We start from the raw sequence: 115,343 nt of genomic DNA on the forward strand, positions 1-115,343 counted from the left end.
TAGAAGAGTACCATTACAACCAAGGAAGTAGGAATTACTAAAGGAAGTTGATGAGTGATGAAATATTCCACATTGGATTGTCCTATCAATTCGGCAGCCATAGCAGTATTTGCCGACCCCGGTCCCTGATCAAATAGAGTAGCAGCGGCAATGACTGACAATGCTGTAAGTTGGCTTACTCCCAAACTAATTAAAACAGGATAAACCGAAGCCACAAGCAACAATCCTAATCCGGCAGCTGAAGGAGTAGTAATAAAAAGTAATTGTCCAATAGGAATAACTATAGTAGCCGCCAAATAAGGATAACGTCGAAAAAGACCTAATGGCTTCATGGAAATATAGACCAATGCATTAGTAGCCTTTATGTTATTCATGAAAGCTACATAACCGCCAATTGTCATTATCATAAACCCTGCACGCGCCAAATTAGAAAGAAAAACTTCCTCTATCATCCTTACCAAATCAAACACCACCATTCCCGTAGCTTCACTAGGTACTACCGAATGCACTTGCATGAAAAAAGCAGCTGTAAGCATTAATAAACCGGAAAGCATCAAAAGACCTTGAGGATTGAGCTTACGATAAAGACCTACCGCTGTAATCCCTACCATAAGAAGACTAAAAATGAAAGCCAATTCGGACATGATGTATCAAGATATTAAGTTTTTGTTTTCTTTTGAATATATGAATCTAAATCAGATATAAACACCGATATATACAAAGCCGTTTTATATGCGGTATTTATATCTGACTATTATCTATCAATACCCCGGATTATTTTCCAAAGGATTACCAGTATTGGCATCAATGAATGATTGCGGCAGCGGGAAAAGGACAGGAGTTTCATATTCATCCATACCACGTCCTGCAATACCAGCTATCTCATTGAGTTCACGCATGCGACGTTTGAAATAGTTATTGGTATCACGTTCGTCACCACCATTTTCTTGGCAAACACGTACCAATGTATGACGACGTTCTTCCTCCGTAAGCAGTTCACGGCTGCGTTCATCAAGAATGAAATCCATACCACCGATTCTAAGATCATCTTCAGTAATACTTACAGCATTGGAACGATTACGTACTTTATTTATCCATTTAATGGCCTCACCTACTTGATTACTCTTGTAAAGAGCCTCTGCATAAAGTAAATATGTATCTGCCAAACGTAAATAAACAATGTCCGCATAGTGTCCATCATTAGCTGCATTAGCCAAAATAGGTGGAGTATAATCCCATTTACGAGTAGTAGGCCAATCATATTTTTTAATGGAAGTAGAAGTTAGCATGGCTGCATTAACCGTAGTATCAATAAGTGCAGTACCACCTAAATCAAATACCTTGGTTACATTGCCGGCAGCATCTACATCATTAATACTCCATACGATAGCATTGGCAGATACACGGTCATCTTGTTCTCCCATTCCTTTATAATTGTACAAACGAAGTGCTCCTCTGGAAGGAACTACACGTCCGGCTCCCTTACCACCATTAGCTTGCCAAAAGACTTGTGCAAATGAACCTTCACCACCGTTATTGATATAGTCCGGATTATGCTGGTTTGTCTTTTTACAATCGCCATCATTAGCATAATAGTTCTTATAAGTTGTAGTCATATAGACATTTGCAGTACCATAGGCACTATTCTCCTCTTCTGTGTTAATGAAAGCCAGTAGCACCTCCGTATTTCCATCAGCATACATAGGAGTATAAAATACGTCAATAAAAGGACATCCATCATTGGAAGCATTACTACCAAAGCGTTGATTTATAAGGGAATATTCTCCACTTTCCACTAATGGTTTCAGTACTGAAACTGCTTTTTCAGCATTACCTTCTGCCAAATAAAGTTCACCCAAATAGTGACGTGCTACAGCACCAGAGACTTTACTATTATTAGAAGTACGCAAAGGAAGGTTATCGACTGCAAACTGGAAATCTTCTGCCATCACTTCGCGAATACTACTCAAGGAAGCACGGTCCCAATCATCACGATAATTCAATCCTGTAATTTCTTGTGTTGAAAGGGGCACTGCACCAAATGAATAGGTAAGGTGACGGTAAGCCCAAGCACGGAAGAAGCGAGCTTCGGCCAACACCTCATTTTTACGATTTTCAGCATCAGCACCACTTCCCCAGTTAATGCCATCATTGTCAGCTCTTGAGATAACCATATTGGCAGTGTTGATGATACGATATCCCCACTGGAAAATATTATTCCAAATAGCAAGATCAGTGTAAGTTATCTCTTTGGGATTGTAGAGGAACTTCATTTCCGCATGACTATTATTGGCCCATGAATTATCTACCCCTCCACCCCAGGCAGAATGCAGACAGAGCGCAATACTTCCTCCCATTGCATCAGCACGGCGATACTCTGCACGCATAAGACCATAAAGAGGCGTTATCATCGATTTAAATCCATTGTAATCTACAAGTAAATTTTCAGGATAAAGTGCATCACGAGGATCTTCCTTAAGAAACTTATCCTCATTACAGCCGCCCATAGTGAGCAATAATACTGTAAACACTAAGACATTGAAATATGTTATTTTTTTCATATGTGCAATTTCATTTTAGCTTTTTATGATATATTACTCTCATCAAATATCTAACTTTAGTCCAAAAGTGAACGAACGTACTGGAGGAGCAGCCAATTGATCATTGAGAAATTCCGGATCCATACCTGTCCAGCCAGTTATTGTAGCCAAATTCTTAATGTTCATGTAAAGATTGAGCCGTTTGATGAAAGTACGACGCAACCATTGTTGTGGGAAATTATAACCCAATGTAACGTCGGAAATACGTAAGAAATCTGTCTTTTCATAGAAACTGGCTCCCTCTGGATTCACATCACTATTCAAACTATTTTTCGGATAGCTATTCGTAGGATTCTCTGGAGTCCAAAAATCCACCAAAAAACGGTTCTGGCGATATGAATTATGGCTTGTATCATACAAGGCATTCAGATGGGTTTGTCCTAACTGAGCCGTTAAGAACACACTCAGAGTGAAGTTTTTGTACTCAAAAGTGTTCATCAAACTCATATTTACTTTAGGAATAGCCGACCCTATAATAGTCTTATCAGCCGTTGTAATATCGTTACCATCTACATCAAGGTATTTCACATATCCAGGATACGAATTACGATAGTTAGGATCTTGCTGCCCTGTCGGGTTAGACGGATCAGCAATCTGCCATACACCGATAATTTTATAATCATAGTTCACATTGATAGGTTCACCAATAAACCACTTGGAAGCCACATCATCAACCGGCTTTCCATTAGCATCATACAAACCAACATCTACAATCTCCGAACGATAGTGTGAGAGGTTGAAAGAGGTGCTCCAGCGAAAACTCTTATGTGTAATGTTATTAGAAGTTATCTGGAATTCAAAACCACGATTACGGGTCTGTCCACGATTCTCAGTAATAGAGCCAGTACCATTAATGGTAGGAATAGAACGGGAAAGCAGCAAATCTTTGGTTTTAGACCAATAAATATCAAATGAACTCTGAATACGTCCATTCCAAAGTGCAATATCAAAGCCAGTATTAATAGATGTAGTAGTTTCCCAACCTAAACCGGGCGAAGCTAACTTCGACGGATAGAAACCAAACTGTGCAGTATGATCATCATTCAGATAATTGTAAGTTGAAAGATTAGGTAGTGTACTATAAGCACTGATAGCCTCATTGCCATTTTTACCCCATGACAAGCGATATTTCAGATTGCTAATGGTTTCACTTATAGGCTTGTCTTTAAAAAAAGATTCATTGGAAATATTCCATCCAATAGCGGCTGAAGGAAAAACGCCGAATTTAGAACTTTCACCAAAAGCGGAGTAACCATCACGACGAGCAGTAAGAGTTAACAAGTAACGATCATCATAAGTATAATTCAAACGCCCCATTTGTGAAATATGATTTTCTTTATAATAATTGGAATTACCAGACATTGTGGCAGCTTTAGAAATCTGGTAATAATACATCACATCATTGGGAAAATTCTTACCTTCCATTGTATTCTGTTCATATTCCTTGCTTTGAGCAGAATATAATCCTGTGAAAAATATACGATGTTTGCCAAATTCACGTTGATAAGAAATAATATTCTCCAAAATCCATTCTTCTGAATGCCAGTCATCAGTATTCAATACGCCATTAGCACTAGCTCCTTCGTAGGTATCCAAACCTTGATAATTCTTATAGGAGCTGTTTTGGTAAGTGAAGCCTGTATTCAATTTATAGCTCAGCCCTTTAATAAAGGGAAACTTTACCTCAAGCACATTATTAGTGATAACCTTTGCACGGATATCTTTTGTCTTATTATTAAGAGATCCCAACGGATTAATGCTGAAAGCTGAAGAGGAGTCCTCAGTAGCAGAAAGTGTAAGTGAACCATCCTCGTTATAAGCACGTCCCAACGGAACTTGTTTTATAGCCCGCCAAAAAGAAGCACTGCTACCACTACGATCGTAGCGACCTAACTGTGTAGTAGTAGAAAATTTCAACCAACTATTAAACTCCTGATCAAGATTGAAACGTATATTATAACGCTTGAACTCATTGCCTACCGCAGTTCCTTTCACATCCGTATAGTTCAATGAAATGAAATAGCTGGTTTTGTTAGCTCCACCACGGAAAGAAAGGTTATGCTGTTGTTTTATACCGGTCTGTGTTGCCAACTTCATCCAATTAGTACTCTGACCGGCAGCATACATAGCTAATTCAGTAGGAGTAAAGTTATCTAACCAAGGTTCAGGATTCTCTTCTGTAGGAGGAGTAGTATTGGTAGCCTTGAAAGCTTCAGATTTATACTTATAGAATTCTTTGCCATTCATCATACGAGGTAAATTGATAGGCTGGTCAATAGTAACATAAGTATCGTATGATACCGTCAATCTGTCTTTCTTACCGCGCTTAGAAGTAATAAGGATTACACCGTTAGAACCGCGAGCACCATAAATGGCTGCTGAAGAGGCATCCTTCAATACTTCTATACTCTCTACATCATTGGGATTGATTTCCGACCATGGACCATCAAAAGGTATTCCATCAAGAATAACAAGAGGTTTATTATCGGCCGTAATGGAGTTGTTACCACGAATACGTGTAGTAGTGGACGAACCTTCAGCATTACTACCCGTCACACTAATATTCAATCCTGGAACTGCTCCTTGCAAAGATTGAATCAAATTAGCTTGTGGGCGACTTTCAAGTACATCCGAGTTAACTGAAGCAACCGAACCTGTAAGATCACTTTTGCGCTGTACACCATAACCTACTACTACCACCTCATCCAGTGCCTGGTTATCTTCTTTCAGTACAATCTTTAACGATGATGCGTCTTTCACCTGCAATGTCTTGGATATATACCCAATGAAACTTATCTCCATTACCGCCCCCTTAGTCACTGAAGCGAGTTTAAAGTTTCCTTCTACATCGGTAATGGTGCCCGTACCCGTACCTTGTATCACTACATTGGCACCGATTATCGGTTCTCCTTGTTCATCTGTCACATTTCCGTTAATATTCCATGTCTGTGCATGAAGTGAGCTTGAAAGTGACAGCATCCACATAAGACAGACAAGCAAAATACCACTTGCGTCTCTCGATTTTTGTCTGGTTTTCATAAATTACATTTTTAAGTTAATAGGAACTTGTGTGTAAAAAATCTCGAGAGCAAAATTAGACAATGTAACAACCGATTATATTCACTGGTAGAGGATTTGGTAAATTCACAAAGTTATATATTGCTGATTATCTTTCAATTACAGACAGACTCAATAGATTTTCAGTAGTGATTTAAATTAAATCGGTAATCAAAAACATGTATATAGATAATTGCCATTCGATAGTATTAAGCTATTGAATGGCAATTATCTATATACATGTGGGTAAAAAATGAGAGAAACGCTCAGTCTTCAAATTACTTTTTACAAACCTCTTTCACAGCTCGAAGAAATTCCTCCTTACTGAGCGAAGATTTATTTAAAGTTATAGAACGATTATTATATACGGTTTGCAGTGAACAGTGCAAAAATTCTGCAATCTTCTCACTATCCGTTACCCCCATTCGTATCAAAGCATGAATACGAAGTTCTGTATTAAGCCGCCCAGACTTCACTTCAATATGTTCTTCGGGACGTAGCAAACTATTGAAGTGCTCTACAAAATCAGGGTATAAATGTAGAATAATGGAATCAAATTTCTCATAAAAATCCTTCATTTCATCGCTCATGGTAGAAGTAGAACTAATCATCTTCTTTAAATCTTCAAGTTGCCCAGCCTTTAATTTACGGTTTAACTTTTTACGATACTCCTCCATACGGCAAATATAGGATGAACAAAGTTTGAATACCTGACCAATATACTCCTCCTTAATATAATTTGTGTCACGTAGAACCAAATTGAGCTTTTGCAGTTCACTATTAAGACTCTTCAATCTACCATTGGCCACATGTAGCTCAACCAAAGCTTTCCTACGTCTTCTTGTTTGCCTTCTCAAAAAGAAAAGAGCTATCAGCAATACAATAGTGAGAAAACTAATAAATAAAAGGAATAGCTTTAGCTGCTTCTGTTGCATATGATCACGTTCAATGTAGCTTTGATGTATCCTTCTCTGCAACTTCTGCTGATGAAGCAGTCGTACACGGCTCTTAAAAGTTATACCGATATCAGAACAATAAGTACTATAACGATAGGCTCGGTCCAACTGACCTTGTTCATATAAATAGGAAGCCAATGCATATAACGAACCAATATCACGATTCACAGCATATACATCAGCAATACCTGAGAGAATCATATTTTCCAGCCACTTGGTATGGTTGTGCTCTTTTTCATAAAGTAGAGCCAAGTTATAAGCTAAAATAGAATAATTACGACTATTAGGTAGAAGACGTTGTTTTTCCTTTTCCAACTCATCCCTAATGGCAATACGTTGTGCACCGGGAACATCTTGATATTTCCACACACGGCTATAAAGGTAGCGTGGTTCGTCAGGAGTGGCCGTCTGCAATACTGAATCTGAATATAACGCATAAAGTTGACCATAATGCTCATGTAATGCATCATCACCTAATGAATAGAGTTGCAACCGCGAGCAGAGAGTACGCATCTGACCATAATAACGCGAACGTAAGTAGCGAGGCATACTGGAAGAACAGAGTGAATGCATTACTTCAGAGGCTTGACTAAGCAAGCCATTAGCCGTATAAACAAAACCAATACCTAATAAAGATTCAATCTCACGATTCTTATCATGATATTGTCGTGCTAAATCAAGGCTTTGTGTAGTATACTTCATAGCCGAATCTGCATCATACACACGATATTCTTGATAAATAGCCTGATTAAGTTCATACTGTTTCTCAAATGCCTTAGATTGTCTTAGTGAATGCTTCAACGCCTCTATTCGCTCCTCTTTCTGCAAAATAAGTTTATCAGAATTATCTATCAGACTATCTAATTGAGTAAACAATGCCTCATTTGCCTTAGCAGCACTATCTGAGATATGCTGCTTGCATCCAGCACAAAAAAACAAATATAGTAAGAAGAATAGGTTTAAACAAAAATGGTTTTTCATATTTCTATATTCGTTGGTAGAATTCATTTATTTAATAAATGAATTAAAAAAGTTACATACATCTTTGATTTTTAATATCAAAGTTCTAATTACAATCAATTCTACACACAACTTGTATGCAATATTCGCAAGAATTCTCGACATCTGCAAACAATTAACTAGTAATTTGGCTGCTTAACATAGAAATAACCAAATACGAAACACAAAAGCATCCACTCTTCTATTATACTTATATTGTTACTCTTAAATGCTTAACATTAATGATTATTAGGAGAATAAGAGCAATCGCTCTTAACACAATACCATTCTATTCCAAAACATTTGTAACATTTCTGTAACATGTATGACATTTCCCTGCAACACCAAACTCTTTCCTTTGCAGCCGGAAATAAAATACATGTCTATGGAAACAATTTATCTGGGTATCGTCATCTTTCTGTTCGTACTCGCGATTTTCGACCTCGTGGTAGGTGTCAGTAATGATGCGGTCAATTTTCTTCAGTCGGCTGTCGGAGCAAAGGCAGCATCTTTCAAAACCATACTGTTCATTGCAGGCATTGGCGTCTTCATCGGTGCGGCACTCAGCAATGGCATGATGGACATTGCACGACACGGCATCTATCAACCGGAGCACTTCTACTTTGCCGAAATCATGTGCATTCTGCTTGCCGTCATGTTGACGGACGTCGTGCTATTAGATGTCTTCAACACTATGGGAATGCCTACCTCCACCACTGTATCCATGGTGTTCGAGCTGCTGGGAGGTACGTTCGCACTGGCGCTCATCAAGGTCTATAACAGCGATACATTGGGACTGGGCGACCTCATCAATACAGACAAGGCGCTGTCTGTCATCATGGCCATTTTTGTATCCGTAGCCATTGCCTTCTTCTTCGGTATGCTGGTACAGTGGCTGGCACGTATCGTGTTCACCTTCAACTACAAGAAGAACATGAAATACAGCATCGCGCTGTTCGGTGGTATAGCTGCCACCAGCATCATCTACTTCATGCTGATAAAGGGGCTGAAAGACAGTTCATTCATGACTCCTGAAAATAAGCAATGGATACACGACAATACCGCATTGCTGATAACCGGTTTCTTTGTATTCTTCACCATACTGATGCAGATACTGCATTGGTGCAAGATAAACGTCTTCAAAGTAGTGGTTCTGATGGGTACTTTCGCCCTCGCCCTCGCCTTTGCCGGCAATGACTTGGTGAACTTTATCGGTGTTCCCCTCGCAGGATATTCCTCATTTATTGACTATACAGCCAATGGTACGGCCGCCGGCCCCGACGGATTCCTGATGTCCTCACTCCTCGGTGCAGCCAAAACCCCGTGGTATTTCCTTATCGGTGCAGGCGCTATCATGGTCTATGCACTCTGCACATCCAAGAAAGCCCACAACGTCATCAAAACTTCCGTGGACCTTGCCCGTCAGGATGACGGTGAAGAGAACTTCGGAAGTACCCCGATAGCCCGCACGCTGGTACGCTTCAGCATGACCCTGGCTAACGGAATATCCAAAACAATGCCCGAAAGCAGCAAGCGGTGGATGAATACACGCTTCCAGAAGGATGAAGCCATCATAGCCGACGGCGCCGCTTTTGACTTGGTTCGCGCTTCCGTCAATCTCGTATTGGCTGGTCTGCTCATCGCCTTGGGAACTTCCTTGAAACTCCCCCTTTCCACCACTTATGTCACCTTTATGGTAGCCATGGGTACATCGCTTGCCGACCGTGCCTGGGGACGTGATTCGGCGGTATTCCGCATTACGGGTGTGCTCAGCGTTATCGGCGGTTGGTTCATCACTGCCGGAGCAGCGTTCACCATCTGTTTTTTCGTGGCATTAATTATCCATTTCGGCGGTACGGTTGCCATCCTGGCACTGATTGGTCTGGCAGTCTTCATGCTGATTCGTAGCCAAGTGATGTACAAGAAGCGCAAAGAGAAAGAAAAAGGCAACGAGACCCTAAAACAGTTGATGAAGAGCACGGACAACAGCGAAGTCATCGAATTACTCCGCAAGCATACCCGTGAAGAACTGCTGAAGATTATGGAATTCACAGAAGAGAATTTTGAACGTACCGTCACTTCCTTCCTACACGAGAATCTACGCGGACTGCGTCGTGCCATGGGCTCAGTAAAATTCGAAAAACAACTCATCAAGCAGATGAAGCGTACCGGAACACTTGCCATGTGCCGCCTCGACAACAATACCGTACTGGAAAAAGGACTCTATTACTATCAAGGCAACGACTTTGCCAGCGAACTGGTGTACAGCGTAGGCCGTCTTTGCGAACCTTGCTTGGAGCACATAGACAATAACTTCAATCCGCTGGATGCCATTCAGAAAGGAGAATTTACAGACGTAGCCGAAGACATCTGCTATCTGTTGCAAGTATGCCGCCACAAGCTGGAAACGAACAATTATGATGAACTGGAAACAGAGATTCGCAAAGCCAACGACCTCAACGGCCAGTTGTCTCACCTGAAACGAGAAGAGCTGCAACGCATCCAAAGTCAGAGCGGCAGCATCAAAGTCAGCATGGTATACCTGACTATGATACAAGAAGCCCAAAACATAGTGACCTACACCATCAACCTGATGAAAGTAAGCCGCAAGTTCCAGGCAGAAAAAGAAGAGTTATGAGTTATAAGTTATAACTCCTTAAGCCCCATCTTCTCCGCCCGTTGCAACATAAATGCACGGGCGGCTTCGTATTCATTGGGAATGATGCCGTCCAAAATGGCATCCTTAATGGCACTCTTCAAGGCACCTACCTGCTGGCAAGGAGAAAGGCCGAAAGTCTTCATGATTTCTTCACCACTGACCGGAGGCTGGAAATTACGGATACGGTCGCGTTCCTCCAAATCCTTCAGCTTCTGGCGTACCAACTGAAAATTATTAAGGAAACGTTTCTTACGCTCCATATTCTTGGAAGTAATGTCGGCTTCGCACAGTGTCATCAGGTCGTCTATATCATCACCTGCCTCAAACAAGAGGCGACGCACTGCCGAGTCGGTCACTACATCATCCGCTATCACAATGGGACGCATGTGCAGGCTCACCATTTTCTGCACATATTTCATCTTCTCATTCATAGGGAGCTTCATCTTGCGGAAAATATCGGGTATCATCTTCTCGCCAATGAAATTATGGTTATGGAACGTCCAGCCCGCACGGGGTTCCCAACGCTTGGTGGCAGGCTTGGCTATATCATGCAGAAGAGCTGCCCAGCGTAGCCAAAGGTTGTCGGTCTTCTTGCTGATGTTGTCGAGTACTTCGAGCGTATGGTAGAAATTGTCCTTATGGGCGCGTCCATTACGCGTCTCCACGCCTTGCAGCCTGACAAGTTCCGGGAATATCAGTTCCAGCAGACCACAGCGGTCCAGCTCAATGAATCCCTTAGACGGAATAGGTGACAAGATGATTTTGTTCAGTTCGTCTGCAATGCGTTCTTTGGAGATGATGGAGATGCGTTCGCGATTACGCTCCAGAGAATCGAATGTCTCATCGTCAATATAGAATCCCAGCTGGGTGGCAAAACGGACACAGCGCATCATGCGCAAAGGGTCATCACTGAAAGTTATATCAGGGTCGAGGGGAGTCCGGATGGTCTTTTCCTTCAAGTCTCCAATACCGCCAAAGGGGTCGACCAACTCGCCATAACGCACCCGGTTCAGGCAAACAGCCAGTGCATTGATGGTAAAATCACGGCGGTTCTGGTCATCCTCCAATGTACCGTCCTCTACAATAGGCTTGCGGGAATCGTGTGTATACGATTCTTTTCTTGCACCCACAAACTCAACTTCCGTACCATAGTACTTCAATTGTGCCGTACCGAAATTCTTGAAGACGGAAACATGCGCCCCACGCCCCAGACGCTTACCCAGCGCCTCGGCCATGGCAATGCCACTGCCTACCACCACCACATCAATATCCTTGGAAGGACGTTGCAGGAAAATATCACGTACATATCCACCGACTACGTAACATTCCAATCCCAATTCATCAGCCGTTTCGGATATCCGCTTGAATATATCATCACTAAAATATTGCTTCAGTTCTTCTGCCGTCAAATCTATCATAAATAATGCGCTAATGTAATGAATACGCAAATGTGTTAATGGTCTATTAGCACATTTGCACATTAAAATGCTGCAAAGATAAAGATATTATTTCTATTTTTGTGGACTCTAACTCCAAGAACAACAAATATGAAAAAAGTAATACTCCTTGCATGCCTATGCTGTACACTCTTCTCTTGCGAAGATGTGGAGAAGAAAGCCGGTGAAAAACTACAAGCTGCCCGCGAAGCGTTTGAACTCGGCAACTACAATGAAGCGAAGATTCTAATTGACAGTATCAAAGTGCTCTATCCCAAAGCGTTTGAAACTCGCCGTGCAGGCATCGGCCTGATGCAGGAAGTGGAACTGAAAGAGCAGGAAAAGAGCCTGGTCTACTTGGACAGTATGCTTCAAGCCAAGCAAAAGGAATTCGACGCAATCAAAGGGAAATACACCTTTGAAAAAGATGCCGAATACCAGAATATTGGCAATTACCTGCATCCCTCCCAAGTGATAGAAAAAAATCTGCACCGTTCTTTCCTCCGCTTCCAAGTAGACGAAAACGGAGTCATGAGTATGACTTCCATTTATTGCGGAGCCCATAATATCCACCATGTGGCCGTCAAAGTCACTGCTCCCGACGGCAGTTTTGCCGAAACACCCGCCGCCAAAGACAGCTACGAAACCACTGACCTCGGTGAAAAGATTGAAAAGGCAGACTTCAAACTGGGAGAAGACGGAAACGTCATGGGGTTCCTTTATCTGAACAAGGACAAGAATATCAAAGTCAACTATCGAGGGGAACGTCCCTATTCCATCACCATGACTGCCGCCGACCGCCAGGCCCTTGTCAGCGTCTACGAGCTGGCACAACTGCTGTCATCCATGACGGAAATAAAGAAGAATATGGAGGAAGCCAATCTCAAAATCGAATTTGTAAAAAAGAAGATGGAAGAGAGAAAAGACAATGCACAAGAATAAAAAGAAGGAAACCGGATGATATATTCATTACTTAGTCATCCGGTTCCCTTTTTATTATCAGTAAAGCCTTACCAAACTAATTTAGGTAAATAACGGCTCAGACATGTACGCAAAGCAGACAGAGTGATGGGTTTTACCAGCACTTCTGAGGCTCCGCATTCCAAGGCTTTTTCACGGTCGGCAGTAAAGGCGTAAGCGGTCTGCATGATGATGGGAAGTTCCTTATCCTTCTTGCGAATAATCACCGTAGCATCCAGCCCGTTCATAATAGGCATTTTTATATCCATCAGAATAGCTTCCGCTTTGTCGCGATTCTCTTCGAACAAATTTACAATATCCTCACCATTCTTTGCCCATAGTATCTCGCATTTCTTGCCGATAATAGCCTTTATCAGTTTAAAGTTACTATCATCATCTTCCGCAACCAGAATAAGCGGACGGTAATCTCCTGACACTTTTTCTATTTCCATGACCTATGCGTTTTGTTTATATAGGGGCAAAGATATAAAAAATAATAGATTTGCACTATCTTTGCAACTCATTAAAAAAATATATAATGATTTCTATAGACGGACTGGCCGTAGAATTCGGCGGAACTACTTTATTCAGTGACATATCTTTCGTTATCAACGAAAAAGACCGTATCGCCCTGATGGGTAAAAATGGAGCGGGGAAAAGTACATTATTGAAAATCCTGGCAGGTGTAAGACAACCTACCCGTGGAAAAATCTCAGCCCCCAAAGACAGTGTCATAGCTTACCTTCCACAGCACCTTATGACGGAAGACGGACGTACCGTATTCCAGGAAGCGGCGCAAGCCTTTGCCCACCTGCATGAAATGGAAGCTGAAATAGAGCGCCTCAACAAGGAACTGGAAACGCGTACCGATTACGAAAGCGACAGCTACATGGAACTTATCGAGAATGTCTCCGCCTTAAGCGAAAAGTTCTATGCCATCGACTCCACCAATTACGAGGAGGATGTGGAAAAAGCACTGCTCGGACTGGGGTTTGTACGCGAAGACTTCAACCGCCAGACCAGTGACTTCAGCGGCGGATGGCGCATGCGCATCGAGCTTGCCAAGCTGTTGCTGCAAAAGCCTGACGTGCTGTTGCTAGACGAGCCTACCAACCATCTGGACATAGAATCCATACAATGGCTGGAAGATTTCCTTATCAGCAATGGAAAGGCTGTCATCGTCATCAGCCACGACCGTAAATTCGTAGACAACATCACCACCCGTACCATTGAAGTGACCATGGGACGGATATACGATTACAAAGTAAACTACTCCAAATACCTGGAACTCCGCAAGGAACGCCGCGAACAGCAACAGAAAGCCTACGACGACCAGCAGAAGTTCATTGCCGAAACCAAGGAATTCATCGAACGGTTCAAAGGCACCTACTCCAAAACCCTGCAAGTGCAAAGCCGCGTAAAAATGCTGGAGAAGCTGGAACTGCTGGAAGTGGATGAAGAAGACACTTCAGCGTTACGCCTCAAATTCCCTCCTTCTCCCCGCTCAGGCAATTATCCCGTCATCATGGAGGGAGTAGGGAAAAGTTACGGTGACCATGTGGTCTTCAAGAATGCCAACCTCACCATAGAACGGGGAGACAAGGTTGCTTTCGTTGGTAAGAACGGTGAAGGAAAGTCAACGTTAGTGAAGTGCATCATGAAGGAAATAGAACATGAAGGCACCCTCACGATAGGACACAACGTGCAGATTGGATATTTCGCACAAAACCAGGCCTCATTGTTGGATGAGAACCTGACCGTATTCCAGACCATCGACGATGTGGCAAAAGGGGAAATCCGCAACAAGATACGCGACCTGCTGGGTGCCTTCATGTTCGGTGGCCCCGAAGAGTCCATGAAGAAGGTCAAGGTGCTTTCCGGTGGAGAGCGCACACGCCTCGCCATGATAAAGCTTTTGCTCGAACCGGTGAATCTGCTGATACTGGACGAACCGACCAACCATCTGGACATGAAAACCAAAGATATCCTGAAGCAAGCGTTACTGGATTTTGACGGTACCCTTATCCTCGTCAGCCACGACCGTGACTTCCTGGACGGACTGGTAAGCAAGGTATATGAATTCGGCAACAAACAAGTGAAAGAGCACTTGAGCGGCATCTACGAATTCCTTGAAAAGAAGAAAATGGACTCCCTCCGCGAACTGGAACGATAAGCATCTGCTAAACCCGGCGTCCGAACAAATGGCCGATACATATTGTTTTCATTTTACTAAACACTTAACTAAGAGATATTAAAATGAAACAATATGATGCCATCATAATAGGATTCGGCAAGGGCGGCAAGTTATTGGCCGCCGAACTGGTCGAACGGAATTGGAAAGTAGCCATCGTGGAACGTTCCCCTCAGATGTACGGAGGAACATGTGTAAACGTAGGATGTATCCCTACCAAAACTCTGATTCACGAATCGGAATATGCGGAAAGGAGATACTATGACGATTATAAGAACCAGTCCAAACTGTATGCACTTGCCGTGGCGCGGAAAGACAAGCTTGTATCCTTCCTGCGTGAGAAAAATTATGAAAATGTAAAAAACAAGCCTAATATAACCCTCTATGACGGAACTGCTTCTTTCTTGTCCGAAAATACAATCCGTATAGTCTCCGGCAAGGACGAAACGATTCTTGAGGGAAAAGAGATATTCATCAACACCGGGTCCACCCCTATCCTGCCTGCCATCGACGGACTCAAGGAGAGCAAGTACGTATATACCAGTGAGACCTTGCTGCAATCGAACAAACTGCCCGCACACCTGCTCGTCATCGGCGGCGGTGCTGTCGGATTGGAGTTTGCCACTATGTATGCAGGCTTTGGAAGCCATGTCACACTGCTGGAAGCGGGAAACCGCTTTCTGCCTAAAGTGGACCGCGACATTGCCGCCTCCATGCTGGAAGCATTGAACCGAAAGCGTATCAATGTCCGGTTGAACGCCCGTGTCCAATCCGTGTACGACACAGCCGAAGGAATAACTCTGACCTATACGGACAGTGCAAACGGCACTCCCTACTACCTGAAAGGAGATGCCTTGCTGGTAGCCATCGGCCGCAAGCCTATGACTGCAGAGCTGAATCTGGAAAAAGCGGGTATACAAACAGACAAGCGGGGAGCCATCGTTGTCGACAACCAATTACGGACTACAGCCCCACACGTATGGGCCCTGGGGGACGTAAAAGGAGAGGAACAGTTCGACTACTTGTCCATCGATGATTTCCGTATCATCCGTAATCAACTCTTTGAAAACAAAAAAAGGAGTACAAAAGACCGGTATCCAATCCCCTTTGCCATTTTCACCGACCCACCGCTGGCACATATAGGACTGACGGAAGAGGAAGCGATGAAGAACGGTTATTCCATACATGTGGCACGTATCCCTGCTGCCATGATTCCACGTGCCTGTACGCTACACAGCATAGACGGTATGCTCAAAGCCATTGTAGACATCCATACCGGACGGATTCTGGGTTGTACCCTACTTTGTGCCGATGCACCGGAAGTAATCAATACCGTAGCATCAATCATGAAAACGGGACAGCGTTACCATTTCCTGCGGGACTTCATTTTCACCCACCCCAGCATGAATGAGGGATTGAATATGTTATTCAAACCTTTTTAGCATTTTCTATTTGGTAATTAAGTCCTTAACCTCTATCTTTGCATCCGTCCAAAGATAGAGGAATGAAAAAGAAACAGTACATAACCTATATTCTTTTTTTCATCAGCTTGATAATGCTGGTGATACCCGTCATTCCCCACCATCATCATGCCGACGGAATGATATGCATGAAGAATGATATCACCGCCGATTGCTGCGGACACCGTCATAGCCCGGGCAACGAGCACTGCTGTTGCGACACGGGATGCATGACAACCCACTTTGTACAACAGACGCCCAGCTCTTCCAATGATGTGTGTTCACATCCGGATGCCTTGTGGGCAGTTACCCTACTCATTGAACCTTTTTCCAAGTTACTCATCCTACCCGAGTTTGACATAAGCAGGCAGGAGTGTATCTATCTGGAATCTCTTCATAGCACATTTATCATATGTGCTACGGGACTTCGTGCCCCTCCGTCTCTTCTTGCTTAACTGTTACCGGAACATCACCGGGACAGATTTCTATCCGGCATAAGGAACAATGCAATTTGGTTGCACACCCTATGCCCTAACTTTGTATTCAAAATCAAAAAGTAAGAACAAATATCATCATGAAAAAAGTTATTTTCATGGGAGTCTTGGGATTATTCCTTTTAGGCTCCTGCAACAGCAAGTCCGGAGACAGCCACGAAGGACATAATCACGAAACAGAAGAGCACAATCATGACGGACATGACCACGAGGGACATGACCACGAACATGAGGGACACAACCATGAGCACGAAGAGCAGGAAAACCACGCCGGAGGAAGTGATGAAATCATCCTGCCACCGGCAAAGGCACAAGCTGCCGGCGTAGCGGTCAGCACTGTTGAACCGGGTAGTTTCCATCAAGTCATCAAGACCAGCGGCCAGGTGATGGCAGCCCAGGGAGACGAGAGCGTAGCCGTAGCTACAGTAGCAGGCGTGGTTTCCTTCAAGGGAAAAGTTATCGAAGGAATGAGTGTCAGCAAAGGTACTCCTTTGGTGGTATTGTCATCCAAAAACATGGCCGACGGAGACCCGGTGCAGAAAGCCCGGATAGCCTACGAAGTTTCCAAAAAGGAATATGAGCGTATGAAAGCACTCGTAGGCAACAAAATCGTATCTGAAAAGGAATTCGCGCAAGCCGAACAGATTTATGAAAATGCCCGTATCAGTTACGAGGCAGTCGCAAAGAACCATTCGGCAAGCGGCCAGGCGGTTGTTTCTCCCATCAGCGGTTATGTGAAGAATCTGTTGGTGAAAGAAGGGGACTACGTCAGTGTCGGCCAGCCGTTGGTAAGTGTCACCCAGAACCGCAAGCTTTTCCTGCGTGCGGACGTATCCGAAAAGTACTATCCTTACCTGAACAGCATCGGTTCCGCCAACTTCCGTACTCCTTATAATAATAAGGTATATACATTGAAAGAACTGGGCGGGCGCATGCTTTCTTATGGAAAGGCTTCGGGTGAAAACGGATATTATGTACCCGTAACTTTTGAATTCGACAATAAGGGAGACGTTATTCCCGGCTCGTTTGTAGAAGTATTCCTATTATCCTCACCAATGGAGAACGTGTTGTCCCTTCCTCACAGTGCGCTGACCGAGGAACAAGGTAGCTTCTTTGTCTACCTGCAACTGGATGAAGAGGGCTACAAAAAACAGCTTGTCACCCTGGGTGCCGACAATGGCGAAAGTGTACAAATCCTTTCCGGCATAAAAGCAGGCGATCGCGTCGTAACCCAAGGAGCCTATCAAGTGAAGCTGGCATCGGCAACGAATGCTATTCCGGCACATAGCCATGAACACTAATCTCATGTACAATTTGACAATTTACAAAGTACCATTTCGCTATGCTGTATAAGGGTTACGTGACGAATGGGGAGTGTAAAGTCAGATAAACAAGAAATATTAGATAAAACAGCAAGTGCGGCTGACATTGCGCAGCCCAATTGTACATTGTAAATAGTAAATAGAAAGATGTTAAACAAAATAATTGGTTTTTCTCTTCAGAACCGCATCTTGGTGCTGGTAGCATCGGTGCTGTTGCTAATTGGCGGTACTTATACCGCCATGCATACGGAAGTGGATGTGTTCCCTGACCTCAATGCGCCGACCGTGGTCATCATGACCGAAGCAAACGGTATGGCAGCAGAGGAAGTGGAACAGCTGGTCACTTTTCCCGTAGAAACGGCTGTAAACGGTGCAACGGGTGTGCGCCGTGTACGCTCTTCCTCAACGAACGGTTTTTCTGTAGTCTGGGTAGAATTCGACTGGGATACAGATATCTATCTTGCCCGGCAAATTGTCAGTGAGAAACTGGCAGTCGTCAGCGAATCCTTACCGGCCAACGTAGGCAAGCCGACACTGGGCCCACAATCGTCCATTTTGGGCGAGATGCTGATTGTAGGTCTGACAGCAGATTCGACCTCTATGCTGGATTTGCGTACCATTGCCGACTGGACCATACGTCCCCGCCTGCTCTCTACGGGCGGTGTGGCACAAGTTGCCGTACTGGGCGGCGACATCAAGGAATATCAAGTGCAGCTGGACCCGGAACGGATGCGCCATTACGGCGTGACATTGAGCGAAGTGATGAACATCACCCGCGAAATGAACCTGAATGCCAATGGTGGAGTGCTCTATGAATATGGCAATGAATATATCGTACGCGGCGTACTTTCTACCGACAAGGTAGACCAGATAGCCAAGGCCGTGGTGCGGAGCAACGGAGTCTCCGGCGCCCCTATCCTGCTGGAAGATATTGCCGACGTTCAAATCGGAGCCAAACTTCCTAAACTGGGTACCGCCTCGGAACGCGGTAAGCATGCCGTACTGCTGACAGTCACCAAGCAACCCGCCACAAGCACGCTGGAGCTTACAGACAAACTGGAAGCTTCCCTGCAAGACCTGCAGAAGAATCTACCGGCGGACGTAAAGGTTTCCACAGACATCTTCCGTCAAAGCCGTTTCATCGAAAGTTCCATCGGAAACGTTCAGAAGTCGTTGTTGGAGGGAGGTATTTTCGTTGTCATCGTGCTTTTCCTGTTCCTTGCCAACGTACGTACCACAGTCATCTCGCTGGTGACACTGCCGTTGTCACTGATTGCCTCCATCCTTGCCCTGCACTATATGGGCTTTACGATAAACACCATGAGTCTGGGAGGTATGGCTATCGCCATCGGTTCGCTGGTGGATGATGCCATCGTGGACGTGGAGAATGTCTACAAGCGTTTGCACGAAAACCGACTGAAACCTGCCGGCGAGCAACTTCCTATTCTGGAAGTGGTGTTCAATGCATCGAAAGAAGTGCGTATGCCTATCCTCAATTCAACGCTGATAATCATTGTCAGTTTCGTGCCTCTGTTCTTCCTTAGTGGTATGGAGGGTAGAATGTTGGTACCACTGGGCATTGCGTTTATCGTGGCATTGATCGCTTCTACCGTTGTGGCACTGACCGTAACGCCTGTACTTTGCTCCTATCTATTGGGAAAAGAGAAAATAAAGAAACAAAACAACGAAAACAGCGACTCTGCCGTAGCACGCAAGATGAAGCAATGGTATGGTTCTGCACTGACTTTCGTATTGGGGCATAAGAAAGGGGTACTGGGAAGTACTGTCGGACTATTTGTAGTGGCGCTCGGCTGTTTCTTCACCCTGGGCCGCTCGTTCCTGCCGCCTTTCAATGAAGGTTCGTTCACCATCAATATCTCCTCGCTTCCGGGCATCTCCCTGGAAGAAAGCGACAAGATGGGGCACCGTGCCGAGGAGCTGCTGCTCTCCATCCCCGAAATACAGACCGTGGCCCGTAAAACGGGACGTGCAGAACTGGACGAACACGCTCTGGGAGTAAACGTCTCTGAGATTGAGGCACCGTTTGAGTTGAAAGACCGCTCGCGCAGCGAGCTCGTAGCAGAAGTCCGCGAAAAACTGGGTACCATTGTAGGGGCAAACGTGGAAATAGGCCAGCCTATCAGCCACCGTATAGACGCCATGCTATCCGGTACAAAGGCGAACATCGCCATCAAACTGTTCGGCGACGATCTGAACCGCATGTTCACTCTGGGCAATGAAATCAAGAGTGCCATCCAGGGTATTCCCGGTATTGCTGACCTAAACGTGGAACAGCAGATTGAGCGTCCGCAACTTGTCATTTCGCCCAAACGGGAAATGCTTGCCAAATACGGCATTTCACTGCCCGAATTTTCGGAATTTGTCAATGTCTGTCTGGCCGGTGAAGCCGTTTCCCAAGTTTACGAAAAGGGAAAGAGCTTCGACCTAACCGTACGCGTGAAAGACGACCTGCGCGACAAAATGGAAAAAATACGCAACTTGATGATTGATACGGGCGACGGACAGAAAATTCCACTGAACTATGTAGCGGAAATCCGCTCGGCCATGGGTCCGAACACCATCAGCCGCGAGAATGTAAAGCGTAAAATCGTCATCTCCGCCAACGTGGCCGACCGCGACCTGCGAAGTGTAGTCAATGATATACAAGCCCAGATAGACGCACAAATCAAACTGCCGGAAGGATACCACATCGAATACGGCGGACAATTCGAAAGCGAGCAGGCAGCAAGCCGCACTCTGGCACTTACTTCGTTCATGTCCATCGTGGTGATATTCCTGCTCCTCTACCATGAATTCCGCAGTGTGAAGGAGAGCGCCATCATCCTTATCAATCTGCCGCTGGCATTGATAGGCGGTGTATTCGCCCTGCTCATCACAACGGGAGAAGTGAGTATCCCCGCCATCATCGGTTTCATCTCACTGTTCGGTATCGCCACCCGAAACGGAATGCTGCTCATCAGCCATTACAACCACTTGCAGCAGGAAGAAGGCTATGGCGTCTACGACAGCGTTATCCGCGGTTCGCTCGACCGTCTGAATCCAATCCTGATGACCGCCCTATCCAGTGCACTGGCACTTATCCCGCTGGCTCTCAGTGGCGACCTGCCGGGCAACGAGATACAAAGCCCGATGGCAAAGGTTATCTTGGGCGGCCTTTTAACATCCACGTTCCTGAACGGTTTCATCATTCCGATTGTTTATCTGATGATGCACCGTAACCAACAACCTAAAACGTCAGACAATGAATAAAAGATTTTTCATATTCAGCGCCGCCATCCTCGCTTTTGCGGGGATGAGCGCACAAACGTCCGGCATTGATGCCGTGCTCCAGCAGATAGAGGCCAACAACAAGGAGTTGCAAGCTAACTCCCACCTCATTTCCTCACAAAAACTGGAGAACAAGACAAACAACAACCTCCCCGACCCTACACTGTCATACGCCCACCTTTGGGACTCCAAGAACAGTGACGAAACAGTCGGCGAAATGGTCATCTCACAAAGCTTCGACTTCCCCACGCTTTACGCCACCCGAGGGAAGATGAACCGACTCAAGACAAATGCACTGGATGCACAAGCCACCGCCTTCCGCCAGCAGATATTGCTGCAAGCGAAGGAAGTATGCCTGGACATCATCATGCTGCAACGCCAGCAAGCCCTGCTCGACGAACGGTTAAAGAATGCGGAGGAGCTGTCGGCCATGTACACCCGACGTTTGGAAACGGGAGATGCCAATGCACTGGAAACCAACAAGATTAATCTGGAGTTGCTGAATGTACGCACGGAAGCCCGCATGAACCAGACGGCACTTAACAACAAACTGAAAGAGCTGCTTGTCCTCAACGGAAACCAGCCGCTCACACCGGGACGTCCCATGCCCGGTACCACACCCGACGCCCAAACACTCGGATTGACAGAGTACCCGGCAGTGCCGTTGCCGGCCGACTTCCGCTCGCTAGCCGACGAACTGCTGGCTTCAGACCCCACCCTGCAATCCTTGCAGGGTGAAAGTTCTGCCGCCCGGAAACAGATTTCGGCAAGCAAGCAAGGCTGGCTACCCAAACTGGAACTGGGTTACCGTAGAAATACCGAATCGGGGCATCCGCTGAACGGCGTAGTAGTAGGCTTCTCTTTCCCGCTTTTCGAAAACCGCAATAAGGTCAAGATAGCCAAGACACAAGCGCTCAACATAGACTATCAAAAGGAGAACGCCGCACTGCAAGCCAGCTCTGCCTTGTGGCAACTCTATGAAGAGGCCAAGAACCTGCACGCTTCCATGGAGGAATACGAGCGCACCTTCCATCAACAGCAAGACCTTTCTTTACTGAAACAAGCACTTATGGGAGGACAAATCAGTATGATTGAATACTTCGTTGAAATATCGGTTGTCTATCAAAGCAAGACAAACCTTCTGCAACTGGAAAACCAGTATCAGAAGGCAATGGCACAGATATACAAGAGCCGGTTATAAATAGAAAGAGCTGTCTGCGGTTGGCAGACAGCTCTTTCTATTTCAATATATTGTAGTTATAGTTTTGTGACTTTACCCATAAACAGAATAACCCCCGTACTCTTCTCCTTTATCAGGAAGATGAAAGGACGGTCCACATAGAACGGAATTACCGTACTTGGTCCGGGAACGGCCAGGTCCATTCCTCCGACAGTTACAGCCGCAGCTTCCGTCCCCTCTTCATTCACATTCACATAAGTGAACTGTTGCAGCAAACTGATAAACAAATCCTCATCCGCCATTCCGGAAAAATCGGCCAATGGAGTAAAAGCCTCCTGCATTCCCATTGCCATCATATCGTCAATGAGTTCTTTATCATATTCCATTTCAAACCGGGGTAACTTAAGGTTCAAGGCAGAGCTTGATAAACTACTGTTCCATTCCCCCCAACGCTCGTCATTCAGCTTCGGCAGGCACTCATCCAACGATTTTCCCTCTGCCGGCAAGAACACCACCATACTGAAAGCCTCATTGCCGTAAGGCAACTCTGCCATTGAGAAATACTCATTCTCGGCATAGTTGAATCTCTCGTCACGAAGATTCATCATGTGTACAGTCGATTTGCTTCCGTCAGCATTCGTAAAAGCCTCTTCTGCCGTATCCGATTTTTTGAATTGATTCTTCCAAATCCCCTTGAAATAAAGCGCATTCAACAGATAAAGACGCGCCGTCTCCGGAATCTCATTCAAGACTTTGGGGATGCAATTATTCGTTTTCCCGGCACACCAGCCGTTTATAATGTCCGGAGCCTTGGGAGAGGCAAAATCCAGCTCCTGCACTTGCGCGTCATACATCTTTTTGTTTACGCTTACAAAGTCGTCATGAACACCGAACCCTTTCTTTATCCAGATGGAATTGGCAATTCCCAACTGTGTGGTATTGTCCAAATCGAGCAACGCCTCCACCAGCTTCTTATTATAGTTGTTCATTTCTTCCAACGAATAGCCCGAAAAGCCCAGGACATCTGTCATCTCAGATAGTGTGTTTCCCAACGCTCCATTGGCAATCATAGACAGACAGAGCGAAGCGCTCAAAGGAGAGATGAACAGATTGGGCTTTTCCACCTCAGTTTTACAAACCTGATTAAAGAAACGGAAAGCGAAATCCGTTCCTAAATCCGTCATCTCCTGCTCGGCACGGGTCAAGGCAATGTCTTTGCGGGGCTTGGGTTGTGGTGAAGAGTTGTCGTCACTCTGGCAGGCTGCAAGGATACAAAGTAGGCTTAAGGCAGTAATCGTTTTTTTAAGCATAAGCAAATAGTATTAGTTTTAAAACAGTTATCTATATATAGAAAATGCTTGAACAAACAAAATACTGCATTGAAGAAACAATAAAAAATAGTACATTCCTACTCTATTATTATACTGCAAAATATATACAGCAGCTTTGCAGTAACGTGATTGATTTCACCCGGTTATTGTTGCCAATTCCAGCACCCCTTCCGGCAAATATCCGCTGCGTATGCGCCATTCCTGGGGATAAAGATTATTGGCACGGTTACCTATATTCTTGACAAATCCTAGAGGTATCTGTTTGTAGGTGAGCAAGACAATGCCGCGCGGAGCAGTCTCCGAAAGGACAACAGCCTCCTTGCGCAGATAACTGATGGCCTGCTCGCGGCCTATCTCTTCATGGGCAAAGGCATCCGGATTCAGTGCTATACTCATGGCGAGCCCATGAGCAGGCATCCAGTCTTTTCCTTTCAACTCGGCAACATCTACCCCAGCCTGCACGATACGGAGTGACGAACGCAAAGCCGACAGTTCGGAGAGATACGCTTTAGGGAAAGCGCTGACGTTGTTGCCATTGACGATAAATTCGTAATTATCCGGAACCGCAAACCACTCATGCAGTGCCGAAAGCTGTTCTTTGGAAACACCCGGAGTTTTCGCTCCTTTTCCTTGGGGTTTTCTTCCTTTTTCCCGGGATTTCACCTGCCCGGCCCAGGTATTCCCATCGCTCACGCCCGGTTTGCGGAGAACTGCCAAAAAGAATCCTTCCCCCTTCGTCCGATGGGGCAGGAAACGATAGACGGGAAAGTCCTCTCCCGACAATAGATTACCCGTAATATTCCAGTCAGTAGAAATTTCCAATGGCAATACCTCCGCCCCGAATTCATCCCGTATCCAACGGATGTTCTCTTCGTTTTCTTTTGTATTATAGGTACAAGTACTGTAGATGAGAATGCCTCCGGGCTTCAAGCAAGGCCAGATATCCGTAACGATGCGACGCTGGCGCTGCCAGCAGATTTCCACATTCTCTCCACTCCACTCACTTACCGCAACGGGGTCTTTACGGAACATCCCCTCGCCAGAGCAGGGGACATCCGTCAATATGACGTCGAAGAAGTCCGTCAAGGAAGAAAAATCCGCCGGATCATTATTAGTGACCACCACACCGGAATGCCCCCACTTCGTAAGATTCTCCGCCAATACCTGCGAGCGGTTGCGGATTACCTCATTGGCCACCAGCAAACTGCCTGCGGACAACAGGCTACGGGCATGCGTGGATTTCCCGCCGGGAGCCGCACAGAGGTCAAGCATCACCACCGGTCCTTCGCCCACATACCGCCTCAAAGCCTGCTCCACAAACATGGACGAGGCTTCTTGCACATAATAGCAACCTGCATGAAACAGTGGATCGAAAGTGAATGTCAGCCGCTTGTCCAGATAGTATCCGACAGCAGACCAAGGGACATGCCTAAAAGAGGAACGAAAAAGACTGAATGAAGATGCTGACAATTTATCTTCATTCAGTCGGATACTGACCGGCTGCTCCCCTTCCAGGGCGGCAGCCAGCTTTTCATATTCTTCCACACCCAAGAGGGCGCGTGTATAATTGGTGAAAGATGAGGGTAGCTTCATGCTTTGAACTGTTTTATGGCAGCAAAGATAGTGCAAAATACGTTTCACCAATCTACGGGGCTAAACAAAAAGCACGGTTCAATACTCTTTTTAAAAACTGAGTTTCACCCCTGCAAAATAGGAACGCGGTGCACCCGGTCCGTAGATATAACCGGAATCGCGGCTCGCTCCTTTATCAAAATCTTTCTGATAAGAATTGAATATATTCTGTACACCGGCATTGAGCTGCAAACAGAACCCTTGAAAATCAAAGTCGTAAGCTATCTTTGTTCCAAGTTCAAAGAAGTCCGGACTCTTTACCAATACATCCGCCTCACCGTTCACCTCCGAAAGCAAATGGGGAACGTACATCCGCCCGGTATAATTGCCGTTCAAAGCTATTGAGAAGGCTTTAACCGGCATATAGGTAGCTGTAAAGTAGCCGTAGACGTCGGGAGTACGCACTATCTTGTCACTGTAACGTTCTTTCTCCGACAAGTGCTCCTCATCCGCACTCCATTCTTCGGGAGAGTCATAGATACTTCGTTGAAGTGTCAACCCTGCCTGCAACTGAACCTTATCCTTATAGGCAACCTTTCCTTCCAATGTGCCGCCATACACTTTAGCTCCCGAACCATTGATGCGGGTCTGTATCAGATAAGCACTACCGTCCGGGTCTTTCACCGGAGGCGTCAGGACAAACGGGTCGGAAAGTTTCGTGTAGAAGCCTTCCACCAATAGGTTTGCCTGGAAATCTCCGAAGTAATGATACCAGTCTACCGAAGCATTGAAGCTGCGCGAACGCTCTTCCTTCAATCCTTTGGCGCGGACAATGGAAACCAACTCTCCACCCACATTACTGATATGCAGATCTTCATCAAACGCTTGTGGAGCACGGAATCCCTCAGCATAACTGAAACGGATATTCACATCCTGAGTAGGATTATAACGGATATTGGCACGGGGACTGAAAACAGCCTTGTCCATGATGCTGTTTTTATCCACGCGCCCGCCAATCAGGAAACTCCACTGTTCGTTCTTCCACTCATTCTGGGCATAGGCGCTTGCTATATTCACCATTTGGTTCAACGGGGCGGGGGTATATTTCTCAATCAGTTGTTGCAAGCGGTCACCCGTTGCCGTAGGATCTTCGGCCAAAGCAGCATCACGATACTTCTGTACGTCCGTTGCCTTGTCATGCAGATTGTCGTGATTGAACTCAATGCCTCCGGTCAAATCGGCAGGCATAAACAGACACTTGTCAAAATGATAAATATACTGGGCACCCAGCACACCGGTAAAGTCCGTAGTCATTCCATAAGCGCTGTAATAACTATTGCGCACGATGTGCTGAGCCGAAGCATAGGTACTGAACGTATGTTTCTGGTTTTTGGAGAAAGCCGTGAACTTGAGCCCACCCGTGTTGATGGAATGTTTCAGCTGTTCCACCAGTCCGGGCGCCCCGGTACCGTTCAATCCGGCATCCTCGGCTATATGAGGGGGAAGGCTGAAGCCACTTCCACCACGGCGGAATTCCTCCATATGATGGTATTCAAGGCTCAGCTTGGAATAGGCACTTGTCCGGTAGTAAGCATTCAGACCGACAGTCTGGTTCTTCAGCTTCGGTAATTCGGAGAAACCGTCTCCATTGGAGTCCCATGCCGAACGATGCCTGCTTTGGCCATACACATAAGCCCCCATCTTACTGTCCGAAGAAACCAAGGAAAGATTCAGGGTCGTGTTGTTGTCGAACGAGCCGGAACCGTCGAAATTGGAAATGGTATGCGAGAAAGAACCGGAATTGCGAATCGGTTCCTTCGTAATGATATTCACCGTCCCGGCAATGGCCGAAGAACCGAACAAGGCTGAACCACCTCCACGCACCACTTCCACACGTTCTATCATGTTGGCGGGAATCTGTTCCAACCCATACACACCAGCTAGAGAGGAAAAGATGGGACGTGAGTCTATCAATATTTGGGTATATTTCCCATCCAGCCCGTTGATGCGCACTTGTGAATAACCGCAATTCTGGCAATCGGTCTCCACCCGCACACCTGGCTGAAAGGCCAGTCCTTGCGACAAAGTATGCGAATTTGTCTGCTCAAACAGTTTAGGAGTAACCACTTTGACCAAAGTGGGTGCCAAACGCCGGGCAGTCTCGTTGCGGTTGGCTGTAACTACCACCCCGTCCAGTGCCACCATGTCTTCTTCCAACTCAAAGTTCTCTTCCAAGGTCTTACCACGTTTCAGAACGACTTTGCGCTCCTGCGACTTATAACCTACGGCACTGACGGACAACGTGAACTCACCTTCAGGCAGATTCTTTAGGAAATAGTGACCGGTGGCATCGGTCATGGTCCCGATGGTGGTGCCTTTCAGCGAAACTGTCATATAAGGCAAATGTTCCCTTGTACTTTTTTCTATTACATGACCGACAATATTGGCATCGGTACTCTTCAAATCTTCGGCATAAACGGTTGATGAGAGTAACAGACATATTGCTCCCACCACAAAAAATATATATTTTTTCATGTACTTCTAAAATAATATGTTAATCAATGAGGTTGACGCAATCCCACAACGGAATTGCCTTAATCTATCGGATTTGAAAAAAAGAAGGGGGAGCACGCAGGCAAATACCTCCACGAAGCTTTACACACTTGATGCATTCCGTGGCAAGAATGCTCAGTACACACAACAAAACAAGGAAAACCGTCGCGGCAACCGGAAGCAACGGAAGGGAAGAGGAGACGAAAGAGGCAAGATAGAAAATGGTTTCCAACTGCACCTCTGTATGCTCATGCTGTCCCTTGAATGGATGGGAATGCACAATGATAACACCATTCACCACATGCGAGTGGGTAAACAGCGTAATTCCTCCCAGATAGGCAATGAACAGCAGAGGGAGGAAACACTTCATTATATTCCTCAACTTCATCAAGACTTCCCAATAAAAACAGATGCGCGAAGATAACAGTATTTACAATAAGAAACAACCCGGTTTGTATATTTACCTCTATTTACAGTCGCAAATACCTACTTCTTGTTATTCCTGGAAAAAGACAATAAGACATTTTCCGGAAAAATATCGTCTTATTTCCGGTTTTCTAAAAAAAATATCTTCTCTTTGCAACTTTATAAAGGTGACGATACGTCTAACCAACAAAGAAACAAATTAAAAAACCATAGATTATGAAACGTATCATTTTAGGATTAATACTCGCCATGATGTTCTGCACACTGGTGCAAGGCGCAAACAGAACCGTAACAGAGAACGACGGTCAGGGGAACAAGAAAAGAGTCATCGAATTGAGGGACACTGTCATCAATGGAGAAACCGTAACAGACACACTCAGCATCATGACTTATGAAAACGGTACCGGCAGTAGCGATGCTCCGGAAAAATGGAGAACCCACCACAACAGCAGTATGGACTGGAACGGGTTCGACCTCGGAAGCAAGACTTCGGAGACCGTGATTGCCGTAACAGCCATCGTCTTTGTATTCGGACTGCCGCTACTCATCATATTCGTAGTATTCTTCTTCCGCTATAAAAACCGGAAGGCCAAGTACCGCCTGGCAGAACAAGCCCTGGCCAGCGGACAGCAACTGCCTGAAAACTTCTTCAAAGAAGCCGCAGCAACAGACATCCGTAGCAAAGGCATCAACAACATATTCGTCGGCATCGGCCTGTTCATCTTCCTTTGGGCCATTACCGGAGAATTCAGTCTCGGATGTATCGGCTTACTCGTCATGTTCACCGGCTTCGGACAATTGGTGATTTTCTACAGCCAACAGAAGAAGAACGAAGAAAAATGAGTCAACTCAATGACATATCGTTAGTCGCACAGGTCGTGGTGTTTCAAAACACCAAGGCCTTCGACCGGTTGGTGAAGAAGTACCAGTCGTCCGTACGGCGGTTCTTCCTGCACCAGACCTGCGGCGACAGCGAGTTGAGTGACGACTTGGCACAAGATACGTTTATCAAAGCCTATACAAACATCGCTTCGTTCAAGAATCTATCCAATTTCTCGACCTGGCTCTACCGTATTGCCTATAATGTTTTTTATGACTATATTCGCAGCCGGAAGGAAACAGACGATTTGGATACGTACCAAGTGGATGCTCAATGCAGCACACTGCAGCAGGACGTGGGGCAGCACATAGACATTTACCGTGCCCTCGCCACACTGAAGGAAATGGAACGCACCTGCATCACGCTCTTCTACATGGAAGACCAAAGCATCGAAAAGATTGCAGGTATCACCGGATGTCCGGCGGGAACGGTAAAAAGCCACCTCTCGCGGGCGAAAGATAAAATGGCTTCCTACTTAAAACAAAATGGTTATGATGAAAAATAATGATAAACTCCTGACTTCATTCTTTGCCGAACACCGGCAGGAAATAGCCGATAACGGATTCAGCCGCCGCGTACTGCGACACTTGCCCGACCGTAGCCACCACTTGGCACAAATATGGGCAGCATTCTGCTTCACATTGTGCCTCGTACTATTCGTTGCCCTTGACGGAGTGCAGCTGATACTGGACACCTTGCGCGAGACCTTTGATACTGCCATCCGGAGCGGAGCGTCAGAGCTTGATCCCAAGTCGTTAATCATTGCCGGAGTAGTATTGCTCTATTTCGGTTACCGAAAGATTGTATCCATGGCATAAATACATATCCGTGCCCGGAGAAAGAGGACATGCACTACTCCAACAAAGTCTTGGCTCTTATCTTATCCAATAAGGTAAGGGCTAATTTTTTTTTTAAACGGACAGACATATATCAACAAGAAATTGTATCTTTGCCCACTCAGAAAACTAAATAAGAGGAGAAAGTTTTGAGAAAGATTCTATTCATCACATTATTCGTTTTTTCTATTGGGAATATCGAAGCGCAAACAACAAGCGATTCCATCGTCATGAATTACTTGAAGGAAATGGGCGCTCCCGTTACTTACAACAATGAAGTGAAATTACTGATGACCGGTCATGACAAGTTCGTCGACCTCTTCGAGAATATCCGCCATGCCCGGCATCATATCCATCTGGAATATTTCAATTTCCGCAACGACTCCATAGCCAATGCCTTGTTCAGCCTTCTGGCAGAGAAGGTCAAGGAAGGGGTTGAAGTCCGCGCCATGTTCGATGCCTTCGGTAACTGGTCCAACAACCAACCATTGAAGGAACACCATCTGAAATCCATCCATGCCCAAGGCATCGAAATCGTCAAGTTCGACCCTATCACTTTTCCCTGGGTAAACCACGCCATACACCGCGACCATCGGAAAATAGTAGTAATTGACGGAAAGATAGGTTATACCGGTGGCATGAACATCGCCGACTACTACATCAACGGATTGCCTAAAATCGGTAAATGGCACGATATGCACATACATCTTGAAGGAGATGCCGTGCGCTATCTGCAAGGCATCTTCCTGACCATGTGGAACCGAGAGACGGGACAACACGTTGGAGGTCCCGCCTATTTTCCGGACATTCCGCAACTGCCCGACAGTATTGCCGAAGAAATAGCCATCGTGGACCGCACGCCACGCGAAACACCACGCTCCATCAGCCATGCCTATGCAGCTTCCATACAAGCCGCACAGAAGAATATCCGAATCGTGAATCCCTATTTCGTTCCGACCAAATCAATCCGCAAGGCAATCAAGAACGCACTGAAAAAAGGTACTGAAGTGGAAATCATGATACCTGCCGTGTCAGACATAGCCTTTACACCGGATGCCTCATTCTATATAGCACATAAGCTGATGAAGAAAGGAGCCAAGATATACCTCTTCAACGGCGGCTTCCACCATTCCAAGATAATGATGGTAGACAGCACTTTTTGCACAGTAGGTACCGCCAATCTCAACAGCCGCAGCCTGCGCTACGACTACGAGACAAACGCTTTCATCTTCGACCCCAAGACCACCAATGAACTGAATGCCATGTTCGAACGAGACATGCAAAACAGTACGCTGCTCACTCCTGAAGTCTGGAAAAAGCGTTCCGGATGGAAGAAATTCGTAGGCTGGGTGGGAAACTTGATGACCCCTTTCCTCTAAGTTTTTAATTTTTAATTATTAATCTTTAATTAATTCCCCTACCTTTGCGTTCGGATAAAAACAGAGCATTACATCATGAAGCAATATTTAGACCTGCTGAACCGCGTACTGACCGAAGGCGTAGAGAAAAGCGACCGTACGGGTACCGGCACCATCAGCGTATTCGGCCACCAAATGCGTTTCAACATGGATGAAGGCTTCCCCTGCCTTACTACCAAGAAGCTGCATCTTAAATCAATCATATACGAACTGCTATGGTTCCTCCAGGGAGACACCAATGTGAAATATCTCCAGAACAACGGTGTACGTATCTGGAACGAATGGGCGAACGAAAACGGCGACCTAGGACATATCTACGGGTATCAATGGCGCTCCTGGCCGAACTATAAAGGCGGATCCATCGACCAGATCAGCGAAGCTGTAGAAACCATCAAGCACAATCCCGACTCACGCCGGATTATAGTCAGCGCATGGAATGTAGGCGATTTGGACAACATGAACCTCCCTCCCTGCCACGCTTTCTTCCAGTTCTATGTCGCCAACGGACGACTGAGTCTGCAACTGTACCAACGTAGTGCAGACATTTTTTTAGGAGTGCCTTTCAACATCGCTTCCTATGCCCTGCTCCTGCAGATGATGGCACAAGTCACCGGACTGAAAGCCGGGGATTTCATCCATACCTTAGGAGACGCCCATATCTATCTGAACCATTTGGAGCAGGTAAAGCTCCAACTATCTCGTGAACCGCGGGATTTGCCGCAGATGAGAATCAATCCTGATGTGAAAAGCATCTTCGACTTCAAGTTCGAGGATTTCGAGCTGATCAACTATAACCCGCATCCGCATATTGCAGGGAAAGTGTCAGTATAAATCCTATAATAAAAAGATAGAAAGAGAAAAGAATTTTACACACATATGATTAGTATTATCGCCGCAGTAGATAGAAAGAGAGGTATCGGTTATCAGAACCGATTGCTATTTTGGCTTCCCAATGATTTAAAGCGTTTCAAAGCCCTCACCACGGGAAATACCATTATCATGGGCCGAAAGACCTTTGAATCTCTCCCCAAAGGCGCGCTTCCCAACCGCCGCAACGTTGTTCTGTCCACTCAAAAAGATTTGCTCTATCCCGGTGCAGAAGTTTTTCCCTCATTGGAAGAAGCACTGAACAGTTGCCAGCCCGACGAACACGTCTACATCATCGGCGGTGCAAGTGTTTATCGCCAGGCACTCCCCTTTGCGGATGCCCTCTGCCTGACCGAAGTGGATGCAGAAGCCACTCAGGTGGACGCCTACTTTCCCGAAGTCTCTCCGACTGTATGGCAAGAAAAAAGCAGGGAGTCTCATCCCGCAGATGAGAAGCATCCCTGCCCTTATGCATTTGTCGATTATATCCGCCGGCAGAATTAATCTTCCTCTTCTTCTACCGTTATAGGCATCTGCCGCTTGATGGCTTCGTGGAAAGAAATCAAGGTTTCCGTACGTGCCAGTCCCAGCGGCTGCAACTTATCATGTATGATGCTCAGCAAATGATGGTTGTTGCGGGCATAAAGCTTTATGAACATATCATACTTGCCCGTTGTAAAATGGCATTCCACAATCTCGGGAATAGCTTCCAATGCTCTCGTTACAGCATCGAAGGAAGCGGGATCCTTTAGGTAGATACCGATATAGGCGCATGTTTCATATCCTATCTTCTCAGGATCAATCACATATTCAGAACCTTTCAATATACCTAAGTTTGTCAGCTTTTGAATGCGCTGATGAATGGCTGCTCCCGATACATTACAAGCTCTAGCCACTTCAAGGAAAGGAATGCGTGCATTATCGGCTATAAGTTTTAAAATCTGTTCGTCTAAAGTATCCAACTGATGATGTCCCATTTCAAATTCTAATGATTAATAAATTACTATATCTCCCGCATATCTATACGGCAACATGCAAAGTTAGCTATTTTTTCGCCAATAAAAATACGGTTTATAACTTTTCTTACAAAAAAAAGAATAATACCGCATATCCGGCATTTCAAAGCGTATACGCAAATTCCATCTCGCACGACTGGAAAATTGCAGATGAGCTTTAAAGATATTATCTTTGTCGTAGCAATAATAATGAACCGTTATGAAAAAGTATTCCTTATTCCTATTATGCCTGATGGCAGCAATATCCTTGCATGCCCAAAGCTTTGCCGATTATTTTGCCGATAAGACCCTGCGTATCGACTATATCTTTACCGGAAATGCAGCCAAACAAGAGATATGCCTGGACGGACTGTCTTGTCTCCCCTCTTGGGCAGGAAGGAAGCATCACTTGTCTGAACTGCCCCTGCAAGGAAACGGACAAATCATTATGCGAGATGCAGCCAATGGTAGCGTAATCTACAAAACATCCTTTTCTTCGCTCTTCCAGGAGTGGCTGGAAACAGATGAAGCCAAAGCAGTAACCAAAGGATTCGAAAACACCTTCCTCCTTCCCTATCCCCTGCGTCCTGCAGAAATAGAAATAACACTCCTTGACCCGCGTAGAAATGTACGGGCAAGCATGAAACATACGGTCAGTCCCGACGATATCCTAATACAGCAGAAAGGTACTGCCCACATCACACCACATAAATATCTGCTGCAAAGCGGCAATACAGACAAATGCATCGACGTAGCCATCCTTGCAGAAGGATATACTCCCGAAGAGATGCCGGTATTCTACAAAGATGCAGCCATTGCCTGCGAAAGTCTGTTTGCCCACGAACCCTTCCGGTCCATGAAAAAGTACTTCAACATTGTAGCAGTGGCCAGCCCCTCCGAAGACAGCGGAGTAAGTGTACCACGCCTCGGAGAATGGAAACGGACAGCATTCAGTTCTCATTTCAGCACATTCTATTCAGACCGGTATCTGACAACCTCCCGTGTCAAATCCATACACGATGCGCTGGCTGGAATACCGTATGAACACATCATCATCCTTGCCAATACGGAAGAATATGGCGGCGGTGGAATCTATAATTCCTATACCCTTACTACCGCCCACCATCCAATGTTCCGCCCCGTTGTGGTACATGAGTTCGGGCATAGCTTTGGCGGACTGGCCGATGAATATTTCTATGACAATGACGTGATGACAGATACCTATCCATTAGATGTGGAACCCTGGGAACAGAATATCAGCACGAGAATCAATTTCACCTCCAAGTGGGAAGACATGCTTGCACAAGGAACTCCCGTTCCTACTCCCTCTTCTGAAAGTGGAACATATCCCGTAGGTGTATATGAAGGAGCCGGCTATTCTGCCAAAGGCATCTACCGTCCGGCAGACAATTGCCGCATGCGTACCAATGAATATCCCACTTTCTGTCCTATCTGCCAACGAGCTATCCGCCGCATCATTGAATTTTATACAGAATAAGAACAAACTAAACTTAAAGAACTTATGATCAGACTTCAACGTATTACAACAGCTGACACAGACTTGTACAGCTATATGGAGAAATTAATGACTCAATCGTTCCCTTCAGAGGAGTACCGGGAACTGGAGGAATTGCGCAAGTATACAGATACCAAAACGCACTTCTATAACAATATCATCTTCCATAACAACACCCCGGTAGGCCTCATCACTTACTGGGATTTCGGACATTTCTACTATATAGAGCATTTTGCCATTGACCCCGCACAGCGTAACGGCGGGTATGGAAAGAGTGTACTGAACCATTTGTGCCAACTCTTAAAACATCCCATCGTCTTGGAAGTGGAAATACCCCAAGAAGAAATGGCTAAACGCCGCATTAACTTCTATCAACGGCAAGGATTCTCCTTATGGGAAAAGCCCTACCAACAACCACCCTACAAAGCAGGAGACAACTACCTACCTATGCTCATCATGGCCTATGGAGATATAGAATGTGGAAAGGATTTTGACTCTGTAAAGGAACACATCTACTGCGAAGTATATAATGTGAAATCTTAAAAATCCAATATACTTAAAACAATAAAGGTCGTTTCATTTGTTGAAACGACCTTTATTATATCTTAAATCAACTCTTACTGACGCGGTTGCGCAGAATAGTTAATCTTCAAAGCATAAGCTTGACGAAGAGCTTCCTTGATATCTGTTACGATACCCATTTTCGTATCTTGGTCAACTTTCAAAGACACTGTCATCTGTGGCTGATCTTCTTCTTTCATACTGGCACGTTCACCAATAATATAATCTTGAATTTCAGCAACTTCAGCATAACTGTCGTTCAACTGGATACGGCTCTCATTACCTAACTTCTTACGAAATTCGGCAGTAGGTTTTCCTACGTAGATAAACGTAACCAACGACTTCTTCTCCAGTTTCTCCAATTCCGTAGCTTGCGGAACCTTAAACTCAACCTTTAATGTTACCTCACGCATCGTTGTCACAATCATGAAAAAGAACAACAAGGTGAAGATAAGGTCAGGCAGAGAAGAAGTGTTCAACGCCGGCATCTCACGTTTACCAGTCTTATTAAATTTTCCCATTACTTCTTTTCTCCGTACTTTTTAGGTTCTGCCTCAGAAATTCTCTGAGGATAAATTTCACGAATTGCATCTTGCTGTTCTTGATCCAACTCAGCATAATTTTTCTGCCACTTCTCTTGAGCCAATTCATCACGCAACTCATTATAAGCTGCTACCAACTCATTCTGTACAGCCATATATGCCTTATAGGAAGAACCGCGGTCACAACGCAAAGAAACCACATGATTTTCCGTTACTTGAACCGTACCGAAGAAAGCAACATTCTTTGAAATCTTTTCCGGCTTCGTTTCATCATTGTACGGATTGGCAATGAATTCTTTTGTTTTCGCACGCAATTGGTCAACTGTAATATAATCATTCCCACACATTAACTGGTCCTGCATATTTAAGAAGACTTGCAGAACATTACGTTCTTTCTTCTTCTGGTCCTCAATCTTCTGGTCTTTTTCCGGTGGAGGCGGCAAACGTCTTGCCAAACCACGGTCAGTATCCATAGATGTCGTGATCAAGAAGAAAATCAGCAACAAGAATGCAATATCCGCTGTAGAACTTGAGTTAATATCAGGAACTTTTCTTTTTCCTTTTGCCATTGTAATTACTCTTTAGATTGATTTACCTCAATCGGTTATGATAATTTCTTCTTAATGCTACTAAAAATGATTGCCAAGATTGTACCAGCAAACAAGATATAGATAGAATAGAGGAACATATCAGTAAGCTTCAACCAGAAAGGAACATTTTCAGTTCCGCTATAACCCGGAATAACGAGTGGCTCTTCACTACCCATAGCCCAAGAAATAACAACAACTGCAACCAATATAACCAAACCGATCAAAGATTTCAACGCTGCTCCCGGATTATCTTTCAGTGCAGATCCAAATTGGAACACAACACCAACCACGGTAGCAATAATAGCTATAAAGAACAAGACATACATCAAATAAATCAATGCGTCTGTCTGAGCCGGTTGCCACATTTCTGCGTCAACACTCATCAATACTGCATCGCCCTGAGCATCTCCACCGAAGTAGAACAAGCCTAACACTACCAAGATGATAGCGAACATGACATACAGTACGTAGTATGATACTTTATATGATAACTTAGCCATCTTAATTATTTTTTGTATTTCAAGTCATATTTGATAACCATATCCAACAGTGAGATAGAAGAATCTTCCATTTCACTTGTCAAAGCTTCAATCTTAGACAAGATATAGTTGTAGAATACCTGCAGAATCAAAGCAACGATCAAACCGAAGATAGTAGTGATCAAGGCAACCTTCATACCACCTGCTACAACCGTCGGAGAGATATCACCTACCTGCTGAATCTTATCAAATGCCTGCACCATACCGATTACAGTACCCAAGAATCCCAAAGACGGAGCCATAGCGATGAACAGTGTAATCCAAGAGCAACCTTTTTCCAAGTAACCAGCTTGTACACCACCATAAGATACTACAGACTTTTCTACTACGTCAATACCTTGGTCAATTCTCATCAGACCTTGATAGTAGATAGAAGCAATAGGACCTCTTGTGTTACGTGCGATGTCTTTAGCAGCTTCAACGTCACCTTTTTCCAAAGCAGCTTCGATAGCAGACAAGAACTTCTTTGTATTGATTTCAGCCAAACTCAAATAAATGATACGTTCAATACAGAATGCAAGACCGATAACCAATGCGATAGCTACCAAACTCATGAAAGATGCAGTACCTTCAATGAACTTTGTTTTAATCTCTTTGTGGATACCACCTTCTGCAGCTTCCATAGCGGCAGGAGCAGCAGCGTCAGCAGCAGGTGCTACAGCTGCTTGTTCAGTTTGTTCAGCTGCAGGAGCATCTTGAGCCTGAGCAAGTTGAGTTGAGCCAAATGTTAAGACTCCCATCACAGCAACAATTGCAAATAACTTTTTCATTGTGTGTCTAATTTTTAAGATTAATTAATTAATTTATTTATTATAATTTGTTGTTTTATCTCCATTTTATCACATTGCGGAGAGACGGGGATTCGAACCCCGGATACCCTTTAGGGGTATACACGCTTTCCAGGCGTGCCTCTTCAACCACTCGAGCATCTCTCCAATAGACGCCTTTTCTGAAATCGGGTGCAAATTACAAAAAAAATGCGAACCACAAGCGTTTTCAGCTACAAATGTATTCTTTTTTTTGTTGTTCTGCCTCATTCTCCCCGTTTTATATTAAATAAAATCTCAAAATTAATAAACTTTAAAATCTTAAAGAGCTTATTTGAGCATTCCGAACACTTTTAAAGCGTTATCAGAAGTAACCTGAGCCACCTTTTCAGGAGAATTCCCATAGATTCCGGCCACCTTTACCAAAGTATCCTTAACATATGCGGTTTCGTTCCTCTTGCCTCGATTGGGAACCGGAGTCAGATAAGGGGAATCGGTTTCCAGCACGATACGTTCCAAAGGAATATTCTTCAAGACTTCGGGCAAAGTTGATTTCTTGAAAGTCACCACACCATTTATTCCTATCATAAAATCCGCAAATTCCATAATCCTGCAGGCCTCTTCCGAGGTCCCCGTAAAACTATGGAAAATTCCTTTCAAAGGAGTCTGCCGATAAAGTTTCAACACATTATATATATGGTCGAACGCTTCCCTACAATGCAGCACTACCGGCAAATCGTATTCCAAAGCCCACTCAATCTGCCTGCCCAACGCCCTTTGCTGTTCTCTGAGAAAAGTCCTATCCCAATACAAATCCATACCAATTTCACCAACTGCAACAAATTCGTTCGATGAGGCCAGCTCCCGGGCCACTATATCCAACTCCTTTTCATAATCCGCATCCACAGACGTGGGATGCAACCCAATCATTGGATAGCAATACCCCTTATATTCACGACACACCCGAAGCATAGGCTTTATGGTGGTACTATCGATATTGGGCATAAAAATATGCGTGACTCCTGCCTCACGGGCACGGGCCATCACTTGGGGCAAATCCCCTGCAAACTCTTCTAAAAAAAGATGGGAATGTGAATCAATCAATCTCATTCTTCAACTTACTCTTTGCGTTTTTCACCAGTACGATAATAATAGATTATTCCATAATCACGGCATAAATCCAACCGTTTCTCATTAGGAGTAACCTCCTCAAATTTTTTTTCCACCTGGTTCCATATATGCAGAATCAACTCATCCGCTTCTGCACGCATCGAAGCCAAGGTGTCCAAACTGCGGGCTGTTAAAAATTGAAGATTCTTTTGTTTCTCATAACTATCCATGAAAATATCATAATGCACCCTCACTTTTGCAATCGTAGGGTTATAAATGGGAATTCCTCCCTGAGATATACGCTTGTTTTCCCCATCCACGATTTTACGCCCCCACTCTGCCAAAGCAGGCTCTGTCGATAAATCAGGCACATTATTGTTGCTTGTGTCCAAACCGTAATATTCCTTATGAGCAATACGCACTTCAGAACGGATGACAGCTAAATTCAACACCTGGATAAAATGAGAAATATACAGACGGGCAGTCTTTACATTAGCCTGATGCTTACGTCCCGCCCGAGCCTGCCGCTCAAAACAGTCGGCATAATAAGCTTGCGCAGCTTCAAACTTTGTAAGAAAATTCCGCGCATCAGTCAATACCTTCAAAGATACGGCCAAATCATACACATTACATATATCACCCTTGACGACCACTGCTTTCAGCGCCCGTATTCTCGCTTGATCTGTATTAGGCAATCTTCTATAAGGCATTTCTCCCGGATTTAAGTTACACTTCCCGATGCATCAAGTTAGCCATCAAGCTCTTCAATTCTTCCTTCTTTTCATCCGCCACGTTCACCGCCAATAAACTTTCCATTGCGCGCTCACAATACTCTTCCATTTTTTTCTCACACAACTCCTTGACACCAATCTGGTTATACAGTTCCGTCACCGCAGCAACCTTCTCCTCCGGATTGAATGAAACAGCATCCACCCAAGCATTCAAATAAGTCAACTGGCCTTCATCCGCATGTTCAAAAGCCTTTATCAGCATGTAGGTCTTTTTATTGCACAGAATGTCACCTCCAATATTCTTTCCAAAGACGGCAGCATCGCCATAAACATCCAGGAAGTCATCTTTCAACTGAAAAGCGACACCCAAGTTCATGCCAAAATCATACAACAGCTCCGCATCTTCAGAAGAAGCCCCTCCCAAAAGAGCACCAATCTTCAGACTTGCAGCCAACAATACCGAAGTTTTCAGACGAATCATTTCCAGATACTCCTCTGCCTTCACATCTTTCCGATGTTCAAACTCCATATCCAGCTGTTGCCCTTCACAGATTTCAAGTGCGGTCAAGCTAAATATATCCATCACTTCTTTCAAATGTTCAACCGGGCATTGAGCCATAAACTGATAAGCCAATACAAGCATTGCATCCCCCGAAAGAATGGCAGCATTGTCATCCCAGACTTTATGTACTGTATCCTTGCCACGGCGACGGTCTGCACGGTCCATCAAGTCGTCGTGCAAAAGAGTATAATTATGATACACTTCAATACCCATTGCAGGATTAAAAATACGGGTAATATCCTCCTGATACAGATTGTAGGCCATCAACATCAATACCGGACGGATTCTTTTTCCACCCATGGACAGCACATAGGTAATGGGAGCATATAAACCTTGAGGAGTACGGGTAAACTGCAATTCTGCAATATGAGAATTTATTCTTTCTAAAAGCTCGGAAGCTGTAAACATGACATTTTCAGAATTTAGGAAATAGCGGATAATGAAAAGAGGCTGCATTCCGGCAGCCTCTCCCACTTATAGATATTTTATTACTGCAATCTAAACATTACAGGTACAGTATACTTAACGCGAACGGGTTTACCACGCTGCATACCAGGCTTCCACTTCGGCATACCCATAATCACGCGGACAGCTTCTTTGTCCAAATACGGATCAACACCTCTCAAAACTTTAGCATCTACAATACTACCATCCTTATTAACCACGAACTGTACAGTTACACGACCTTGAGTTCCGTTTTCCTGTGCAATAGTAGGATATTTGATGTTCTTGCTCAGATACTGCATCAGACCAGCCATACCACCATTCGGAAATTCAGGCATCTGTTCTACCACTTCGAAAATAGTCTGTTCTTCCGGTTCTTCTTCTTCCACTGCTACGGGAACATATTTAATTTCCACAGCCTGGTTCAATTCTTCAGAAGATACGATAGCAGTTTCTTCCACGTCAGCATCGTCCTCAACAATAGTCAAGGTTTCTGCAATTGCAGGAGCTTCGGGGGGCGGAGGAGTAACCTGCTCCGGTTGTTCCGTAATAGGAATAATTTCCTCTTCAAATACTAAGTCGGCAACAGCCTGGCTCGTATCAATCTTGATGTCACGCTTTGTCCACTCGAACGCAACAAACATGAAAGCGAGCACAATCACATAACCGACAAGCAGCCAAGTCGACTTCTTACTCTCCAAGTCTGCCTTAGGTGATTTCTTAATTTCCATAATTTATAATATAATTTTAGTGTTTCTCATTTGGGGCAAATATAGCACTTTTCCCAAGAATGTTCACGCACTGCTGTTTTTTTTTACACAATAGGCGCTCCATTTTCATTTTTTTAATCCTTCAAAAGCCTCCATGTGCTTTTGTGCCACAAATGTAACGAGATATTTTAAAAATACCGTATCTTTGGCAAGAATTTTAAATGAAATATTGAAATTTTCTGTTTTGCAGGTGTTATACCTATATAACTATAGTATAAAAGTCATGAGAAAGATAACAATAGCAATCGACGGCTTTTCCTCTTGCGGAAAAAGCACTATGGCCAAAGACCTCGCCCGCGAAATCGGCTACATATATATAGATAGCGGTGCCATGTATCGGGCAGTAACATTATATAGTATGGAGAATGGTATTTTCCAGGGTGACCGCATAGATACCGAAAAACTTAAAAGTCTAATAAAGGATATACATATTTTTTTCCGCCTGAACCCCGAAACCGGACGCCCGGACACCTACCTGAACGGAATAAATGTAGAAAACAAAATCCGTACCATGGAAGTGTCTTCACGTGTCAGTCCCATTGCAGCATTGGATTTCGTACGCGAAGCTATGGTGGCACAGCAACAAGAGATGGGCAAGGCCAAAGGCATCGTTATGGACGGGCGCGACATCGGCACTACCGTTTTCCCGGATGCCGAGCTGAAAATTTTTGTAACTGCCAGCCCCGAAATACGGGCACAACGCCGCTATGATGAACTGAAGGCCAAAGGGGAAGAAGCCAGCTTTGACGAAATTCTGGAAAATGTGAAACAACGGGACTATATTGACCAAAACCGGGAAGTAAGTCCGCTGCGCAAAGCTTCTGACGCTTTATTGTTGGACAACAGCCACCTGACCATTTCCCAACAAAAGGAATGGCTGGCCGAACAATTCGAACGGGTTATAAAGGAGAAGAACTGAACCGGATATGGCAAAAGTAGAAATAGACGAAGGCTCCGGCTTCTGTTTCGGAGTTGTCACCGCAATAAACAAGGCAGAAGAGGAACTGGCGAAAGGAGGAACCCTTTATTGTCTGGGAGATATCGTGCACAACAGCCGTGAAGTGGAACGCCTGAAAGCAATGGGACTGATTACCATCAACCATGAGGAATTCAACCACCTCCACAACGCCAAGGTGTTGCTTCGCGCTCATGGAGAACCCCCCGAAACTTATGACATTGCCCGCCGCAACAATATAGAAATCATTGACGCAACCTGCCCGGTCGTACTCCGCCTGCAAAAGAAGATAAAGCAAGAGTATGTCCAGGAAGACGGCCAAGACAAACAAATTGTCATCTATGGCAAAAATGGACACGCCGAAGTACTGGGACTGGTAGGTCAAACTACGGGAAAGGCCATCGTTATTGAAAAGCAGGAAGAGGCAAGGAAACTGGATTTCAGCAAAGACATCCGGCTCTATTCCCAGACCACAAAATCTCTGGACGGATTTCAAAACATTGTAAAATACATAGAGGGACACATCTCACCGGAAGTTACTTTTGAATCATACGACACTATCTGTCGACAAGTAGCAAACCGGATACCCAATATCCGAAAATTTGCCGCTTCCCATGATTTAATATTCTTTGTTAGCGGTAAAAAAAGTTCCAACGGCAAGATGCTGTTCAGTGAGTGTAAAAAAGTCAATGCCAATTCACATTTGATAGACAGTGCCGAAGAAATAGATAGTTCTCTGTTAGCCGGTGCCAATTCCATCGGTGTCTGCGGAGCCACTTCCACCCCTAAATGGCTGATGGAAGAAATTTCAGAAGCCATAAAGTCAAAACTTAAATAACAGTTTGTCATCCTTTTGGAACAGCAAATTAACGTAATTTATTAGTCACGGCCTCAGCTTTTTCCTTATCTTTGCGGCATGAAAAAATAGTCCAAATCTATTTTTCATCATGATTATTAATACTAAACAAAAAGATTGTTATGGGAACAGTTAAGTGCATTGGTATCTTGACATCAGGAGGTGATGCTCCGGGAATGAACGCAGCCATACGTGCCGTGACACGTTCGGCTATTTACAACGGACTTTCAGTTAAAGGTATATATAGAGGTTACAAAGGTCTGGTAACCGGCGAAATCAAAGAATTCAAAAGCCAAAATGTCAGCAACATCATCCAGCTGGGTGGTACAATCCTGAAGACAGCCCGCTGCAAAGAGTTCACGACTCCCGAGGGCCGCCAGATTGCTTACGACAACATGAAGAAAGAAGGCATTGACGCCTTAGTGATTATCGGAGGCGACGGTTCGCTGACCGGTGCTCGTATCTTTGCACAAGAGTTTGACGTGCCTTGTATCGGGCTGCCGGGAACTATCGACAATGACCTTTATGGAACAGATACCACTATCGGCTACGACACCGCGCTGAACACGATCCTGGATGCTGTGGACAAAATCCGTGATACAGCCACTTCCCATGAGCGCTTGTTTTTCGTAGAAGTCATGGGACGCGATGCCGGTTTCCTCGCTCTGAACGGCGCCATCGCCTCCGGAGCAGAAGCAGCCATTATCCCGGAATTCAGTACGGAAGTAGACCAACTGGAAGAATTCATCAAGAACGGTTTCCGGAAATCCAAGAACAGCAGTATCGTACTGGTAGCCGAGAGTGAACTGACCGGCGGTGCCATGCACTATGCAGAGCGTGTAAAGAACGAATACCCCCAATATGACGTACGCGTAACCATCCTCGGTCACTTGCAACGCGGTGGTAGTCCTACGGCACACGACCGTATCCTTGCCAGCCGTCTGGGCGCAGCCGCCATCGACGCCATCATGGAAGGACAGCGCAATGTCATGATAGGCATTGACCACGATGAAGTGGTATACGTTCCTTTCACGAAAGCCATCAAAAATGATAAACCCATCAAAAAAGACCTTGTAAATGTATTGAGAGAACTGTCGATCTGATGACAGACAGTTCAGATACCCCATAAACAGAGAAGGCGACATATGCGCCTTCTCTGTTTTTTACAACCATTTCTTCACTATATTTTCCGTCCTCTCCCACAGTTCTTCCATCTGTACATGCCGGGTATACTTCTCCGAAAGAGACTTGGGACGGCAACTGGCATTCAATGTACCCGTACGTTTACCGGCATCCTCATCCAGCAATAAGCCGACAGCCGTTGCAGCTCCCTTACGGGGAGTACGGATAAAAGGTCTGAAAAGCATATCTGTCAGCGGGTCGAACCACATATGCATGGTGATGATATTGGTAGACACAATCCCCGGGTCGGCCGCATTCACAACAATACCTTTGTGCTTGACGCGACTGGCCAAGTCGATGGTGAACAGAGTCAATGCCAGCTTCGTGTTGCTATATATAGGAATGCGCCAAAAGCCACCCTTCTTTCCCCGGAGGAAAAAATCCGGAAAGTCAAGATGACCGATGGCATACGTACAAGATACCATATTCACAATACGGCTCCCCTCTCCCATCAATGGCAGCAGCTTGCGGGTCAGCAGGTAAGGCCCTACATAATTGACACTCACCGTCCGTTCCAGTCCGTCTTCGGTAATGCGGCGTTCCGTTTCCATGGTTCCGGCATTGTTCATCAACAACGCCAACGGCTCTCCCCGCTTCAACAGATGCTCTGCAAATGCGGCCACTGAAGCCAGAGATGCCAAATCAATGGGAGCAGTCTCAATACGCGGATTACCGGTTTCACGCATCAGCAGTTGCCGCTTGGGTTCGGCAGCTTGGGGGTCACGGCATGCCATGATGACCTGATAGCCGGCAGTTGCCACTGCGCGGGTAATTTCCATGCCCATGCCACCGTCTGCCCCGGTTATAACAGCTAAATTCACTTTAATAATTAAAAATTGAAAATTAAAAACTAAAAATCAGCCTTTCGCTTCGATTTTCTCTATCTCCCTTTTCAGACAAGGTGGAAGCTCCTCCTTCAAATGCTGATGGCATGCCATCTCGATGGAATACATCCGGGCAATGCAATAATTACTATGCTGGCAGTTGCAACGTGCATTCTCTTCGGCACGCATGCGGTTGACGAACCCCGGCTCATTGAGCAGAGCACGTGCCATTTGCACAGCCTCGAAGCCGTCATCCAGCACCTCATCTATCTTGTCCCTGGAAACCAGGCCACCCACATAAACCAACGGTATCTTCAAGGCGGCACGGAATTTCAAGGCATCTTCCAGGAAATAGGCTTCCTTAAACGGTACGCTCGGTATCATCCATTTGCCTACCATGCGTACACCGTATTTCAACCACCAGCAGGTCATGTAATGCGTCATGCTGCGGATAGGCATTTCGCCCCGCATGACATACATCGGCGCCTTACTGACGAACCCACCGCTCAAGACCAGCGCATGTGCTCCCGACTGCTCCAGCCTCCGGGCCACCTGCATCGTCTCGTCCAGCTCCATCCCTCCACGGAAACCGTCGCGCATGTTCATCTTCACCAGCACAGCCATATCACTGCCGGCAGCCTTCATCACTTCTTCCATCACCATATCCATAAAACGCATACGGTTCTGCAACGAGCCTCCGAACTCGTCTTTCCGATGGTTGGTGGACGGGGACAAGAACTGGCTGATGAGATAGCCATGCCCTGCATGAATCTCTACAGAATCAAATCCGGCCTCCCGTGCCAGATTCACCGAACGTCCATAAGCGCGCGCCATCTCCGGCAGCTCATCGGCACGAAGTCCGCGCACAAAAGTAGGAGAATAAAGATTGAAACCGGAAGATGCACCGACAGGCATACAACCGCAAATACTCTTATGGGACATATTGCCACAGTGTCCCAACTGGATGCCTGCCGCAGCCCCCTCCGCATGTATGGCATCAGTCAGCCTACGGAGTCCGGGGATAATCTCAGGACGCATCCACAACTGGCGGTCAAAAGACAAGCCGCTCTGAGTAACTGCCGCATAAGCAACAGTAGTCATACCTATACCTCCCGCCGCTACCGACCGATGATAGTCGAGCAACATGTCCGACGGAGCGTTTCCGGGACACATGCTCTCGAAAGCAGCCGAACGGATGGTACGGTTACGCAAAGTCAACGGTCCGAAAGTGACGGGGGTGAATAACTTGGATTCCATCGTTATGAGTTATGAGTTATAAGTTATGAATTATTCATTTTCCATTTTCAACTCTCCATTTTCCATTAATAAAGAAATGGAATGATGCGTTTGCGCTTTCCTACCGCCTCATCACCAAACTCCTCCCGATAACGGCGGTGAATGGCATCGGCACGGGGAACAAGGTTGGCAAACGTCCACCAGACGAACACCCAGGCGGCGGGAGAAGCTGTGAGTATGGCAAACCCCGTCCATTCCACCAGTTCACCGAAGTAATTGGCAGAAGTGACGTATCGGTAAAGTCCTTTTCCGGGAAGATAATGCTTCGTATCACCCGGCCTGCGCAGATGACGTATCACATAGTCAGAATGCAAATTGACGAACATACCCGCAAAAAACAGAATGACTCCCAACAAGGCATGAGGTTTCAACAAATAGGCCCAGCCATCGGCATACAAGCCTTCGGGAGCGAAATAGAACAAACCGCCCGCCTGCATCATCCCGTTCAAAAGGTTGAAGACGATACCCATCGCCATAATAGCTACCGGCATCCGGCTTTTACCTTTCAGCAGGAACGGAAAAATAAAGGCCCGCTGAAGATAGTGCAACTGAAACAGCAGGAAGAAGAAATATACCGGCACGGCAAATCCCGCTCCACTCTTCCCCCACAACCCAAACATGACGATGAATACCGGCGCTTCCATAAGCACCCACGCCAATTTATTATTGATGGAGATTCCCCACGAGGCAGTACGGAACATGCCATAACCCGCTTTGACAAAATAGAGTGCAATAAAGACAACCAATGCCACAGCACTCATTACCCACAGAAATATCTGAAAAGTTTCCTGATTCATAGTTCTTTATTTATGCGAAGCAAAGATAAAGAAAACTCACAACAAACAAATCGTTTTCCCCGGATAATTGTTTTTTCATGCAAAAACCAGTGTTTTTTACTGAGAAGATTAAGCAGTAGAGATACGAAAATCTAATCGTTCCATCATGGAGTAAATTTCATTCCACCATGGAGAAAAAATCGTTCCACCATGGTGGAACGATTTTTCCCCCGTGATGGAACGATTTAAAAGATACAAGTCTAATACTTACCGTTTCTTAATGGGCACATAAGCCACCTCATCCAAAACATTCTTATAGGCAGGACGGATAATACGCTTACCTTCAAAGTTCAATTCTTCATTGCGATGTGCACACCAACCGACAATACGTGCCATGGCAAACAAAGGCGTGAAGATTTCCTGCGGCAGCCCAATCATCTCGTAGACAAAGCCCGAATAGAAATCCACATTGCTCGAAACCGTCTTTCCATTATTCTTCACACGGCCAAACACATCAATGGCGCGCTCCTCGAGCAGTTCAAGGAAAGCGAACTCACGTTCTTTCCCTTTTTCGCGGGCAAGGTCGCGGGCAAGCTCCTTCAGCAGAATGGCGCGCGGGTCGGAAATGGTATAGACGGCATGTCCGATACCATATATCAAACCGGTCTTGTTATAGACTTCCTTGTTGAGCATGCGGGTGAAGTAAGTATCAATCTCATCCACGTTCGTCCAGTCCTGAATGTTTTCCTGCAGATGGTGGAACATATCGGCAACCTGAATATTGGCACCTCCATGAAGCGGCCCTTTCAAGGAACCGATACCTGCCGCTATCGAAGAGTAAGTATCCGTCCCGGTAGAAGAAGTGACACGTACGGTAAAAGTGGAGTTGTTACCACCACCGTGCTCGGCCTGAAGAACCAACAGCAGGTCGAGTGTGCGGGCATCCAGCTCCGTGTAGTCCTTCTTCAGCATATAGAGGAAATTCTCGGCAATGGAAAGGTTTTCCTGCGGATGGCGGATATGCAATGAACGGCCATGGGTGGCATGGCGAAGCATGTTATAGGCATACGCAATGATGGTCGGGAATTTCGAAATAAGCTCAATGCTCTGCCGCATCAGATTATCGCGGGAAGTGTCATCTGCATCAGGGTCAAAACGATACATCTCGAGCACGCTGCGCGCCAGGATGTTCATAATGTTGTTTCCTTCAAGTTCAATGATATTCATCTTGGTCTTCTGTTCCAGCGGCATGTTGTCGTTGATGAGCTCACGGAAAGAAGAGAGTTCTTCCTTGTCGGGCAGGCGACCGGAAAGCAACAAGTAGGCAATTTCCTCAAAACCGAAACGCTTCTCTTTGATGATGGCGTGTGCCAAGTCATCCACATCATAACCGCGGTAGAACAATTTGCCGGGAATAGGCTTCAGCCCTCCACCGGGGATGCGTTCATAGCCGACCACATTGCCTATTTTGGTCAACCCCACCAAGACTCCCGTGCCGTCCTCATTACGCAAACCGCGCTTCACATCAAACTTCCTGAACAGTTCATTCTCAATCCGGGTAGCTTCCTTCAAATCTTCGGAAAGCTTGTAAATCAGATACTCCTTCTTCATAATCGTTTCGTTTTATTCGTTATTCCCATTTTCTATTCTCCTTACAATCTCCCGGGTGAAAGCCGAAGTGGACAGCGAGACGCCACCCGGCATAAAACGGGCCAAGTCGGCAGTAGCACGGGCTTCTGTGAAACTTTGCTCCAAGGCGTTCTCTATAAGAGAGGCTGCTTCCTTCCAACCCAGATATTCAAGCATCATCACAGCGGAAAGGATGATGGAACAGGGATTCACAATGTCTTTCCCGGCAATGTTCGGAGCCGTCCCGTGAGTAGCCTCAAAAATGGCATGCCCCGTTTTATAGTTGATATTCGCACCCGGTGCAATGCCGATGCCGCCTACCATGGCAGCCAGTTGGTCGGACACATAATCGCCGTTCAGATTCAACGTGGCAATCACGGAATATTCTTCAGGGATAAGCAACGTGTTCTGCAAGAATGCATCGGCAATGCAGTCCTTGATGACCAGACGCCCTTCTGCCAGCTCTTTACCAAACTCACGTTCTGCCAGTTCGTACCCCCACTTCTTGAAGCCGCCTTCCGTAAATTTCATGATGTTTCCTTTGTGTACCAACGTCACGGAAGGCAGATGATGCTCAAGGGCGTATTGGCAGGCGGCACGCACCAAGCGCTCTGTTCCTTCTCTTGAAACGGGCTTCACGCCAAACGAGGAGGTTTCGGGAAAACGGACTTTTGTCACCCCCATGTCATCATGGAGAAAACGATAGAACTTTTCAGCCTCCGGAGTTCCGGCTTCCCATTCGATGCCTGCATAAATATCCTCGGTATTCTCACGGAATACGTACATATCCACCTTCTGCGGCTCTTTGAGTGGAGAAACAATGCCCTTATACCAACGTACCGGACGTTGGCAGACATACAAATCGAGCGTCTGACGCAAGGCTACGTTCAAGGAACGGATACCTCCGCCGACGGGAGTTGTCAAAGGACCTTTGATGCCCACCTTATAGGTACGGAAGGCTTCCATGGTTTCGTCCGGCAACCAGGAACCGGTTTCGTGGAAGGCACGTTCTCCTGCCAGCACTTCTTTCCATTCAATGCCACGCCGGTCACCATAGGATTTCTTGACAGCGGCATTCACGACAGCCTGCATGGATGGGGTCACTTCTGCTCCCACCCCATCGCCGGTAATAAAAGGTACAGTAATTTTTTCCATATTCTATCTTGCATTAAGTGCAGAACCGGCCCGGAACCAGGCTATCTGCTGTTCGTTATACGTATGTTGTACTTCAAAACTTTCTTTACTCCCGTCCTCGTGATGAAGAACCACCTTCAACGTGCGTCCCGGAGCAAAATCTTTCAAACCCATGACAGAAATCAGGTCGCGTTCCCGAATCTTGTCATAATCGGCCTTATCCGTAAAGGTCAACGCCAACATGCCTTGTTTCTTTAAATTCGTCTCATGGATACGGGCAAAGCTTTTCGCCAAAATGACGCGTACATTCAGGAAACGTGGTTCCATGGCAGCATGCTCACGGCTGGAACCTTCACCATAATTCTCTTCGGCAACGACAATGGAAGGGATGCCTTCGGATTTATACAATTTCGCCGTGCCTGACACCGTTCCATAGGTATTGGTAGAGCGATTCCAGACACTATTCGTCTCTCCATTGAAAGCATTGACAGCTCCCATCAGCATATTATCCGAAATATTCTCCAGATGTCCCCGGAAACGGAGCCATGGCCCTGCCATGGAAATGTGGTCGGTGGTACATTTCCCCTGCACTTTAATCAATAAAGGCATATTCAGCAAATCCATGCTATCCCAGGCAGGGAAGGGAGTCAGCAGTTGCAAGCGCTGTGAATGAGGATTGACCGTAATTTCCGTCTGTCCTTTGCCTGGAGCAATGTATCCTTCCTTTCCTCCTATAAACCCGTGTGCCGGCAGTTCTTCACCGACCGGTTCGGACAGTTTCACAACCTCTCCTTTGGCATTGACCAGCGTATCCCTCAACGGGTCGAAACAAAGGTCACCGGCAATGGTCAGCGCCATCGTTATCTCCGGGGAAGCGACGTAAGCAAAAGTGTTGGGATTTCCATCGGCACGTTTGGCAAAATTACGGTTAAAAGAGGTGACGATGGAATTTTTGCGTTCGGGGTCATCAGTATCGCGCTTCCACTGGCCAATACAAGGTCCGCAGGCATTCGCCATTATCGTTGCGCCAATATCTTCGAAAGCGGCAATCATGCCGTCGCGTTCAGCAGTGGCACGTATCTGCTCCGAACCGGGGTTGACAATCAGCGGAGAAGCAACCTTCAAATTCTTTTCCTTTACCTGCCGGGCAAGGGAGGCTGCGCGGCTCAAATCCTGATAGGACGAATTGGTGCACGACCCTATCAGGCCGACTTCCATCCGGCGGGGATAGTTATTGGTTATCACTACCTCGGCAAATTTCGATATCGGTGTTGCTGCATCCGGCGTAAAGGGCCCGTTGATATACGGTTCCAATAGCGAGAGGTCTATTTCAATGATGCGGTCGTAATATTTTTCCGGATTTGCCAGCACTTCGTCGTCGGCGCGAAGGTCGGCAGCTACGGAAGCAGCCATTTTTGCCACTTCTTCACGTCCGGTAGCCTTCAAGTAGGTACCCATACGCTCATCGTAAGGGAAAAGGGAGGTAGTCGCCCCCACCTCTGCCCCCATATTGCAGATGGTAGCCTTTCCAGTGGCAGACAATGAAGCGGTTCCCGGTCCAAAATATTCAATGATGGCATTGGTTCCCCCTTTTACAGTAAGAATACCCGCCAACTTCAGAATAACATCTTTGGGAGCTACCCAGCCACTCAATTTACCCTTCAAGTGTACGCCTATCAGACGCGGCATTTTCAGTTCCCATTCCATGCCGGTCATCACATCCACCGCATCGGCACCACCCACACCAATGGCCACCATGCCCAAACCTCCGGCATTGGGCGTATGAGAGTCCGTGCCTACCATCATTCCACCCGGAAATGCGTAGTTCTCCAATACCACCTGGTGAATAATGCCTGCTCCCGGCTGCCAAAAACCTATGCCATAGCGGGAAGAAACATCACGGAGAAAATTATAGACCTCCTCGTTGGTCTTCGTAGCAGTCGCAACATCTTCTTTTGCACCTTTATATGCTTGAATCAAATGGTCACAATGCACAGTGGAAGGCACGGCAACCTGCTCACGGCCTGCATTCATAAATTGCAATAAGGCCATTTGAGCCGTTGCATCCTGCATGGCCACACGGTCGGGACGGAAATTCACATAGTCTTCTCCCCGTCTGTAGTTCTTCACTTTATCCCCATCATACAAATGAGCATACAAAATTTTCTCCGCTAAAGTCATCGGACGCCGCAGTACGTTCCGTACGCGTTCTATCTTCTCCGAATAAGCGGCATAAAACGTTTTGAGCATCGTTAAATCATATACCATAACCACTATTTTTTAGTTTTTCATTATTGTAAAGATTACAAATTAATATCATAAACAAATAAAAAGGCTGAATAGTTTAACAAAATAAAGCATTTTTTCCGTCGGAAGCGAAGAATGATTACCTTTGCAACCATGAAGGAACAAGATTCAAATAGTCCTATTATTCACCTCCAGCAGCAACAACTTTTGCTGCGCATGGAATACGAATACGAAAAAGAGGAATTCAAACGCCAAACCGAAAACATGGGAGTTGCCCGGAAAGTGAAACGGGGACTTTGCTGGTATCCTGCCACTCCGGGACGAAGTTACTATAATTCACTGAATCAATTAGTAATAGAAATTACACACACAGAAAATACCTATATAGAACATAATTTTGAGTTCGGCCGTCCCGTATGTTTTTTCCGCCAGTCTGCCGATGGGAAAATAACCTATATGAACTTCACCGCTACCGTAAGCTATGCCGACGAGACACGGATGGTAGCGATAATGCCCGGAGCCGGTGCCGTTATGGAAGTGCAGGAAACGGACAACCTCGGCGTGCAACTTTATTTCGACGAAACATCCTATCGGACCATGTTCGAAGCCTTGGAAGATACGTTACGCTCCAAAGGCAACCGCCTGGCCGAATTGCGGGACATATTGCTGGGAACCTCGAAAGCCGGTTTCCGAGAGCTCTACCCCGTACGGTTTCCCTGGCTGAACTCCACGCAGGAGACAGCTGTAAACAAAGTGCTGTGTGCCCGCGACGTGGCCATTGTACATGGTCCTCCGGGAACCGGAAAAACGACCACCTTAGTGGAAGCCATCTACGAAACCCTGCATCGGGAACCGCAGGTACTGGTATGTGCCCAAAGCAATACCGCCGTCGACTGGATTTCGGAAAAACTTGTGGACCGTGGCGTCAATGTCCTGCGTATCGGCAATCCGACCCGTGTCAACGACAAGATGCTTTCCTTTACCTACGAGCGTCGTTTCGAGAACCATCCACTTTATCCGGAACTGTGGAGCATCCGGAAAAATCTCCGTGAACTGGGCAGCCGTGCCCGCCGTGGCAGCTATGACGAACGCGAAGGAGTACGCAGCCGTATGAGCCGCCTGCGCGACCGCGCCACCGCATTGGAAATACAAATCAATTCAGAGCTTTTTGATGGGGCACATGTCATAGCCTCCACGCTGGTAAGCAGCAATCACCGGCTGCTGAACGGACGCCGTTTCGGCACCCTTTTCATTGATGAAGCAGCCCAGGCCTTAGAGGCTGCCTGCTGGATAGCCATCCGAAAGGCAGACCGCGTGGTGTTGGCGGGTGACCACTGCCAACTTCCGCCCACCATAAAATGCTACGAAGCCGCCCGTGGAGGTCTGGAACGAACATTGATGGAGAAAGTGGTGTCCAACAAACCTGCCGTTGTCTCTTTGCTGAAAGTGCAATACCGCATGCACGAGGAAATCATGAAATTTCCTTCCCAATGGTTTTATAATAGCGAGTTGGAAGCCGCTCCCGAAGTGCGTTACCGGGGCATCCTGGACTGGGATACCCCCATCCACTGGATTGACACCTCCGAAATGGATTTCAAAGAAGAATTTGTGGGAGAGACTTTCGGGCGCATTAATAAGGCGGAAGCGGACCTGCTCCTATCAGAACTGAAAATCTACATCAACCGTATCGGTGGCAACCGCATTCTGGAAGAAAAAATAGACATCGGCATCATCTCCCCTTACAAGGCACAAGTGCAATATCTCCGCAGCAAGATAAAGGCAGACGCTTCACTCAAGCCTTATCGCAGCTTGTTCACTGTAAATACGGTGGATGGCTTCCAAGGGCAAGAGCGCGATGTTATCTTCATTAGCCTTGTCCGTGCCAACGAAGAAGGACAGATAGGATTCCTGAATGATTTAAGGAGAATGAATGTAGCCATCACCCGGGCACGTATGAAGCTGGTAATATTGGGAGAGGCAGAGACGCTGAAACATCACGGTTTTTACCGGAAGCTATTGGAGTTTATTCAAAATATAGGGAATCAATAATAAAGAAATACCCCCTCCGGTAACACCGAAGAGGGTATTTCACCTATTTATATAAAGCTGATTAATTGTTTTCCGGACGAAGTTTACGAACTGTAACAGCTGTCTGCCACATTTCGCTTTCACGCAAGGCTTTCAATTCTGCATTCAGCTTCTCACGATAATCGGGTTTGGAGTTACTGTCGATAGAAATCTGGGCTTCGTTGCCCGACTTCACACTTGCATACAATTTCTGTACAACCGGCTTGATGGCATCATGGAACGGGGTCATCCAATCCAGCGCACCACGCTGTGCCGTAGTAGAACAGTTGGCATACATCCAGTCCATACCGTTCTTGGCAAACAATGGCATCAAAGATTGAGTCAACTCTTCCACTGTTTCATTGAATGCTTCAGAAGGAGTATGGCCGTTTTCGCGCAATACTTCATACTGAGCCAACAGCAATCCCTGGATAGCACCCATCAATGAACCGCGTTCACCGGTCAAGTCGGAAGTGGCTTCGCGGATGAAAGTTGTCTCGAACAAATATCCCGAACCGATGCCGATACCCAGTGCAATCGTCTTGTCAAAAGCTTTACCCGTAGCATCCTGATAGACGGCATATGATGAGTTCAAGCCACGACCCTCGAGGAACATGGTACGAAGTGAAGTACCGGAACCTTTGGGAGCAACCATAATAACATCAATATCTTTAGGAGGAACCACGCCGGTACGGTCGTTCCAGGTAATAGCAAAACCATGAGAGAAGTAAAGAGCCTTTCCGGGAGTCAAGTAAGGTTTGATAGTCGGCCATACAGACATTACAGCTGCGTCAGACAACAGACACATGACGATAGTACCTTTCTGACAAGCCTCTTCGATGCCGAACAAAGTCTCACCCGGTACCCATCCGTCAGCCACAGCCTTTTCGTATGTCTTGCCCGGACGTTGTCCTACAATCACATTGAAACCGTTATCACGCAAGTTGCAAGCCTGGCCCGGGCCTTGTACGCCATAACCGATTACTGCAATTGTTTCATCTTTCAAAATCTCACGTGCTTTTTCCAAAGGAAATTCTTCGCGGGTCATTACATTCTCAATAACACCACCAAAATTCAATTGTGCCATTTTTTGTTTTAATTTTTATTTGTGGCTACGCCAACGTTGATAAATTTATTTATTTCTCTGTAAATATCACTTTAGAGCGACAGACCACTTCGCTGCCATTCTTTTTCACCTCCACATCGTAAACGCCCTCACCGGCATCATCCATGAACAAAGTCAACTCATCCCCATAATAGCTTTCGGCTACATATGCCATTTCAAAACGACGGATGCGCTTCTCCTTATACATCTCTATCGGGAACAAATCAAGGATATGCTCGATGTAACGGATGCTGTTCACATGCCCGTTAATGTCAATATCACTGTATTTGGCTACCAAAGCAGCAACCGGTTCCTTTGAGGCCACCTTTATCCGCGAAGGTTTTTCTATCGGGCAAGGCTCATCGCAAACATAATCTACAATGCTGCCACTATGAAGAGCCAGCAAATCTGCCGGCTTACGGGTATTCATGCTAATCATCGCCCAAACGGAACGTGCATACCCAATCTTCTTGCCCTCCTTATCGATGATAGCGAAATTACGGTCTGTAAAAAGGCGATAGACATTCTCCACCCAAGTCTGAATGGAGAAATCTTCGTACTGATAAGGCATTTCATCCAGTTCGACAGCCAGACGGGACAATACCCAAGTATAATTGTCCTCGTTTAGAGTCGCGATGCCAAAACCGCGGTCGCTGGCATGGAAACCCGCACAATTCAACAAATGGTTGCCCAATACTCCCATTGTCAGCCGTCCGGTAAAGTCGACATGAAACGGTTCGGCAACAAACTTGTAGGTACCTATTTTATTGTTCTCGCTCATCATGATTCCTGGTGTTTACTTTGACGATATTTTGCTTCACGGTCCGCCAGATATTCATTGACACGCTCAAAGCAGCTGGTCGTAATGGCTACGCGACCCGAACGGACGAACTGAAGTACGCAATCCAACTGGCGCAACTCCTCATAAAGATTAGTTATTTCCTCACTCATGCCATTCTTCTCAACAATGGCAAATACAGCATTCACCTCCACAATACGGGCATTGTACTTACGGATTACTTTGGACACCTCCGGTTTTTCTTCCAGCGTAGGGGTCGTTATTTTATAAAGGGCAATCTCGTGCTGATAGATTTCATCATCCGTGAAATAATGGGCTTGCAGCACATCTATTTTCTTGGTAATCTGCTTGGTCACCTTTTCAATGGTATCCTTGTCCGTCCAAGCGGTAATGGTATATTTATGTACCCCCTTGATGGAGGAGGCCGATACATTCAAACTCTCGATGTTTATCTGCCGGCGGGTAAACACAGCCGTCACCTGATTCAGCAAACCGGCAAAGTTTTCCGAATGAACAATGATTGTATATAGTTTTTTATCCATAGATAGAGTAAATTCTTTAATTTCGCATGACTTCAGCATTCCAACAACATCTGATTGACCGCCCCCCCCGGAGGTGTCATCGGCATTACATTTCCTTCTTCCTCCACACAAGCTTCGAGCAGGAACGGTCCGTCAGTTACTATCATCTCTTCAATCGCTTTTGCCAACTCCTCACGGGTCATTACCCTGCGTGCAGGAATATCATATGCCGAAGCAATCTTCATATAATCCGGATTCATCATCGGAGTAAACGAATAGCGACGATTGAAGAACATCGCCTGCCATTGACGAACATTACCCAAGAAGTTATTGTTCAACAGAATCATCTTCACCGGAGCCTTTTGTTCCATGATGGTACCCAGCTCCTGCAGGTTCATCTGCAAGCCGCCGTCTCCCATGAATACGCATACCGTGCGGTCCGGACGTCCAAAAGTGGCACCGATAGCTGCCGGAAGGCCGAAGCCCATAGTACCCAGGCCACCGGAAGTAACAATGCTACGTTCCTTGCTGTATTTGAAATAACGGGCGGACATCATCTGATTCTGGCCGACATCAGTCACCAATATCGCCTCGTTATGGGTAGCCTCACTCACAGCACGCACCACCTCACCCATGCTTAGCGCTTTTCCTGCCGGATGTAATTCCGGACGGATTACCTTTTCCTCTTCCACTTCCTCGTATTGCCGGAAACTGTCAATCCATTCCTGATGGTTGGCGGGTTCCAGCAATTGGGTAACGGCAGCCAGTGTCTCTTTGCAATCTCCCAGGACAGCAACATCGGTCTTTACATTCTTATCTATTTCGGCAGGGTCAATATCAAAGTGGATAATCTTCGCCTGCTTGGCATATGTTTCCAATTTACCCGTCACACGGTCATCAAAGCGCATGCCTACGGCGATAAGGACATCACATTTATTGGTATTGATATTGGGCCCCAGGTTACCGTGCATACCAAGCATTCCTTTGTTCAACGGATGGTTCGTAGGTAATGCGGAAAGTCCCAATAAAGTGCATCCGGCAGGCATTCCGGCTTTCTCAATGAAAGCACGAAGCTCTTGCTGGGCTTCTCCCAGCTCCACGCCTTGTCCTACCAGCACCAAAGGCCGTTCCGCACCATTTATTAATTCAGCAGCCTTCCGTATGGCCTCCGGCTCCATTTCGGGAACGGGAAGATAGCTACGGACATAGTCCACCTTAGTAGGCGCATATTCTGTTTTCTCCACTTGGGCGTTTTTAGCAAAATCCAGCACGACCGGTCCCGGACGTCCGCTCTTTGCCACATAGAAAGCACGTGCCACTGCCCAGGCCACATCTTCTGCACGACGAATCTGGTAACTCCATTTCGTGATAGGCTGAGTAATGCCTACCAAGTCCACTTCCTGAAATGCATCCGTACCCAAGAAGTTCGTCCCTACCTGGCCGGCAATGACAACGATAGGCGTACTGTCAATCATGGCATCTGCAATGCCCGTGATAGTATTGGTAGCACCTGGTCCACTGGTAACCAGACAAACGCCAACCTCGCCCGACACACGTGCAAAGCCTTGCGCCGCATGGGTGGCTCCTTGTTCATGGCGAACCAGGATATGGTTCAATTCCTTCCGGTGGTCGTATAAGGCATCGAATACCGGCATGATGCTCCCTCCCGGATAACCGAAAATAGTCTTTACTCCCTGATGCTCCAGAGAGCGCATCAATGCTTCTGCGCCTGTTATTAGAGCCTCACCCCGACCCTCTCCTTGGGAGAGGGAGGAAAAGTTACTCTTTTTATTATTATCAGCCATACTTTATCTTTTTATTAAAAACTTCGGAAATTTGTATCATTCCCTCCTCCCCTCTCTTTCGGAGAGGGGTCGGGGGTGAGGCCTTTAATCAATCAACCTCACAGCCCCTTTGTCAGCGGAACTCACCATACTGGCATATGCTTTCAATGCTTTGGAGACTTCACGGTTGCGGGTTACCGGAGTCATAGGGCGTGCTGCAAGCTCTTCATCCGTCAACTTCACATTGATAGAACGGTTCGGTATATCAATTTCGATAATATCCCCATCCTTAATCTTACCGATATTACCACCGGCAGCCGCTTCGGGAGAAACATGTCCGATACTCAGTCCGGAAGTACCACCACTAAAACGCCCGTCAGTAATCAATGCACACTCCTTACCCAGATGGCGGGATTTGATATAAGAAGTAGGATAAAGCATCTCCTGCATACCCGGTCCACCTTTCGGTCCTTCGTGAGTAATGACGACGACGTCTCCACTGACTACCTTTCCACCCAAAATACCATCGCAAGCCGCATCTTGTGAGTCGAAAACTTTCGCCGGCCCCGTAAATTTCCAGATACTCTCGTCTACACCGGCAGTCTTAACAACGCAACCGTCCTGAGCTATATTTCCTTTCAAAACCGCCAGACCGCCATCCTTGCTGTATGCATGTTCCAAATCACGGATACAACCGGTCGCACGGTCCGTATCGAGTTCCTTATAAGACGCATTTTGTGAGCCGAGTACCAGATTGAACTTTCCGGCTGCCGCACTGGAGTATTTCTTGATTGCCTCTTTACATACATTAGGGCTGGTAATACTATACCGGTCGATTGCCTCTGCCAACGTCATTCCATCCACACGGCGGACATTCGTATCGACCAATCCGCCCTTGGCAAGCTCATCCATGATGGCAATGATGCCACCGGCACGGTTAACGTCTTGTACATGATACTTTTGGGTATTGGGAGCCACCTTGCATAAGCAGGGGGTCTTGCGGGAGAGCATGTCAATGTCGTCCATCTTAAAATCCGCTCCAGCTTCGTGAGCCACAGCCAACAAATGAAGTACCGTATTAGTGGAACCGCCCATCGCAATATCCAGCGTCATGGCATTCAAAAATGCCTCGCGGGTAGCAATACTGCGCGGGAGTACACTCTCATCCCCTTCTTCATAATATCTAAAGGCATTCTCTACAATCAACCTGGCTGCATCCTCAAATAGTTTCTTGCGATTTTCGTGAGTGGCTACAATCGTGCCGTTACCGGGCAGTGCCAATCCAATCGCTTCATTCAAGCAATTCATGGAATTAGCGGTAAACATGCCTGAGCAGCATCCGCAAGTGGGGCAGGCATGTTGCTCAATCTGTGCCACCTCTTTATCGCCCACACTTTCATCAGCAGATTTAATCATGGCATCAATCAAATCCAAATGCTGTCCGTTCCATTCCCCGGCTTCCATCGGACCGCCTGAAACAAACACAGTCGGTATATTCAGCCTCATAGCCGCCATCAGCATCCCCGGAGTAATCTTGTCACAGTTACTGATACAAACCATAGCATCTGCCTTATGGGCATTTACCATATACTCCACACTATCGGCAATGATATCCCTTGAAGGCAGGGAATAAAGCATTCCGTCGTGCCCCATAGCGATACCGTCGTCAATGGCAATCGTATTGAACTCCGCAGCAAAACATCCCCGCTTTTCAATCTCTTCCTTTACAAACTGGCCTATTTCGTGCAGGTGTACATGCCCGGGGACGAATTGTGTAAAGGAATTGACTATAGCTATAATGGGCTTACCCATCTGTTCTTTCTTCATACCATTCGCCGTCCACAATGCACGGGCTCCCGCCATGCGACGACCTTGTGTGCTGAACGAGCTGCGTAACTGATGCTTCATTTTCAAATCTCCTTTTAATGAAAAAGCCTCTCCCACTATAGTGAGAAAGGCTTAATAAATTATCTTCTAACATACGAATACATACATAACCTTTCTCACGCTCTTGATGCCACCACCACGACGCGAATAATATGCAGGACTGCCAGGTTAATAGATGTATGTAAATTCATAACTTAATTCTTCTTTTTTGTTTCAAATGTGCTGCAAAGGTAAGGGCTTTTTTATAATCTCCAAACAAATTGAATAAAAAAATAAGATAAATATGAATAATCGTAAGAAAATATCGTCCTAAAATCCTATTTTATCACTTAACAGTTCTAAATAGAACCATTCGGACAGCCAATGTAAATGTATTGCCAATCATTGAAACCATTTAATAATCTGAAAATTACCAAAGGCTCTCTACATCCCGAAACAAATAATTCGTATCTTTGTCTCTTCAAATACTCAAAAAAACAGTATTTACTAATTAAATAAAGATAGAAAATTAATGGAAACAGTAGAAAACAAGTACATCACCGTAGCATATAAGCTGTACTCAATCGAAAACGGAGAAAAAGATTTCGAAGAAGAAGCACCCGTAGAGCATCCTTTTCAGTTTATCTCAGGGCTGGGAATGACACTCGAACCCTTTGAAGCCCAGATAAAAGACTTGCAGATAGGCGATAAATTCGACTTTACCATTCCGGCATCAGAAGCTTATGGTGAATATGACGACGACCATGTTATTGACCTCCCCAAAGAAATCTTTATGATAGAAGGGAAATTCGACAGCGATCGTGTAGTAGAAGGTGCCGTTATCCCCTTGATGACTTCTGAAGGTCAACGCATCAACGGAAGTGTGGTAGAAGTGAAGGAAGATATCGTCGTAATGGATATGAACCATCCGCTCGCAGGTTGTGACTTGAACTTCACTGGAGAAGTAGTGGAAAGCCGCCTGGCTACAAACGAAGAACTTGCCGAAGTCGCCCGTATGATGGGTGGCGGTTGCGGCAGCTGCGGTTGTGGTGACTGTGGCGATGGATGCGGCGACCATGAATGTGGAGGCGGATGCTGCCACTAAAGAATTAAAAATTAAAGAATTAGAAATTAAGGAACCAAGCTACACTGTATTAAGCATGCCGCATGGTAATTCTTTAATTTTTAATTCTTTAATTTCTATATTATTTACTTGTCATTATTTCCAATACCAACTTATCCGTTTCATTCATTCCTTTGGAACCTATTTTTGTCAGATTGCGGATACTCTGATCCACATCCTCATCAATAATACCTTCTACGGAAGTTACACAACGGTTTTCCATGGCCATGATGGCTGAAAGCACTGCGGTTGAAACTCCGGTAGTTACTTTCAAGGCACAACTGGGTTTGGCACCATCACAAATCATTCCGGTAAGATTGGCAATCATGTTCTGCACAGCATATGCCACTTGTTCATAAGTTCCTCCCATTAGCCAGGTTATACCGCAACTGGAACCCGTGGCAGCAACCACACAACCGCATAAGGCGGATAACCGTCCCAAACTCTGCTTGATATAGATTACTGTCAAATGGCTCAACATCAAGGCACGTATCAATTCTTCTTCTGATTTCCCGTTTTCTTCGGCATAGACTAGTACGGGAAGGGTAGCGGATATCCCTTGATTACCACTGCCGGAATTACTCATCACTGGAATCATAGCTCCTGCCATACGGGCATCACATGCTCCCGAAGTGTAAGAAAGGATATGAGAGAAGACACTGTCGCCCATAATCCGGTGTTCGTAAGTGCCACGTAGGATTTTACCCAGACCATGACCGTATTCACCTTCGAAGGAACGTTCAGCGGCAGTCTTGTTCAGTCGTGCCGTATCAAGAATAAAACGGATGTCGTCTAATGGGGTTGTCATGGCGAAGTCATACACTTTGCGTAAAGTCAAGTCCAATACATCCTCCTCCTCTTCGAAGCAAGAAGCGGTTTGTTTGTCCAGCAGGATGTCCCCGTTGTGCGTTATATAAGTAAAGCAAGTATGTCCACCAGCAATAATGGCGGTTGCCTTGTCCGTATCGGCTTCACAGCAGACTTCTATATAAAGTTTCTCTTCTATATCGTCTTTTAAGGATATATGGATACGCTTTTCTTCTATGAAACGCTTTCCTGCCTCCACTGCATCAGGGGTACTGTCTTTCAAAACCTCCAATTGATATGCCGACTTGCCTATTAAAGCGCCAAGTGCCACAGCAATCGGTAATCCAATCATCCCCGTACCAGGAATACCCACTCCCATTGCATTCTTCAGAATATTGGCACTCAGCAATACGGTTATCTTTTCGGGACGCTTATTCAACACTTCCACAGCCTTTGCTACACACAATGCTACAGCTATAGGTTCTGTACAACCAATGGCAGGGACGACCTCGTTCTTGACAAGGGTAATGATTTGCAGTCTTTCCGTTTCAGTCATATTTATTCAAATTTGATGCAGGCAAAGATAATGTATTTTATTCTATAATAAAACGAACAAAAAAATAAAAAAGAGGATTCCAAGCACAGAACCCTCTTTATAGATAAAGAAAAATCTTTTCTTATTTTTTATAAGAATTGTCACCAAGACTTATACCTAAATTGAATCTGGTAGTAACATTCCAAATTCCTTCTATTTCAGTCATTGAGTTCAAGGCTGTCAGCATCTGGATCATATTCCACAAAGGTATACTCTGTCCCCAGAATTCAATGTTCGTGTTCTTTAACAACATATCTACATCAGGTAACATCGGATAGAGAGCAGGCATAAAAATATCAAATAAATCCTTATCCAGATAGATAGAGAGATCATTTACCGTTCTTACGAGCTCTTCCTCGTTCTTTATCTCCAATTGGGTAGTTCTATAGTTCAAGGGGAAACCATCGATTACATAGCCAATCAGTTTTTCAATATCACTATCGGAAATTTTAGAAATATCTAACTTTTTCAGCATATTATCATCTTCAAGTCCAGCCAACAACTGACCCAACAAATTCTTGATGTCAGCTCCACTCATGCTCTTCACCATTTCTATAATCTGCAAAATAGCTTCCGGAGTCACTTGAGAATCCTCAGCATCTTTCAATGCTTCGGTTACAATGGCAGGAATATTCAGCACAACATAGATATGCTCACCCTTCACATACCAATAAGCCAGATTTGCAGGAGAAGATTTCCAAACAATGCCGTCCGTTGAAGGGAGCTGTCCCATACCGGCCATAATCATCTGATCCATAGTAATGTTTATTTCTTCTGCATAGCTGGCTACAATAGAACCGTCAGCTTTGAACTCCACATCTTTCAAAAGCTGTATCATAGCCGCAGATAGGACATTTGTCCCTACTGTCGAGATATTATCCGCTGCAATCCCTGCATTACCACCTTCTCCATAAGGCGATACCCAAGTCAATCTTCCCGGAGCATAAATATTGGTTCTATCTTTAGAATCAGCATAATAAACAGCATCACACAACTGATATTTCTTCACGATATCTCCTACAAACTCCGTAGAAACCGTAACTGCAGCTTTCCCTTCTAATGTGATAGTACCCGAAACTTTCACATTCGTAGAGCTAAGCAGCACCCAAGCCGCCTTAGTAGCAGGCGTTACACTTTTCTCGCCTTGAAACTTAAAAGTACCGTCTGTCTGTTCAACAACAGTCACATTAATTTCTATTTCATCTGCACCTCTAACCACTTTATTCAACGTCAAAATACCATTCTGCGCATCGGTCATCGCTAATTTCATACTAGCATCAGAACTTGTTGGAATATTAGTTTCCAGTTCCAGATTTTCAGCTGTAATAATCTGATTAGGCACTTTCTTCCAATTTTCATCGTCATCATCACTACAAGCCGTGAATAAACTCATTGAACAGATCAATGCAAATAAATAAAATAAATTCTTTTTCATACTTTTTTGAGTACTTGTTTAGTTAATAAAAAGCTTCCCAAGGGAGCTATTAATTTCCCATTTTAAATTAAAGGTGCAAAGTAACACTTTTTAAGGTTACAGTACAAGGTCTTTTCTAAAAAATAGATGTTCCTTTTTTCATCATTACGAGTGAAATTCCGATGTATATTTCATAAAGAGTAAGCCATTTTTATAAAGAACAAACCATTAGCCAAACTCTGGTAAAGGCAGGCAACTTTATACGGAAAGGATTTTTTATCTTATTTCCTTAAACGTTTTATGAAAAAAGTTGTTATCTTTATAAAGTCAAAAGCATTTCCTATAAAGCGTATTGGCACATTAACCTCATATATAAACCTTTAAAGCATTTGATATGTTCAACTCATTTGGAAATATTCTCCGTCTTACCAGTTTTGGGGAATCACACGGTAAGGGTGTGGGAGGAGTGATAGACGGATTCCCTGCAGGAATAGCCATTGATATGGATTTCGTCCAGGCAGAGCTCGACCGACGCCGCCCCGGACAGTCACGTATCACTACTGCTCGGAAAGAGGGTGACAAAGTGGAGTTCCTCTCCGGCATCTTCGAAGGAAAATCCACAGGCTGCCCCATAGGATTCATTGTATGGAACCAAAACCAGCATTCTGACGATTACAATAATCTGAAAGAAGTCTACCGCCCGTCACATGCCGACTATACTTATAAGGTAAAATACGGCATCCGAGACCATCGCGGAGGCGGACGTTCATCGGCCCGTGAAACAATCTCGCGTGTAGTGGCGGGCGCCTTGGCCAAATTGGCACTAAAGCAGTTGGGTATACACATCACGGCATACACTTCACAAGTAGGCTCTATCCGCCTTGAAGAGAACTATACCGCATACGACCTCGACCTGATAGAGACCAATCCGGTCCGCTGCCCCGACCCGGCGAAGGCGAAAGAAATGGAAGAACTCATCTTCAAGATAAAGGGAGAAGGAGATACTATCGGAGGAGTGGTGACCTGTGTCATCAAAGGATGCCCCATCGGACTGGGACAACCCGTATTCGGCAAGCTCCATGCGGCACTCGGAGCAGCCATGCTCAGCATCAATGCAGCAAAAGCATTCGAGTATGGAGACGGTTTCAAAGGATTAAAGCAAAAAGGCTCAGAGCAGAATGACGTGTTCTACAACAACAACGGACGTATCGAGACCCGCACCAATCATTCGGGCGGTATACAAGGTGGAATCAGCAACGGACAAGACATCTATTTCCGTGTAGCCTTCAAACCCGTGGCAACCGTACTGATGGAGCAACACACCGTGAACATTGACGGTGTAGACACCACCCTGAAAGCCCGCGGACGCCATGATCCGTGCGTATTGCCACGCGCAGTACCCATCGTGGAAGCAATGACAGCAATGACATTGCTGGATTATTACCTGATTGACAGAACAACTCAGCTATAATATTCACCTATGGAAATAAAGAAATATATTACAGAGAACGAGTCTAAAATGCTGGAAGACTTGTTCAGCCTCATCCGTATTCCAAGCATCAGTGCCAAACCCGAGTATCACGACGATATGCTTGCCTGCGCCAAACGCTGGGCACAACTGTTGCTCGAAGCCGGAGCAGACGAAGCTCTGGTAATGCCTTCAAAAGGAAATCCAATTGTTTTTGGACAGAAAATCGTAGACCCGGACGCCAAGACCGTATTGGTATATGCCCACTACGACGTGATGCCGGCCGAGCCTCTCGAACTTTGGAAAAGCGACCCCTTTGAGCCTGAAATACGCGACGGACATATCTGGGCACGTGGTGCTGATGATGACAAAGGGCAGTCTTTCATACAAGTGAAAGCATTTGAATACCTCGTCAGAAACGGACTGCTGCAAACCAACGTGAAATTCATCTTCGAAGGAGAAGAAGAAATCGGCTCGCCCAGTCTGGAAAGCTTCTGCCAAGAGCACAAAGAACTGCTAAAAGCAGATGTCATACTGGTTTCGGACACCAGCATGCTTGGCGCCGACCTGCCTTCACTGACCACTGGATTGCGCGGACTTGCCTATTGGGAAATAGAAGTGACCGGCCCTAATCGCGACCTGCACAGCGGACACTTCGGCGGTGCCGTCGCCAATCCCATCAACGTGCTTTGCCAGATTATCGGCAAAGTAACGGATGCGGAGGGACGTATCACCGTACCGAGTTTCTATGACGATGTGGAAGAAGTTCCCCAAGCTGAGCGCGACATGATAGCCCGCATTCCTTTCGACGAAGAGAAATACAAAAAGGCTATCAATGTAAAAGCGCTTTTCGGAGAGAAAGGTTACAGTACGCTGGAACGTAACAGTTGCCGTCCATCTTTCGACGTATGCGGCATCTGGGGCGGATATACGGGTGAAGGGTCCAAGACCGTGCTCCCATCCAAGGCATACGCCAAGGTATCCTGCCGGTTAGTTCCCCACCAGGACCACCATAAAATATCCAAACTGTTTGCTGACTATATCTTAGACATAGCACCGGATTCGGTGCAGGTAAAAGTCACTCCGATGCACGGCGGACAAGGATATGTATGCCCCATCAGCCTGCCCGCCTATCAAGCCGCCGAAAAAGGTTTTGAAAAAGCATTCGGAAAGAAACCGCTGGCAGTGCGTCGAGGTGGAAGTATCCCCATCATTTCCACCTTCGAGCAAGTGCTGGGTATCAAAACCGTATTGATGGGCTTCGGGCTCGAATCCAACGCCATCCACTCACCTAATGAGAATATACCATTGGACATCTTCCGTAAAGGAATAGAAGCCGTTGTCGAATTCTACCTCAATTATAAATAAAACAAGAAAATCAGGATGAAAGACTTCCAAATTCAAGCCATCGGCCTGATGTCCGGCACCTCTCTTGACGGACTGGACGTATGTTGTTGCACTTTCCGACGACAAGCTGGAAAATGGTCTTTCCACATAGACTGTGCGAAAGGCTATAGCTACCCCGACGCCATGAAGCAGATATTGGGTACCGGTGCACAGACAATGAGTGCTTTGGAGTTCATCACTTTCCACAGCTCCTATGGAAAGTTTCTCGGTGAACGTGTCAACGAGTTCATGCAAGAATTTGGAGTCCACCCCGATATTATCGCCTCCCACGGGCATACTATCTTCCATGAGCCTCAAAAGAGAATCATGTACCAAATAGGTGATGGAGCCGCCATTGCCGCTGAAACCCATATACCTACCGTTTCGGATTTCCGGCGGCTGGACATCATGCTAGGTGGGCAGGGCGCTCCACTCGTACCTATTGGCGACCGGTTGCTTTTTGCTGACTACGACTTCTGTTTGAATATCGGCGGCTTCTCCAACATCTCATTCGAGCAGGACGGGCGGCGCATCGCTTTTGACATCAGTCCGGTGAATTACGTCATCAACCATTACTGCCGTCAAATAGGATTGGAATTTGACCGTGACGGCGAGATAGCACGGCAAGGCAACATTTGCCAAGAACTGCTGGACGAACTGAACGGAATGGATTTCTACCATCAGTCCGGACCGAAATCATTGGGACGGGAGTGGGTGGAAACGCTGGTATATCCCATGCTCGAGCGTTATGGCTTGAGTATGGAGAATATGCTACGTACCTTTTACGAGCATGCCGCCTGGCAAATATCACGCATCATCACCGCCCACCCCTTGCCCGATGGCAATGGAAAGCTACTGATTACCGGTGGAGGTGCATTCAACAAGTTCCTCATAGAACGTATCGACGCCTTGTGTCCGTGTGAAATCGTGATTCCCAGCCGGCAAATCATAGAGTACAAGGAAGCCCTAATCTTTGCTTTCTTGGGTGCCCTCTATATGGCGGACACACCCGGATGCCTCGCCTCGGTGACGGGAGCCACGGCAGATAATATCGGAGGGATGCTGTTTAAAATATAGTCAATTCTACCATTATGGAAAAATCAAAAGACACCTGGACCGTCTTATCCAGCGAATACCTTCATCGGGCCCCGTGGCTCACTGTGCGTAAGGACCATGTAGTGCTACCCAACGGCAACCACATCCCCTCCTATTATATATTGGAATATCCCAACTGGGTGAATACCATTGCCATCACCCGTGATGGACAATTTGTCTTTATCCGCCAATACCGGCATGGCATACAAGAAACGTCCTATGAGCTCTGTGCAGGGGTATGCGAAGAAGAGGACGGCTCTCCGATGGTTTCCGCACAACGGGAACTTTTGGAAGAAACCGGCTATGGAAACGGAGTATGGAAAGAGTTCATGCAAATCTCTCCCAATCCAAGTACCCACACCAACATTACCTACTGTTTCCTGGCTACGGACGTGGAGAAAATCTCCGAGCAACAGTTGGAAGATACAGAAAACCTGACCGTACACCTGCTTTCCTTGCAAGAGGTCAAGGAATTGCTGCAGCAAGGAAGCATCCGCCAGGCGCTGATGGCTGCTCCCCTCTGGAAATACATGGCGGAGAGAATTATTTAATGTGATTACCCTTATTCAAACGGCTTGCGGAATGTGCATCCGGATTTCCATTCAGAACAACCGTAAGCTGTTTTCCCCTTGATAACGGTACCTTTTCCGCAAAGCGGACAAGACTGACCGACGAAATCGTCAGCTTGTACGGGAACCTCCACACTTGAAGCTGCCACAGCGCCCAAAGCCTGTTCCGTCTTTTTACCTGCGGCGGCAGACTTTCTCGGTGCTCTTTTCTTCGGCTCCTTTTTCGGCTTATCGGCAGCCTCTGTCTTGGCAGAAGCCTTACTGCCCTTTTCGGGAGCAGACGCTTGGATGGTGATGTGGCGGTTGCTGTTATCAGAAAGTACACTCATCACGATTTCCGATACCATCTGCTTCAATTCTTCCAAGAATTGTCCGGCATTATATGTCCGCCTTTCTATCTCACGTAGTTTTTTCTCCCAAATACCGGTCAATTCCGCCGACTTCAACAGCTCCTCATGAATAATCTGTATCAGCTCCACACCGGTAGGAGTGGCTATCAGATTCTTCTTTTCCTTGCGGATATAATTCCGCTTGAACAGCGTCTCGATGATGGCTGCACGGGTAGACGGACGACCGATGCCGTTTTCCTTCAGCGCATCACGCAGTTCGTCGTTATCCACCAGCTTGCCCGCCGTTTCCATAGCACGCAGCAGGGTGGCTTCCGTATAAGGCCGGGGCGGTTGCGTCCACTTCTCGTATAAATCGGGGACGTGTGGCCCGCTTTCTCCTTTCACAAAAGCCGGAAGCACATTCTCCTCTTCTCCCTTCTCCTCTTTCTCCTCCTGCGATTGTACCGAGGGGGTGCCGAAGATAACACGCCAACCCGGTTCCAGAATCTGCTTGCCGGTGGCCTTGAACTCTATGCTCTCTACCTCGCCCAATACGGTGGTAGTGGCAAACTTACAATCAGGATAGAATACAGCAATGAAACGGCGTGCTATCAAATCGAATACGCGACGTTCCATATCCGTCAGATTCTGCGGATGCTGGCCGGTAGGAATAATGGCATGGTGGTCTGTTACCTTCGAGTTATCGAAAACCTTTTTGGATTTCAACAATGCAGTTCCTGTCAAAGGGGCTGTAAATGTCTCGTAATCACGCAGACCTTTCAAGATGCCGGGGCATTTGGGATAGATGTCATCACTCAAATAGGTAGTGTCTACACGTGGATAGGTAGCCACTTTCTTCTCATACAAAGACTGGATAATTTTCAGTGTCTCATCAGCGGAATAGGCAAACTTCTTGTTGCATTCCACTTGCAAAGAAGTCAAGTCAAACAAGCGAAGTGGCGCCTCCCTCCCCTCTTTCTTAGTGACATCCGTCACAGTAAAAGGAAAATTCTTAATCTGATCCAATAGAGCAAGCCCACGTTCGCGGTCGGTAATGGGGTCGATACCTCGATTCTCTTCTTCTTTTTTAGGTTTCTTCCCAGCAGCTATGGCCTCTTTCTGCTTCCCGGCTTCCAGTATCAGTTCCTCCTCACTTTTCCGGAGGATGGCGGAAAAAGTGGTATCACGATAGACGGTCTTCAGCTCCCAGTATTGCTTGGGAACAAAATTCTGTATTTCCAACTGACGGTTTACAATCAACGCCAGTGTCGGCGTCTGCACACGGCCGATAGAAAGTACCTGCCGGTTCTGCCCATACTTCATGGTGTAGAGGCGGGTGGCATTCATCCCGAGCAGCCAGTCGCCAATGGCACGCGACAAGCCTGCTTCGTACAAAGGCTGGAAATCCGACGCATCACGCAGCTTGGCAAACCCCTCACGAATAGCTTCCTCTGTCAATGAAGATATCCAAAGACGTTTCACCGGACAACGTGCCCCGGCCTTCTGCATCACCCAACGCTGTATCAATTCTCCCTCCTGCCCGGCATCACCGCAGTTTATAATCATATCGGCATGTTGCATGAGGTTCTCTATCGTATGGAACTGGCGCTCGTATGTGGGATTACTAATCAGCTTAATGCCGAAACGGGGAGGTATCATGGGCAGGCTTCCCAAGCTCCATGACTTCCAATTAGGAGTATATTCATGCGGCTCTTTCAGCGTACAAAGATGACCGAATGTCCAGGTCACCTGGTATCCATTTCCTTCGATGTATCCGTCTTTCTTTTCTCTCGCTCCCAATACATCGGCTATGTCACGCGCCACAGAGGGCTTTTCGGCAATACAAACTATCATTCGCTATTTTATTTAGTGGGACAAAGGTAATAAAAAGGGGGCAAGAACGAAACGATAAGCAAGGAACGATAACATAGACCTGGTAATTTTTTCTCCCCCAAAGCTGACATATGAACATAAAAAAAGGAGTACCGCCGTACTCCAACCTTTGTTAACCTTAAATCTAATACTATGAAAAACACATTGCAAAGATACGTACTTCTGATAAATCTGCAAATTATCCAACTAAAAAAGTATGTTCTATAACACAGATTAAGAAAAAAGGACGGATATGCAAACGCACACCGTCCTTTTTTAACATTTAACGTGTCGGATTATTCTTCATCCAACAAGATTTCCAATATCTGGCAAGCAGCCTTGGCAACCGGAGTACCGGGGCCGAAGATGGCAGCTACGCCTGCCTTGTAAAGGAAGTCATAGTCTTGTGCGGGGATTACACCACCGGCAATCACTACGATGTCCTCACGTCCCAACTTCTTGAGTTCTTCGATAATCTGCGGAACCAATGTCTTGTGTCCGGCAGCCAATGAAGAAACCCCCACTACATGAACGTCGTTCTCAACTGCTTCGCGGGCAGCCTCGGCCGGTGTTTGGAACAAGGGTCCCATGTCCACATCGAAGCCACAGTCGGCATATCCGGTTGCAACAACTTTGGCACCGCGGTCGTGACCGTCCTGCCCCATCTTTGCTACCATGATACGAGGCTGACGTCCCTCTTTCTTCGCAAACTTCTCAGCTAATTCACAAGCACGGTGGAAGTCGCTGTCATTCTTACTTTCTGATGAATACACGCCTGATATAGTTCTAATTACTGCTTTATAACGTCCTACAATCTTTTCGCAAGCATAAGAGATTTCCCCCAAAGTGGCACGGACACGGGCTGCCTCGACTGCCAGTTCCAGCAAGTTGCCCTTACCTGTCTTCACACATTCAGTAATAGCCTCCAAAGCCTTGTCCACTTCTGCCTGGTTACGTCCTTCCTTCAGACGCTTCAAGTTTTCAATCTGTTCCTGACGGACAGCCGTATTGTCGATTTCAAGAATATCAATCGGAGCTTCTTTCTCCAGACGATACTTGTTCACGCCGACAATGGTCTGTGAACCGCTATCAATACGGGCTTGTGTACGTGCAGCAGCCTCTTCGATACGCATCTTGGGAATACCGGTTTCGATGGCTTTTGCCATACCGCCCAGCTTCTCTACTTCCTGAATCAATTCCCAAGCCTTGTGAGCCAACTCATTGGTCAAACTTTCCACATAATAAGAGCCACCCCATGGGTCTACATTCTTGCAAATGTAAGTTTCTTCCTGAATATAAATCTGCGTATTACGTGCAATACGTGCAGAGAAATCCGTCGGCAAGGCAATAGCCTCGTCAAGAGCATTGGTATGCAGTGACTGAGTATGTCCCAATGCAGCAGCCATCGCCTCAATACAAGTACGGCCCACATTGTTGAACGGGTCTTGCTCTGTCAGCGACCAGCCGGAAGTCTGAGAGTGCGTACGCAAAGCCAGCGACTTCGGATTCTTCGGGTTGAACTGCTTCACAATCTTTGCCCACAACATACGTGCGGCACGCATTTTGGCAATTTCCATAAAGTGGTTCGTTCCGATGGCCCAGAAGAAAGAGAGACGCGGTGCGAAAGCATCGATGTCAATACCCGCAGCCGTTCCGGCACGCAGATATTCCAAACCGTCTGCCAGGGTGTAAGCCAACTCGATGTCTGCCGTAGCACCCGCTTCCTGCATGTGGTAGCCGGAGATGGAGATAGAGTTAAACTTAGGCATCTTTTGGGAAGTATATTCAAAGATGTCGGAGATAATCTTCATAGAGAATGCAGGCGGATAAATATAGGTATTACGCACCATGAATTCCTTCAAGATATCATTTTGGATAGTACCAGCCATTTCTTCTAACTTGGCACCCTGCTCCAGACCTGCGTTGATGTAGAATGCCATAACAGGAAGTACGGCACCGTTCATGGTCATGGAGACGGACATCTTGTTCAAAGGAATTCCATCGAACAGCACCTTCATATTCTCCAAGGAACAGATAGACACACCTGCCTTACCTACGTCACCCACTACACGTTCGTGGTCGGGGTCGTAGCCACGGTGAGTGGCCAAGTCGAAAGCTACGGACAGACCTTTCTGTCCGGAAGCCAAATTACGACGGTAAAAGGCATTTGACTCTTCCGCTGTAGAAAAACCTGCATACTGACGGATAGTCCAGGGACGCAATGTATACATTACAGAGTACGGACCACGCAAATAAGGAGGAAGTCCGGCAGCATAACCCAAATGTTCCATTCCCTCAAGGTCTTCTTTTGTATAAACAGGCTTCACCTCAATGTGTTCCGGCGTTTTCCAATCAGCATGGATGCCGTTAGCCTTTTGCCACTCAGCACCATTGACGGGTTGAAAAGCGGCATATATATCTAAGTTTTTAAAATCTTTTCTCATCTTACTTCAAAAGTTTAGCGTTGTATTCCTTTAATGTTTCCAGCACGTTGACACGGACATGGATAAAGTTCTCGATACCGGCAGCCTTCAAGTCGTCCATGCAAGCAGGAGCACCGGCTACGATAAACATGGCACGGCCATTCAGAGCCTTGAAGGCGGGAACAGCATATTCTGCATATTCATCATCACTTGAACACAATACCACGATGTCGGCCTTGGCAGCCATTGCAGCTTCTATACCTTCTTCTACGGTGGAGAAACCGAGGTTGTCTACAACTTCATATCCGGCACAAGCCAAGAAATTGCAAGAGTACTGTGCACGTGCTTGGCGCATGGCCAAATTACCGATAGTCAGCATAAACGCTTTCGGACGTTTGCCGGAAGCCTCTGTTTCGAGACGCAACGCTTCAAATTCACTGGCAGCACGGTCAAAGTTCAGTGTCGGAACATCTTTCTCGCACGTATGTCCGCCGCCGCAACAGCAAGTAGCCTCAACCGGTTTCTTATCCCCGGCCTTTTCATTGAAGTTGGGGAACTGGTTGGTGCCCAGCAACACTTCCTTACGCTTGGCGACTGCAGCATGACGTGCCTTGTTGCTCTCGTTTACGGCAGCCTGCACTTTTCCGGCTTTCACGGAAGCATAGAAACCACCGTCTTCTTCTACAGCGAGGAAGAGGTCCCAAGCCTGCTTGGCAATAGAGACGGTCAAGTTCTCGATATAGTAAGAACCTGCAGCCGGGTCTATAACCTTATCGAAGTGCGATTCTTCTTTCAACAGCAATTGTTGGTTACGCGCCATACGCTCAGAGAATTCGTTAGGAGCATCATAAGTCTTGTCGAACGGAGTAACCGTCATTGAGTCAACACCGGCAAGGGCGGCACTCATCGCCTCAGTCTGCGTACGCAACAAGTTTACGTGTGCATCAAACAAAGTCAGGTTGAATGAAGAAGTTTCCGCATGAATCTTCATCTTGGCTGCACAGCGACACTCGTTATCCTTACCCTTGTTTTCGCAGTCGCGCAGACACTCAGGACTGTAAGAAGCCACAATATTAGCCCACAGCATACGTGCAGCGCGGAATTTGGCTATTTCAAGGAAGTAGTTGGAACTGATACCGAAATTAAACTTAATCTTCTTGGCTACCATTGCAGCCGGCAGACCGGCATCAACCAACTGATTCATATATTCATTACCCCAAGCCAAAGCGTAACCCAACTCCTGGAAAATATAAGAACCTGCATTGTTTAATGTCAACGCATTCACATTCAACACACGGTATTTCGGAAGGGAAGCGGTAGCCTCGAGCAGTGCCTTGGCTGTTGCCACCATATCACCTTTTTCTTTACCTTTGGCCAGCATCTTGTTGAAGTAGTCATAGTTGATGGAACCCTGCAACTTCGTCAAATCATAATCCTTTTTCTGGAAATAAGCGACAAGAAGTTCCGCAAGTTCCACCACATGCCCTTGGCAGGTAGAGAAATTCAACTCAACACATTCTGCGCAGATATCTTTCAACAAAGTTTCAATATACTCTGCGTTCAATTCCTTGGCCTTTACATGGAAAGAGAGTGAATCTACACCTTTATTCAAGATATCCAACGCCTTGGCATTGGCCTCTTTGGGGCATTCCACTTTGATTTCCTGACGCACAAGCCATTCATTGTTATCTTTCTTGGTACCTCTGAGATAAGGGAACTCGCCGGGAAGAGCATCTGTCGTCTTCAAACCTTCCAGGTCCTCCATACGGTAGAAAGGTTTCACTTTAAATCCTTCGTTTGTCTTCCAAACGAGTTTCTTCTCGAAATCCGCCCCTTTCAGGTCTGCGGTAACTTTCTCCATCCACTGCTCAGTGGAAACGGGAGAGAAGTCGGAGAAGAGTTTTTCTTTACTGTCTGCCATAGTTTATTTAAAATTAAAATAGATGAATACTATTCATTTTTGTCATCAAGAGACTTGCAAATATAAGGAAATACTTAGAACAAAATCTTTTTTTAGAGAAAATTGCACTTACAGATGACTCCGCATCCATACGGATTCAGCGTATTCACCGGAAACACACCCTATTTTTGCAAAGTTGATATAGCAAAAAGTACCACAAAGCTTTTGTCACCTCCTTTTTATTAAGTAATTTTGCGCGAAATTTTAAAAAACGACATATTAAAAGGTACTATGAATTGGTTAGAAAGCTTGTTATGGGACCCTTCATCTGTCGCTCACATCGTTTGTTTGTATGCATTCGTAATATCTGTGGGCGTATTGCTGGGTAAGATTAAGATTTTCGGGGTATCGTTGGGGGTTACATTCGTCCTCTTTGCGGGTATCCTGATGGGGCATTTTGGCTTCACGGGCGAAACACACATTTTGCATTTCATCCGCGAATTCGGTTTGATTTTATTTGTATTCTGTATCGGTCTGCAAGTCGGGCCTTCCTTCTTCTCTTCCTTTAAGAAAGGGGGGATGCGGCTGAACATGCTTGCTGTCGGTATCGTGTTGCTGAATATCGCAGTAGCATTGAGCATCTACTTCATTGACGGAGGGATAGACTTGCCAATGATAGTAGGTATTCTCTATGGTGCCGTAACCAATACTCCGGGTCTGGGTGCCGCACAAGAAGCCCTGAACCAAATAAACTATACGGGAGACCCCATCGCATTGGGATATGCCTGTGCCTATCCGCTTGGTGTGGTAGGTATCATAGGTTCCATCATAGCCATCCGTTATATCTGCCGGGTGAACCTCAAGAAAGAGGAACAGGAACTCAATACGCAGGAAGCAGATGTAAAGCATCAGCCGCACATGCTTCACCTCGAAGTACGCAACGAATCAATTTCCGGAAAGACCCTGCTCCAGATAAAGGATTTCCTGGGACGTCCGTTTGTCTGTTCACGCATACGCCATGAGGGGCACGTCAGTATCCCCAACCATGAAACGGTATTCCACGTAGGAGACCAGCTCTTCATCGTATGCTCCGAAGAAGATGCCGAAGCGGTAGCTGCCTTTATCGGAAAAGAAATACATGTAGACTGGGAAAAGCAGGACACCCCAATGGTTTCCCGTCGTATCCTCGTCACTAAGTCCGAAATCAACGGTAAGAAGCTGGGAAGCCTCCACTTCCGCAGTATGTACGGTGTAAATGTAACCCGTATCAACCGCTCAGGTATGGACTTGTTTGCTGATCCCAATCTGGTACTTCAAGTAGGTGACCGCGTAATGGTGGTTGGCCAGCAAGATGCCGTAGAGCGTGTAGCCGGTGTATTGGGCAACCAGTTGAAACGTTTGGACACTCCGAATATCGTTACTATTTTCGTGGGAATCTTCCTAGGAATCCTGCTGGGAAGCCTCCCCATCGCATTCCCGGGTATGCCGACACCGGTTAAGTTAGGTCTTGCAGGTGGTCCGCTGGTAGTGGCAATCCTTATCGGACGTTTTGGTCACAAAATGCATCTTGTGACGTACACCACCATGAGCGCTAACTTGATGTTGCGTGAAATCGGTATTGTACTCTTCCTTGCCAGTGTAGGTATAGAAGCCGGTGAGCATTTTGTACAAACAGTAGTAGAAGGCAGCGGATTACTGTATGTAGGCTATGGATTCCTGATAACCGTCATCCCTTTGTTGATAATCGGCATGATAGCCCGTTTCTATTGCAAAGTGAACTACTTCACCCTGATGGGTTTAATAGCAGGTAGCAACACAGACCCTCCTGCATTGGCATACGCCAATCAGACATCAGGCAATGATGCTCCGGCAGTAGGTTACTCCACGGTATATCCATTGACAATGTTCCTGCGAATTCTGGCGGGACAGATGATACTGCTGACAATGATGTAGGAGGAATTAAGGAATTAAAATTAAAGGCTGCGCAATGTTGGTTTAACCCAACTACGCAGCCTTTAATTTTAATTCCTTAAAGTCTTAGCTTCTTCTTGACGAACTCTTCTATAAAGTCCACCGTAGCCTCAATACCTAATACGGAAGAATCGATACACAAGTGGTATGTTTCGGCAGCTCCCCATTTTTTGTAGCTGTAGTAGTTATAGTATTCGGCACGCTTCTTGTCCGCTTTGTTCATCATCTCCTCCGCTTCACGCTCAGAAATGGAATACATTCGGCAAATACGCTTGATGCGCTCCTCATTGGAGCAGGAAATGAAGACATTGGCACAGCGTGGATGTTCTCGCAGAATGTAATCGGCACAACGCCCCACAAACAAGCAGGACTTCTCCTCCGCCAATCTGCGTATCACGTCACTCTGCACTTTGAACAGAGCATCATTACTCAGGCAATTCGTGGCCGGGATAGCCCCGTCACTGACAAAAGGGAAACGCATGCCGAAGAGCCCTCCAATAATACCTTGTGAAGCTTTCTCATCAGCTTTCTCAAAGAACTCACAACACAGTCCACTCTCTTCAGAAGCCAACCTAATCAGTTCCTTATCATAAAAGTCAATACCCAGACGGGCAGCCAGTTTCTCGCCTATCTCCCGTCCGCCACTGCCCAGTTGACGGCCTATATTGATTATAAAATTATTGCCCATACGCTTATTCATCTATTGGTTTGCAGATAGCAAATATAAATATTCTTACGGAATATCTGCAGAAAGTAGGAAGAAAAATTCAGAGCCTCTCCCCCGACCTATCCCTACAAGGGAGAGGTTCTGAATTTGCGGAATTGACAAACCAACATCACCAATGCTATCAAACTTGCAAGCAAATCGGATACCGGCATGCTGTACCACACTCCTGCCACTCCGAAGAACTGCGGCAGGATAAGCAGGCAAGGAAGCAGAATCAGCATCTGTCGGGTAAGGGAAAGGAATATCGCTTTGCCTGCCATGCCTATGCTCTGGAAAAAGTTGGAAGTCACCATCTGGAAACCGATAATCGGGAAGAACATTACCGTAATGCGCAGTCCCGTAACCGAAAGCTCTGCCAGTTCCGCATCCGATGTAAAGATGCCCACTACCAGGTCCGGCACCAGCATACCGACCAGAAAGCCGAAAGTGGTCACTGCCGTGGCATAGATTATCGTCAGTTTCAGCACCTTGTTCACCCGTCCGTACAGCTTCGCCCCGAAGTTATATCCGGCAATAGGCTGCATACCCTGATTCAGCCCCATCACAATCATCACTACAATGAAAACCAGACGATTCACGATACCGAAAGCCCCGATAGCCAAGTCGCCGCCATACTTCTTCAACCCCTGATTGATAATGATAACGATGAAGCAGGCTGCCAGATTCATCAGGAAAGGAGACATGCCGATGGCGAGCGAATCGAATACAATCTTACGTTTCAGACGGAATATCCCCCGGTGGAAATGCAACAGCTCATCCTTATTGCTGAAAAGCTTGAACTGCCACGTCAAAGAGATGATTTGCGCCACAATGGTAGCGACGGCAGCACCACGTATGCCCCAGCCAAAACCATAGATAAACACCGGGTCGAGTATGGTATTGATAACCACCGTGGCTATAGTGGCGTACATCGCCTTCTGTGGATGCCCTGAAGAGCGCAGCACTGCATTCAGCCCCAGATAGAGGTGCGTAACGGCATTTCCCAAAAGGATAATCTGCATATAATCCCTCGCGTAGCCCACCGTCTGGTCACTGCCTCCGAAGAAATAGAGAATCGGGTCGAGAAAGAGCATGACAATGATGGTAAAGGCAATTCCCAGTACCATGTTCAGCACAAAAACATTGCCCAGCACACACTGTGCCGTGTCATAATCCTTCTGCCCCAGCTTGACGGAAATCAGTGTAGAAGCCCCCACTCCTACCAACGAACCGAACGCCGCAGCCAGATTCATCAACGGGAAAGTCAACGCCAATCCCGAAATAGCCATCGTCCCAACGCCGTGACCGATGAAGATACTGTCTACCATATTATATAAAGAGGATGCCGTCATTGCGATGATTGCCGGAACGGCATATTGCATCAAGAGTTTACCTATACTTTCCGTTCCCAACGCCGTGGGAGTCTTTTGTCCTGCCATATTATATACCTATTTCTTTTTAGCGGGTGCAAAGGTACTCTTTTTTTAAAACAGAACAGCAGAAAAAACACCTTAAACCTGCACACTATGCGGATGATTTATGCTATCTTTGCGATTCAATGATAAATCATAAGATATGATTACCATAATCATACCGTATGATTGATATAATCATACCGTATGATTGGCACATTCATACCGTATGAACCATGCCTGACCTACCGGTTGAGCCGAACACATAATAACAACAAGCCCCCATGGCATTCTATAAGAAAGTAAAACAGAAAGGCGACGACAAATGGCACCCAAGAGCCGTCACCAAAGGACATCCCTATACAACGGATGAAATAGCCCGATTATTGTCGGAAATGTCTACGGTAACCCCGGGAGATACCTATGCAGTATTAATGAACCTTGGTGAAGTGCTGGGCAAGCTGATGAGTTCGGGACACTCCGTAAAGCTCAAGGGCATCGGGACGTTCTACTACACCTGCCGTTCGGAAGGCACCGGGGTAGACACCCCAGAAGAAGTGAGTCCGGCGCAAATCACTGCGGTGCAGATACGCTTCATCCCCGAATACTACCGCGGGCAATGCGGACAAGTGACGGAACGCACCCTCCTCTCCCCGCACATCGAATGGGTGGATGCCGAAGGAGAGGGTTAATGTCACCCCCGTTCCCTATATTTCAAGGAAAAAGGTTCTCTATCTGAAAAATGTTTCGTACTTTTGTACCCAAATTGAGTGAAATATAGCGAAATGAACGTATTAGAACTAAGTGAACAAGAAATCATTCGTCGCAACAGCATGAATGAACTTCGCGCGATGGGCATCGAGCCTTATCCCGCAGCAGAGTATGTAACAAATGCTTTCTCTACCGATATTAAAGCTGAATTCAACGACGATGCAGAGCCTCGCCAAGTGTCCGTTGCCGGACGTATCATGAGCCGCCGTATCATGGGTAAAGCATCTTTCATCGAATTGCAGGACTCCAAAGGACGCATCCAGGTATATATCACCCGCGATGACATCTGCCCGGACGAGGACAAGGAGATGTACAACACCGTGTTCAAACGTTTGCTCGATTTAGGCGACTTCATCGGCATCGAAGGATTCGTATTCCGTACTCAGATGGGCGAAATCAGCATCCATGCCAAGAAGCTGACCGTACTTGCAAAGAGCATCAAGCCCCTGCCTATCGTGAAATATAAGGACGGCGTGGCTTACGACTCTTTCGAAGACCCCGAACTCCGCTACCGCCAGCGTTATGTAGACCTTATCGTGAACGACGGCGTGAAAGAAAAATTCCTGAAGCGCGCCACCGTCATCAAGACCATGCGTGCCGTGCTGGATGAAGCCGGCTACACGGAAGTGGAGACGCCGATTCTTCAATCCATCCCCGGTGGAGCAAGCGCCCGTCCGTTCATCACCCACCATAACTCTCTGGATATGGACCTCTACCTGCGTATCGCCACCGAGCTTTACTTGAAGCGACTGATTGTGGGCGGATTTGAAGGTGTATATGAAATAGGCAAGAACTTCCGTAACGAGGGTATGGACAAGAACCATAACCCGGAATTCACTTGTATGGAGCTGTACGTGCAGTACAAGGACTACAACTGGATGATGAGCTTTACGGAGAAATTGCTGGAACGCATCTGTATCGCCGTAAATGGCTGCACAGAAACCGAAATAGACGGCAAGACCATCAGTTTCAAAGCTCCCTACCGCCGTCTGCCCATCCTGGAAGCCATCAAGGAAAAGACCGGATACGACCTCGAAGGCAAGAGCGAGGACGAAATCCGCCAGGTGTGCAAGGAACTGAATATGGAGATTGACGACACCATGGGCAAGGGTAAGCTGATTGATGAAATCTTCGGAGAATTCTGCGAAGGAACTTTCATACAGCCCACTTTCATCACCGACTATCCCGTAGAGATGAGCCCGCTGACCAAGATGCACCGCAGCAAGCCGGGACTGACCGAACGCTTCGAACTGATGGTGAACGGCAAGGAACTTGCCAACGCTTACAGCGAGCTGAACGACCCGATAGACCAGGAAGAACGCTTCAAAGACCAGCTTCGCTTGAGCGAAAAGGGAGACGACGAAGCGATGTTCATCGACCAGGACTTCCTGAAAGCATTGCAATATGGTATGCCTCCCACATCGGGCATCGGTATTGGTATCGATCGTCTGACAATGTTGATGACGGGCGAATCCTTCATCCAGGAAGTGCTTTTCTTCCCGCAGATGCGTCCGGAAAAGGTTGTCCCCAAAGATGCTCCTGCACGATACACGGAACTGGGCATCCCCGAAGATTGGGTGGCTGTAATCCAGAAGGCCGGCTACAACCTGGTGAGTGACATGAAAGATGTGAATCCGCAAAAACTCCACATGGACATTTGCGGTATCAACAAGAAATATAAATTGGAACTGGCAAACCCGACCGTAAACGAAGTTGCTGACTGGGTCGGAAGAATTAAGAATTAAAAATTAAAGAATTAAATAGGCAAAATTAAAGATAGGAGGAAGGTGAAGGCGCGCTCCTTCACCCCCTTTTAATTTTTAGTTTTTAATTATTAATTTCGATATGAAACTACCCGGTAAGATAGCCATCATGGGCGGAGGAAGTTGGGCAACTGCCATTGCCAAAATGGTACTGGCCCAAGCGGAGTCGATAAACTGGTATATGCGGCGAGACGACCGTATTGCCGACTTCAAACGGCTTGGCCATAACCCTGCCTACCTGACGGGCGTCAAGTTTGATACCAAGCGTATCAACTTCAACTCCAACATCAATGATGTCGTGAAAGAATCTGATACGCTCATCTTCGTTACACCTTCCCCTTATCTGAAGGTTCACTTGAAGAAACTGAAGACTAAGATTAAGGATAAATTCATCATAACTGCCATCAAAGGTATTGTACCCGATGACAACTTGATTGTCTCGGAATATTTCACTAAGGAATATGGCGTCCCGGCTGAGAATATTGCTGTATTGGCAGGTCCCTGCCATGCGGAAGAAGTGGCTCTGGAACGCCTTTCTTACTTGACCATTGCTTGTCCCGACACCGACAAGGCTTGCACCATTGCCCGCAAACTGGCCAGTTCATTCATCAAGACCTCTGTCAGTAATGACGTTGCCGGCATTGAATACAGTTCGGTGCTGAAAAATGTATATGCCATTGCAGCCGGTATTTGCAGCGGTCTGAAATATGGCGACAACTTTCAGGCTGTGCTTATGTCCAATGCCATACAGGAAATGAACAGATTCCTGCAAACGGTACATCCACTGAACAGAAACGTAAATGATTCCGTTTATTTAGGTGACCTGCTGGTGACGGGATATTCCAATTTCAGCCGTAACCGCACATTCGGCACGATGATTGGCAAGGGATACTCCGTGAAAAGCGCGCAGATTGAGATGGAAATGATTGCTGAAGGATATTACGGTACAAAATGTATCAAGGAAATCAACAAGCATTATCATGTCAACATGCCTATTGTAGATGCAGTATACAACATTCTGTATGAGCGTATCTCGCCGACGATTGAAATCAAGCTGCTTACCGATTCATTCCGGTAAGCGCGAAAAAAGATAAAACGAAATACTGAATTTAAAACCTAGAATATTATGATTAGTTTGAACATTGAAAAGACTCTTGGATTCATCTCCAAAGAAAACGTTTTCGCCTATGAAGCCCAAGTAAAGGCTGCACAGGAAGCATTAGAGAATGGTACCGGTAAGGGCAACGACTTCTTAGGCTGGCTGCACCTCCCCTCTTCCATCACTAAAGAGCACCTGGCTGACCTAAAGGCTACCGCACAGACGTTGCGTGACAACTGCGAAGTAGTAGTAGTTGCCGGTATTGGCGGAAGTTATCTCGGTGCACGTGCGGTGATAGAGGCTTTGTCAAACAGCTTCACCTGGTTGCAAGACAAGAAAACGGCTCCGGTCATTCTGTATGCAGGACACAATATCGGTGAAGATTATCTATATGAGCTTACCGAATACTTGAAAGACAAGAAATTCGGTGTTATCAACATCTCCAAATCCGGTACTACTACTGAAACAGCCCTGGCGTTCCGTCTGCTGAAAAAGCAATGCGAAGACCAACGCGGCAAGGATATGGCAAAGAAGGTTATCGTTGCCATCACCGATGCCAAGAAAGGCGCTGCCCGCGTAACGGCCGACAAGGAAGGATACAAGTCCTTTATCATCCCCGATAACGTAGGCGGACGTTTCTCTGTATTGACTCCGGTAGGCTTGCTGCCCATCGCAATAGCAGGTTTCGACATTGAGAAACTGGTTGCAGGTGCAGTTGCCATGGAAAAGGCTTGTGGAAAAGATGTTCCGTTTGCAGAAAATCCCGCTGCCATCTATGCAGCTACACGTAACGAGCTCTACAAGAACGGCAAGAAGATTGAAATCCTCGTAAACTACAATCCCAAACTGCACTACGTAAGCGAATGGTGGAAACAGCTTTATGGTGAATCCGAAGGTAAGGAAAACAAGGGTATCTTCCCTGCTGCCGTAGATTTCTCCACCGACCTGCACTCCATGGGACAATGGATTCAGGAAGGCGAACGTACCATCTACGAAACTGTCATCTCCGTGGAAAAGACACAGCACTCCCTGCAGGTACCTTCGGACGAAGCGAATCTCGACGGACTGAACTTCCTGGCAGGCAAGCACGTGGACGAAGTGAACAAGATGGCCGAATTGGGAACACAGCTTGCCCACGTTGACGGCGGCGTACCCAACATGCGCATCGTTATCCCTGCACTGAATGAAGAAAGCATCGGAGGTCTGCTCTACTTCTTTGAAATAGCTTGCGGCATCAGCGGTTACATTCTGGGAGTCAATCCATTCAACCAACCGGGTGTGGAAGCATACAAGAAGAATATGTTTGCACTGCTGAACAAGCCGGGCTACGAAGAAGAGTCCAAAGCCATCCAGGCAAGACTTTGATAAATCAGGAATTGAGAGTTGAGAATTGAGAAATGACTGTGCAATAAGCGCAATGAAAAGCCGTTTCCCGATTTTCAACTCTCAATTTATTTACCCTGCATTTCTTAATTTTTAATCCTCAATCTACCAAGTGTTCGAAAACTCTATCGCCCGTTATCTGGAAAAGCACGGGCATTCCAACATCCAATTGAAAGCAGTTCTTTTTGACATGGACGGCGTACTGTTCAACTCCATGCCCTACCATGCCGATGCCTGGCATAAAGTAATGAAACGCCATGGCCTGCACTTGAGCCGTGAAGAGGCATACATGCACGAGGGACGTACCGGAGCCTCCACCATCAATATCGTTTATCAACGCCAGTATGGCAAGGATGCCACTCCCGAGATGATAGAAAGCATCTATGCAGAGAAAAGTGCCGAATTCAGTACCCACCCGGAACCGGAACGTATGCCGGGTGCTTGGGAAGTACTGCAAAAGGTAAAAGCGGCAGGACTTACTCCGGTACTTGTCACCGGTTCGGGCCAACACTCCCTGCTGAACCGCCTTGCCCATAACTTCCCCGGTATGTTTCAGCGCGACCACATGGTGACCGCCTTTGATGTGAAATACGGGAAGCCCCATCCTGAGCCTTATTTGATGGGACTGGAAAAAGCCGGAGTACAAGCCAATGAAGCTATAGTTGTAGAAAATGCACCTATCGGAGTACAAGCCGGAACAGCAGCAGGCATATTCACTGTAGCAGTCAATACAGGTCCACTGGACAAGCAGGTATTACTGGATGCCGGAGCTGATTTATTGTTTCCTTCCATGCAGGCGCTTTGTGACGACTGGGAAAGGTTGCAAACCGCATTAGATGCCAGTAATAGCCTTCGCCACAAAGATTGACGGCGACCCAAACAATAACAGTTGATTCGAGTTTATATAACAAAGTACTACTGCATACTTTATCGGTATACAGTAGTACTTTACTGATTTTTATAGTTTAATCAATATCTAACATTCTGCCGTATCGCTCTAAATGTCATTACTTGATGTACAGAAGGCATCTATTGTCTTTCTTCTTAAAGCGCTCCAATCTACCCATTTTCTCCTTCTCGGTTTCTTTAATAGGGAACGTTATTCTACAGGTATCTTTATCATAATCGTACAATTCTCTGGCAGGAACTACATAAACAGATTCCGGACCATCACCACACCATCCAAAGCCAAAAACATAAAACAAGTTTTTTACCGGACGGCTCAACAGATTAGAATTCATATACCTCTCGTACTTTTCAATGTCTCTTATATCGAGATAAAAACCTATCTTACTTCGCCATTTACATTCTACAGCTATAATATCTCCAACTTCATGAATGGTACTCGCTGTGGTAACACACTCCATCAACAAATCCGGAGATGATGAAGACAGAGGCCTATAACCCTCAATGTATTTATCACCTCTCCAATCTAAAAGCCGCCAAAATATTTTCTTATCACATAGATCCGAATAACCATCTTTACTAATATTGGAGTTCTTCACAACCCATTCCTCAAATCTATCTCCTAAATATTCACTTTTCTTCCTTTCTTTAAAATATTGAAAGGTATCCATAAACCGATATTGGAAAACACCTACAAAATCATCGATAAACTGATTTAATATTTTCATAGCCATAATAGTCTATTGTGTCTTTAAATAATATTCATTGCAAACAAAAATTCATAGGTGAAGAGCCACAACACCCATTTTCAAAATAGATTTTTTTTTTTTCATTTCCAAAAATAGAGTTTTTTTCCCAATTCTTTCCAGATTTCCTTCTCATCTTTGCAATACAAAAAACAAATAAAGTATTAATTATTAAAAAATAGAGAAGTATGAAAAAGTTAGTTATGATGTTGGTTTGTATGTTTGCAGTGCATACAATGGTAATGGCGGATAATGATAAGCCGATAGAGATGAGCCAGTTGCCCGCGAAGGCGCAGACATTTATCAAGACTTACTTTAAAGACCATAAGGTGGCAATGGCTAAATTAGAGTCGGGAATGTTTTATAAAAGCTATGATGTGGTGTTCACGAATGGGGAGAAGGTAGAATTTGATAAATCGGGAGAATGGAAGGAGGTACGATGCAGACAAAGTGAAGTTCCTGCACAGATTGTACCGGAAGCGATACGTAACTATGTAAAGACCAATTATCCGGATGCAAGAATTCTTCAGATTGAGTACGATGACAATGAGTATGAGATAAAGTTGTCTAATCGTTGGGAAATTACATTTGACTCTAAAATGAGGGTGATTGACATTGACGATTGATGACAAGAAAGATTTTTATAAAGTATCAAGAAGCTGAAAAGAGTTGCTTGGAGAGGGTTTCTCCAGACAACTCTTTTTTTTATGCACTTCCGTACGGTAGCAGGGCATATGGTGCTGCGCTCATTGTACAACAGTGGTTGTACTACTATTCCAATTGCCCGGAGTCAACGAAGCCCCGGCTGCACTTTTGCAGTTTTTTAATCAGTGTGTCCGGAGAAGGACACTCAACCTTCTCCGGAGCTGAAAATACTGATTTATAAGGAAACGGCGCTTCTCGGCGCTTTCTGCCGGAAGGCAACTCAGGCTATGACGCTTTCAGGATTTTGGCAGACCTCACCATGGTATAGGTAGTCCCCTTAGTACAATGGCCATATCATTCAGCTTACTGAAAAATAGAGTTTTTTTCAGAGAGGTTTGTTCGGCAGAGAAATTCCAACCGCAGAACGGAAGAACAACGTTTTCAGTCCGTCATAAAATCCTGGAAGAGCAACCGTTCCATGCGTCTCTTCCGGGAACTTTTTTAATACCACCCACAAATGCCGCTTCTCCATACGAGGAACTGCACTCCCTATAAAATCATCTGTCAGAGGAAAGTGGATCAGCTTCCTATCAGGACGCGGCTGAGTGGCAAACGCAACATACAGTTGCTTTCCTGAAAAGTCAACCTTATCTACCTGCCGTTCTACCTGTTTCTGAAAATATCCTTTATCCCACCATAAACTGGGGTCTATGGCGATGTATGTATCAAATGCACCGGGATAATTCAGCAAAACATGCAGCGTGAACAACCCGGCATAAGAATGTCCGGCCAACAAGTGTTGTCCATTCACCGGCAAGTCTTGTTCTACTGCGGGGCGTAGCTCCTCCGTCAGAAAACGGCAAAATTGTCCTGCCCCACCCCCTTCCGGTTTATCGCCCGGACGGACAGTTCCGTCACGCCGGGCAGCGGAACAGGTTGGCGTAAAGTCTCTGGTTCTGTCTGTATTCAGGACAGCCACAACGATACAGGGCGGTAAGGAAGAAACTTTGGAGGTGGAAAACAAGCGAGTAAAACCTACCACCGAATGAAAAAAAGAATCACCGTCCAGCAAATAAAGAACCGGATAACTTTCCTCTTTTTCACCCGGGCGGATTGCAGGTACATACACCCAATACTCCCTAACCTCATTCAAGACATGCGAAAACAAAGTGTGGCGAGTCCCGATAGAAATAGCTTCTTGCGCTCTCAGCGGAAAACCGAGCCAAGTGACAACTACCAATATGAACAGAATATGCAGGCTTCTCATTTCAATTCTTTTTTCAGTCTGCAAAGTTCGCAGAAAATAAGTTGACTACCTATCCCTATTTTTAGGTATTCTCACGGTTGAAAGCTTTCCGCAGAAATCAAAGGCTGATTAAGAAAGTTTGATGGGCAACTGAATTTCCGTCATCCATTCATCCACCGTTTCTTTGTTCCAAATGCCGTCAATATGGCAAAACCGGGGATGGTCAATAACCTCGTATCCATTTGCCTCGGCATACGCAAAAAGCTCGGCGAAAGTTTCGGGCATATGCTCATAAGCACCGTAATGGTTGACACAGAGCGCAACCGGTACTTCCGGAAGTTCCTTGAATTTAATCAGCTCCGAATCTTCCTTGCGTTCAGCCACCGCTTCAAAAAACTCGATATCAATATCAACCCCATATTCCTCATTATATTCCACCGTGAAACAATATTCCGGGGCAGGACATTCACAACCCAAACGGTACATTTCAGGCCCGATGATATTCGGACAAAGATTGAACAGCTCCTGATAAGAGTCTATTTTACGGCGATGGGTAGCAAAAATTCTTGAAGGAAGGGATTTCTTAAACACTTTTTCCATAACATTCTCTTGTTTATGGAGTAAATTTTCCAATTTGGCAAGTTCGGTCTGCCGCCATATCAAGTGTTCAATCTCGTTTTTGCAACGTTCTATTTTAACCTTCAACAATTCAGCATCCGGAAATTCCTTGCCATCGGCAAACAACTCGGATATCTCTTCGAGGCTGAACCCTAATTGCTTGAGGTAAACAATACGGCTCATACACCGGAGCTGGCTGATGTCGTAATAGCGATACCCCGTCCACTCATCCACTTCAACGGGTATCATCAATCCTATCTCTTCATAATGACGAAGCGTCTTAACGGTCACTTGGCAAAGTTTGGAAAACTCTCCGATTTTAAACTTCATTTTATTCTTCATAAACTCATGCGCATTTTGTTTATGATGCAAAGATAGGTCCTGCCCTTAGGTACGAGTCAAGAGATTGCTTCAAAAAAAACACATATTTCACTATTCGCAACGGCAATAGGTATTTGCACCGCACGTACAACGAGGCAACAGCTGCTCGCTCAGTTCATTACGGTAAAATTCATACAGCTGCCGGTACATGATTTCATAGAGTGCGACAACTTGTTGCTCCTGTTCACTTTCATTTTGAAAACGATTTTTAAAGGGATCTTCAAAATCAAAATGCGCCTGCTGCTTGGCATCCAGAGTGATAAATTTCAGTTCTTCTCCGGCTTCTTTACATAGAGTAATCACGTAGTCCCATGGCCGGTGCGTATAGGTCCCGACACCAGAGGGTTTCTTGCGAGATACGCTGAAACCATTCTGTTCCATCACATTGCACACAGCATCGGGAACGCAGTTCCCCTCCATAATTCCTGCCGTAGAGATGTTCATTCCCCTGCCAAATGCATGCAGGAGTTCCTGCGCGATACGGCTGCGGCACGTATCTTCATTACTTATTAACAGTATATCCATTATCCGTTACTTTTCCTGATTTAAATACTCGCCATCTCCTTCTTTCTTCATCTTCGCTTTACGCGCCAAGTCGAACAAGGCGGGGTTAATGTGGCAATATCCACCCGGATTTTTGTCCAGATAGTCTTGATGATAATCTTCGGCGGGATAGAAGTTCTTCAAAGGCTCTATCTCTACCACCAACGGACGGGAGTAGTTGGCAGCCAGCCGGTCAACAGTTTCACGAATAACGGGCAGGTCGGCGGTATCCGTATAATAGATACCCGTGCGATATTGTGTACCTCTATCACCTCCTTGCTTATTGAGGCTGGTAGGGTCAATCGTTTTGAAATAAAGGTCGATAAGGAAAGGCAAGTCCACCTTATCGGCGTCATACTGTACTTTTACGGTTTCGGCAAAGTCCGTGGTGCCGGTACATACCTGCTGATAGGTAGGATTGGCTATATTTCCATTGGCATATCCCACCTGGGTAGCCTCCACACCTTCTATTTGTTTCAGGAAATGTTCGGTACCCCAAAAACATCCTCCTGCCAGATAAATCTCTTTCATTGGTTTCATGTCTGTTCTCCTTTCTGACCGTCCTTCCGGCTTACCGGCATAGGACAGACCAATCATTAACATTGCAAAAATAAATATTATTTGTTTCATACCTCTGCCTCTATGGAAATTATAACAAGAAAGAGAACCGTATGGTTGACTTTTCTGGATGTATTGTATAAAAAAGGACTCCCTTTGCAAAGTATTCATGCAAAGGGAGTTCCTTTCTTTGTGACCCCGGTGCGATTCAAACGCACGACCTTCAGAACCGGAATCTGACGCTCTATTCACTAAGCTACGGAGCCAAATGTGGATGCAAAAGTATAAAAAAATTAGCAGATTCCTAACATTCAAACGCTTTTTATATCAAACCGAGGAATATTTTTATTATTACTTTGAGAAGACTAACCGCAATTATACAAACATTTTGCTATTTTTTTTCACAAAACAGAAGCAAGTATCAATATTATTCCTATCTTTGCCGAGCAATTTAATAGAAGCTATACTGAATAGATTTATGAGCTACCTGATAACACCTGAAGGTTACAAACCTTTATTGGACCTAAAACAGACTGAATTAGGGATTAAACAAATTAAAGAGTTTTTCCAATTAAACCTCTCTTCCGAACTGCGCCTGCGACGTGTGACAGCTCCACTGTTCGTATTGAAAGGAATGGGTATCAATGACGACCTCAATGGAGTGGAACGTGCCGTGACTTTCCCTATCAAAGATTTGGGTGACGCCAAAGCTGAAGTGGTACACTCCCTCGCCAAATGGAAACGCCTCACGCTTGCCGAATATCATATCGAACCAGGATATGGCATCTACACAGACATGAATGCCATCCGTGCCGATGAAGAGCTGGGTAATCTGCATTCCCTTTATGTAGACCAGTGGGACTGGGAACGCGTCATTACTGCCGAAGACCGCAATGTGGAATTCCTCAAGGAGATAGTAACCCGTATCTATGCAGCCATGGTGCGCACAGAATATATGGTATATGAGATGTATCCGCAAATCAAGCCTTGCCTGCCCCAGAAACTTCACTTTATTCATGCCGAAGAATTGCGCCAACTATATCCGGACTTGGAACCCAAATGCCGCGAACATGCCATTTGCAAGAAATACGGTGCGGTGTTCATCATCGGTATCGGATGCAAGCTGAGCGACGGAAAGAAACATGACGGACGTGCTCCGGACTATGATGACTATACCAGCAAAGGACTGAACGACCTCCCCGGACTGAACGGTGACCTCTTGCTATGGGACCACATCCTGCAACGCAGCATCGAACTTTCCTCCATGGGTATCCGTGTAGACAAGGAAGCCCTGCTTCACCAGCTCAAAGAGGAAGGCGAAGAGGAACGTCTGGAACTTTACTTCCACAAACGCTTGATGAATGATACACTGCCGCTTTCCATCGGCGGCGGTATAGGACAGTCCCGTCTCTGTATGTTCTATCTGCGCAAGGCGCATATCGGTGAGATACAAGCCAGTATCTGGCCAGAAGATATGCGCAAAGAGTGTAAGGAACACAATATACACCTGATTTGATATACGTTTATCCCGTCATATAATATAAAGTTCAACCCTCAAAAGGTTGGACTTTATTTTTTATTTTGTACTTTAGCATCCGAAACTACTAACAGATCCAATTATGAATGTTCAAATAGAAGAAAGCTGGAAAGCACATCTGCAACCTGAATTTGAGAAAGATTATTTCCGTACATTGACTGATTTTGTACGGGACGAATATGGGAAATATGCCATATATCCTCCGGGAAAGCTGATATTCAATGCATTCAACCTATGCCCTTTTGACAAAGTAAAAGTCGTGATAATCGGTCAAGACCCCTATCATGGTCCGGGACAAGCACACGGACTTTGCTTCTCCGTAAATGATGGTGTTCCCTTCCCTCCTTCCCTACTTAATATTTTCAAGGAAATAAAAAATGACATTGGCACTGATGCCCCCACTACCGGAAATCTGACACGCTGGGCAGAGCAAGGCATATTGCTGCTCAATGCTACCCTCACCGTACGTGCACACCAAGCCGGTTCTCACCAAAACCGCGGTTGGGAAACATTTACAGATGCGGCCATCCGCATTCTCGCCGAAGAAAAAGAGCATCTTGTATTTATTCTTTGGGGAGCCTATGCCCAACGCAAAGGGGCATTCATCGACCGTAACCGACATTTAGTACTTACCTCGGCACATCCATCTCCCCTATCCGCCTATAACGGCTTCTTCGGGAACAAGCATTTCAGCAAAACGAATGATTACCTGAGAGAGCACGGGGAAAAGGAAATCGTTTGGTAAACATCAATACCACTGAATATTACTCTGAGTCTGGCTTCTCTGTTCCCATTTCAAGTCCTGCAGGATACTTGCATTGGCACGAATGGTAAAGTTATAGTATTTCCATCGTCCGAAAGGTGATATGGCAGCCGTCATGCTGAAACAGTGTAGGTCACGTGTGATGTTAAAAGCGGTCTGCGTTATCTCCTTCGCATTGAAGTCATAACCGGAATTGAAGCTGACAGCCCATTTATTGGTAAGCTTGACGTTACCGTTTATATTAAGGGAATTCAGGCTGAATTTGTACGGATAGCGCATGTTCTTACGATTAATGGGCTTACTGGTGTCTTCCGTAATATTGAAACCGGTACTGAAGTTGATGGACCAAGGCATCTTGAATACCTGATAACCGTCAGCGTCGGCAGCAGCCTTTTCAGTCTTCTTCTTCGGAGTACCACCCTCGGTGGCTTCCCCCTCCATATCACCGTCTTCCTCCGTCGAAGCATTCTGATCCTGGTCCTGCTCCTCATCATCCTTCTGACCGGTGAAGAAGTTCCTTATCTTCTTCCACGAATCATTGTTCACAGTCCAACTGAAGGATGTACCATATCCAGACCAACGGCCAAAACGACCATAAGACCATTCTGTACGGTTACCGGGCACCACCCTTCCGTTCTCGTCAAACTCGTAGGCATAAGTGGCAAAGGTAGAGTTCATACTCAAAGTATAACTCTTACTCAACTTCAGACGAAGATTAAAGGTCAAGTCACTCCAAGGACGCACCTGGGCAGCTGTGTTGTAACTGATACCCATAGTCAAATCGTCAATCAGGCTCACCTTGCGGATAGAGTCATTCTTATCCTTGAACTTCATTTCAAGGTTGTTAGAGATATTGAAACTGATAAGTCCCTGCTTTCCCCCACTTGGCGGAGTGAATACCTGACCGGCATAATAAGAATACTGCACAGTATCACGGACACCATTCTGATCCTTTATATAAGAATCGTAATAGCCATAACGGGATGAAGTAAAATCGGGCGCAGCGCTGAAACTGATAGAGGGGGTGATGACATGACGGATCTGTATCTCCTTCTTCTTCATGAACAGCGGCTTGTACATGCCATAAAGTTTAGTGTTGATACCCAAACTGGCACTGTAGTCATACACACGGTGAAAACCGTAAGTCGTATCGTTTACCTCCTTGCCTTGCTCATCATCCCAGTCCTTCTTCACCTTGCGGGTGTACCAACGCTCTGTATAATTCACAGAAGGTGTAACATTGAAGTATTTGAATAAAGTAAACGTGGCACTTACAGGAATCTCATGCTGCATACCGTTCTCCCAATCGCGTATCAAGTTCTTTTTGAACAACAGATTGTCTTTCGTCTTGATGCTGTTCTTCAGACGACCGGTATAACGTACTGAAATCTTCTCATACCACCTTTCATCTCCAACAGCATGTTTACGTTTAAAAGGGAAAATAGTACTCAAGGAAATGGTCATGTCAGGCAAAGTCACAGCAATAGAAGAGTCTTTCATACTTTGTGCAATATTACTTGACATGGAAATATTCAAATGCTGATCAGGAAAGTTGCGCGAATAGCTGACACTGGAAGTCTTGGTATTCTGAGACATAGCCTGCGAATTGTACATATTGTCAATATTGGTACGCTCATAACTACTAGTAGCAAAGTTCACACTGGCAGAAAAAGTAGAATTAGGATTTGCTTTAGGATCCTGCCGATGAGACCACACCACTTTGAAGTCTTTGGCAACTGAGTAGTCGGGCAAGCCTTTGTCACCGGTCTTAGTCACCTGATAGCTCGCCTGAAGCAAACCGGAATATTTATAACGCTTCACATAGTTCGACTCCATATTAAGCGCCCAAGAGCCTTTCGTAAAGATATCCGCCCTCAGCTTCAAATCCATTTGATCACTGATGGCAAAATAGTATCCACCGTCAGTAAGACCAAAACCACGATTAGAGTCATCCATATAGGTAGGCATCAGAAAACCAGACTGGTAACTGCTTGAGAACGGAAAAAAGAAAAACGGAACGGCAAGAGGGAGCGGTACATCCTCTACAACCAGATAGGCAGGTCCCGTCACTACATTCTTTTTCGGACGCACTTTGGCATAGGTCATCTGCATATAAAAGTGAGGATGATCATGATGATCACAAGTCGTGTAACGCCCACTTTTCATATAAAGCTCATCATTATTTCCTTTTTTTGCATTGTTACCAGTCACATACCCTTCACCCTGCTGGCTAACAACATTACTGATAAGCCCTCTTTTACTCTTGAAGTTATAACGGATAGTGTCAGTTTCGTAAGAGGTGTCTCCATCTTTAAAAACCGGACGTCCTTTAGCTGTCCCTACAGAATCGACTACACCACGAGCAAAAACCGTGCTATTATCCATATCCATAGAAATAATCTCAGCTTCCAAATCAGCTCCTGGATAACTCACTTTCCCTTGACCGTAAAGATGAGCAAAACCACTCTGTGTAAACACAATGGAGTCATTGGCTTCATAAGCGACGGGAGCATCCAGCGCATCCTTCTTGGGAGGAGGGGGAGCTATCGTATCTTGTCGCAACGAGTCATTGGGCAATCCCGCCCCATGTTGTAAAGTGTCTCCCACCTGCAAGGTGTCGCCACGTTGCAATGAATCCGTCCGTTGGGTATCCGGAGGTACAACCTTCCCTCTACGATGCTGAGAAGCAGCTCCACCAGAGAGAAGAAGCAAGACGAATAGTAGTATGAATGATATGAATGTATTTGCTTTCAATGGCGTCATTAACTAATAGTTTACGCTTGGAGGGGCAAAAGTACATAATTTATACGGATAATCTCCCTTTTTAAAGAAATTTAGATTGCTACAAGAACTGTTCGCACCAATTATCAAAGCGCCGTACCCCTTCTTCACCATAACGTTCCAAACTTTTACGAGCTTTTTCTACACTTTTCTCCTTTTCCAAATGAGTTTTTGAATAAAACTTATCGGCAAAACAGATAACTTGTTCTTCCAAGCTGACCGGAACCATTTCACGATGAGGCACAGGCAAATCCTGCGCAATGATTTCCTTCAATGAAAGTCCGGCACCCGTATGGCGTTCACAAACCAAAGCATGGCGGGGATATCCTTCGCCACGCATCAAGTCGGCTCCCAAATAACCGTGACAGATATAAGGCTTGTCACCAAAACAATGGATACCTGCCGCATCTGTAAGAAAAATGCCTATATCGTGCAGCATGGCAGCCTCGTACAGAAAATCCTTATCCAATGAAAGTTCCGGATGGCGGTCGGCAATCCATAACGACTTGTCGGCTACGGAACGGCTGTGCGTCAACAGTATATGCCGCAACTCATTCTCTTCCGGATAATATTTGTTAATGATATCTATCGGATTCATTTTAAGTTATGAGTTATGAGTTATAAATTATGGGTTATGAATGTCAATCGCCCTAAATTTATACATGCAGATTTCATTACGCATATCACAACTGCGTCTGTCTGTACGGAATATCTTTTCCAGATGATACGTCTGTTCCAGCTCTCCCAACATATTCTCCTCCTCCTTTACGGGAACCAACAAATAGCCCTCCCCGCTGGACGGACGTTCCTTTTCAATGTGCCGCATGCGGTCTTTCAGATAGAAGTTAACACCATAGAAACTCATTTTCGAGTAAGAATAGACCACACCTTCCGGAACATACGTATTGACCCTTTCAGCCAGATGTTTATCTGATTTCACAGCCAGCACCGTGGGCTGATAAACCGAATCCAATGATACGAAAAGGCAGAGCATACATCCTGCTATGCCATATAATAATGACCGGCTATCCACACGCTTTATCACCATGCGTGATGTGCAGACAGCAGCTACTACGGGAAGCGCCACCAGGAGCCACTTGGGAACAGACAAAGCCACATCCTCCAACGCATGCATAAAGGCTACATTCTCAGCGGCATGACGTCCGCTTCCAAAAACGCTGTCGGGAACCAGGCCGAGACGAACTACGACAAAAACAAGCGTAAGCAACAAGCCCAAAGAAGCAAAGATGATTGCACAAATCCTGAAAACTCGTGCCCCCTTTTGTACCAAAGCCAACAGATACTCAGCTATCAGCACTGCCATAAACGGATAGATGGGAAGCAGATAAACACTCCGCTTACTCTTGGGGATGCAGTAAAAGACAAAGATTATCAGAATGACCAGCCACGTGAACAATTGTACCGGAGACTGGTTGCGGAAAGCAGTCCAGCCCTTCTTCAACCGCAACAGCAGGGTCTCCCCTTCCGGCAGACAACGCATATTTTTCCACTTCAAGCCAAACAAGGAAATTACCAGAACCAACGTCCAGGGGATCCACCCCCAAATCAAAGTCAGGAAATTATACCATATAGGATTTTCATGGGACTCGTAGGACATTTTGCCCATAAACCGCCCGGTATTCTCCTCCAGAACCAAATCGAGGAACGGTTGTCCACCTTGTCTGTAAGCTACGTATACCCAAGCTAAATAAGGAACAAAAGAAAGCAAGCCGATACCTGCCAACGAGAAAAACGCTTTCCAGAAAGAACGTCCGCGCAACAACTGATACACACCGATACATGCGCAAGGGAATATGGAGCCTACCGGCCCTTTAGTCAACGTGGCACATCCCATCAACAACACCGCAAGCCAGGGCACTCCGCGGCATCCCTTCTCATCCCAGCGGAACAGCAGACAAAGGGAAATAACGATAAAGGCAACCTGAACCATATCGACCCGACAAGCGACAGCTGCCCGATGCACCTCGAAAGAAGACAAAAGAAGAATAGAGGCCAGAAACGCCGTTTGAACGTTTTTACGTTTTGCCACAAAGGCAAAGAACATCAACTGCATGGCTAAAAAAGCCAATGCAGACGGGAAACGGGCGGAAAACTCCGTCACCTCTCCAAAAAGGGAAGAGACGGCGGCTATTGACCAGTAGAAGAAAGGGGGTTTATAAGCAATATCAGTACCATAGTTCACTGGAAGTATCCAGTTTCCACTTTCCAGCATAGAAAGGGCAACAATCGCCTCCCGCGGTTCCCCCTTGGAATAAAAAATTGTTTCTCCCAGAAAGGGAACAACCACAAGCACACTCAGCAGCGCAATAAACCAGAACGCCTTCTTTCTGTCCGACATACCTTATTTGTTTTTTTATGTTTTCTGGACGCAAAGATAGCGCAAACCGAAAGCAGATGCAAATTTATTTGCAATTTGCTGAGATGCAGCTTATTTTCGCAAAGCAAAATTACAAATAATTCTGAAACAATGCCTAACTTTGCCGCCCTAATGATAATGGCAACAGAGAGTAGATATTTAATGTTAAGATGAAGCGGCTGAAACAACTACCGGAATTTGTACGCTTCGTAATGGTGGGCATCTTTGCGACAGCTCTGCACTACGGATTGTATTTTGTATTACAACGGATTATCAATGTAAACATAGCCTATACACTGGGATATGCTCTCAGCTTCATCGCCAATTTCTATCTGACTGCTTACTTTACCTTCGGCCGAAAGCCCTCATGGAGAAAAGCCTTCGGATTTGGAGGGGCACACTTATGCAGCTATCTGCTACACATGGGGTTGCTGAACCTCTCTCTCTGGATGGGCATCCCCAAACCTCTGGCCCCCATTCCGGTTTTCGCCATCGCCATTCCGGTCAACTTCTTACTCGTACGTTTCGTTTTCAAAAGAAAAGAGTGATAATTTGTTTTTCTCCCGATTTCTTACGAATATTGCAAAAAGATTTGTTCTATGATGGAAAACTCTCCCATACTCGCCGTTGTCGTACCTTGCTACAAAGAAGAGGCAGTGCTGCATGAAACCCATAAACGATTGAGCCAATTATTCGACCGGCTGATACAAGCCCGACAAATTTCCCCGGAAAGCTATATATTATATGTAAACGACGGAAGCACCGACCAGACATGGGCTATCATCAAAGAACTGCACCAGCATACGGCCTATGCCTGCGGACTGAACCTGGCAGGAAACGTAGGACACCAGAATGCCCTGCTGGCAGGACTCAATGCAGTAAAAGACCGTTGCGAGATAGCCATCTCCATTGATGCAGACTTGCAAGATGACATCCAGGTGATTCCGGACATGATAAACAGCTATAAAGCGGGCAATGACATCGTTTATGGCGTACGTAAAGAACGGAAGACCGACACTTTCTTCAAACGTAACACCGCTTTAGTCTTTTATCGGCTGATGAAAGCAATGGGGGTAAAATCCGTCTACAACCATGCTGACTACCGCCTGATGAGCCAAAGAGCCGTACAGCACCTATGCCGTTTCCGGGAACGCAACCTTTTTCTTCGCGGATTGGTTCCTCTCATCGGCTACCGGACGGACTGCGTGTATTACAACCGTGAAAAACGCTTTGCCGGAGAATCAAAGTATCCTTTCCGGAAGATGCTCAACTTTGCCATTGACGGCATCACTTCTTTTTCCGTCAAACCGGTCCGTATGATTTTTTGGATAGGCTGCATCTTTATTCTTGTGGCACTATGTGTCACCGGATGGACACTTCACTCCTACACACAGCATAACACCGTTCCCGGATGGTCATCACTGATGATTTCCGTCTGGTTGGTAGGAGGCGTGATACTTGTGTCCTTGGGAATTGTGGGCGAATACATCGGCAAAATATACATTGAGGTGAAGGATCGACCGCGCTACAATGAAGAAGAGCTTCTGATGCCATCCGGCAAAACAGAATAAAAGAAGCCCATCATCATTCTACACAAAAGTTTAAAAAAGGAAAAACACTTATCACGCTATCACACTATAATAAAGGTATAGGGAACAGTATGTGTCTTTCTTGCCGACAAGTTGGCAAGATTTTGCCACCCTATTGGCAAGACTTTGCCACCGCGTTGGCAAAAGTTTGCCAAAAGCATGGCAATGGGTTGGCAAAATTACTCTCTAGCAGACAATGAGTTAACATAACCATCAAAATCGTATCGTCACATCAGTTTACATCAAAAAGACACCAAATCGCTTGCGAAAGCGACATAAATGCCGTATCTTAGTACACGTGCAAGCAAACCATTTTGCTTACACATGATAAAAATCTGCTTATGGGAACATTAGGCTGCATCAATGACATGCTACAAAGGGATAAAGAGAACCGTGCTCTTCGCAAGCTGAGCAGAGGACGGATGCGGGAACACTACAAATACCTTGTAGACAGAAAAGGTCCTGAGAGAGCCGATGTAACCATTGAGGAAATAGAAAAAATCCGAAGAAATACTACTGAAAAGGAATTGTCAGATAAAGAACATCTATTCAGGGCAAAGACGATTCTTGCAGCATGTGCTTTAGTCTTGCTTTTATTGGGAGTACTTTGTTATAAATTGTTCTTATAAGCAGGTCTGAAACCAATTGGCAAGAAATCTACCCGGTTAAACTCATCAGCCATTGGCTGGCGATTGAAAGCAGATTTCCATGCTTCATAAAAAATTCGCATGCTTTTTATATTCGAAGCAGAGAATCAACAACTTGATTTTCCTAAACCAATAAATTAGAAATGAAAAGATTATCTTTGCAAACACAATAAATACATTGAAAGACTTTCTGTTAGAACATGGAACATCTAAAAGCATACATTTTAGCACTTAAAAACATGAATACAGATTTTACAATTAGAATTGCCCAACGGTCTGATGCCCTTGAACTTATGAGTTTGTTTCAAGAGACAGTCCTCCATATAAACAAGCGTGACTATTCAGAAGCAGAAGCGGCAGATTGGGCATCGTGTGGAAACGACCTCTCCCGCATAAAAGACATGATTAAGACACATTATTTTATTGTGGCAACCAATCAACAGTCACAGATTGTCGGCTTTTCATCCATTACCCACCAAGGATATTTGCATTCTATGTTTGTTCATAAAGATTTTCAAGGTAAAGGCATTGCTACCATACTTCTAAATGAGATAGAACGGTATGCAACCACAAGAGGAATCATGCGAATTACATCAGAAGTAAGCCTGACAGCCCGTCCATTCTTTGAGAAAAGAGGCTATATAGTAGAAGTGGAACAGAAACGCAAAGCCAACCAACTTTATCTCACCAATTTTTGGATGGAGAAAAGGCTGGCTGAATGAAATCGTATAACGGACGTATTCCTGCTTGTGGTGTCTTTTGTGGTGGTTGTCCCATATACACAAGAGAAAAAAGTCCCTGCAAAGGAGCAGAACAGAATGGCTCTCGCTGTGAAAAATGTAAAACATTCCATTTATGTTGCTTGGAAAAAGGAATAACACATTGTTTCCAATGTTCTGATTTCCCATGTACTAAATTCAAAAGATTTACCAAACGTTGGCTAAAATACGGACAAAACTTCATTGAAAACCAAAAGCTTTTAAAAAACGTAGGTGAAGTTAAATTTTTAAAGTATTATAATGAGAGAGTCCACGACCAGCTTACCAACAATGACAGAAAATCAGGAATAAAACAATAATTTTGTACCTTTCGAAAAACATGTGTTGTAAATGACAGATTTTAATTCATACATGGGCAATATAGACACTGATTTTTTTAGGGAACTGTGTTTAAGAAACGGAGAACTACGGTATTATAAAAGAAATGAGTTTATCCTCCGAGAGGGAGAAGTCGGTTCTTTCTTCGGGTTTATTGTATCCGGTGTAATCAAATATACCTGCATCAACCAAACTGAAAACAAAACATATAATGTAGGTTTTTCTTTTGCCAATGAATTTATCTCTGATTATCCCAATTGTTTATATAACATAAAATCTGAATTGAATATACAAGCAATAACCCCATGTAGAATCTACATCTGTTCTTCCGAATTACTTCTACAAGAATTTGAAGAGAACAAAGAAAATCAACGAATAGCCCGCATTGCAGCCGAACAATTATTTTTTCAGTCGTATTCACGTTACTTGGATTTGTTCAGATTTACATCGGAAGAACGCTATCTCCAACTTCTTAAAAAATGTCCAGAAATCCTACAAATGGTACCCCTAAAAGAAATTGCGTCTTACTTGAAAATAACCCCTATTCACATGAGCCGCATCAGACACAAACAGAGTTTTGACAGCAAAGAATAAACATAGGTTTAGAAATTCAATCATTTAACAATATTCCAAGACAATATTGATTCTGTTAGAAAGTTCTCTTTTATCTTTGCCCTATCCTTTGGCTGATTCAGCGAAAGGCAAGAATGAAAGGAGTTAAAACATAGAGTCCTATATATGAGAACAAGAAAAGTATTTAGAATGCCACTTGATAAAATTCTTTGTTTATCAGCCAATGCAATATTAACCATTATTGCACTATGGAGTATTGCATCAGTCTTTTTCGAAAACGTCACAATTGATTCTATAATAGCCCGTTTCAGCGTGGCTTCTGCCTGCATGGCCAACCTATTTTCAAAACATCGTCTTATCCGGATAATATTCCTCATTATGGCATTTGTACTGATAATTGTTGCAACCACCCTCTATGTCCATAAAGCAAATAAGATGTAAAATACTCAGTAGTTATTCCGTCTCATTTTTCCTTTTCTTCCACAGCTGATAACTATTGATTATATTCTGCCACAGCACATACGATCCCGGACCGACGGAAGATAACGGATTAAGATAAGTATATGCCATCCAGATGGCAAGCACCGTATTCTTTTGCCCCAGCGCCTGCCCTCCGCTGATGCGTTCACCATAATGGCCGCCGATTCTCTTTCCTAAATAGAATTGTATACAGCAGGTTATCAGTCCCGCCAGGGCTATCAGCAGTTCAACAAATACCGGTGCATCACTATTGACCAATGAACGTACCGTCTGCCCTGAGACAATGGCAAGAGCTACCGCCCACAAATAGAAGGCTGCATCATGGAAACCCAACAGAAAATGATGCACCTTCGGCACAAACGCACGCAGAAACCATGCCAGCAAGAAAGGACAAAGCAGCAATGGAAAGACTTTACTCAGAATTTTCAGGAATGCAACAAAAAAAGTAATGTCAGCATGAGGCCCCACCAACGGGAAAACCAAAGGAACAGCCACAGCCGCCAGAAGATTGGACAACAACGTATAGGTCGTCAGGCTGGATGCGCTTCCACCCAGTTTACCGGTAATGACAGCCGCAGCGGTTGCAGTGGGACAAATGAGACAGACCATTGCACCTTCAAACACTTCCCGGTAGACCTCCTCCATAGGGCAACACACCAACAATACCGCAACAATCAAGCAAGAAACCGTCTGGAACAGCAGTAACCATCCATGCCACGATTTGGGTTTCAGTTCATGCACCTCCACCTTACAGAAAGTGAGCAGAAGTTGGGAAAAAATCAAAAGTGGAGTCAGGAAAGCCACTAACACATTCACATAAGGTTTGGCAGGCGCCACAAAAGGAATGTCTGCAAAAAAGAAATATCCCAAAGTACCGGCAAGCATTGCCAAAGGCAACGTCCAGTTCTTTATAAAACGAACCAGCATACTTGATTTGCTATTTTAATTATCTGCCGCAAAGTTACGCATATTATCAATACATTGAGCCACTAATTACTCAAACACAGACATTAATTACACTAAAAATGAGAAGAAGAACAATAAAACTGAACATAATCCATTAGTTTTCTATAAATTTCCACTACATTTGCCAAGCGAAAAGGAAGCATTGTCTTTGCTACAATTATATGAAACTATACAGACGATACATATTATATATAAGTATATGCTTAGGGCTGCTTATCTCCCCCTTTTGCAGTGGCAGCGCTGAAGCGAAAGACTTTGTTGTCGTTATAGACCCCGGACACGGTGGACACGACCCGGGTGCAGTGGGAAAAATTTCCAAAGAGAAGAATATCAACCTGAATGTAGCACTCAAACTTGGCAAACAAATCAAGAAGAACTGCCCTGATGTAAAAGTTATCTATACGCGGGACCGGGACATATTCATCCCCCTGGACCGGCGCGCTGAAATTGCCAATAACGCCAAAGCTGATTTGTTCATCTCCATACATACCAATGCCCTGGCCAAAAACCGGACGGCCAAAGGAGCCTCCACCTGGACACTGGGTCTGGCAAAATCGGATGCCAATCTGGAAGTAGCCAAGCGCGAAAATGCCGTTATCCTCTACGAAAGCGACTACAAGACGCGGTATGCCGGCTTCAATCCCAACTCGGCAGAGTCCTACATCATCTTCGAATTCATGCAAGACAAATACATGTCACAGAGTGTGCACCTCGCCTCCCTCGTACAAAAGCATTTCCGCCAAACCTGCAAACGTACAGATCGGGGCGTGCACCAGGCAGGTTTTCTGGTATTGAAGGCCAGTGCCATGCCAAGCATACTGGTGGAACTCGGATTCATCTCCACACCGGAAGAGGAACGGTACCTGAACACTGAAGCAGGAACCACCTCACTTGCCAACGGTATCTTCCGCGCTTTCCTCACCTATAAGCGCGAGCAGGAAATCCGGTTGAACGGAAGCAGCAATACCATTCTTCCGGAGGATGTACCCGAGCCCGTTCAAGAAGAAGGCAACGCAGCTACAGCGACACCGGAAAAGAAAAATGCACCTCAAGCGGAGAGTAACCAAGCTGCCCAACGCCCGCAAAGGTCAGAAAATGCAGCCGTTTCCCAAACAGAACAGAGCGGCATCGTGTTTAAGATACAGATACTCACTTCTTCACGTCCTCTGGCCAAGAATGACAAAAGACTGAAAGGACTGAAAGACGTGGATTATTATAAAGAAGGCGGAATCTACAAATATACGTACGGCGCATCACCCGATTACAACAAGGTGCTGCGCAGCAAACGTAGCATTACGGACAAATTCAAGGACGCATTCATCATTGCGTTCAAGAATGGAGAAAAGATAAACGTCAACACAGCCATCAGCGAATTTAAAAAGAACAGAAATAAATAACAAAAGATACATCATGAAGTATATTACAAAAGAAGTTAGAATAGGAATAGCAGGCATAGCTGCACTTTGCATATTGGTATACGGCATCAACTACCTGAAAGGGATAAATATGTTCAAGCCCTCCAGCTATTTCTACGTGAAATTCCAGAATGTCAATGGGCTGACAAAATCCAGCCCGGTCTTTGCCGACGGCTTCCGCGTGGGTATTGTCCGCGACTTGTACTACGACTATACCCAACCGGGCAAAGTCGTTGCCGAAATAGATGTTGACCCAGAGCTGCGCATTCCCAAAGGAAGTACGGCAGAACTGGCAGCCGAAATGCTTGGCGGCGTAAAGATGAACCTGCTGCTTGCCAATAACCCACGGGAGAAATACCAGATTGGAGACACAATCCCCGGCGTGCTGAACAACGGAATGATGGAAAAAGTTGCCACCATGATGCCGCAAGTAGAGAAGATGCTGCCCAAGCTGGATTCCATCCTCGCATCCTTAAATGTCATACTAGCCGACCCCGCCATCCCTGCAACCTTGCATAACGTACAAGATTTAACAGCAAGTATGGCCGTCACAAGCCGCCAGTTGCAAACTCTAATGAAGGATGATATTCCACAACTGACCGGCAAGCTCAATACCATTGGAGACAACTTTGCACTCATTTCCAACAACTTAAAGGAGATAGATTATGCTGCCGCCATGCAAAAGGTAGACGCAACTTTGAACAATGTAAAAATGATTACAGACAAATTGAACCAGAAAGACAATACCGTCGGACTTTTGCTAAACGACCCTTCTCTATATAATAATCTGAACGCCACCACTGCCAACGCAGCAAGTTTATTGGAAGACTTGAAATCGCATCCGAAACGATACGTCCATTTCTCCCTATTCGGCAAGAAAGATAAGTAAAAGATGGACGTTATATAGATTTTGTCTAAATAATAAGTCTATAAAGGAATTAAAAGGAAAGCCCTCATTTGCTCTATACAAGGAGCGAAAAAGGGCTTTTTCCTGCTCTGGGCACAGAAAGAAAACAAGAGACGCAAAGCTACATAAACCACTATATGACAAAGTATTAGATAAATGCAACACACCTTATATAAGGAGTATACTCATAGTAACCGATAAGTAGCTGAAAGTAAAGAGCTTATTACTTTCCCTAAAAACGCAAGAAAAAAAGGATTTGTTTTTCTCGAATAAGATTGCCAATTTTGCAATCGTAGAAGTTATGCTTAATTAATAAATGTATTTATAGCCGTTATGAGTGAAATAGATCATGTCGGGCTGTGGAACCGCTGTCTTGAAATCATCAGAGACAATGTTCCGGAGCAGACATACAAAACATGGTTTCTTCCCATCATACCTTTAAAATATGAAGACAAAACGCTGGTCGTACAAGTGCCCAGCCAGTTCTTCTATGAGTTTTTGGAGGACAAATTTGTTGATTTGTTGCGCAAGACTCTCTATAAGGTCATTGGTGAGGGAACTAAATTGATGTATAACGTAATGGTAGACAAGAGTTCGCGGAAAACCGTCGACCTGGAGTCTACACAACGTACCATCATACCGCAAAAACAAGTGATGGACAAAAGGATCCCACAGATTCCCGTCCCCGAACTTGACCCGCACCTTAATCCAGAATACAACTTTGAAACCTTCATCGAAGGCTACAGCAACAAGCTGTCGCGCAGCGTTGCAGAAGCTGTCGCTCTCAATCCGGCTAAAACAATCTTCAATCCGCTGTTCCTATACGGAGCATCAGGTGTAGGCAAAACCCATCTTGCCAATGCTATCGGAACCAAAATCAAGGAACTATACCCGGAGAAAAGGGTATTGTATGTATCTGCACACCTATTCCAAGTGCAATACACCGATTCCGTACGTAACAATACGACTAACGACTTCATCAACTTCTACCAGACCATTGATGTTCTAATCATTGATGATATTCAGGAATTTGCCGGCGTAACCAAAACGCAGAATACATTCTTCCATATCTTCAACCATCTGCATCAAAACGGCAAGCAGCTTATCCTTACCTCCGACCGTGCACCGGTATTGCTACAAGGCATGGAAGAGCGTCTGATCACACGTTTTAAATGGGGAATGGTAGCTGAGCTGGAGAAACCTACCGTAGAGCTCCGCAAGAACATTCTGCGCAACAAAATACACCGTGACGGCCTGCAGTTCCCCCAAGAAGTGATTGACTATATTGCAGAAAACGTGGGCGACAGTGTACGTGACCTGGAGGGCATCGTCATTTCCATTATGGCACATTCCACCATATACAATAAAGAAATAGACCTGGAACTGACGCAACGTATCGTACGCAAGGTGGTGAACAGTGAAAGCAAAGCAGTAACTGTCGATGAAATCATCAACACCGTATGCAAGCATTTCGGATTGGAAACAGCCACCATCCACACAAAATCCAGAAAGCGGGAAGTGGTGCAAGCACGACAAATAGCCATGTATTTAGCCAAAAACTATACAGAGTTCTCTACTGCAAAAATTGGTGCGCTAATTGGACATAAAGACCATGCCACTGTATTGCATGCATGCAAAACCATCAAAGAGCTGAAAGAGGTAGACAAATCATTCCGTGCGGAAATCGACGAGATTCAAGCCGCACTGAAAAAAGGATAAGAATAAAGGATTAGGGATTAAGGATAAAGGATTAAATGCAGCTAAGTATGCATTAGCTTAACCCCTTATCCCTAATCTTCCCTAATCCTTAATTTTCAAAATCCCTGCTTTTTCATTATCTTCCAAAGATTCTCCGACATTGTCTCACTGTCTTTCTTCGTATAACGCACATCTGTAAAAACCTGCGCCAGCGTTTCCTTATTGTTCTCCAAGATGAACTGCTTGTTCTCAGGAAGCGATTCTTTATAGGCATACAACCGGTCAATGTCCTGAGGAGTATAATCATGATAAAACTCTTCGTGTACAATGGCCTCCAGCGGTAAACGGTCCACTTGTTCCGGCTGTTCGGCAGGCCATCCCACTGTGACTGTCGTGATGGGAAACACCAATTCCGGTAACTTCAACGCTTCGACAATCATCTGAGGGTTGTAAGTGGTAGTTCCCAGATAGCAAATGCCCAACCCCTTCTTCTCGGCAGCCACGCAAAAAGTCTGTGCCACCAGCAAGGTATCGACAGCCCCCGTCACAAACCACTCAAAGTTGTTGTATCCCGGCTCAGCCTTACGTTGCTCACACCACTTGCTGAAACGGCGCAAATCTATGCAGAAAGTAAGCACTACCGGCGCCGTCTGAACCATCGGCTGATTGAAATGTGCAGGCGCCAGTTTGGCTTTACGCTCTGCATCACGCGTCACAATCACACTATAAACCTGCATGTTTCCGACTGTAGAAGCCCGGAAAGAGGTTTCAAGCAAATCATTTAACAAATCAGCAGAAATATCCTTCTGCTGGTATTTTCGGATTGTTCTCCTTTGTTTCAAGCTTTCCATTCTTTCTTTTTTTGCAAAGATAATGTAATCCACGAAAAATTCATTCAAGAGTTCACACTTTTTTCATCATCATATATCCGGAATAAAATACATCTTTTCAACAAGAAATGAACAATTATTATCTTTACGAGCAGATAAAAGTAACCTTATGTTCGACTAAACCGAGAACCTTTCAGCCCAACAAGTTGTTAATAAATTCCATTTTGGAAAACTTATTCGTTTACTCAAAGCATTAAAACATTATAAACCAACAAATTAACACCAATCAACAGAAAACTATCCACCGGTTAATAAAAATATTCATTTTAATTTTGCCAAATTGAAAAACATTCATAGCTTTGCAAATGCGTTTGTTAACAATAAGTACAACTTCTACAATTTTACTTATTTGTAACTAATCCTAAGAGATACAACACTGTGGAAAAGAAAAATTATTCTTATGACGAAGCCTACGGAGAATCTTTAAAATACTTCCAAGGCGACGAGTTGGCTGCCAGAGTTTGGGTAAACAAATATGCAGTCAAAGATTCTTTCGGAAATATTTACGAAAAGTCTCCGGAAGACATGCATTGGCGAATAGCCAATGAGATAGCCCGCATTGAGGCCAAGTACCCCAATCCATTAAGTTCAGAGGAACTTTTCGGCTTACTCGACCACTTCAAGTACATTGTTCCGCAAGGAAGCCCGATGACCGGAATCGGGAACAACTATCAGGTAGCCTCTCTGTCCAACTGCTTTGTTATCGGTGTGGACGGCGAAGCGGATTCTTATGGTGCCATCTTCAAGATAGACGAAGAACAAGTACAGCTGATGAAACGCCGTGGCGGCGTGGGACACGACTTATCCCATATCCGTCCGAAAGGTTCACCGGTAAAGAACTCGGCACTGACCTCCACTGGCTTGGTCCCCTTCATGGAACGCTATTCAAACTCTACACGCGAAGTGGCTCAAGATGGACGCCGCGGCGCACTGATGCTCAGCGTATCCATCAAACACCCCGACTCGGAAGCCTTCATCGATGCCAAGATGACTGAGGGCAAAGTGACCGGAGCCAACGTTTCCGTAAAACTGACCGACGACTTCATGCAGGCCGCCATCGAAGGCAAACCATATACACAGCAATATCCGATTGACGCCACAGAGCCGGCATTTCAAAAAGACATTGACGCATCCGCATTATGGAAAAAGATTGTGCACAATGCATGGAAATCGGCAGAACCCGGTGTATTGTTCTGGGATACCATATTAAAGGAATCCGTGCCCGACTGCTATGCAGACCTGGGCTACCGTACCGTATCCACCAATCCATGCGGCGAAATTCCACTGTGCCCGTACGACTCCTGCCGTCTGCTCGCCATCAACCTTTACTCATACGTGGTCAATCCGTTCAAGCCGGACGCCTACTTTGACTTTGAGCTATTCAAGAAGCATGTAGCTTTGGCCCAACGCATCATGGACGACATCATCGACCTTGAGCTGGAAAAGATAGAACGCATCATGAGCAAGATAGATGCCGACCCCGAAAGTGAAGACGTGAAACATACAGAACGCGTTTTGTGGCAGAAGATTTACAAGAAAAGCGCCCAAGGCCGCCGTACCGGTGTAGGCATCACGGCAGAAGGCGACATGCTTGCCGCCCTGGGATTGCGTTATGGTACTGAAGAAGCAACCGAGTTTTCGGAGAAAGTACACAAGACGGTGGCACTCAACGCCTATCGCTCATCCATAGAAATGGCCAAAGAACGCGGCGCATTCGAGGTATACGATACAGAACGCGAAAAGAACAATCCGTTCATCAACCGCCTGCGCGAAGCCGACCCGGAAATGTACGAGGAGATGAAGAAGTACGGACGCCGCAACATTGCCTGTCTGACCATCGCCCCGACCGGAACCACCAGCCTGATGACCCAAACCACCTCCGGTATCGAGCCCGTATTCCTGCCCGTGTACAAGCGCCGCCGCAAAGTGAATCCCAACGATACGAACGTCCATGTGGACTTCATCGACGAAACCGGGGATGCCTTTGAAGAATATATCGTGTTCCACCCCAAGTTCGTGACTTGGATGGAAGCACAAGGATACAACCCCGCCAAACGCTACACGCAGGAAGAAGTGGATGCCCTGGTAGAGAAATCACCTTATTATAAAGCAACCTCCAACGACGTGGACTGGCTGATGAAAGTCAAGATGCAGGGACGTATCCAAAAATGGGTGGATCACTCTATCAGCGTAACCATCAACCTGCCGAATAACGTAGACGAAGACCTCGTGAACCGTCTGTATGTAGAAGCATGGAAATCCGGCTGCAAGGGCTGTACGGTTTACCGCGACGGTTCGCGTTCCGGTGTACTCATCTCTACCAAGAGCGACAAAAAGTCTGAGCTTCCCCCGTGCAAACCGCCTACGGTCGTTGAAACACGTCCCAGAATATTGGATGCAGACGTTGTCCGCTTCCAGAACAACAAGGAGAAATGGGTGGCATTCGTCGGCTTGCTGGACAATCATCCCTACGAGATATTCACCGGTGTGCTGGACGATGACGAAGGCATCATCCTGCCGAAGAATGTGGTGTCGGGCCACATCATCAAGAATGTGGATGAGCACGGAAACAAGCGTTACGACTTCCAGTTCGAGAACAAGCGCGGATACAAAGTTACCATCGAGGGTCTGTCCGAGAAGTTCAACAAAGAGTATTGGAACTATGCCAAGCTGATTTCCGGTGTATTGCGCTATCGCATGCCTATCGAGCAGGTCATCAAGCTGGTAGGTTCACTGCAACTGGACAGCGAAAACATCAACACCTGGAAGAACGGTGTGGAACGCGCCCTGAAGAAATACATCCAGGACGGCACGGAAGCCAAAGGCAAGAAATGCCCCAACTGCGGCAACGAAACACTGGTTTACCAAGAAGGTTGCCTCATCTGCAAGACGTGCGGAGCTTCCCGCTGTGGATAATCCCACGGCAAGCACAAACGTTTGCATAGGAATTTAAATGACTTAGATAACGGTAGCTGCATGATTATGAGGAATAATTTCTATACTTGCATAATCATTGCAGCTATTGCTATTTCTAAATCTAATATAATATGACACTAATATTCAATATCGAGTATCGCACCAGCTGGGGTGAAGAAGTCAGAGTCCTGGGTTCCATCCCGGAACTTGGCAACAACCAGCCCGACAAAGCCACACCCCTGCACACTGTAGACGGCATTCACTGGACCGCGGAAGTGGATATCCAGATTCCCGGCAATGGAAGCGTCGAATACAGTTACCACATCTATCAAGATGGCAGAACCATACGGACAGAGTGGAACAGCCTGCCACGCATCCTGCACGTTGCAGACAATCCGAAGAAAGTTTACCGCATAGAAGATTGTTGGAAGAATCTGCCCGAGCAGCAGTATTTTTATACATCCGCTTTCACAGAATCCCTGCTGGCGCATCGCGAACGCAGTGCCGCCCCGAAAAGCTACAAAAAGGGGTTGCTGATAAAGGCGTACGCCCCCTGCATAGACAATGACCACTGCCTGGCACTTTGCGGAAACCAGAAGGCGCTGGGTGACTGGAACCCGGACAAAGCTGCCCTTATGAGCGACATCGACTTCCCCGAATGGCAGGTAGAAGTGGATGCCGGTAAAATCAGCTTCCCGCTGGAGTATAAATTCGTCCTTTACAACAAGAAAGAGCGCCGTGCCGTGGCCTGGGAGAACAATCCCAACCGCTATATGGCCGACCCGCAGATAGCCGCCAACGAAACGCTGGCTGTCGGCGACCGTTATGTATACTTCAATCTTCCCGCATGGAAAGGTTCCGGAGTAGCCGTACCCGTATTCTCCCTACGCTCCGAGAAAAGCTTCGGTGTAGGCGATTTCGGCGACTTGAAGCGCATGATTGACTGGGCAGTTGCCACCAATCAGAAGGCGGTGCAGATTCTGCCCATCAACGACACTACCATGACGCATACCTGGACAGACTCCTACCCTTACAGTAGCATCTCCATCTATGCCTTCCATCCCATGTACGCCGACCTGAAGCAGTTGGGCAGCTTGAAGGACAAGAAGGTGATGGCCGAATTCAACAAACGCCAGAAGGAACTGAATGCCCTGCCCACCGTGGACTACGAAGCTGTGAACAAGACAAAGTGGGAATACTTCCACCTCATCTTCAAGCAGGAAGGGGAAAAGGTGCTGGCATCGGATGCTTTCCGTAATTTCTACGAAGCCAACAAGGAATGGTTGCAGCCATATGCCGTCTTCAGCTACCTGCGTGATGCCTACAAGACCCCGAATTTCCACGAGTGGCCCAAGTATGCCACCTACGATGCCAAGGAGATAGAGATATTGTGCCGGCCGGACTCTGCCGACTATCCGCATATCGCCATCTACTACTACATCCAGTTCAATCTGCACCTGCAACTGCTTGCCGCCACCGAACATGCGCGCGCCAACGGTGTAGTGCTGAAAGGCGACATCCCCATCGGCATCAGCCGCAACAGTGTGGAAGCCTGGAAGGAACCCCACTACTTCAACTTGAACGGCCAAGCCGGCGCACCGCCCGATGACTTTTCCGTAAACGGGCAAAACTGGGGCTTTCCCACCTACAACTGGGATGTCATGGAGAAAGATGGCTATGCCTGGTGGATGAAGCGTTTCCACAAAATGGCGGAATACTTCGATGCCTACCGCATAGACCACATCCTCGGCTTCTTCCGCATTTGGGAGATACCGATGCACGCCGTACACGGGCTGTTGGGACAATTCGTCCCCGCCCTGCCCATGACGCGTGAGGAGATAGAAAGCTACGGGCTGGCATTCCGCGAAGACTTCTTCCTGAAGCCCTATATCCATGAGTACTTCCTCGGACAAATCTTCGGCCCGCATACAGACTATGTGAAACAGACCTTCATAGAGCCGACAGACACGTGGGAGGTTTACCGCATGCGTCCCGAGTTCGACACCCAGCGCAAGGTGGAAGCCTACTTTGTCGGAAAAACGGACGATGACAGCATCTGGATTCGTGACGGGCTTTACGCCCTTATCAGCGATGTGCTGTTCGTGCCCGACCGCAACAATCCGCACGAATACCATCCGCGCATCGGCGTGCAGCACGACTACATCTACCGCGCACTGAACGATTGGGAGAAGGCTGCCTTCAACCGGCTGTATGACCAGTACTACTATCATCGCCACAACGACTTCTGGGGACAGCAAGCCATGAAGAAACTGCCGCAACTGACACAGTCCACGCGCATGCTGGTATGCGGTGAGGACTTAGGCATGATTCCCGATTGCGTGGCATGGGTGATGAACGACCTGCGTATCCTTTCCCTGGAGATACAACGTATGCCGAAAGATCCGAAACAAGAATTCGGCCACACAGACTGGTATCCGTACCGTTCGGTCTGCACCATCTCCACGCACGACATGTCTACCCTGCGCGGCTGGTGGGAAGAAGACTTACAACAGACGCAGCGTTACTACAACACCATGCTCGGACACTACGGTGCCGCACCGGCAACGGCCACGCCGGAGCTCTGCGAAGAAGTGGTTCGCAATCACCTCCATAGCAACTCCATCCTCTGCATCCTCTCCCTGCAAGACTGGATGTCCATGGACGGCAAATGGCGCAACCCGAACGTGCAGGAAGAACGCATCAATATTCCTGCCAACCCGCGGCACTACTGGCGCTGGCGCATGCACCTGACACTGGAACAACTGATGAAGGCAGAAAGCCTGAACGAGAAAATAAGGAGCATGATAGAAAGCACCGGAAGATAAGAAAGGATTCTTAGCAAAGTATTATTTTAGGCACGGATTACATGGACAATCACGGATAATATTGAAAGCAACCGTGATAACCCGCATAATTCCGTGCCTAAAATAGTTCGATAAGTTTATTCCGACCCTCACATAATTGTATTCTATAAAAAACAATTTCGCGCTATTTTTATATTTTACAGAATACAATCCGCAACCTGAATCGTAATAACCGGATACTGATTTGCCCGTACCACAAAATATCAGTAAGTTTGCAGAAAACAATCTACAAGTAATGACCAGTTATATTTTCCTTGACACGCTTCGCTTCTTCGCCCATCACGGCGTGGGCGAACAAGAAACCGTGGTAGGCAATGAGTTTACCGTCAGCCTGCGCCTGCAAGTTGATATCCGGCGTGCGGCAGAAACGGACGACGTAGCCGACACCGTGAGCTATGCCGATGTACATACAGCTGTGAAGGCAGAGATGGACATTCCTTCCAAACTATTGGAACATGTATGCGGGCGAATTATAAACCGATTGTTCCACGACTTCCCGCAGATAGAAGAGATAACCCTCAAGCTGGCAAAGCGCAATCCACCGATGGGCGCGGATATAGAGGCTGCAGGAGTGGAGATATGCCAACGCCGCGGAGAATGACAGATTGCCGAATCACCCCATTCACTATTGATACACAGACACTTCCCACTGCAAAGACACTGCATGCTTTTTGCAGTGGCGCTGCAAACGGTTTGCAGTAACACTGCACATATATTTGCAGTAGTACTGCAATAGCTTTGCAGTGACGCTGCAACAGATATGCAGTAGCACTGCAAAATGTATACAGAAGTTCTGCAGTGAGCATGCAGCAACTTTTCTGCCGTAGAATACGACCATTGATACCAATATTCCGTACCTTTGCCCCATCATCAACAAAAAGTCAATGAGAAACGCTATACAACGACTGGCATTACTCCCCATCGTCGCTCTCTTCCTGCTACCGGCCGCTTGCTATCAAATACAGCTCCGAGTTTCATTGGAGAAATGCCCTCTACCTGCCCACCCCTTACGACTTTACAAACCCATACAACTATGCAGACTTCAGAAGGAATGAACTATTGAAAATAAACCTCACAGAGTTCCGCTTCCCCTACCAATACCTCAACGACATAGAATGGGCAGATTCACCAACACCATTATTGTGCAACTCTATGACTTCAAACGGCAAGGGTGGGCTATCGCACCAGTGTGGGCTGTCCATGAACGAAGGGTAGCGATAGATTAAGAATGCCCAGTAGAACCGAGTTTCATCCTCATTTTTGCCGTTTCCGCTTCTTTGCCGATTCCACCGCTTCGGCCACCACCGGCTTATTTGCAAACCGCTTGGTGTAGTTGCTGTAATCGGGAACAGTGCGTTCATACGTCGGGTCGACAAACAACGGGCTGGAAATGATATGGTCTGCCGTACTGCGGTTGCAGCAGAACACGATGTTCTCCACACCGGCAAGGCGGGTCAACGC

General features: G+C 45.9%; 95 protein-coding genes and 2 tRNA genes (2 of these 97 running past the window's edge). 47 read left to right on the forward strand and 50 right to left on the reverse strand.

Annotated elements, in window-relative coordinates; all coding sequences use genetic code 11:
- The 4 genes from dcuC to H1A11_RS11545 all read right to left on the reverse strand — a co-directional run.
- A protein-coding gene (gene dcuC / locus H1A11_RS11530) for a C4-dicarboxylate transporter DcuC (RefSeq protein ID WP_022401143.1) crosses the window boundary here: on the reverse strand, nt 1–644 show its 5' portion. It extends 751 nt beyond the left edge of the window; 644 of the gene's 1,395 nt are visible here — the first part of the coding sequence; the start codon lies at nt 642–644; its stop codon lies beyond the left edge, outside the window.
- Between the two features lie 117 nt (nt 645–761).
- On the reverse strand, nt 762–2,561 hold the full coding sequence (locus H1A11_RS11535) for a RagB/SusD family nutrient uptake outer membrane protein (protein WP_022401142.1): 1,800 nt from the start codon (nt 2,559–2,561) through the stop codon (nt 762–764).
- A 42-nt stretch (nt 2,562–2,603) separates the two neighbouring features.
- Nucleotides 2,604–5,639: a TonB-dependent receptor gene (locus tag H1A11_RS11540; RefSeq protein WP_181757239.1), complete on the reverse strand. Its 3,036-nt coding sequence runs from the start codon at nt 5,637–5,639 to the stop codon at nt 2,604–2,606.
- 296 nt (nt 5,640–5,935) lie between these two features.
- Nucleotides 5,936–7,621 (reverse strand): DUF6377 domain-containing protein, encoded by a 1,686-nt coding sequence (locus H1A11_RS11545; protein ID WP_022401141.1) that lies wholly within the window; start codon nt 7,619–7,621, stop codon nt 5,936–5,938.
- 376 nt (nt 7,622–7,997) lie between these two features.
- Here H1A11_RS11545 and H1A11_RS11550 point away from each other — a divergent pair, with 376 nt between their 5' ends.
- Nucleotides 7,998–10,250 carry an inorganic phosphate transporter gene (locus H1A11_RS11550; RefSeq protein WP_138345797.1) on the forward strand — a complete coding sequence of 751 codons (2,253 nt, stop codon included), beginning with the start codon at nt 7,998–8,000 and terminating at the stop codon, nt 10,248–10,250.
- Between the two features lie 8 nt (nt 10,251–10,258).
- On the opposite strand, the gene H1A11_RS11555 is transcribed toward H1A11_RS11550, so the two are convergent.
- Complete coding sequence (locus tag H1A11_RS11555; protein WP_008664002.1) at nt 10,259–11,689, reverse strand: CCA tRNA nucleotidyltransferase; 1,431 nt, start codon at nt 11,687–11,689, stop codon at nt 10,259–10,261.
- 129 nt (nt 11,690–11,818) lie between these two features.
- On the opposite strand from H1A11_RS11555, the gene H1A11_RS11560 reads away from it, so the two are divergent.
- Nucleotides 11,819–12,649 carry a hypothetical protein gene (locus H1A11_RS11560; protein WP_181757240.1) on the forward strand — a complete coding sequence of 277 codons (831 nt, stop codon included), beginning with the start codon at nt 11,819–11,821 and terminating at the stop codon, nt 12,647–12,649.
- A gap of 68 nt (nt 12,650–12,717) precedes the next feature.
- Here H1A11_RS11560 and H1A11_RS11565 read toward each other — a convergent pair whose 3' ends face one another.
- Complete coding sequence (locus tag H1A11_RS11565; RefSeq protein WP_005827060.1) at nt 12,718–13,119, reverse strand: response regulator; 402 nt, start codon at nt 13,117–13,119, stop codon at nt 12,718–12,720.
- Between the two features lie 86 nt (nt 13,120–13,205).
- Between H1A11_RS11565 and H1A11_RS11570 the strand changes: the two genes are divergently transcribed.
- The 6 genes from H1A11_RS11570 to H1A11_RS11595 all read left to right on the forward strand — a co-directional run bounded on the left by H1A11_RS11570 (nt 13,206) and on the right by H1A11_RS11595 (nt 22,623).
- A complete protein-coding gene (locus H1A11_RS11570) occupies nt 13,206–14,840 on the forward strand; it encodes an ABC-F family ATP-binding cassette domain-containing protein (RefSeq protein WP_005827062.1) in 1,635 nt (544 codons plus the stop codon).
- Nucleotides 14,841–14,923: 83 nt separating this feature from the next.
- The gene (locus tag H1A11_RS11575) at nt 14,924–16,300 is read left to right on the forward strand and encodes an FAD-dependent oxidoreductase (RefSeq protein WP_181757241.1); all 1,377 of its coding nucleotides are present in this window, start codon (nt 14,924–14,926) and stop codon (nt 16,298–16,300) included.
- A gap of 62 nt (nt 16,301–16,362) precedes the next feature.
- Nucleotides 16,363–16,773, forward strand: a complete 411-nt coding sequence (locus tag H1A11_RS11580; protein WP_005827068.1) for a DUF6769 family protein — start codon at nt 16,363–16,365, stop codon at nt 16,771–16,773.
- 119 nt (nt 16,774–16,892) lie between these two features.
- Nucleotides 16,893–18,113 carry an efflux RND transporter periplasmic adaptor subunit gene (locus H1A11_RS11585; RefSeq protein ID WP_138345791.1) on the forward strand — a complete coding sequence of 407 codons (1,221 nt, stop codon included), beginning with the start codon at nt 16,893–16,895 and terminating at the stop codon, nt 18,111–18,113.
- Nucleotides 18,114–18,281: 168 nt separating this feature from the next.
- Nucleotides 18,282–21,404 carry an efflux RND transporter permease subunit gene (locus H1A11_RS11590; RefSeq protein ID WP_138345789.1) on the forward strand — a complete coding sequence of 1,041 codons (3,123 nt, stop codon included), beginning with the start codon at nt 18,282–18,284 and terminating at the stop codon, nt 21,402–21,404.
- Entirely contained in the window at nt 21,397–22,623 is a 1,227-nt protein-coding gene (locus tag H1A11_RS11595; RefSeq protein WP_181757242.1) for a TolC family protein, read from the forward strand. The genes H1A11_RS11590 and H1A11_RS11595 overlap by 8 nt, the downstream gene beginning before the upstream one ends.
- A 56-nt stretch (nt 22,624–22,679) precedes the next feature.
- Here the strand turns inward: H1A11_RS11595 and H1A11_RS11600 are convergent, their stop codons facing one another.
- The 4 genes from H1A11_RS11600 to H1A11_RS11615 form a co-directional block, all read right to left on the reverse strand.
- Nucleotides 22,680–23,912, reverse strand: a complete 1,233-nt coding sequence (locus H1A11_RS11600; RefSeq protein ID WP_174647201.1) for a serpin family protein — start codon at nt 23,910–23,912, stop codon at nt 22,680–22,682.
- A 156-nt stretch (nt 23,913–24,068) separates the two neighbouring features.
- Nucleotides 24,069–25,526 (reverse strand): rRNA cytosine-C5-methyltransferase, encoded by a 1,458-nt coding sequence (locus H1A11_RS11605; RefSeq protein ID WP_181757243.1) that lies wholly within the window; start codon nt 25,524–25,526, stop codon nt 24,069–24,071.
- 90 nt (nt 25,527–25,616) lie between these two features.
- Nucleotides 25,617–28,040, reverse strand: coding sequence for a TonB-dependent receptor (locus tag H1A11_RS11610; RefSeq protein WP_181757244.1), 2,424 nt, complete (start codon nt 28,038–28,040; stop codon nt 25,617–25,619).
- A 64-nt stretch (nt 28,041–28,104) separates the two neighbouring features.
- Nucleotides 28,105–28,446 carry a hypothetical protein gene (locus H1A11_RS11615; RefSeq protein WP_117991071.1) on the reverse strand — a complete coding sequence of 114 codons (342 nt, stop codon included), beginning with the start codon at nt 28,444–28,446 and terminating at the stop codon, nt 28,105–28,107.
- 254 nt (nt 28,447–28,700) lie between these two features.
- Here H1A11_RS11615 and H1A11_RS11620 point away from each other — a divergent pair, with 254 nt between their 5' ends.
- From H1A11_RS11620 to H1A11_RS11645, 6 genes are all read left to right on the forward strand, one after another.
- Nucleotides 28,701–29,327 carry a DUF6249 domain-containing protein gene (locus H1A11_RS11620; protein ID WP_181757245.1) on the forward strand — a complete coding sequence of 209 codons (627 nt, stop codon included), beginning with the start codon at nt 28,701–28,703 and terminating at the stop codon, nt 29,325–29,327.
- Nucleotides 29,324–29,869 carry an RNA polymerase sigma factor gene (locus H1A11_RS11625; RefSeq protein WP_117600041.1) on the forward strand — a complete coding sequence of 182 codons (546 nt, stop codon included), beginning with the start codon at nt 29,324–29,326 and terminating at the stop codon, nt 29,867–29,869. Before H1A11_RS11620 ends, H1A11_RS11625 begins: the two co-directional genes overlap by 4 nt.
- Complete coding sequence (locus H1A11_RS11630) at nt 29,856–30,182, forward strand: DUF5056 domain-containing protein (RefSeq protein WP_117600040.1); 327 nt, start codon at nt 29,856–29,858, stop codon at nt 30,180–30,182. The genes H1A11_RS11625 and H1A11_RS11630 overlap by 14 nt, the downstream gene beginning before the upstream one ends.
- 215 nt (nt 30,183–30,397) lie before the next feature.
- On the forward strand, nt 30,398–31,579 hold the full coding sequence (cls, locus tag H1A11_RS11635; protein WP_259300437.1) for a cardiolipin synthase: 1,182 nt from the start codon (nt 30,398–30,400) through the stop codon (nt 31,577–31,579).
- 75 nt (nt 31,580–31,654) lie between these two features.
- Nucleotides 31,655–32,449, forward strand: a complete 795-nt coding sequence (locus H1A11_RS11640; protein WP_117600039.1) for a thymidylate synthase — start codon at nt 31,655–31,657, stop codon at nt 32,447–32,449.
- Between the two features lie 45 nt (nt 32,450–32,494).
- Complete coding sequence (locus H1A11_RS11645) at nt 32,495–32,989, forward strand: dihydrofolate reductase (protein ID WP_117600038.1); 495 nt, start codon at nt 32,495–32,497, stop codon at nt 32,987–32,989.
- On the opposite strand, the gene H1A11_RS11650 is transcribed toward H1A11_RS11645, so the two are convergent.
- The gene (locus tag H1A11_RS11650; RefSeq protein WP_005827104.1) at nt 32,986–33,462 is read right to left on the reverse strand and encodes an Lrp/AsnC family transcriptional regulator; all 477 of its coding nucleotides are present in this window, start codon (nt 33,460–33,462) and stop codon (nt 32,986–32,988) included. The genes H1A11_RS11645 and H1A11_RS11650 overlap by 4 nt on opposite strands.
- Before the next feature lie 238 nt (nt 33,463–33,700).
- Here H1A11_RS11650 and H1A11_RS11655 point away from each other — a divergent pair, with 238 nt between their 5' ends.
- Complete coding sequence (locus H1A11_RS11655; protein WP_181757246.1) at nt 33,701–34,978, forward strand: IgA Peptidase M64; 1,278 nt, start codon at nt 33,701–33,703, stop codon at nt 34,976–34,978.
- A 24-nt stretch (nt 34,979–35,002) separates the two neighbouring features.
- Nucleotides 35,003–35,539, forward strand: a complete 537-nt coding sequence (locus tag H1A11_RS11660) for a GNAT family N-acetyltransferase (RefSeq protein ID WP_117964114.1) — start codon at nt 35,003–35,005, stop codon at nt 35,537–35,539.
- Nucleotides 35,540–35,613: 74 nt separating this feature from the next.
- Here the strand turns inward: H1A11_RS11660 and H1A11_RS11665 are convergent, their stop codons facing one another.
- From H1A11_RS11665 to H1A11_RS11705, 9 genes are all read right to left on the reverse strand, one after another.
- Nucleotides 35,614–36,078, reverse strand: a complete 465-nt coding sequence (locus tag H1A11_RS11665) for a biopolymer transporter ExbD (RefSeq protein WP_025833345.1) — start codon at nt 36,076–36,078, stop codon at nt 35,614–35,616.
- Nucleotides 36,078–36,668, reverse strand: a complete 591-nt coding sequence (locus H1A11_RS11670) for a biopolymer transporter ExbD (RefSeq protein ID WP_117600035.1) — start codon at nt 36,666–36,668, stop codon at nt 36,078–36,080. Before H1A11_RS11670 ends, H1A11_RS11665 begins: the two co-directional genes overlap by 1 nt.
- Before the next feature lie 35 nt (nt 36,669–36,703).
- Nucleotides 36,704–37,189, reverse strand: a complete 486-nt coding sequence (locus H1A11_RS11675; RefSeq protein WP_117600034.1) for a hypothetical protein — start codon at nt 37,187–37,189, stop codon at nt 36,704–36,706.
- 5 nt (nt 37,190–37,194) lie between these two features.
- Complete coding sequence (locus H1A11_RS11680; protein WP_117964113.1) at nt 37,195–37,998, reverse strand: MotA/TolQ/ExbB proton channel family protein; 804 nt, start codon at nt 37,996–37,998, stop codon at nt 37,195–37,197.
- Nucleotides 37,999–38,075: 77 nt separating this feature from the next.
- Nucleotides 38,076–38,163, reverse strand: a tRNA-Ser gene (locus H1A11_RS11685).
- A 162-nt stretch (nt 38,164–38,325) separates the two neighbouring features.
- Nucleotides 38,326–39,105, reverse strand: coding sequence for a TatD family hydrolase (locus H1A11_RS11690; RefSeq protein ID WP_181757247.1), 780 nt, complete (start codon nt 39,103–39,105; stop codon nt 38,326–38,328).
- An 8-nt stretch (nt 39,106–39,113) separates the two neighbouring features.
- Nucleotides 39,114–39,815, reverse strand: a complete 702-nt coding sequence (locus H1A11_RS11695; protein ID WP_131225390.1) for a hypothetical protein — start codon at nt 39,813–39,815, stop codon at nt 39,114–39,116.
- Nucleotides 39,816–39,831: 16 nt separating this feature from the next.
- Nucleotides 39,832–40,806: a polyprenyl synthetase family protein gene (locus tag H1A11_RS11700; RefSeq protein ID WP_117600078.1), complete on the reverse strand. Its 975-nt coding sequence runs from the start codon at nt 40,804–40,806 to the stop codon at nt 39,832–39,834.
- A gap of 80 nt (nt 40,807–40,886) precedes the next feature.
- Complete coding sequence (locus H1A11_RS11705; RefSeq protein WP_117600030.1) at nt 40,887–41,573, reverse strand: energy transducer TonB; 687 nt, start codon at nt 41,571–41,573, stop codon at nt 40,887–40,889.
- A gap of 262 nt (nt 41,574–41,835) precedes the next feature.
- Between H1A11_RS11705 and cmk the strand changes: the two genes are divergently transcribed.
- The 3 genes from cmk to pfkA all read left to right on the forward strand — a co-directional run bounded on the left by cmk (nt 41,836) and on the right by pfkA (nt 44,526).
- Nucleotides 41,836–42,531 (forward strand): (d)CMP kinase, encoded by a 696-nt coding sequence (cmk, locus tag H1A11_RS11710; protein ID WP_131225391.1) that lies wholly within the window; start codon nt 41,836–41,838, stop codon nt 42,529–42,531.
- A 7-nt stretch (nt 42,532–42,538) separates the two neighbouring features.
- The gene (locus tag H1A11_RS11715) at nt 42,539–43,405 is read left to right on the forward strand and encodes a 4-hydroxy-3-methylbut-2-enyl diphosphate reductase (protein WP_117964110.1); all 867 of its coding nucleotides are present in this window, start codon (nt 42,539–42,541) and stop codon (nt 43,403–43,405) included.
- 140 nt (nt 43,406–43,545) lie between these two features.
- Nucleotides 43,546–44,526: a 6-phosphofructokinase gene (gene pfkA / locus H1A11_RS11720; RefSeq protein WP_005827137.1), complete on the forward strand. Its 981-nt coding sequence runs from the start codon at nt 43,546–43,548 to the stop codon at nt 44,524–44,526.
- A 60-nt stretch (nt 44,527–44,586) separates the two neighbouring features.
- On the opposite strand, the gene H1A11_RS11725 is transcribed toward pfkA, so the two are convergent.
- The 6 genes from H1A11_RS11725 to H1A11_RS11750 all read right to left on the reverse strand — a co-directional run bounded on the left by H1A11_RS11725 (nt 44,587) and on the right by H1A11_RS11750 (nt 52,532).
- Nucleotides 44,587–45,426 carry an SDR family oxidoreductase gene (locus H1A11_RS11725; protein WP_138345767.1) on the reverse strand — a complete coding sequence of 280 codons (840 nt, stop codon included), beginning with the start codon at nt 45,424–45,426 and terminating at the stop codon, nt 44,587–44,589.
- 36 nt (nt 45,427–45,462) lie between these two features.
- Entirely contained in the window at nt 45,463–46,686 is a 1,224-nt protein-coding gene (locus H1A11_RS11730) for an NADH:flavin oxidoreductase (RefSeq protein ID WP_138345765.1), read from the reverse strand.
- Nucleotides 46,687–46,751: 65 nt separating this feature from the next.
- On the reverse strand, nt 46,752–47,522 hold the full coding sequence (locus H1A11_RS11735) for a DUF1295 domain-containing protein (protein WP_138345763.1): 771 nt from the start codon (nt 47,520–47,522) through the stop codon (nt 46,752–46,754).
- Nucleotides 47,523–47,768: 246 nt separating this feature from the next.
- Nucleotides 47,769–49,112, reverse strand: coding sequence for a citrate/2-methylcitrate synthase (locus H1A11_RS11740; protein ID WP_131225394.1), 1,344 nt, complete (start codon nt 49,110–49,112; stop codon nt 47,769–47,771).
- A gap of 12 nt (nt 49,113–49,124) precedes the next feature.
- Nucleotides 49,125–50,285 (reverse strand): NADP-dependent isocitrate dehydrogenase, encoded by a 1,161-nt coding sequence (gene icd, locus H1A11_RS11745; protein WP_138345024.1) that lies wholly within the window; start codon nt 50,283–50,285, stop codon nt 49,125–49,127.
- A gap of 3 nt (nt 50,286–50,288) precedes the next feature.
- A complete protein-coding gene (locus tag H1A11_RS11750) occupies nt 50,289–52,532 on the reverse strand; it encodes an aconitate hydratase (RefSeq protein WP_131225396.1) in 2,244 nt (747 codons plus the stop codon).
- 132 nt (nt 52,533–52,664) lie between these two features.
- On the opposite strand from H1A11_RS11750, the gene H1A11_RS11755 reads away from it, so the two are divergent.
- Complete coding sequence (locus H1A11_RS11755) at nt 52,665–54,560, forward strand: AAA domain-containing protein (protein WP_174647213.1); 1,896 nt, start codon at nt 52,665–52,667, stop codon at nt 54,558–54,560.
- Between the two features lie 61 nt (nt 54,561–54,621).
- Here the strand turns inward: H1A11_RS11755 and ilvC are convergent, their stop codons facing one another.
- The 5 genes from ilvC to ilvD form a co-directional block, all read right to left on the reverse strand.
- Nucleotides 54,622–55,665 (reverse strand): ketol-acid reductoisomerase, encoded by a 1,044-nt coding sequence (gene ilvC, locus H1A11_RS11760; RefSeq protein WP_005833131.1) that lies wholly within the window; start codon nt 55,663–55,665, stop codon nt 54,622–54,624.
- A gap of 49 nt (nt 55,666–55,714) precedes the next feature.
- Nucleotides 55,715–56,464, reverse strand: a complete 750-nt coding sequence (locus H1A11_RS11765; protein WP_034523242.1) for an acyl-[acyl-carrier-protein] thioesterase — start codon at nt 56,462–56,464, stop codon at nt 55,715–55,717.
- A complete protein-coding gene (gene ilvN, locus H1A11_RS11770; protein ID WP_005833135.1) occupies nt 56,464–57,024 on the reverse strand; it encodes an acetolactate synthase small subunit in 561 nt (186 codons plus the stop codon). The genes H1A11_RS11765 and ilvN overlap by 1 nt, the downstream gene beginning before the upstream one ends.
- A 32-nt stretch (nt 57,025–57,056) precedes the next feature.
- A complete protein-coding gene (gene ilvB / locus H1A11_RS11775) occupies nt 57,057–58,808 on the reverse strand; it encodes a biosynthetic-type acetolactate synthase large subunit (protein ID WP_131225398.1) in 1,752 nt (583 codons plus the stop codon).
- Between the two features lie 84 nt (nt 58,809–58,892).
- Nucleotides 58,893–60,695, reverse strand: coding sequence for a dihydroxy-acid dehydratase (ilvD, locus tag H1A11_RS11780; protein ID WP_057281611.1), 1,803 nt, complete (start codon nt 60,693–60,695; stop codon nt 58,893–58,895).
- 490 nt (nt 60,696–61,185) lie between these two features.
- Here ilvD and H1A11_RS11785 point away from each other — a divergent pair, with 490 nt between their 5' ends.
- Nucleotides 61,186–61,758 (forward strand): peptidylprolyl isomerase, encoded by a 573-nt coding sequence (locus H1A11_RS11785; protein ID WP_117600018.1) that lies wholly within the window; start codon nt 61,186–61,188, stop codon nt 61,756–61,758.
- Between the two features lie 100 nt (nt 61,759–61,858).
- On the opposite strand, the gene H1A11_RS11790 is transcribed toward H1A11_RS11785, so the two are convergent.
- Both H1A11_RS11790 and H1A11_RS11795 read right to left on the reverse strand, forming a co-directional pair.
- Nucleotides 61,859–63,139, reverse strand: a complete 1,281-nt coding sequence (locus H1A11_RS11790) for a serine dehydratase subunit alpha family protein (RefSeq protein WP_117964105.1) — start codon at nt 63,137–63,139, stop codon at nt 61,859–61,861.
- 121 nt (nt 63,140–63,260) lie between these two features.
- Complete coding sequence (locus tag H1A11_RS11795) at nt 63,261–64,613, reverse strand: DUF4925 domain-containing protein (RefSeq protein WP_117600016.1); 1,353 nt, start codon at nt 64,611–64,613, stop codon at nt 63,261–63,263.
- Between the two features lie 373 nt (nt 64,614–64,986).
- On the opposite strand from H1A11_RS11795, the gene aroC reads away from it, so the two are divergent.
- From aroC to H1A11_RS11815, 4 genes are read left to right on the forward strand one after another with little or no spacing between them, the layout of a single operon-like run.
- Complete coding sequence (gene aroC / locus H1A11_RS11800; protein ID WP_117600015.1) at nt 64,987–66,063, forward strand: chorismate synthase; 1,077 nt, start codon at nt 64,987–64,989, stop codon at nt 66,061–66,063.
- Nucleotides 66,064–66,072: 9 nt separating this feature from the next.
- Nucleotides 66,073–67,428 carry a dipeptidase gene (locus H1A11_RS11805; protein WP_117964103.1) on the forward strand — a complete coding sequence of 452 codons (1,356 nt, stop codon included), beginning with the start codon at nt 66,073–66,075 and terminating at the stop codon, nt 67,426–67,428.
- Between the two features lie 15 nt (nt 67,429–67,443).
- Complete coding sequence (locus tag H1A11_RS11810) at nt 67,444–68,523, forward strand: anhydro-N-acetylmuramic acid kinase (RefSeq protein ID WP_181757248.1); 1,080 nt, start codon at nt 67,444–67,446, stop codon at nt 68,521–68,523.
- A gap of 14 nt (nt 68,524–68,537) precedes the next feature.
- Nucleotides 68,538–69,092, forward strand: a complete 555-nt coding sequence (locus tag H1A11_RS11815; protein WP_005827192.1) for an NUDIX hydrolase — start codon at nt 68,538–68,540, stop codon at nt 69,090–69,092.
- A gap of 11 nt (nt 69,093–69,103) precedes the next feature.
- Here the strand turns inward: H1A11_RS11815 and H1A11_RS11820 are convergent, their stop codons facing one another.
- The 3 genes from H1A11_RS11820 to mutA all read right to left on the reverse strand — a co-directional run bounded on the left by H1A11_RS11820 (nt 69,104) and on the right by mutA (nt 75,655).
- On the reverse strand, nt 69,104–71,293 hold the full coding sequence (locus tag H1A11_RS11820; RefSeq protein ID WP_117964101.1) for a DNA topoisomerase 3: 2,190 nt from the start codon (nt 71,291–71,293) through the stop codon (nt 69,104–69,106).
- Nucleotides 71,294–71,607: 314 nt separating this feature from the next.
- A complete protein-coding gene (gene scpA / locus H1A11_RS11825) occupies nt 71,608–73,755 on the reverse strand; it encodes a methylmalonyl-CoA mutase (RefSeq protein ID WP_005833154.1) in 2,148 nt (715 codons plus the stop codon).
- A 1-nt stretch (nt 73,756) separates the two neighbouring features.
- The gene (mutA, locus tag H1A11_RS11830) at nt 73,757–75,655 is read right to left on the reverse strand and encodes a methylmalonyl-CoA mutase small subunit (protein WP_044467850.1); all 1,899 of its coding nucleotides are present in this window, start codon (nt 75,653–75,655) and stop codon (nt 73,757–73,759) included.
- A gap of 270 nt (nt 75,656–75,925) precedes the next feature.
- Between mutA and H1A11_RS11835 the strand changes: the two genes are divergently transcribed.
- A complete protein-coding gene (locus tag H1A11_RS11835) occupies nt 75,926–77,587 on the forward strand; it encodes a putative transporter (RefSeq protein ID WP_044467851.1) in 1,662 nt (553 codons plus the stop codon).
- Nucleotides 77,588–77,663: 76 nt separating this feature from the next.
- Here H1A11_RS11835 and H1A11_RS11840 read toward each other — a convergent pair whose 3' ends face one another.
- Together H1A11_RS11840 and H1A11_RS11845 are read right to left on the reverse strand one after the other, a co-directional pair.
- On the reverse strand, nt 77,664–78,293 hold the full coding sequence (locus H1A11_RS11840) for an AAA family ATPase (protein ID WP_044467857.1): 630 nt from the start codon (nt 78,291–78,293) through the stop codon (nt 77,664–77,666).
- 104 nt (nt 78,294–78,397) lie between these two features.
- The gene (locus tag H1A11_RS11845; protein ID WP_181757249.1) at nt 78,398–79,750 is read right to left on the reverse strand and encodes an MATE family efflux transporter; all 1,353 of its coding nucleotides are present in this window, start codon (nt 79,748–79,750) and stop codon (nt 78,398–78,400) included.
- 257 nt (nt 79,751–80,007) lie between these two features.
- On the opposite strand from H1A11_RS11845, the gene H1A11_RS11850 reads away from it, so the two are divergent.
- The 5 genes from H1A11_RS11850 to H1A11_RS11870 all read left to right on the forward strand — a co-directional run bounded on the left by H1A11_RS11850 (nt 80,008) and on the right by H1A11_RS11870 (nt 85,607).
- On the forward strand, nt 80,008–80,415 hold the full coding sequence (locus H1A11_RS11850; RefSeq protein WP_117600009.1) for an HU family DNA-binding protein: 408 nt from the start codon (nt 80,008–80,010) through the stop codon (nt 80,413–80,415).
- Between the two features lie 93 nt (nt 80,416–80,508).
- Nucleotides 80,509–82,239: a lysine--tRNA ligase gene (lysS, locus tag H1A11_RS11855; RefSeq protein ID WP_181757250.1), complete on the forward strand. Its 1,731-nt coding sequence runs from the start codon at nt 80,509–80,511 to the stop codon at nt 82,237–82,239.
- 100 nt (nt 82,240–82,339) lie between these two features.
- Nucleotides 82,340–83,335 carry an NAD(P)H-dependent glycerol-3-phosphate dehydrogenase gene (locus H1A11_RS11860; protein WP_044467854.1) on the forward strand — a complete coding sequence of 332 codons (996 nt, stop codon included), beginning with the start codon at nt 82,340–82,342 and terminating at the stop codon, nt 83,333–83,335.
- 48 nt (nt 83,336–83,383) lie between these two features.
- Entirely contained in the window at nt 83,384–84,721 is a 1,338-nt protein-coding gene (locus H1A11_RS11865; RefSeq protein ID WP_117600007.1) for a glucose-6-phosphate isomerase, read from the forward strand.
- 130 nt (nt 84,722–84,851) lie between these two features.
- A complete protein-coding gene (locus tag H1A11_RS11870; protein WP_138344990.1) occupies nt 84,852–85,607 on the forward strand; it encodes an HAD family hydrolase in 756 nt (251 codons plus the stop codon).
- Between the two features lie 139 nt (nt 85,608–85,746).
- Here the strand turns inward: H1A11_RS11870 and H1A11_RS11875 are convergent, their stop codons facing one another.
- On the reverse strand, nt 85,747–86,373 hold the full coding sequence (locus H1A11_RS11875; protein ID WP_138344988.1) for a hypothetical protein: 627 nt from the start codon (nt 86,371–86,373) through the stop codon (nt 85,747–85,749).
- Nucleotides 86,374–86,579: 206 nt separating this feature from the next.
- Here H1A11_RS11875 and H1A11_RS11880 point away from each other — a divergent pair, with 206 nt between their 5' ends.
- Complete coding sequence (locus tag H1A11_RS11880) at nt 86,580–87,017, forward strand: PepSY-like domain-containing protein (RefSeq protein ID WP_181757251.1); 438 nt, start codon at nt 86,580–86,582, stop codon at nt 87,015–87,017.
- A gap of 404 nt (nt 87,018–87,421) precedes the next feature.
- Here H1A11_RS11880 and H1A11_RS11885 read toward each other — a convergent pair whose 3' ends face one another.
- From H1A11_RS11885 to H1A11_RS11905, 5 genes are all read right to left on the reverse strand, one after another.
- Entirely contained in the window at nt 87,422–88,303 is an 882-nt protein-coding gene (locus tag H1A11_RS11885; RefSeq protein ID WP_181757252.1) for an alpha/beta hydrolase, read from the reverse strand.
- A gap of 108 nt (nt 88,304–88,411) precedes the next feature.
- Nucleotides 88,412–89,242, reverse strand: coding sequence for a MerR family transcriptional regulator (locus H1A11_RS11890; RefSeq protein ID WP_181757253.1), 831 nt, complete (start codon nt 89,240–89,242; stop codon nt 88,412–88,414).
- Nucleotides 89,243–89,332: 90 nt separating this feature from the next.
- Nucleotides 89,333–89,806: a hypothetical protein gene (locus H1A11_RS11895; protein ID WP_181757254.1), complete on the reverse strand. Its 474-nt coding sequence runs from the start codon at nt 89,804–89,806 to the stop codon at nt 89,333–89,335.
- 6 nt (nt 89,807–89,812) lie between these two features.
- On the reverse strand, nt 89,813–90,454 hold the full coding sequence (msrA, locus tag H1A11_RS11900; RefSeq protein ID WP_138344982.1) for a peptide-methionine (S)-S-oxide reductase MsrA: 642 nt from the start codon (nt 90,452–90,454) through the stop codon (nt 89,813–89,815).
- A 121-nt stretch (nt 90,455–90,575) separates the two neighbouring features.
- Nucleotides 90,576–90,648, reverse strand: a tRNA-Arg gene (locus tag H1A11_RS11905).
- Between the two features lie 212 nt (nt 90,649–90,860).
- Here H1A11_RS11905 and asnA point away from each other — a divergent pair.
- Nucleotides 90,861–91,898: an aspartate--ammonia ligase gene (gene asnA, locus H1A11_RS11910; RefSeq protein ID WP_117600003.1), complete on the forward strand. Its 1,038-nt coding sequence runs from the start codon at nt 90,861–90,863 to the stop codon at nt 91,896–91,898.
- A gap of 103 nt (nt 91,899–92,001) precedes the next feature.
- The gene (gene ung / locus H1A11_RS11915; RefSeq protein ID WP_117600002.1) at nt 92,002–92,664 is read left to right on the forward strand and encodes a uracil-DNA glycosylase; all 663 of its coding nucleotides are present in this window, start codon (nt 92,002–92,004) and stop codon (nt 92,662–92,664) included.
- A 3-nt stretch (nt 92,665–92,667) separates the two neighbouring features.
- Here the strand turns inward: ung and H1A11_RS11920 are convergent, their stop codons facing one another.
- The 3 genes from H1A11_RS11920 to H1A11_RS11930 all read right to left on the reverse strand — a co-directional run bounded on the left by H1A11_RS11920 (nt 92,668) and on the right by H1A11_RS11930 (nt 97,822).
- Nucleotides 92,668–95,445 (reverse strand): putative LPS assembly protein LptD, encoded by a 2,778-nt coding sequence (locus H1A11_RS11920; protein ID WP_119961170.1) that lies wholly within the window; start codon nt 95,443–95,445, stop codon nt 92,668–92,670.
- A gap of 79 nt (nt 95,446–95,524) precedes the next feature.
- A complete protein-coding gene (locus tag H1A11_RS11925) occupies nt 95,525–96,061 on the reverse strand; it encodes an HD domain-containing protein (protein ID WP_119961171.1) in 537 nt (178 codons plus the stop codon).
- A 27-nt stretch (nt 96,062–96,088) separates the two neighbouring features.
- Complete coding sequence (locus H1A11_RS11930) at nt 96,089–97,822, reverse strand: glycosyltransferase family 39 protein (protein WP_181757255.1); 1,734 nt, start codon at nt 97,820–97,822, stop codon at nt 96,089–96,091.
- Nucleotides 97,823–98,010: 188 nt separating this feature from the next.
- On the opposite strand from H1A11_RS11930, the gene H1A11_RS11935 reads away from it, so the two are divergent.
- The 7 genes from H1A11_RS11935 to H1A11_RS11965 all read left to right on the forward strand — a co-directional run bounded on the left by H1A11_RS11935 (nt 98,011) and on the right by H1A11_RS11965 (nt 102,187).
- Nucleotides 98,011–98,388 carry a GtrA family protein gene (locus H1A11_RS11935; RefSeq protein WP_181757256.1) on the forward strand — a complete coding sequence of 126 codons (378 nt, stop codon included), beginning with the start codon at nt 98,011–98,013 and terminating at the stop codon, nt 98,386–98,388.
- A 51-nt stretch (nt 98,389–98,439) separates the two neighbouring features.
- On the forward strand, nt 98,440–99,411 hold the full coding sequence (locus tag H1A11_RS11940) for a glycosyltransferase family 2 protein (RefSeq protein WP_117599998.1): 972 nt from the start codon (nt 98,440–98,442) through the stop codon (nt 99,409–99,411).
- A gap of 359 nt (nt 99,412–99,770) precedes the next feature.
- Nucleotides 99,771–100,058 carry a hypothetical protein gene (locus H1A11_RS11945; protein WP_044467809.1) on the forward strand — a complete coding sequence of 96 codons (288 nt, stop codon included), beginning with the start codon at nt 99,771–99,773 and terminating at the stop codon, nt 100,056–100,058.
- A gap of 257 nt (nt 100,059–100,315) precedes the next feature.
- Entirely contained in the window at nt 100,316–100,798 is a 483-nt protein-coding gene (locus tag H1A11_RS11950) for a GNAT family N-acetyltransferase (RefSeq protein ID WP_181757257.1), read from the forward strand.
- Complete coding sequence (locus tag H1A11_RS11955) at nt 100,795–101,154, forward strand: DUF3795 domain-containing protein (protein ID WP_117599997.1); 360 nt, start codon at nt 100,795–100,797, stop codon at nt 101,152–101,154. Before H1A11_RS11950 ends, H1A11_RS11955 begins: the two co-directional genes overlap by 4 nt.
- A 31-nt stretch (nt 101,155–101,185) precedes the next feature.
- A complete protein-coding gene (locus H1A11_RS11960) occupies nt 101,186–101,767 on the forward strand; it encodes a Crp/Fnr family transcriptional regulator (RefSeq protein ID WP_016273024.1) in 582 nt (193 codons plus the stop codon).
- 144 nt (nt 101,768–101,911) lie between these two features.
- Complete coding sequence (locus H1A11_RS11965; protein ID WP_226791215.1) at nt 101,912–102,187, forward strand: hypothetical protein; 276 nt, start codon at nt 101,912–101,914, stop codon at nt 102,185–102,187.
- A 12-nt stretch (nt 102,188–102,199) separates the two neighbouring features.
- Here the strand turns inward: H1A11_RS11965 and H1A11_RS11970 are convergent, their stop codons facing one another.
- A complete protein-coding gene (locus H1A11_RS11970; protein ID WP_181757258.1) occupies nt 102,200–103,153 on the reverse strand; it encodes a transporter in 954 nt (317 codons plus the stop codon).
- 200 nt (nt 103,154–103,353) lie between these two features.
- Between H1A11_RS11970 and H1A11_RS11975 the strand changes: the two genes are divergently transcribed.
- From H1A11_RS11975 to dnaA, 3 genes are all read left to right on the forward strand, one after another.
- Nucleotides 103,354–104,589 (forward strand): N-acetylmuramoyl-L-alanine amidase, encoded by a 1,236-nt coding sequence (locus H1A11_RS11975; protein WP_005827280.1) that lies wholly within the window; start codon nt 103,354–103,356, stop codon nt 104,587–104,589.
- Nucleotides 104,590–104,602: 13 nt separating this feature from the next.
- Nucleotides 104,603–105,496 carry an MlaD family protein gene (locus H1A11_RS11980; RefSeq protein WP_005827282.1) on the forward strand — a complete coding sequence of 298 codons (894 nt, stop codon included), beginning with the start codon at nt 104,603–104,605 and terminating at the stop codon, nt 105,494–105,496.
- A gap of 351 nt (nt 105,497–105,847) precedes the next feature.
- The gene (dnaA, locus tag H1A11_RS11985) at nt 105,848–107,233 is read left to right on the forward strand and encodes a chromosomal replication initiator protein DnaA (protein WP_117599991.1); all 1,386 of its coding nucleotides are present in this window, start codon (nt 105,848–105,850) and stop codon (nt 107,231–107,233) included.
- A gap of 95 nt (nt 107,234–107,328) precedes the next feature.
- Here dnaA and H1A11_RS11990 read toward each other — a convergent pair whose 3' ends face one another.
- Nucleotides 107,329–108,063, reverse strand: a complete 735-nt coding sequence (locus H1A11_RS11990; protein WP_117600073.1) for an NADPH-dependent oxidoreductase — start codon at nt 108,061–108,063, stop codon at nt 107,329–107,331.
- A 417-nt stretch (nt 108,064–108,480) separates the two neighbouring features.
- Here H1A11_RS11990 and H1A11_RS11995 point away from each other — a divergent pair, with 417 nt between their 5' ends.
- The 3 genes from H1A11_RS11995 (at nt 108,481) to folB (ending at nt 114,483) form a co-directional block, all read left to right on the forward strand.
- Nucleotides 108,481–111,018: an adenosylcobalamin-dependent ribonucleoside-diphosphate reductase gene (locus H1A11_RS11995; protein WP_131225403.1), complete on the forward strand. Its 2,538-nt coding sequence runs from the start codon at nt 108,481–108,483 to the stop codon at nt 111,016–111,018.
- A gap of 131 nt (nt 111,019–111,149) precedes the next feature.
- Nucleotides 111,150–113,843: a 4-alpha-glucanotransferase gene (locus H1A11_RS12000; RefSeq protein ID WP_138344971.1), complete on the forward strand. Its 2,694-nt coding sequence runs from the start codon at nt 111,150–111,152 to the stop codon at nt 113,841–113,843.
- A 274-nt stretch (nt 113,844–114,117) separates the two neighbouring features.
- Complete coding sequence (gene folB, locus H1A11_RS12005) at nt 114,118–114,483, forward strand: dihydroneopterin aldolase (protein WP_005830212.1); 366 nt, start codon at nt 114,118–114,120, stop codon at nt 114,481–114,483.
- A gap of 653 nt (nt 114,484–115,136) precedes the next feature.
- Here folB and H1A11_RS12010 read toward each other — a convergent pair.
- Nucleotides 115,137–115,343, reverse strand: partial view of a methylglyoxal synthase gene (locus H1A11_RS12010; protein ID WP_005830204.1) — the final stretch only. The gene runs 312 nt beyond the window's last position; only the last 207 of its 519 coding nucleotides appear in the window; its start codon lies off the right edge, out of view; it ends in the stop codon at nt 115,137–115,139.

The organism is Bacteroides sp. CACC 737, from assembly GCF_013874375.1.
Classification (GTDB): Bacteria; Bacteroidota; Bacteroidia; order Bacteroidales; family Bacteroidaceae; genus Bacteroides; species Bacteroides uniformis.

Bases quoted from the DNA above. Each gene is read 5' to 3' on its own strand.
- ilvN (WP_005833135.1), bottom strand. From the start codon at position 57,024: ATGGATAAAAAACTATATACAATCATTGTTCATTCGGAAAACTTTGCC.
- H1A11_RS11980 (WP_005827282.1), top strand. From the start codon at position 104,603: ATGAAGTATATTACAAAAGAAGTTAGAATAGGAATAGCAGGCATAGCT.
- H1A11_RS11650 (WP_005827104.1), bottom strand. From the start codon at position 33,462: ATGGGACATCATCAGTTGGATACTTTAGACGAACAGATTTTAAAACTT.
- H1A11_RS11560 (WP_181757240.1), top strand. From the start codon at position 11,819: ATGAAAAAAGTAATACTCCTTGCATGCCTATGCTGTACACTCTTCTCT.
- H1A11_RS11730 (WP_138345765.1), bottom strand. From the start codon at position 46,686: ATGGAATCCAAGTTATTCACCCCCGTCACTTTCGGACCGTTGACTTTG.
- H1A11_RS11605 (WP_181757243.1), bottom strand. From the start codon at position 25,526: ATGAAGCTACCCTCATCTTTCACCAATTATACACGCGCCCTCTTGGGT.
- H1A11_RS11610 (WP_181757244.1), bottom strand. From the start codon at position 28,040: ATGAAAAAATATATATTTTTTGTGGTGGGAGCAATATGTCTGTTACTC.
- H1A11_RS12000 (WP_138344971.1), top strand. From the start codon at position 111,150: ATGACACTAATATTCAATATCGAGTATCGCACCAGCTGGGGTGAAGAA.
- H1A11_RS11755 (WP_174647213.1), top strand. From the start codon at position 52,665: ATGAAGGAACAAGATTCAAATAGTCCTATTATTCACCTCCAGCAGCAA.
- H1A11_RS11750 (WP_131225396.1), bottom strand. From the start codon at position 52,532: ATGGTATATGATTTAACGATGCTCAAAACGTTTTATGCCGCTTATTCG.
- H1A11_RS11670 (WP_117600035.1), bottom strand. From the start codon at position 36,668: ATGGCAAAAGGAAAAAGAAAAGTTCCTGATATTAACTCAAGTTCTACA.
- H1A11_RS11695 (WP_131225390.1), bottom strand. From the start codon at position 39,815: ATGCCTTATAGAAGATTGCCTAATACAGATCAAGCGAGAATACGGGCG.
- aroC (WP_117600015.1), top strand. From the start codon at position 64,987: ATGTTCAACTCATTTGGAAATATTCTCCGTCTTACCAGTTTTGGGGAA.
- H1A11_RS11705 (WP_117600030.1), bottom strand. From the start codon at position 41,573: ATGGAAATTAAGAAATCACCTAAGGCAGACTTGGAGAGTAAGAAGTCG.
- H1A11_RS11865 (WP_117600007.1), top strand. From the start codon at position 83,384: ATGATTAGTTTGAACATTGAAAAGACTCTTGGATTCATCTCCAAAGAA.
- H1A11_RS11715 (WP_117964110.1), top strand. From the start codon at position 42,539: ATGGCAAAAGTAGAAATAGACGAAGGCTCCGGCTTCTGTTTCGGAGTT.
- H1A11_RS11955 (WP_117599997.1), top strand. From the start codon at position 100,795: ATGAAATCGTATAACGGACGTATTCCTGCTTGTGGTGTCTTTTGTGGT.
- H1A11_RS11735 (WP_138345763.1), bottom strand. From the start codon at position 47,522: ATGAATCAGGAAACTTTTCAGATATTTCTGTGGGTAATGAGTGCTGTG.
- H1A11_RS11790 (WP_117964105.1), bottom strand. From the start codon at position 63,139: ATGACTGAAACGGAAAGACTGCAAATCATTACCCTTGTCAAGAACGAG.
- H1A11_RS11620 (WP_181757245.1), top strand. From the start codon at position 28,701: ATGAAACGTATCATTTTAGGATTAATACTCGCCATGATGTTCTGCACA.
- H1A11_RS11615 (WP_117991071.1), bottom strand. From the start codon at position 28,446: ATGAAGTTGAGGAATATAATGAAGTGTTTCCTCCCTCTGCTGTTCATT.
- H1A11_RS11665 (WP_025833345.1), bottom strand. From the start codon at position 36,078: ATGGGAAAATTTAATAAGACTGGTAAACGTGAGATGCCGGCGTTGAAC.
- H1A11_RS11535 (WP_022401142.1), bottom strand. From the start codon at position 2,561: ATGAAAAAAATAACATATTTCAATGTCTTAGTGTTTACAGTATTATTG.
- H1A11_RS11945 (WP_044467809.1), top strand. From the start codon at position 99,771: ATGGGAACATTAGGCTGCATCAATGACATGCTACAAAGGGATAAAGAG.
- dnaA (WP_117599991.1), top strand. From the start codon at position 105,848: ATGAGTGAAATAGATCATGTCGGGCTGTGGAACCGCTGTCTTGAAATC.
- H1A11_RS11990 (WP_117600073.1), bottom strand. From the start codon at position 108,063: ATGGAAAGCTTGAAACAAAGGAGAACAATCCGAAAATACCAGCAGAAG.
- H1A11_RS11625 (WP_117600041.1), top strand. From the start codon at position 29,324: ATGAGTCAACTCAATGACATATCGTTAGTCGCACAGGTCGTGGTGTTT.
- H1A11_RS11555 (WP_008664002.1), bottom strand. From the start codon at position 11,689: ATGATAGATTTGACGGCAGAAGAACTGAAGCAATATTTTAGTGATGAT.
- H1A11_RS11890 (WP_181757253.1), bottom strand. From the start codon at position 89,242: ATGAAGAATAAAATGAAGTTTAAAATCGGAGAGTTTTCCAAACTTTGC.
- lysS (WP_181757250.1), top strand. From the start codon at position 80,509: ATGAACGTATTAGAACTAAGTGAACAAGAAATCATTCGTCGCAACAGC.
- H1A11_RS11895 (WP_181757254.1), bottom strand. From the start codon at position 89,806: ATGGATATACTGTTAATAAGTAATGAAGATACGTGCCGCAGCCGTATC.
- H1A11_RS11590 (WP_138345789.1), top strand. From the start codon at position 18,282: ATGTTAAACAAAATAATTGGTTTTTCTCTTCAGAACCGCATCTTGGTG.
- H1A11_RS11850 (WP_117600009.1), top strand. From the start codon at position 80,008: ATGGCATTCTATAAGAAAGTAAAACAGAAAGGCGACGACAAATGGCAC.
- H1A11_RS11880 (WP_181757251.1), top strand. From the start codon at position 86,580: ATGAAAAAGTTAGTTATGATGTTGGTTTGTATGTTTGCAGTGCATACA.
- H1A11_RS11970 (WP_181757258.1), bottom strand. From the start codon at position 103,153: ATGCTGGTTCGTTTTATAAAGAACTGGACGTTGCCTTTGGCAATGCTT.
- H1A11_RS11920 (WP_119961170.1), bottom strand. From the start codon at position 95,445: ATGACGCCATTGAAAGCAAATACATTCATATCATTCATACTACTATTC.
- icd (WP_138345024.1), bottom strand. From the start codon at position 50,285: ATGGAAAAAATTACTGTACCTTTTATTACCGGCGATGGGGTGGGAGCA.
- H1A11_RS11935 (WP_181757256.1), top strand. From the start codon at position 98,011: ATGAAGCGGCTGAAACAACTACCGGAATTTGTACGCTTCGTAATGGTG.
- H1A11_RS11930 (WP_181757255.1), bottom strand. From the start codon at position 97,822: ATGTCGGACAGAAAGAAGGCGTTCTGGTTTATTGCGCTGCTGAGTGTG.
- H1A11_RS11845 (WP_181757249.1), bottom strand. From the start codon at position 79,750: ATGGCAGGACAAAAGACTCCCACGGCGTTGGGAACGGAAAGTATAGGT.
- ilvD (WP_057281611.1), bottom strand. From the start codon at position 60,695: ATGAAGCATCAGTTACGCAGCTCGTTCAGCACACAAGGTCGTCGCATG.
- H1A11_RS11960 (WP_016273024.1), top strand. From the start codon at position 101,186: ATGACAGATTTTAATTCATACATGGGCAATATAGACACTGATTTTTTT.
- H1A11_RS11595 (WP_181757242.1), top strand. From the start codon at position 21,397: ATGAATAAAAGATTTTTCATATTCAGCGCCGCCATCCTCGCTTTTGCG.
- H1A11_RS11950 (WP_181757257.1), top strand. From the start codon at position 100,316: ATGAATACAGATTTTACAATTAGAATTGCCCAACGGTCTGATGCCCTT.
- H1A11_RS11585 (WP_138345791.1), top strand. From the start codon at position 16,893: ATGAAAAAAGTTATTTTCATGGGAGTCTTGGGATTATTCCTTTTAGGC.
- H1A11_RS11580 (WP_005827068.1), top strand. From the start codon at position 16,363: ATGAAAAAGAAACAGTACATAACCTATATTCTTTTTTTCATCAGCTTG.
- H1A11_RS11660 (WP_117964114.1), top strand. From the start codon at position 35,003: ATGATCAGACTTCAACGTATTACAACAGCTGACACAGACTTGTACAGC.
- H1A11_RS11640 (WP_117600039.1), top strand. From the start codon at position 31,655: ATGAAGCAATATTTAGACCTGCTGAACCGCGTACTGACCGAAGGCGTA.
- H1A11_RS11785 (WP_117600018.1), top strand. From the start codon at position 61,186: ATGGAAACAGTAGAAAACAAGTACATCACCGTAGCATATAAGCTGTAC.
- H1A11_RS11835 (WP_044467851.1), top strand. From the start codon at position 75,926: ATGAATTGGTTAGAAAGCTTGTTATGGGACCCTTCATCTGTCGCTCAC.
- H1A11_RS11700 (WP_117600078.1), bottom strand. From the start codon at position 40,806: ATGTTTACAGCTTCCGAGCTTTTAGAAAGAATAAATTCTCATATTGCA.
- folB (WP_005830212.1), top strand. From the start codon at position 114,118: ATGACCAGTTATATTTTCCTTGACACGCTTCGCTTCTTCGCCCATCAC.
- H1A11_RS11645 (WP_117600038.1), top strand. From the start codon at position 32,495: ATGATTAGTATTATCGCCGCAGTAGATAGAAAGAGAGGTATCGGTTAT.
- H1A11_RS11545 (WP_022401141.1), bottom strand. From the start codon at position 7,621: ATGAATTCTACCAACGAATATAGAAATATGAAAAACCATTTTTGTTTA.
- H1A11_RS11540 (WP_181757239.1), bottom strand. From the start codon at position 5,639: ATGAAAACCAGACAAAAATCGAGAGACGCAAGTGGTATTTTGCTTGTC.
- asnA (WP_117600003.1), top strand. From the start codon at position 90,861: ATGAGCTACCTGATAACACCTGAAGGTTACAAACCTTTATTGGACCTA.
- H1A11_RS11795 (WP_117600016.1), bottom strand. From the start codon at position 64,613: ATGAAAAAGAATTTATTTTATTTATTTGCATTGATCTGTTCAATGAGT.
- cmk (WP_131225391.1), top strand. From the start codon at position 41,836: ATGAGAAAGATAACAATAGCAATCGACGGCTTTTCCTCTTGCGGAAAA.
- H1A11_RS11860 (WP_044467854.1), top strand. From the start codon at position 82,340: ATGAAACTACCCGGTAAGATAGCCATCATGGGCGGAGGAAGTTGGGCA.
- H1A11_RS11815 (WP_005827192.1), top strand. From the start codon at position 68,538: ATGGAAAAATCAAAAGACACCTGGACCGTCTTATCCAGCGAATACCTT.
- ilvB (WP_131225398.1), bottom strand. From the start codon at position 58,808: ATGGCTGATAATAATAAAAAGAGTAACTTTTCCTCCCTCTCCCAAGGA.
- H1A11_RS11550 (WP_138345797.1), top strand. From the start codon at position 7,998: ATGGAAACAATTTATCTGGGTATCGTCATCTTTCTGTTCGTACTCGCG.
- H1A11_RS11875 (WP_138344988.1), bottom strand. From the start codon at position 86,373: ATGAAAATATTAAATCAGTTTATCGATGATTTTGTAGGTGTTTTCCAA.
- H1A11_RS11690 (WP_181757247.1), bottom strand. From the start codon at position 39,105: ATGAGATTGATTGATTCACATTCCCATCTTTTTTTAGAAGAGTTTGCA.
- H1A11_RS11570 (WP_005827062.1), top strand. From the start codon at position 13,206: ATGATTTCTATAGACGGACTGGCCGTAGAATTCGGCGGAACTACTTTA.
- H1A11_RS11675 (WP_117600034.1), bottom strand. From the start codon at position 37,189: ATGGCTAAGTTATCATATAAAGTATCATACTACGTACTGTATGTCATG.
- H1A11_RS11925 (WP_119961171.1), bottom strand. From the start codon at position 96,061: ATGAATCCGATAGATATCATTAACAAATATTATCCGGAAGAGAATGAG.
- H1A11_RS11885 (WP_181757252.1), bottom strand. From the start codon at position 88,303: ATGAGAAGCCTGCATATTCTGTTCATATTGGTAGTTGTCACTTGGCTC.
- H1A11_RS11565 (WP_005827060.1), bottom strand. From the start codon at position 13,119: ATGGAAATAGAAAAAGTGTCAGGAGATTACCGTCCGCTTATTCTGGTT.
- H1A11_RS11840 (WP_044467857.1), bottom strand. From the start codon at position 78,293: ATGGGCAATAATTTTATAATCAATATAGGCCGTCAACTGGGCAGTGGC.
- H1A11_RS11810 (WP_181757248.1), top strand. From the start codon at position 67,444: ATGAAAGACTTCCAAATTCAAGCCATCGGCCTGATGTCCGGCACCTCT.
- H1A11_RS11965 (WP_226791215.1), top strand. From the start codon at position 101,912: ATGAGAACAAGAAAAGTATTTAGAATGCCACTTGATAAAATTCTTTGT.
- H1A11_RS11655 (WP_181757246.1), top strand. From the start codon at position 33,701: ATGAAAAAGTATTCCTTATTCCTATTATGCCTGATGGCAGCAATATCC.
- H1A11_RS11975 (WP_005827280.1), top strand. From the start codon at position 103,354: ATGAAACTATACAGACGATACATATTATATATAAGTATATGCTTAGGG.
- scpA (WP_005833154.1), bottom strand. From the start codon at position 73,755: ATGAGAAAAGATTTTAAAAACTTAGATATATATGCCGCTTTTCAACCC.
- ung (WP_117600002.1), top strand. From the start codon at position 92,002: ATGAATGTTCAAATAGAAGAAAGCTGGAAAGCACATCTGCAACCTGAA.
- H1A11_RS11600 (WP_174647201.1), bottom strand. From the start codon at position 23,912: ATGCTTAAAAAAACGATTACTGCCTTAAGCCTACTTTGTATCCTTGCA.
- H1A11_RS11765 (WP_034523242.1), bottom strand. From the start codon at position 56,464: ATGAGCGAGAACAATAAAATAGGTACCTACAAGTTTGTTGCCGAACCG.
- H1A11_RS11805 (WP_117964103.1), top strand. From the start codon at position 66,073: ATGGAAATAAAGAAATATATTACAGAGAACGAGTCTAAAATGCTGGAA.
- mutA (WP_044467850.1), bottom strand. From the start codon at position 75,655: ATGGCAGACAGTAAAGAAAAACTCTTCTCCGACTTCTCTCCCGTTTCC.
- ilvC (WP_005833131.1), bottom strand. From the start codon at position 55,665: ATGGCACAATTGAATTTTGGTGGTGTTATTGAGAATGTAATGACCCGC.
- H1A11_RS11820 (WP_117964101.1), bottom strand. From the start codon at position 71,293: ATGATAGTTTGTATTGCCGAAAAGCCCTCTGTGGCGCGTGACATAGCC.
- H1A11_RS11575 (WP_181757241.1), top strand. From the start codon at position 14,924: ATGAAACAATATGATGCCATCATAATAGGATTCGGCAAGGGCGGCAAG.
- H1A11_RS11630 (WP_117600040.1), top strand. From the start codon at position 29,856: ATGATGAAAAATAATGATAAACTCCTGACTTCATTCTTTGCCGAACAC.
- H1A11_RS11680 (WP_117964113.1), bottom strand. From the start codon at position 37,998: ATGAAAAAGTTATTTGCAATTGTTGCTGTGATGGGAGTCTTAACATTT.
- H1A11_RS11940 (WP_117599998.1), top strand. From the start codon at position 98,440: ATGATGGAAAACTCTCCCATACTCGCCGTTGTCGTACCTTGCTACAAA.
- msrA (WP_138344982.1), bottom strand. From the start codon at position 90,454: ATGAAACAAATAATATTTATTTTTGCAATGTTAATGATTGGTCTGTCC.
- pfkA (WP_005827137.1), top strand. From the start codon at position 43,546: ATGGGAACAGTTAAGTGCATTGGTATCTTGACATCAGGAGGTGATGCT.
- H1A11_RS11740 (WP_131225394.1), bottom strand. From the start codon at position 49,112: ATGAAGAAGGAGTATCTGATTTACAAGCTTTCCGAAGATTTGAAGGAA.